Annotated in this window: 84 protein-coding genes and 3 pseudogenes (1 of these 87 running past the window's edge); 44 read left to right on the forward strand and 43 right to left on the reverse strand. The window is 58.7% G+C overall.

Annotated elements, in window-relative coordinates:
- Positions 1-168 precede the first annotated feature (168 nt).
- Entirely contained in the window at positions 169-897 is a 729-nt protein-coding gene (locus tag KZ498_RS00005; RefSeq protein WP_312615754.1) for a hypothetical protein, read from the forward strand.
- Positions 898-1,262: 365 nt separating this feature from the next.
- Entirely contained in the window at positions 1,263-1,769 is a 507-nt protein-coding gene (locus KZ498_RS00010) for a hypothetical protein (protein WP_312615756.1), read from the forward strand.
- Between the two features lie 170 nt (positions 1,770-1,939).
- Here KZ498_RS00010 and KZ498_RS00015 read toward each other — a convergent pair whose 3' ends face one another.
- Genes KZ498_RS00015 through KZ498_RS00025 form a run of 3 tightly spaced genes read right to left on the reverse strand, consistent with a single transcriptional unit; the run spans position 1,940 to position 5,009 of the window.
- Positions 1,940-3,100, reverse strand: a complete 1,161-nt coding sequence (locus KZ498_RS00015) for a BREX system ATP-binding domain-containing protein (protein WP_312615758.1) — start codon at positions 3,098-3,100, stop codon at positions 1,940-1,942.
- Complete coding sequence (locus KZ498_RS00020; protein WP_312615759.1) at positions 3,097-3,978, reverse strand: hypothetical protein; 882 nt, start codon at positions 3,976-3,978, stop codon at positions 3,097-3,099. The genes KZ498_RS00015 and KZ498_RS00020 overlap by 4 nt, the downstream gene beginning before the upstream one ends.
- Positions 3,975-5,009, reverse strand: coding sequence for a tRNA-guanine transglycosylase (locus KZ498_RS00025; protein WP_312617323.1), 1,035 nt, complete (start codon positions 5,007-5,009; stop codon positions 3,975-3,977). The genes KZ498_RS00020 and KZ498_RS00025 overlap by 4 nt, the downstream gene beginning before the upstream one ends.
- 107 nt (positions 5,010-5,116) lie before the next feature.
- Here KZ498_RS00025 and KZ498_RS00030 point away from each other — a divergent pair, with 107 nt between their 5' ends.
- Together KZ498_RS00030 and KZ498_RS00035 are read left to right on the forward strand one after the other, a co-directional pair.
- Positions 5,117-5,392: a winged helix-turn-helix transcriptional regulator gene (locus tag KZ498_RS00030; RefSeq protein WP_312615761.1), complete on the forward strand. Its 276-nt coding sequence runs from the start codon at positions 5,117-5,119 to the stop codon at positions 5,390-5,392.
- Between the two features lie 151 nt (positions 5,393-5,543).
- Positions 5,544-6,017, forward strand: a complete 474-nt coding sequence (locus tag KZ498_RS00035; RefSeq protein ID WP_312615763.1) for a hypothetical protein — start codon at positions 5,544-5,546, stop codon at positions 6,015-6,017.
- Positions 6,018-6,152: 135 nt separating this feature from the next.
- Here the strand turns inward: KZ498_RS00035 and KZ498_RS00040 are convergent, their stop codons facing one another.
- Positions 6,153-9,062, reverse strand: coding sequence for a queuine tRNA-ribosyltransferase tRNA-guanine transglycosylase (locus tag KZ498_RS00040; protein WP_312615765.1), 2,910 nt, complete (start codon positions 9,060-9,062; stop codon positions 6,153-6,155).
- Positions 9,063-9,205: 143 nt separating this feature from the next.
- Here KZ498_RS00040 and KZ498_RS00045 point away from each other — a divergent pair, with 143 nt between their 5' ends.
- The 4 genes from KZ498_RS00045 to queC are packed head-to-tail and all read left to right on the forward strand — an operon-like array spanning position 9,206 to position 11,745.
- Entirely contained in the window at positions 9,206-9,670 is a 465-nt protein-coding gene (locus KZ498_RS00045) for a 6-pyruvoyl tetrahydropterin synthase family protein (protein WP_312615767.1), read from the forward strand.
- A 2-nt stretch (positions 9,671-9,672) separates the two neighbouring features.
- Positions 9,673-10,440, forward strand: a complete 768-nt coding sequence (locus tag KZ498_RS00050; protein WP_312615769.1) for a 7-carboxy-7-deazaguanine synthase QueE — start codon at positions 9,673-9,675, stop codon at positions 10,438-10,440.
- A 2-nt stretch (positions 10,441-10,442) separates the two neighbouring features.
- The gene (gene folE / locus KZ498_RS00055) at positions 10,443-11,039 is read left to right on the forward strand and encodes a GTP cyclohydrolase I (protein WP_312615770.1); all 597 of its coding nucleotides are present in this window, start codon (positions 10,443-10,445) and stop codon (positions 11,037-11,039) included.
- Positions 11,040-11,043: 4 nt separating this feature from the next.
- Positions 11,044-11,745 (forward strand): 7-cyano-7-deazaguanine synthase QueC, encoded by a 702-nt coding sequence (gene queC, locus KZ498_RS00060; protein WP_312615772.1) that lies wholly within the window; start codon positions 11,044-11,046, stop codon positions 11,743-11,745.
- A 519-nt stretch (positions 11,746-12,264) separates the two neighbouring features.
- Here queC and KZ498_RS00065 read toward each other — a convergent pair.
- The 4 genes from KZ498_RS00065 to KZ498_RS00080 all read right to left on the reverse strand — a co-directional run bounded on the left by KZ498_RS00065 (position 12,265) and on the right by KZ498_RS00080 (position 21,363).
- Complete coding sequence (locus KZ498_RS00065) at positions 12,265-15,432, reverse strand: PD-(D/E)XK nuclease family protein (RefSeq protein WP_312615774.1); 3,168 nt, start codon at positions 15,430-15,432, stop codon at positions 12,265-12,267.
- Positions 15,433-15,518: 86 nt separating this feature from the next.
- A complete protein-coding gene (locus tag KZ498_RS00070) occupies positions 15,519-17,579 on the reverse strand; it encodes a hypothetical protein (RefSeq protein ID WP_312615776.1) in 2,061 nt (686 codons plus the stop codon).
- The gene (locus tag KZ498_RS00075) at positions 17,576-20,290 is read right to left on the reverse strand and encodes a DEAD/DEAH box helicase (protein ID WP_312615778.1); all 2,715 of its coding nucleotides are present in this window, start codon (positions 20,288-20,290) and stop codon (positions 17,576-17,578) included. The genes KZ498_RS00070 and KZ498_RS00075 overlap by 4 nt, the downstream gene beginning before the upstream one ends.
- A complete protein-coding gene (locus KZ498_RS00080) occupies positions 20,287-21,363 on the reverse strand; it encodes a hypothetical protein (RefSeq protein WP_312615779.1) in 1,077 nt (358 codons plus the stop codon). The genes KZ498_RS00075 and KZ498_RS00080 overlap by 4 nt, the downstream gene beginning before the upstream one ends.
- A gap of 539 nt (positions 21,364-21,902) precedes the next feature.
- Between KZ498_RS00080 and KZ498_RS24660 the strand changes: the two genes are divergently transcribed.
- The 7 genes from KZ498_RS24660 (at position 21,903) to KZ498_RS00110 (ending at position 39,829) form a co-directional block, all read left to right on the forward strand.
- Positions 21,903-22,910: a hypothetical protein gene (locus KZ498_RS24660; RefSeq protein WP_396276082.1), complete on the forward strand. Its 1,008-nt coding sequence runs from the start codon at positions 21,903-21,905 to the stop codon at positions 22,908-22,910.
- A gap of 118 nt (positions 22,911-23,028) precedes the next feature.
- Positions 23,029-23,892, forward strand: a complete 864-nt coding sequence (locus KZ498_RS00085; RefSeq protein ID WP_312615780.1) for a hypothetical protein — start codon at positions 23,029-23,031, stop codon at positions 23,890-23,892.
- The gene (locus KZ498_RS00090) at positions 23,889-24,761 is read left to right on the forward strand and encodes a hypothetical protein (RefSeq protein WP_312615781.1); all 873 of its coding nucleotides are present in this window, start codon (positions 23,889-23,891) and stop codon (positions 24,759-24,761) included. Before KZ498_RS00085 ends, KZ498_RS00090 begins: the two co-directional genes overlap by 4 nt.
- A complete protein-coding gene (locus KZ498_RS00095; RefSeq protein ID WP_312615784.1) occupies positions 24,758-28,135 on the forward strand; it encodes a hypothetical protein in 3,378 nt (1,125 codons plus the stop codon). The genes KZ498_RS00090 and KZ498_RS00095 overlap by 4 nt, the downstream gene beginning before the upstream one ends.
- Positions 28,132-28,890, forward strand: coding sequence for a hypothetical protein (locus KZ498_RS00100; RefSeq protein WP_312615786.1), 759 nt, complete (start codon positions 28,132-28,134; stop codon positions 28,888-28,890). The genes KZ498_RS00095 and KZ498_RS00100 overlap by 4 nt, the downstream gene beginning before the upstream one ends.
- Positions 28,890-34,355 (forward strand): DEAD/DEAH box helicase, encoded by a 5,466-nt coding sequence (locus tag KZ498_RS00105; protein ID WP_312615787.1) that lies wholly within the window; start codon positions 28,890-28,892, stop codon positions 34,353-34,355. Before KZ498_RS00100 ends, KZ498_RS00105 begins: the two co-directional genes overlap by 1 nt.
- Positions 34,356-34,357: 2 nt before the next feature.
- On the forward strand, positions 34,358-39,829 hold the full coding sequence (locus KZ498_RS00110; RefSeq protein ID WP_312615788.1) for a DEAD/DEAH box helicase: 5,472 nt from the start codon (positions 34,358-34,360) through the stop codon (positions 39,827-39,829).
- Between the two features lie 55 nt (positions 39,830-39,884).
- On the opposite strand, the gene KZ498_RS00115 is transcribed toward KZ498_RS00110, so the two are convergent.
- The gene (locus KZ498_RS00115) at positions 39,885-40,478 is read right to left on the reverse strand and encodes a VWA domain-containing protein (protein ID WP_312615789.1); all 594 of its coding nucleotides are present in this window, start codon (positions 40,476-40,478) and stop codon (positions 39,885-39,887) included.
- Between the two features lie 629 nt (positions 40,479-41,107).
- On the opposite strand from KZ498_RS00115, the gene KZ498_RS00120 reads away from it, so the two are divergent.
- Positions 41,108-41,458, forward strand: a complete 351-nt coding sequence (locus tag KZ498_RS00120) for a hypothetical protein (protein ID WP_312615790.1) — start codon at positions 41,108-41,110, stop codon at positions 41,456-41,458.
- 146 nt (positions 41,459-41,604) lie between these two features.
- Positions 41,605-42,086: pseudogene (locus tag KZ498_RS00125) on the forward strand (ISH3 family transposase); the annotation flags it as partial.
- Between the two features lie 52 nt (positions 42,087-42,138).
- Here KZ498_RS00125 and KZ498_RS00130 read toward each other — a convergent pair.
- A complete protein-coding gene (locus KZ498_RS00130; protein WP_312615792.1) occupies positions 42,139-42,336 on the reverse strand; it encodes a hypothetical protein in 198 nt (65 codons plus the stop codon).
- A 189-nt stretch (positions 42,337-42,525) separates the two neighbouring features.
- Here KZ498_RS00130 and KZ498_RS00135 point away from each other — a divergent pair, with 189 nt between their 5' ends.
- The 14 genes from KZ498_RS00135 (at position 42,526) to KZ498_RS00200 (ending at position 57,505) form a co-directional block, all read left to right on the forward strand.
- Positions 42,526-44,838, forward strand: coding sequence for a hypothetical protein (locus KZ498_RS00135; RefSeq protein ID WP_312615794.1), 2,313 nt, complete (start codon positions 42,526-42,528; stop codon positions 44,836-44,838).
- Between the two features lie 69 nt (positions 44,839-44,907).
- Positions 44,908-46,320: a lamin tail domain-containing protein gene (locus tag KZ498_RS00140; protein WP_312615796.1), complete on the forward strand. Its 1,413-nt coding sequence runs from the start codon at positions 44,908-44,910 to the stop codon at positions 46,318-46,320.
- On the forward strand, positions 46,317-46,616 hold the full coding sequence (locus tag KZ498_RS00145) for a DUF3006 domain-containing protein (RefSeq protein WP_312615798.1): 300 nt from the start codon (positions 46,317-46,319) through the stop codon (positions 46,614-46,616). The genes KZ498_RS00140 and KZ498_RS00145 overlap by 4 nt, the downstream gene beginning before the upstream one ends.
- A 113-nt stretch (positions 46,617-46,729) precedes the next feature.
- The gene (locus KZ498_RS00150) at positions 46,730-47,071 is read left to right on the forward strand and encodes a 2Fe-2S iron-sulfur cluster-binding protein (protein ID WP_312615799.1); all 342 of its coding nucleotides are present in this window, start codon (positions 46,730-46,732) and stop codon (positions 47,069-47,071) included.
- A 126-nt stretch (positions 47,072-47,197) separates the two neighbouring features.
- Positions 47,198-48,139, forward strand: a complete 942-nt coding sequence (locus KZ498_RS00155; RefSeq protein WP_312615800.1) for an ArdC-like ssDNA-binding domain-containing protein — start codon at positions 47,198-47,200, stop codon at positions 48,137-48,139.
- A 112-nt stretch (positions 48,140-48,251) separates the two neighbouring features.
- Positions 48,252-48,614, forward strand: coding sequence for a helix-turn-helix domain-containing protein (locus tag KZ498_RS00160; protein ID WP_312615802.1), 363 nt, complete (start codon positions 48,252-48,254; stop codon positions 48,612-48,614).
- Between the two features lie 68 nt (positions 48,615-48,682).
- The gene (locus tag KZ498_RS00165) at positions 48,683-48,940 is read left to right on the forward strand and encodes a hypothetical protein (protein WP_312615804.1); all 258 of its coding nucleotides are present in this window, start codon (positions 48,683-48,685) and stop codon (positions 48,938-48,940) included.
- A 70-nt stretch (positions 48,941-49,010) separates the two neighbouring features.
- On the forward strand, positions 49,011-49,949 hold the full coding sequence (locus tag KZ498_RS00170) for a transcription initiation factor IIB family protein (RefSeq protein ID WP_312615805.1): 939 nt from the start codon (positions 49,011-49,013) through the stop codon (positions 49,947-49,949).
- Positions 49,950-50,491: 542 nt separating this feature from the next.
- Positions 50,492-50,950: an SWIM zinc finger family protein gene (locus tag KZ498_RS00175; protein ID WP_312615807.1), complete on the forward strand. Its 459-nt coding sequence runs from the start codon at positions 50,492-50,494 to the stop codon at positions 50,948-50,950.
- Positions 50,951-51,076: 126 nt separating this feature from the next.
- Positions 51,077-51,487, forward strand: coding sequence for a hypothetical protein (locus KZ498_RS00180; protein WP_312615808.1), 411 nt, complete (start codon positions 51,077-51,079; stop codon positions 51,485-51,487).
- 4 nt (positions 51,488-51,491) lie between these two features.
- Positions 51,492-53,183 (forward strand): hypothetical protein, encoded by a 1,692-nt coding sequence (locus tag KZ498_RS00185; RefSeq protein WP_312615809.1) that lies wholly within the window; start codon positions 51,492-51,494, stop codon positions 53,181-53,183.
- A gap of 88 nt (positions 53,184-53,271) precedes the next feature.
- Complete coding sequence (locus KZ498_RS00190; protein WP_312615810.1) at positions 53,272-54,564, forward strand: hypothetical protein; 1,293 nt, start codon at positions 53,272-53,274, stop codon at positions 54,562-54,564.
- Positions 54,565-54,566: 2 nt separating this feature from the next.
- On the forward strand, positions 54,567-55,580 hold the full coding sequence (locus tag KZ498_RS00195; protein WP_312615811.1) for a hypothetical protein: 1,014 nt from the start codon (positions 54,567-54,569) through the stop codon (positions 55,578-55,580).
- Positions 55,577-57,505, forward strand: coding sequence for a transfer complex protein (locus KZ498_RS00200; RefSeq protein WP_312615812.1), 1,929 nt, complete (start codon positions 55,577-55,579; stop codon positions 57,503-57,505). The genes KZ498_RS00195 and KZ498_RS00200 overlap by 4 nt, the downstream gene beginning before the upstream one ends.
- A gap of 234 nt (positions 57,506-57,739) precedes the next feature.
- On the opposite strand, the pseudogene KZ498_RS24665 reads toward KZ498_RS00200, so the two are convergent.
- From KZ498_RS24665 to KZ498_RS00215, 4 genes and pseudogenes are all read right to left on the reverse strand, one after another.
- Positions 57,740-57,946 (reverse strand): annotated as a pseudogene (locus KZ498_RS24665) (aldo/keto reductase); the annotation flags it as partial.
- Between the two features lie 77 nt (positions 57,947-58,023).
- Positions 58,024-58,899 carry an alpha/beta hydrolase gene (locus KZ498_RS00205; protein ID WP_312615814.1) on the reverse strand — a complete coding sequence of 292 codons (876 nt, stop codon included), beginning with the start codon at positions 58,897-58,899 and terminating at the stop codon, positions 58,024-58,026.
- 66 nt (positions 58,900-58,965) lie between these two features.
- The gene (locus KZ498_RS00210) at positions 58,966-60,318 is read right to left on the reverse strand and encodes an FAD-dependent monooxygenase (protein ID WP_312615816.1); all 1,353 of its coding nucleotides are present in this window, start codon (positions 60,316-60,318) and stop codon (positions 58,966-58,968) included.
- 372 nt (positions 60,319-60,690) lie between these two features.
- Positions 60,691-61,674, reverse strand: coding sequence for a helix-turn-helix domain-containing protein (locus tag KZ498_RS00215; protein WP_312615818.1), 984 nt, complete (start codon positions 61,672-61,674; stop codon positions 60,691-60,693).
- 666 nt (positions 61,675-62,340) lie between these two features.
- Between KZ498_RS00215 and KZ498_RS00220 the strand changes: the two genes are divergently transcribed.
- Both KZ498_RS00220 and KZ498_RS00225 read left to right on the forward strand, forming a co-directional pair.
- Positions 62,341-64,683, forward strand: coding sequence for a M12 family metallopeptidase (locus KZ498_RS00220; protein ID WP_312615820.1), 2,343 nt, complete (start codon positions 62,341-62,343; stop codon positions 64,681-64,683).
- Between the two features lie 269 nt (positions 64,684-64,952).
- Positions 64,953-65,315: a YbaY family lipoprotein gene (locus KZ498_RS00225; RefSeq protein WP_312615822.1), complete on the forward strand. Its 363-nt coding sequence runs from the start codon at positions 64,953-64,955 to the stop codon at positions 65,313-65,315.
- Positions 65,316-65,354: 39 nt separating this feature from the next.
- Here the strand turns inward: KZ498_RS00225 and KZ498_RS00230 are convergent, their stop codons facing one another.
- Positions 65,355-66,593, reverse strand: coding sequence for a bacterio-opsin activator domain-containing protein (locus tag KZ498_RS00230; protein ID WP_312615824.1), 1,239 nt, complete (start codon positions 66,591-66,593; stop codon positions 65,355-65,357).
- A gap of 36 nt (positions 66,594-66,629) precedes the next feature.
- Positions 66,630-66,797 carry a hypothetical protein gene (locus KZ498_RS00235; RefSeq protein ID WP_312615826.1) on the reverse strand — a complete coding sequence of 56 codons (168 nt, stop codon included), beginning with the start codon at positions 66,795-66,797 and terminating at the stop codon, positions 66,630-66,632.
- Between the two features lie 389 nt (positions 66,798-67,186).
- On the opposite strand from KZ498_RS00235, the gene KZ498_RS00240 reads away from it, so the two are divergent.
- Positions 67,187-70,678, forward strand: coding sequence for a tetratricopeptide repeat protein (locus KZ498_RS00240; RefSeq protein WP_312615827.1), 3,492 nt, complete (start codon positions 67,187-67,189; stop codon positions 70,676-70,678).
- 88 nt (positions 70,679-70,766) lie between these two features.
- Here KZ498_RS00240 and KZ498_RS00245 read toward each other — a convergent pair whose 3' ends face one another.
- Positions 70,767-72,143 (reverse strand): serine protease, encoded by a 1,377-nt coding sequence (locus KZ498_RS00245; RefSeq protein WP_312615829.1) that lies wholly within the window; start codon positions 72,141-72,143, stop codon positions 70,767-70,769.
- 234 nt (positions 72,144-72,377) lie between these two features.
- Between KZ498_RS00245 and cmk the strand changes: the two genes are divergently transcribed.
- Positions 72,378-72,995: a (d)CMP kinase gene (gene cmk / locus KZ498_RS00250; RefSeq protein ID WP_396276083.1), complete on the forward strand. Its 618-nt coding sequence runs from the start codon at positions 72,378-72,380 to the stop codon at positions 72,993-72,995.
- 242 nt (positions 72,996-73,237) lie between these two features.
- Here cmk and KZ498_RS00255 read toward each other — a convergent pair whose 3' ends face one another.
- The 9 genes from KZ498_RS00255 to KZ498_RS00295 form a co-directional block, all read right to left on the reverse strand.
- A complete protein-coding gene (locus KZ498_RS00255; protein ID WP_312615830.1) occupies positions 73,238-73,567 on the reverse strand; it encodes a carboxymuconolactone decarboxylase family protein in 330 nt (109 codons plus the stop codon).
- Between the two features lie 188 nt (positions 73,568-73,755).
- Positions 73,756-75,504: a BCCT family transporter gene (locus KZ498_RS00260; RefSeq protein WP_312615832.1), complete on the reverse strand. Its 1,749-nt coding sequence runs from the start codon at positions 75,502-75,504 to the stop codon at positions 73,756-73,758.
- A 199-nt stretch (positions 75,505-75,703) separates the two neighbouring features.
- Positions 75,704-77,458, reverse strand: coding sequence for a pyruvate kinase (gene pyk / locus KZ498_RS00265; protein WP_312615834.1), 1,755 nt, complete (start codon positions 77,456-77,458; stop codon positions 75,704-75,706).
- A gap of 127 nt (positions 77,459-77,585) precedes the next feature.
- Positions 77,586-78,983, reverse strand: a complete 1,398-nt coding sequence (gene lpdA / locus KZ498_RS00270) for a dihydrolipoyl dehydrogenase (RefSeq protein WP_312615835.1) — start codon at positions 78,981-78,983, stop codon at positions 77,586-77,588.
- Between the two features lie 141 nt (positions 78,984-79,124).
- Positions 79,125-80,135, reverse strand: coding sequence for a type I glyceraldehyde-3-phosphate dehydrogenase (gap, locus tag KZ498_RS00275; protein WP_312615836.1), 1,011 nt, complete (start codon positions 80,133-80,135; stop codon positions 79,125-79,127).
- Positions 80,136-80,257: 122 nt separating this feature from the next.
- Positions 80,258-80,668: a CBS domain-containing protein gene (locus tag KZ498_RS00280; protein ID WP_312615837.1), complete on the reverse strand. Its 411-nt coding sequence runs from the start codon at positions 80,666-80,668 to the stop codon at positions 80,258-80,260.
- Positions 80,669-80,837: 169 nt separating this feature from the next.
- Positions 80,838-81,626 carry an aldolase/citrate lyase family protein gene (locus KZ498_RS00285; protein WP_312615838.1) on the reverse strand — a complete coding sequence of 263 codons (789 nt, stop codon included), beginning with the start codon at positions 81,624-81,626 and terminating at the stop codon, positions 80,838-80,840.
- The gene (locus tag KZ498_RS00290) at positions 81,623-82,597 is read right to left on the reverse strand and encodes a hydroxyacid dehydrogenase (RefSeq protein WP_312615840.1); all 975 of its coding nucleotides are present in this window, start codon (positions 82,595-82,597) and stop codon (positions 81,623-81,625) included. The genes KZ498_RS00285 and KZ498_RS00290 overlap by 4 nt, the downstream gene beginning before the upstream one ends.
- 85 nt (positions 82,598-82,682) lie before the next feature.
- Positions 82,683-83,876 carry a phosphopyruvate hydratase gene (locus KZ498_RS00295; RefSeq protein ID WP_312615841.1) on the reverse strand — a complete coding sequence of 398 codons (1,194 nt, stop codon included), beginning with the start codon at positions 83,874-83,876 and terminating at the stop codon, positions 82,683-82,685.
- A gap of 286 nt (positions 83,877-84,162) precedes the next feature.
- Here KZ498_RS00295 and KZ498_RS00300 point away from each other — a divergent pair, with 286 nt between their 5' ends.
- Entirely contained in the window at positions 84,163-85,386 is a 1,224-nt protein-coding gene (locus tag KZ498_RS00300) for an FAD-dependent oxidoreductase (protein ID WP_312615843.1), read from the forward strand.
- A 724-nt stretch (positions 85,387-86,110) separates the two neighbouring features.
- Positions 86,111-87,103, forward strand: coding sequence for a class II fructose-bisphosphate aldolase (gene fba / locus KZ498_RS00305; protein ID WP_312615844.1), 993 nt, complete (start codon positions 86,111-86,113; stop codon positions 87,101-87,103).
- A gap of 46 nt (positions 87,104-87,149) precedes the next feature.
- On the opposite strand, the gene KZ498_RS00310 is transcribed toward fba, so the two are convergent.
- The 3 genes from KZ498_RS00310 to glpK all read right to left on the reverse strand — a co-directional run bounded on the left by KZ498_RS00310 (position 87,150) and on the right by glpK (position 90,978).
- A complete protein-coding gene (locus KZ498_RS00310; protein WP_312615845.1) occupies positions 87,150-87,995 on the reverse strand; it encodes a class 1 fructose-bisphosphatase in 846 nt (281 codons plus the stop codon).
- A 319-nt stretch (positions 87,996-88,314) separates the two neighbouring features.
- The gene (locus KZ498_RS00315; protein WP_312615846.1) at positions 88,315-89,445 is read right to left on the reverse strand and encodes a hypothetical protein; all 1,131 of its coding nucleotides are present in this window, start codon (positions 89,443-89,445) and stop codon (positions 88,315-88,317) included.
- Complete coding sequence (gene glpK, locus KZ498_RS00320) at positions 89,446-90,978, reverse strand: glycerol kinase GlpK (protein WP_312615848.1); 1,533 nt, start codon at positions 90,976-90,978, stop codon at positions 89,446-89,448.
- A 178-nt stretch (positions 90,979-91,156) separates the two neighbouring features.
- Here glpK and KZ498_RS00325 point away from each other — a divergent pair.
- Together KZ498_RS00325 and gfcR are read left to right on the forward strand one after the other, a co-directional pair.
- Positions 91,157-91,517 (forward strand): annotated as a pseudogene (locus tag KZ498_RS00325) (transposase); the annotation flags it as partial.
- 193 nt (positions 91,518-91,710) lie between these two features.
- Positions 91,711-92,337, forward strand: coding sequence for a transcriptional regulator GfcR (gene gfcR, locus KZ498_RS00330; protein ID WP_312615850.1), 627 nt, complete (start codon positions 91,711-91,713; stop codon positions 92,335-92,337).
- 16 nt (positions 92,338-92,353) lie between these two features.
- On the opposite strand, the gene KZ498_RS00335 is transcribed toward gfcR, so the two are convergent.
- Together KZ498_RS00335 and KZ498_RS00340 are read right to left on the reverse strand one after the other, a co-directional pair.
- On the reverse strand, positions 92,354-93,613 hold the full coding sequence (locus KZ498_RS00335) for a glycosyltransferase (RefSeq protein ID WP_312615852.1): 1,260 nt from the start codon (positions 93,611-93,613) through the stop codon (positions 92,354-92,356).
- 57 nt (positions 93,614-93,670) lie between these two features.
- Positions 93,671-94,927, reverse strand: coding sequence for an HAD family hydrolase (locus tag KZ498_RS00340; RefSeq protein WP_312615854.1), 1,257 nt, complete (start codon positions 94,925-94,927; stop codon positions 93,671-93,673).
- A 506-nt stretch (positions 94,928-95,433) separates the two neighbouring features.
- Here KZ498_RS00340 and KZ498_RS00345 point away from each other — a divergent pair.
- The gene (locus tag KZ498_RS00345; RefSeq protein WP_312615855.1) at positions 95,434-96,285 is read left to right on the forward strand and encodes a translation initiation factor eIF-2B; all 852 of its coding nucleotides are present in this window, start codon (positions 95,434-95,436) and stop codon (positions 96,283-96,285) included.
- A 2-nt stretch (positions 96,286-96,287) separates the two neighbouring features.
- Here the strand turns inward: KZ498_RS00345 and malQ are convergent, their stop codons facing one another.
- On the reverse strand, positions 96,288-97,778 hold the full coding sequence (gene malQ, locus KZ498_RS00350) for a 4-alpha-glucanotransferase (protein ID WP_312615857.1): 1,491 nt from the start codon (positions 97,776-97,778) through the stop codon (positions 96,288-96,290).
- Positions 97,779-98,166: 388 nt separating this feature from the next.
- Here malQ and KZ498_RS00355 point away from each other — a divergent pair, with 388 nt between their 5' ends.
- On the forward strand, positions 98,167-99,222 hold the full coding sequence (locus KZ498_RS00355) for a glycosyltransferase family 4 protein (RefSeq protein WP_312617327.1): 1,056 nt from the start codon (positions 98,167-98,169) through the stop codon (positions 99,220-99,222).
- Between the two features lie 13 nt (positions 99,223-99,235).
- Here the strand turns inward: KZ498_RS00355 and KZ498_RS00360 are convergent, their stop codons facing one another.
- The 4 genes from KZ498_RS00360 to malA all read right to left on the reverse strand — a co-directional run bounded on the left by KZ498_RS00360 (position 99,236) and on the right by malA (position 107,342).
- The gene (locus tag KZ498_RS00360; RefSeq protein ID WP_312617328.1) at positions 99,236-99,565 is read right to left on the reverse strand and encodes a hypothetical protein; all 330 of its coding nucleotides are present in this window, start codon (positions 99,563-99,565) and stop codon (positions 99,236-99,238) included.
- Positions 99,566-99,690: 125 nt separating this feature from the next.
- Positions 99,691-100,635 carry a sugar phosphate nucleotidyltransferase gene (locus KZ498_RS00365; RefSeq protein WP_312615859.1) on the reverse strand — a complete coding sequence of 315 codons (945 nt, stop codon included), beginning with the start codon at positions 100,633-100,635 and terminating at the stop codon, positions 99,691-99,693.
- Between the two features lie 50 nt (positions 100,636-100,685).
- Complete coding sequence (locus tag KZ498_RS00370; RefSeq protein WP_312615860.1) at positions 100,686-105,221, reverse strand: glycoside hydrolase family 15 protein; 4,536 nt, start codon at positions 105,219-105,221, stop codon at positions 100,686-100,688.
- A 108-nt stretch (positions 105,222-105,329) separates the two neighbouring features.
- Entirely contained in the window at positions 105,330-107,342 is a 2,013-nt protein-coding gene (gene malA / locus KZ498_RS00375) for an alpha-amylase MalA (protein ID WP_312615862.1), read from the reverse strand.
- A 99-nt stretch (positions 107,343-107,441) separates the two neighbouring features.
- Between malA and KZ498_RS00380 the strand changes: the two genes are divergently transcribed.
- Positions 107,442-107,777 (forward strand): hypothetical protein, encoded by a 336-nt coding sequence (locus KZ498_RS00380; RefSeq protein ID WP_312615864.1) that lies wholly within the window; start codon positions 107,442-107,444, stop codon positions 107,775-107,777.
- Positions 107,778-108,699: 922 nt separating this feature from the next.
- Here the strand turns inward: KZ498_RS00380 and KZ498_RS00385 are convergent.
- The 6 genes from KZ498_RS00385 to KZ498_RS00410 all read right to left on the reverse strand — a co-directional run bounded on the left by KZ498_RS00385 (position 108,700) and on the right by KZ498_RS00410 (position 113,022).
- Positions 108,700-109,020: a hypothetical protein gene (locus KZ498_RS00385; RefSeq protein WP_312615865.1), complete on the reverse strand. Its 321-nt coding sequence runs from the start codon at positions 109,018-109,020 to the stop codon at positions 108,700-108,702.
- A 131-nt stretch (positions 109,021-109,151) separates the two neighbouring features.
- Positions 109,152-109,550, reverse strand: coding sequence for a diol dehydratase small subunit (locus tag KZ498_RS00390; protein ID WP_312615866.1), 399 nt, complete (start codon positions 109,548-109,550; stop codon positions 109,152-109,154).
- A gap of 2 nt (positions 109,551-109,552) precedes the next feature.
- Positions 109,553-110,125, reverse strand: coding sequence for a propanediol/glycerol family dehydratase medium subunit (locus KZ498_RS00395; RefSeq protein WP_312615868.1), 573 nt, complete (start codon positions 110,123-110,125; stop codon positions 109,553-109,555).
- 6 nt (positions 110,126-110,131) lie between these two features.
- Positions 110,132-111,859: a propanediol/glycerol family dehydratase large subunit gene (locus KZ498_RS00400; RefSeq protein ID WP_312615870.1), complete on the reverse strand. Its 1,728-nt coding sequence runs from the start codon at positions 111,857-111,859 to the stop codon at positions 110,132-110,134.
- Between the two features lie 227 nt (positions 111,860-112,086).
- Positions 112,087-112,497: a heme-binding protein gene (locus KZ498_RS00405; protein WP_312615871.1), complete on the reverse strand. Its 411-nt coding sequence runs from the start codon at positions 112,495-112,497 to the stop codon at positions 112,087-112,089.
- A 99-nt stretch (positions 112,498-112,596) separates the two neighbouring features.
- Positions 112,597-113,022 (reverse strand): OsmC family protein, encoded by a 426-nt coding sequence (locus KZ498_RS00410; protein WP_312615872.1) that lies wholly within the window; start codon positions 113,020-113,022, stop codon positions 112,597-112,599.
- A gap of 126 nt (positions 113,023-113,148) precedes the next feature.
- Between KZ498_RS00410 and KZ498_RS00415 the strand changes: the two genes are divergently transcribed.
- Positions 113,149-113,985 (forward strand): universal stress protein, encoded by an 837-nt coding sequence (locus KZ498_RS00415; protein WP_312615874.1) that lies wholly within the window; start codon positions 113,149-113,151, stop codon positions 113,983-113,985.
- 30 nt (positions 113,986-114,015) lie between these two features.
- Here the strand turns inward: KZ498_RS00415 and KZ498_RS00420 are convergent, their stop codons facing one another.
- The gene (locus KZ498_RS00420) at positions 114,016-114,807 is read right to left on the reverse strand and encodes a CbiX/SirB N-terminal domain-containing protein (RefSeq protein WP_312615876.1); all 792 of its coding nucleotides are present in this window, start codon (positions 114,805-114,807) and stop codon (positions 114,016-114,018) included.
- Positions 114,808-115,027: 220 nt separating this feature from the next.
- On the opposite strand from KZ498_RS00420, the gene KZ498_RS00425 reads away from it, so the two are divergent.
- Positions 115,028-115,343 carry the beginning of a diol dehydratase reactivase subunit alpha gene (locus tag KZ498_RS00425; protein WP_312615877.1) on the forward strand. 1,580 nt of this gene lie beyond the right edge of the window, so 316 of the gene's 1,896 nt are visible here — the first part of the coding sequence; it begins with the start codon at positions 115,028-115,030; the stop codon falls past the right edge of the window.

Raw genomic sequence — 115,343 nt, forward strand, 5'->3', positions numbered from 1 at the left:
GTGGACTGGGCGTCGAACGTGTTTGAAAACTGTGCGGAGCTGTATCCCCTCCCTACTGCGCTACTCACTCGCTTCGCTCGTTGCGTTGCTCCTTGAGGAAGGGGGCTTAGCGCCTCAATCCAGCTAAAAACGACTGAGTTCGAATCAGGACGCTTTATTTTCCCGTCAATGTATCGGCCGGAGAATGCCCTCCTGCCAGTGTTGGCAATTGCCCTGAGAGGGGAAAGCCAGCAACTTTCGATCGAAGAATGCAAGGCGGCGATCCGCGATTCTGACCCCGAGTATGCGGAGGCACCTGGGAACCCAATCCGTCTAGCGAAAACACTCCAACTCATCGATCAGGACGCCCAGGGTACCCTCCGGTTGACCGATTACGGCCAGTGTGGCTACCGAATCGTCGCAGGCCTCCACGGCGCAGTAGCGCGTTCAGCAGACGCGAATGACGCTGTCCATCCTGATCTCGCTATCGATACCATCGACGCCCATCGTGGCAACGATGCGTTGATCGCCTTCCTGCGTGATCGGTACCTGGCGACACCCCCAATTCGACTGTTGGTGCGCATTCTTGCCGATCAAGAGAATTCTCGTATGGAGGTAAGCCAGCTTTTATCCGCGATCACGTATGAATCTCCCGACGTATTCAACGCCCTATTCTGCCGTGACGACACTGGACTTCGAGCGCTACTCAACGATACATCGCTATCAGACTGTGAGTTCCGCCGACAACTCCTCGATCTCACGATGGTGACGTACCTATACAACTTCGTCAACCAACTACAGGTTATCGGGATTTTGAGTGAGGGATCCGACAAGACAGACTCAACCCAAGATCTACAACTCGGTGAGTTGTACTGGGAGTGGGACCCAGATCAGATTGGTGCGATCGGAGCGATTTGAATGCCACCCGTCACCCACCAACTGCTATTCGTACAGCCTGTTTGACGAGTTACCGACTCAGGATTGATATCCAATCCATGGAATGTTTGAGAACCTCGTTCTGGTTTCAATATTATAGACATCCATCTGACGAAGTTCTATAGGACAACAGGTCCGACACAATATACAATTATCATACATTCCCAGATAGGTGGTATTGTTTCAGAAAAAATTAGATTGTTGGAGAGTGTGTTTTAATCTCAGAGGGAAGAATAGATCCGAATTGGAAGCAGCGGCTACTCAATCACAGATATAAAATAAGATATTAAAAAGTTGGTTTCTAGATCAGTACCATTTAGTCAGAGTGGTTAGATTATACAGTGCAGATGAATACAAAAAAGTTGGCAGATAAACCCATTATTCGTTGCTATAATAAACCAGCTGTTCCATCGTCTGTTCAAGCACGTCTAACGGCTGAAGGCCTATTTGTAGCCGATTATGGATCTGGTTGGTCATTAAGTAGTGCACAAGTCCCAGATAAAAATCATCGACCGGCAGCGGGGAATGCATTTAATCGTATTATCGATATTAGTCACGTTGGCGGTCTAGGCCTCATTAGAACGCCGAATGACGACGATGAAATCATCACCGTTGGTGAGTGGGAACCAAACTGCGCCACCTTTCGGGAGATTGATGGGGTGAAGCTCAAAGGTGTTCAAATGGCACGCTATGGAATAATTACGCCAGAAGATCCGGAGTTTTCAAGTCTCGATAGTATCTATGATAGTGGTAGCTCAACGGTAGATATGGCTAAACAGAGTGAAGAAGAAATATATGAGACCATTGAAAACCTGGACTGCCAAGGTCGCCTACGCAGTCCGTCTTCACTTTAGTGTAGGAATCACTTACTAAGTAGTGTGTCGAAAAACCCAGCCGTGTTTAATTAAGCGAGATTTCCGATTTCGACGGTATCTGATACCGTAGAATTGCGACCGCAACCACGGATTCACTGTAGGGGAACCGAAGGAACTCTCCAAGCGAAATACTATATTGTTGAAGAGGGCTACATCTCCTCGATTGTCGTGAGAACCATCTCTTCACCGATAGACTCTGTATTAGCTTGTACAGCATCGTCTAATACACGACTACAGATACTGAGCACCTGCCGAATATTGCCTTGTGACCGTTGCAGCACAATCTGCAAACTCTCTTCGGTAAATGGATCAATCCCGGTCGAATTGCCGTTCCTACCAATATCGAGATAATCTTCGACTAAATCATAGACCTTCTCCTCGGTCAATGGCCGCAATGCGACTTCTTGACCAATACGCTCGGAGAAGGCGTGATATTCGCTCATGACGTCCTGCCACACCTCCGGTGCACACCCGAACAGAATACAGAGCCCATTGCTGTTTTGATCCATCAAATGGCGGATACTGTTGAGCGTAGCTTGCTCGTCTTTCGGCGTCAGTTGGGCGATCCGCTCGAACTCATCGACGAACATGAAGATACCCGTATACCCTAACTCACGCAGCATATTCTTCAGCGCAGTGAACGCCCGAACAGCACTCGTGTCGTCATCGACGGCACTGTGTATCTCCATTTCTTTCCGCTGTTCGTATCGAAGTCCTTCGGCTGAAAGCCACTGCCAGGCATACAGATTCGTATCCTCATAAATGAGATGGATCATCGCCCGCGCGAAGTCAGCAAACTTCGTCACATCACTCAATTGCTGGACTGCAGTCGGAACCAGGTCCGAGAGTAAGACTTCCCCGTCGTCAATGAGTTTCTGCATCGCATCCCCACTGGTCGGGTTCCGGTCGGTCTCTCTTCGCGCTACATGGGCTAAGAACTCATAGCTGAGATCCTGTAATTGGTCGAAGCCGATATCATAGACGAATTCATGGTATACATCGAGAAACCCATCACCGGGTTGGGCGACGTATCCCACCAGCACATCGTCACGATCCCGGACCAATGACCGAGTATATTTGAGCGTGTGGGATTTCCCGTTCCCATACTTGCCCGTAACAACCAGATGTTTCGACTTGCCAGTACTAAGCACAGACGAGACGGTTTCACTGATCCGGTCAGTTACCTGCTGTTGACCACAGTAGACAGTTGGGTCATCATCGGGAACTGGACTGTACGGGAATGGGTTTTCCGAGAGTCCAAAAGCTGAGTAATCGCGCTGTTCATCTGTGATGGTGAAGCTGTCGCTCATTGTGTCGTGTACGTAAGCTCTCGGTCGTGGACCGTGAGGTAGTAGTATTGTTTGCCGTACTGTTCGATGCCTCGCATCACTTTATCAGTAGATTGTGAAGTTGAGACGAGCATATCGTCACCAGCTAAGGCCATTTCTTTAATTCCGTACCTCGCCTCTTTCGCACCCGTATCCATGGGTGCGCCTGAGAGTTCGAGTTTGCCAACGTTCTCTTTCGCCAGCGAAGCGAGAGCCTCATCAAACGCTTGCCGGGTGAGCTGAAGGTTCACACAGAGTCGTTCGCGAACGTCCGGAATTGAGAGATAGCGTTGCCGTAACCCTACTCCCGCTGTCTCTTCGAGTTCATCATACACACTAAGGAGTGTATAGTGGAAGTTCGGAGGTGGATCGTCATTCTTGGGTCGGTAATACTCTCCTGTGAATGCATTCCGTTGGACTGTCCCGAGCCGTTCTCCCCAGTCGCCGACGACTTCGACACTCGTTTGATTGTAGGAATACGGTGTGAACTCTGCTTGATCGTCTAATCCCTCAAGAACAGCGTCCAATTGTACTGGTCCATTCTCTTCAACAACCTCCAAAAAATTACCATAGTGTGGACTGTGCGTTTCCAGAATCGAGCTTACTTCTATCCAGTTTTCGTCCTTGATGGCGTCAACAAACGCTTCGCCGACAGTAGTCGCCACGAAGGTATCGTCATCTGTCTCGGTAATGAGATTAATCCGAACCGTCTCAAGTAACGTCTCACGAGCACGGCGGTGACTCACATCGAGGCGTTGCTCAATATCATCGGTCGACTGCGCCAAAGTGCTACAGAGATGGGTTGCCTCAACGAGACGAGCAAGCGTAACTGGTCGAACCGTTGGCCGTTCGTCGCTCATGTGAGCCTCCGGACCTGTTGCTTTGCCATCTGGTAGGCTCGTTGGGTTACCTCATTCCCTTGAAATCGCAAATCAAGATACGTTTCGAGCTCTTCACCGATTGAATACATATATCGAAACCGTCGCAGTTCGAGCGCCAGCGCCCAGAGGTTATGCTGTACCAGAAGATCTCTATCTTCACGTATCGTTTCGAAACTACGAGTGCTACACACTGGGCAGGCACATGGAAGATATGATAAATCTTCTATGTTTTTTAGTGGTTCACCACCAAACCCTGGCATCAGATAGTTTCTATTCCCTGCACTTCGAATAAATGCCGTTGAGTCGAAACTGTCAACTCCCATATATAACAGCAGTGGTTGATAAGTCAAACCGCCTAACCCATAGACATGAAGATGTTTCTCAGTTGCTCGCCGTGCCGCTAAGATTATTTTTGTTACTTTCTTGTAATCCGTCCGAATCGGGACAAGACTGCCAATTGCGTAACCATCGAATGTCCCTTCTTGTTCGAGATGCCGAATCGTATTTCGGACCGTTTCGGAATCATAACCGTGGACACTAGCAAAGAGTGGTTCCTCCCCACTGTGTTTTTCACTCGCTTTCAGTGCGAGATCGATACTCCGACTAATTCGCCGTTGGTTTTTCGCCTGCCGATTGTCTCTTGATAATGGAGCATCAACGGTTCCGAAAATATCTGCCCCGATTTTTCGTTGAGTATCAAGTGTTTTTGCCGGGGTAGTGTCGATTTGCCGATTCTGAAAATCGAACCCACCACTGTCAGCAAAGACAATCGTATCGTCGGTAACTCCCATTTCATCACGCAGTGTTTCTCCGTCTTGTAACCGGTCCCACTGCGCTTGGCGATTGCGTATCGCTCTTGTATTGACCATCGCGGTCGACAAGTCTGGGATACTGTCCGTGTATTCTGGTGTGTTATCACTCGATCGTTTTCCGATATTACTCACGGGAAAGAGTACTGGGGTCTGTAACTCTCCATGTGGTGTGTCGAGTTTCCGTTGTCTGTACAACATATCCAACGCGCTGTGCTAAGCTGGGCTCTGATATAAAGCTTTGCTCAAGCAAAGTAACCTGCAACAAATCAAAGTGGTTTTGACGACCGTTCTGAAAATGAGAATAGATGGTTTCAGAGGATGTGCGCAAGATTGTTGGACGCAAGCGCACACTGGAGATCTTAGAACTCCTGTCTGAGCAGGGGACATTGAATTATTCTGAAATAGAAGATACAATCGACTCCTCAAGTGAAACCATCTCAACAGCGCTTAAACAGCTTGTTAACCATGGGTTGGTCCAGCGGATCGAACAGTCCTCACGGAACGTTCAGTACGAATCTACCGAATCTGGGAACGAACTCTTGGATACTCTCGAAGAGATTGAACGGATTCTGTCAGACTAACATCTAAGATAGAGCGGGGTTTGGAGTGTAGGCAAACGATAGGCAGAGACGCAATCCTCTCAGTGATTTACAAAGATATTTAGACTCATCAACAGGGCGTAGGGTGATCTGTCCCCCCGACATTAATAACAACTCAATCTCAGTATCGGTCATGGCAACAAATCTATTCCGGGTCACGGTTGATGAACCCAATTATAGCCGTGTCCTAGAGACGCCAGTTGACGAAGAGAATCTTGAGAGTGCTGAGTTACTGCATCTAAATGGAACCAGGCTATGGGCACAACGAAATTCGGACAGTGGTCAGCAGGTATACGAAGCATTGTCTCCCGGCGATGGACTTCTCTTTTATAAGGTTCAGCGGGGTTATACCAGTGATGAAGGCCAATATGTCGCAACAGGGCGAGTTGGAGAGAAACAGCGACTCAAAGAGAAAGCGGCACACAGCTTATTCGGAACTCAGGTGGCGACACTCGGGTATACCGTCACCGATTTCACCCCCATTTCAAAGTCAATAGCCGATATCGATGACATACTCGGATACAGTTCCTATCCACAAAGCAGCCACCGAGTTACGAATGACCGGTACAGAACGGTAGAACATGCTCTGGAAGCCTTGATACAGTAAGCCCCGAAGGGAGATCGCTTGAACCACCTTGTGGTCTACAATTTCAAGCAGTAGATAGTATTGATCAAGATGTTGGACTTTTAGTAGGCTGGTTATGGGCGGTTGCGAGACTGGATCGCTGTTAATTGCAGAAAGTTAGAATTTCTCGATAGCTGCTTGCTTGGAATCCTCCTCCAGATATCGACACAAGAGGCTGATTACATCAGGATCCAACTCCGTGGTTTCACGAAGGTTCTGAGCGAAATTCTCGAGATACAACCCCTTTAGTCCGATAACAATCGTCTCATGACGCTTTGCATCCTTCGTGCGAGCAGAGACAGACACTATATTGTCGTATTGTTCTCCGACGAGGTCTTGGTTAAATACTACCCCAATCCGGTCAGGCCGAATACGCTGAACAGCAGAGTCAATATCAATGCTGTTGTAGTAATCGTCCCCGAGAGTGAAGAATACGATATCATAATCCGTTTGGTCTAAGACGCAATTGAGATCGGTCTTTATCTTAAGTTTCTCGGAGCGGTCACGAATTTCACCAACACTCATGCCACTAAATGTCACCTCATACGGAGGCAACCGCTCTGCTTCTTCGACTAGCCCGAATCCCGCACTAACGAAATATCGCTTAACACTATGTCCATCAGCCCGTAGTTGCCGGACAGCATTCGAGATGGACTCCTGTTGCCGACCAGTATACAACTCATTGGCCTTGACTCCAATTACGTTCTCCCGACTGAGAAGGTCTGCCTTCGAAGTCTGATCGATTTCATCTGCTTCAAAAACGCGTTCTCCATCTGGGACATACTTTGACCCGGAACACTGATCGATAACCAGTATATCTAATTCCTGGTCCGCATCGAAAACTGGTTTATGAGGAGCAAAGTCCGAGCCAACACTGTAGTTAGTCCCCAGATTAGAAAGGACGGTTTCTCGAAGCGTTGTCGGTTCCTCGAATGTGTGGATATTACATTCAACATCATCCCTCAGAGTATCAAGAGTCTCTGAGAGGTGCTTGCCTGGCTTGTACAAATACAGAACATCATATCGACCTAAGCGTTCATTGAGGTGTGCTGCTATCCTGTCCGGTGCGAAAGAAACGGTACTCGGAGGGGGTGCCCACCATTCATGAATCCCATTTGCATCGAACGCACCGATTTCGGCGACGGGGAGATCATGCACCTGTTGCCAAAATTCTGTCTGTTCAGAAGCGAGATACTCTTCAACAGTCTCATGATTACTGAACGTCGCTGAGCCGTTCGTAAGCACGAGTGTCTTCGGGAGTGCGTCTGAAAACTCGTCGTAGAATTTAGCTGTATTATGGAAGCCACGTCGCCGGTTTCGATCATTCCCACGGAAGATACACACTTCGATGCCATGTTCAGTGCAGATCGGACAATCACACTCATCCCACGGTTTCTTCGAGAGCGTCTCTTGATACGCTTCCAACAGGTCATCGTTTCCGATCCAGATTGCATAATCTTGAATCACAAACCAGAGTCGTTCGAACGCATCCATCCCATCTGGCTTTGCTTCTTCACGTTCAAGGATCTCGACCATCCGGGGGTACCGTTTGAGTTCCGCCCTCGCAGTTCCAAGCAGGTCGATATACGTTTCGAACGGCAGTGAATCGTTCTTGTCATCCGATCGGAGATGTTTGATGAGTTGGCCCCGCAGATCGTCGCTAAAATACGCCTTCAACTGGCGAGCGTATTCGAAATCGCTTCGGAATGCAGATTCGATATCGCGAAGACGTGCGGAGTTGAATTTCTCCTCATGCCGATGGTTCCGGACATACGTAATCGTCTCTGTGAGTGTCTTAGTGGCCTCCACTTTCCACTCCCGTAACGAATCCGCGATTGACTCTTCATTTGCGTATGCACGTAGGGCCACAAGCGTCTCACGGCCACGTAAAGCTGTCTCAACAGCATCCGCTACTTTGGCTCCATGTTTTGGGTACTGAACTCGGATGGCGTCGTATCGCTCATCCCCGTCAACCCGATAATTTCGCCCCCCAGTCCAAGCTGATCTGAGCATACTTGCACTGTCGAAACTGGCCATTCCAGACCGGCCAATTGAATCGAAAGCATCTGACTTAGCGAAACCGAAGACGTGTGAGTCGATTCGTGTTTGATGAGTCCGTTCGTAATCTTTGACCGTCTTTCCGACCTCCTTGACGATTTTTCGGACCTCATGGACTGGACTCCCTGCAACACCACCGATACCAAGGTAGTTGTATCCGATATCTAAGACCTCTTCAGCAGCAGATACGTACGAGTCGACATTCCAGCCCTGAATGGCCACCATAAGACGGAATGGGTATGCTCCTGCTTGGTATAGCTCTCGCATCTCCGCTGCGTTTTCTAATGTGAGGTTGTAACGGAACTGTTTGTCGTCTGTCCGATAAACCGCTCTATAGTCATCAGCCAGCCGATTCAGCACTGATTCGATGTCACCTTCGAAATCTGTAGCAGTGAACTGATCGACATCTCGTGATGAGCAAATAGACGCCTCGTAGTCTTCGACATAATCTGGCCATTCATCAGGCCACTCATCGATCATAAGATCGACCGACTCTGACAGTTCTGAAGGAATATCTGACTTACTAAATTCTGACCCAAAAGCGCGTTCGTCCAGATAGAGACGGCCTTTCTCTTTGCCTGAGCCTAATACAAGATGATCAATAGTGACGCCGACTGAGACATCAAGCGTCTCGTAGAAATCAAGCATATCTTCATTGCCGTAAGGAGGGAATGGTAACGATTTGTACCCCCACGCGCCACAGTCACTGATAGTTGGAAGCCACTCCGGAACCGAAAGAACCGGATCGTCATAGACGCCGTACTGAGTGATTCGCTCCTCTTTCCTTTTGGTCGATTCAACCTGCTCTCGAGAGATGAGCACCCCATCGATCGGGGTCGACTCTTTGTCGAAGATATCCCAAATATAATTCAACTCTCGCTCTTGCCGGTTAAGATCAGAGAGTTCGTCATGCTCAAAATCATAACCTGCATCCACAGCATCGTCCCACTCTGGTACGTAGAACCGCACGATTAGATAGTCACCTGTACCTGTGTATCACAGTCCAGCATATAGATGTGACTCCATCGATTCGGCAGATGTTGGTCTGTCTACTATATAATCACTTTCGCTTGGAGGAGTACCTATAAGTAGGGCCGCAATATTCTCTGGGTATGGCCGAGAGATTATCGGAGAGGAAGACAACTGATTCTATCATTGACACACCCGGCGAGAGAGCACTCTGTGTTGGCGAAGATCGGCCTATCAGAATCAGCTCAGGGCATCGAATTATGCATCACGATGGTAAGTGCAGCAGACCACACGGCCATAATTACAAAGTTCAGGTCAGTGTCATCGGCGAACTGACTGATGAGGGATGGGTCGTTGACAAAGGTGATATTACATCAGTAATAAATGAATGGGACCATCGGTTTCTCGTCGAAAAAGGTGATCCGCTTATCGACGCATTCGAACAGAGTGGTGATGGTGACGCACTTGTCATCCTCGAGCATCCCCCGACCGCCGAAGTGATGGCAGTCTTGCTCGAGGAAAAGCTGACGGACGTCCTGCCAAAGACCGTCTCAGACGTCTCTGTCTCGGTGAAAGAGACTGGTGAACTCTGTGCAGCCCATAGCTAACCATGCCTGTCAACGCAGCGGTCCAAGACGACACACCGACCGGTAATGGTGACCTCCCGATCAACGAACTGTTCTACTCGCTTCAGGGGGAAGGCGAACTGGCCGGTGTCCCGTCTGTCTTCGTTCGCACAAGTGGGTGTAATCTACGCTGCTGGTTCTGTGATTCGTATCACACGTCCTGGGAACCGACGCATGGTTGGATGGATGTTGAGGAGATCCTCTCGAAAGTTGCAACGCACGACCAGTGTGACCACGTCGTGGTGACCGGTGGCGAACCGATGATGCACGACGCGGTCCCGGAGTTGCTGGATGAACTGTCGGCTGCGGGCTATCATACGACAGTCGAAACAAACGGGACGATTCACCACGACGCTGCAATCGACCTAGCCAGTATCAGTCCGAAACTTGCGAGCAGCACACCAACCCCGACAAAGGATCCGAAAGGCGACGGTGAGTGGGAAGAACGCCACGATGAGCGGCGGTTAGATCTCGAGACGCTTGCCTCACTCGTTGAAACATATCCGTTTCAACTGAAATTTGTCGTGACCGGGGAGGATGACATGGTTGAGATCGAATCCTTGCTGGAGCGACTTCGTGGTATCTCCTCGACACAGATTCGGGACGCGGACGTCCTTTTGATGCCAGAGGGTGCCACCAGAGAGCGGTTGGAAGAAACACGCCAAACTACGGCGACTCTCGCAATGGAGTACGGGTACCGATACACCCCCCGACTTCATGTCGACCTGTGGAACGATGCTCCGGGAACCTAACGATGACTGAGAATGTCCAAGCCGACTCGGCTGAGCCAATAGATGAGGATGCGAGGCGGATAGACTGGTCGAAGGCACAGAAAGGTGCCCGACTGCTCTTGGAAGCGGTCGGTGAAAATCCGGACTCACAGGCGCTGCAAGACACCTGGCAGCGCCGGGTTCCAGGCGCTTTTCAGACACTCACGGAGGGGACGCGCATCGAAGCAAAACCTGAGTTACAGACCTTCGAGGTAAGCGGCGATACCTTCGTCGTCAAGAGCGATATTCCCGTGTACAGTCTCTGTGAGCATCACGTTCTACCGTACTTTGGGACCGCAACTGTTGCCTATCGGTCCAATGGAGCAGTTGTGGGACTATCAAAACTCGTGCGGTACGTGCGGTGGCAGTCACGGAAACTCACGATGCAGGAAGACTTGACTCAAGATATCGCCACCGGACTGGCCGAGGAAATTGGCACGGAGACAGTGCTGGTTGAGCTATCAGCAACACATCTCTGTGAGGCGATGCGTGGGGTCGAAACGAAGACGGAAACCTCGACGCGAGCTGTTGTGGGGGACCCGACTGAGTCTGAACGTAAGCGGTTCAATGAGGCGACTTGATACAATGTTAGAAAACCCTCGAGCGGTCGTATTAGCATCGGGCGGCATGGATAGCGCTACTGCAGCAGCAGTAGCTCAGGACGTTGGCAAGGAGCTCTACATGTTGCACACCTCCTATGGCCAGCGTACAGAAGCCAAGGAACTCGAATGTGCAAAAGCACAGGCGGAGTATTTCGATGCAGCCGATTTTCTCCATCTGACGACGGACCACCTCTCGAAGATTGGCAAGTCGAGTCTCACCGATAACGCTGTCGAGGTTGAGGAGGCAGATTTAGACAGTGAGGAAGTTCCCAGTTCGTACGTTCCCTTCCGGAACTCGAATTTGCTCTCGATGGCAGTCTCCTATGCCGAGGCAAACGACTGTGGTTCGGTGTATATCGGGGCCCATTCTGAAGATTTCTCAGGGTATCCGGACTGCCGGCCACAGTTCTTCGAGGCCTTCCAGCAAGTCGTCAACGTGGGCACGAAAGACGAAACCGAGATCACGATCGAGGCTCCGTTTACTGAGTGGTCCAAGACTGACATCGTGGACCATGGGACGGATCTGGCGGTCCCGTATAATCTGACCTGGAGTTGCTATCGAGATGAAGAACCAGCCTGTGGGACGTGTGACGCCTGTGCGTTTCGATTGCAGGCATTCCAGAATATTGGTGAGCACGATCCAGTCAAGTACGCTGAGCGACCCGATTACACAGCAAAAAACTAACACCACGTCTTGAGTACGCTCACAGTGCCCGAGTAGAATTATTCGGGATCCGATACAGACAAAGAGACCGAGATAGAGAGTCGTTCGAACGACTAGTTATTCTAAATTCGGAGTCGAAAACTCCGTGACTTTACGCTCCAGTCAGAATTATGATATTTGACGTGAACTCAATTTTTAGCGGAAAGAACCGAAGAAATGGACGTAGTGCAGCAGTAACAAAAAGGGCGCCGCCACACATCCCACCCCAATTAGCACCCTATTGTAGACATTCCGTGGTCTGCAAACTACAGACTCTGTTGGGAACGATCATCAAGATTGCTCTATGTCAGAGGCAAGTTGATGAGTCGTTTGGCAATCCAACATTGCCAGCGTACCGATCCCACAGTTTCGGTATGTCTACTCCCTCGAGGACGGCACTTGGACCTAATTTAAGCCAAGCCGACCGTCCATTATTCGGGAATACAGCGGCACATATAAACGAGAAACCTGCAGTCACAGACGGTCGGTCAATAGGAGATCTTAGCCACGGTACGCTTCAGCTTCGCTAATCAGTTGTTCGAACACATCCCGGGAACTCAGTGTCGCCTCATTACCGACGATTGTGAGATCCCGAGCGCTGGCGAGCAATGAGTACAGGACTGATGGGTCGTCAAGTGGTGGCCGAACAATGTTGTCGCTGTTTGAGGTAGCAAAGCTCACAATAGCGTGCTCAGCGACGGTCCCATCAAGATCTTCAGGTCGATACACGGGAACTTCGCTATCGGCCTCAGCGAGTCGGCGTCTGATTTCAGTGCCATGCCGTTCGAATGGTGTTACGATCAGATCTGGATCTTCTGTCGCAGCTATCTCGGCGACAATTTGAGCGGCGATATCATTTGAGAGGAGTGCACGACTGAACTGTGGCAGTTCAGCTGCCGTTGCTCTGATTGTAACCGTGTGTTCTGTTGGATTGACTCCTTCAAGTCGCTCTTTGGATTCCAAGAAGAGACTCTCGTTATCGATGACAACAACCGCTTGCTCGCGAAGTGCAGTCGCATCAAGTTCTGTTCGGTTCTCGAACAGTTGCTGGGCCTTCATCGGCGAGAGTGGTGTGTCAGTCACGTCGAACACGAGCCGTCGGCCCGGCCCAGCTGCCGTGGGAACAGACACATCCAGTGTGATCTCATCTACCGCAGTCGCCTCGTCGCCTTCGATGGATAGGAATGTGAGATCACCATCAAGTGCCTCCCATGGGCCGTCCGGGTAAAATTGGCGCAACCCAATCGGAGCCTGCCCTTCCAATTGGAGACTCACAGCATCGTCGGTAGGGAACGATCGGTATCGCTCAAATTCCTGCTCAAAGAATACGCCAAGGCTGGCGTCCGTTGCCGCCGTGCTAAGCAGTTGTGGTCCCGGACGCCGAGTATCGCCAATCGTTACAACCCGATCAGCTAAATCAGCCAGAAATTGGTACTCGGGTTCGGTGATGTCTTCCCCACCAAGCAAAACCAGCACATCGAAGAAGTTCTCCGAGTGGTTTCGATCACCAAATGCGCCTTCCTCCAACCGGTGGAAAAACTCTCGAACCCCGCCAGGGCCATTCGTACTTGTCGCGAGTTGGGCGGATGAGACGATCGATCGCGATTCCATGAGCCGTGATTGGATAGTATGGTATCCATCGTCGTTCTGAATCGCCGCAGGGCCACCGGTCCCATCAAGTCTGAAGTGATTGGTATCCGGTTGTGCCGCTGCTGCACATTCGACCAATCCAGGTCGCGTTCCCAAGACAAGTGCTCGCCGTCCGTCTTCTGGGACTGTTCCATCGGCATCGAGTCGGGGATAAGCTGCGGTAACTAATTCCCGAACGAGATCACCAATCTGTTCGTTGCGTGTCCTACTGATCGGGAGATCGACAAAGACACGTTCTCTGTCCAGATATGAGGTGACGGAGTCTATTGTGACACTATCCGGAACAGTTGAATCGGTGGTGGCCAGCCCAGTCGTGTCAATTTTTTCGCCCTCGTTACGGCGCTGTGCGAAATCGAGATAGGGCAAGTAGCGGTCCTCGACCGTATCGATGCTGAATGTATACAGTGCTCTGTACGTCGTATCTGAGGACAGGTAATCAGCAACAGTGAGGCTGTCATCAACCGGCGTGAACAGATACTCACCGTCAATTTCCCCATAATAAACCACCTTGTCACTACTGCTACCATCTGTTTGCCGAAGTTCGACCACTTCCCCTGGATTGAAAGCTGGCACAACGTGCGTTGAAGACGTGAATCGAATCACAGTCCCAGCGGCCTGTGCGCCGGTACACGATAATTTGGGGAGCAGATATCCGGCTTTGATAAGGAGGTCCTCGTCGAACCGATTGACAATGCGCTTGGCTGCGGTTCGTGCACGCCGCTCCTCGCGGAACGCTACCCGGGTACCCTCATAATGATCGATAACGTTTGGGTCTCTGTACTTCGTTCGCTGGTCGCAGTCATCGAACAGTGAACACTGCGTCGTCAACTCCCCACCATCGGTTTCATAGCATGGCCATCGACGTTCGTTCTGACAGTGGTATGTACAGGCGGGTGGTAATACGTCATCGGCGCCGCTGACCCACTCCTCAACGCCGAATGCACAGCCCTCGCAATTCCGATTGTACGTCGACGGTGGCGCGAACGCACCCCCTGTGTCAACGATATCATTGCGTGCGCTGAGGAATTCACGAACATCGCACATTTTGAGTATCACCTGTTCAAACTGAACCGCCTCGGCTGAGATATTGGGATAGATGAGATACCCAGTGGGCACTTCTTCGATGGCCGAGCGGAACGATGTACCGGGTTCGAGCCGTTCCAAGAGCAGAGCAAAGAGATAGAGTTTGATCTGGTGTCTGTGGTTGTCGATGGTACGATCATCCGGGTTCCGCGTGGTCTTGATATCGTACGGCGTCCCGTCAAGGAGGATGTCAACTCGACCGGCGTAACCGTACTCGTTTGCGAGAAACTGTTCGACTTCGATATCATCGGCCGCCTGGACTCTGGTCAGGAATGTCTCATCACTAAATAACTGCGTAACAGTCTCTATAATATGCTCTCTAGCACTCAACCCAGTCCCAGAGAGCACCAGCAATGCCTGTCTGAAGCCGAACTCAGCGTCGAGTTTCTCTTCACAATACGTTTCGATTTCCTCTGGCTCCCATGAAGCGTCTCGGAATCTGTCATGATGCTCTTCGAGGGCGTGTTCAGCTATTTTGTGGATAGCATCACCGCGGAATCGGCCAGCCTGTTGTCCTGGAGATGTGTCGAATTTATCCCCCGGATACACATGCTTGACATACCTGAGGTAGTACTCTCGAGGACACCGATCACCGGTACGAAGTTTTGCCTTGCTAATCAACCGATCCGGTGTACGAATGACAAACGAGGTCACATTGAGATAGAGTGAGCCACCGTCGCGCCGATTCGGAATTGCTCGCACGAGCAGCTCCTCACCTCGTTGAAGAACAGCCGAATCTGGGTCGTAGTCGCCTCGCTCTAATTCAGTAGGGGTCGGAATTTCCAGCGCTGACAAGACATAGTCTGCTGTTCGTTCAACGCCATCGAGATGCGTGGGTTCATCCATCCAAAACGACAGCGGGACATCTTCTGAAATGTCATCATTGGGGTCCTCGACGAGGTAGACTGTTTTATTACCCTGCGTTTCACCTGGCATTGGGTTTGTCTGTACCCGACATCGCACTGTGACTTCGGGACCGACACCAGATTGTTGCTCGGTCACGAGTGTCGAAAGATTCTGTATCATTGGTTGAACACCGCTGTCAGAAGGCGTCGGTTAAGTCTTGCACTCTGCTGCCCAGCACCGTGGAGGCACAAGCCGGCGTCGGTTTCGAGACAATCAGGGCAAGCCGACACACATTGTATGGTTAGCTCTTCGAGTCGTTCACCGAGTTCGGCTATGTCTCGGCGTCCGGAATCGTCAGCGAACCGGTCGTATGTCGCCTTGATTTTCGGGTCAGTGAATATGTGTCGGTTCAGATGGAGAGCTAAGTCAACTACACGAGGGATCCGCCCCACATCTGCCTCGACGGTTGTGTACTCGTTAGCCACGTAGGAGTAGAAGGCCGCCAGCTCGCGTGTCTCAAAGAGTGTCTGCACACGGCTGGTGACACGAGATTTTAAATCATCCATCGAGTAGGCATCACTGTCCTCAACCACATTTTGAATAGTCGAGTCGACCAGTGAATTGAATTCGGTGCGGTTACTCTGGTAGATGTTATATAATGATCCATCGGGATACGACGCAAGGAGTTGAATCGTCACACGGTCTGCCGTTGCGGTGTGGCATCTCCCCTGAACTGCTATTCCGGAATCTGGTGGCGTTTCAGTCCCTTCGCGAAGTCGTTCATGGACTTCTTTGGCAATCCCTGCGCCGCCCTGAATCGGGTCATACACAGCGATCCGTGCATTCTCCTGGTCCTGTGCCTGGAAGTTAACGTCATACCACAGTTCAAACGATGTCCCTGACCCTGTCAGGTCATTCGACCATGTAGAGAGTGCATGTTCAGCCGAATGAACGAGGACCCGTTCGGCGAACGCCTGGACCAACTCTTCGTTCCGACACCGTGCTAGCAGTTCTGCCAACACTCCAGGATTGTCCTCAATGGTCGCAAAGACACCTGATACGTCTCGTTCATCATGACCGAGCAGTCGGAGTTGGCGACTAGAATCACCCGGAAGGAGACGGGCTGTTTCGTTCACAACACTGGGTCCTGATAAATCAAAAACACCCATTTCGTCGTCCTCAACAACACGTTGCCAGTAGTCAATCCCGATCAGATGTTCCATGAGTGGTTGTACAGCGAACTCATGTTGGAGAGCACGCTCGTCGAAGAACAATCGGTCCCAGACGTTGGCACGCAGCAATGCGAACCTGAGGTCACGTTTAAGTTGTGGGTCGGCACTAAGGGCTGCCTCAATTCGAGATTGCAGTTCCTCTCGGGCTAGTCCGAGCGTTAACAGTTGGCTTCGCTCTTTGCTCGCGACGAAGGCTGTGCTGTCATCGGTTTCTGAGCGATACCGTATGATCTCGGAGCGGACCTCTTGTGACTCCCGCGGGTAGAGTGTCAACAGTGACGCGTAGTAACAGCGTACAAACTCACGCTCTTCTTCGAACGCGAACCCATCGATGAGGTTGCTATCCGGTAACGGTGTTGGATCCGTCTCAAACGCCCCACGGATATGTTTGAACCACAGATAATTTGTGGTTGGGTCAGAGGAGAGCGATTCGACCTGCATCGGTGGATCGCCGGTCCAGACAATCCCTTTGTCGGGGATCCAGACGTACTGGGGGTTGTTTTTGTCCTCTTTTGTGACGCGGACAGAGAGTGGGACATACACTTGCACGTTGTCCGGATCGAACGAAATCTCAGTGTAATCAATCTCCGAGACATCTCCGAGCAGCTCAGTCAGTGGAAACGATTCTCGCCACTCAAACATTGGACCGATATCTGCGTGTCCAGGGGCACTATCGTGGTCCCATGCCCCTCGCCAGAGATCGAAATTCCCCCAGCGCTGTTTGTATCCACCTGGGAGAAAGTTGTTTAACATCTGGTTGAGATTCTCCTGAGCTAAGGTTGATTCTGCTTCATCGTCCGCATCTACGACGGTAATATTCCCTCCAATCTCTTCGGGGATGAACGTTCCCTGTACGACATATGGACTTTCAGCCTTGGGGTCCGAGTTGTAGATACCCGTCAGGTCAAGATATGGGTAGGATTGATCCTCTAGATAATTTCGTATCCCTTGGAGCCGGGCAATCTGTTCCGCAGTGGTCAGTTCATCAGTAGAGTCGTCTGTCATCGCTCATCCTCCAAGTTCTCGATTAAATCATCGATATACTCGAATGCCCCCTCATCCCGATCACGGACCATCTGCGAAAAGAACTGCCAATACTCCGAATCGTCATGCCCGGGTGCGACACCTTTCTCAAGGCCCTCAAGATAGGTCTCCAGTTTTTCGATAGGGCGGGTCGCTTCTGACTCATCGACAGAGAAGGTATTACCCAGCCAATCCACAATATCGATTCGATGGTCACTGAGCGACTGTTGGAGATAGTCAACATCGGGCCCCGGTTGCCCTCGTCCTCGGAAGAGTCGCTCAGCATCTATCCCATCGGAAACATTAAAATAGTCGATTATCGCGGCAGTCATATGCTCTCGTCTGATGAACCGATTGTCTTCGTCAAGGGGTATCTCCAGGTGTTTGTCACTTGGATCGCTAAGATAGTCGGAGTGGTGGAAATAGTAGGAGTCTGTTGGCGTGGAACCAAGGACCACGACTGTGATCGGTTCGTCTTCCGCGTCACGGCCACCACGCCCTTTCCGCTGGATGAATCCCGGGACGTTTCTCGGCGCCCGGTACTGGAATGTGCCGATGATACTGGCATGGTCAAATCCGACCTCGAGCGCACTGGTGGTGATGAGTTGGTCCCAGTCGTCCCCCACCGGTTGATCTGATCCGGCGAGTTGGGTGTTCCCGCTCCGATGGATCGCGACCGTCATATCCTCCAAGTCGAGTTCCCTATCACGCATTGTCCACCAACACTCACCGTCTTGATAGACGGAACACCGGTTGAGATTCGGGTTTGGAACCTGTGACTCACAGACGGCTTCCTCATCGTACTCATCGTCAGTAGCTCCTCGGAACAGGTCACGAGGGCAATCTGGGTTGTTGTCGCGCTCACCGAGGATTGCATCTGGGAATCGATATTTGAACAGCCCGTTCTCTTCGGCCTCCTGAACATAGCCACCGAGTCGGCTCACGGAGTCAATTGAATCAACAAAACCAAGCACTCGATCCTTATTGGTGTCCAACCCGGGCCGGTCTCCGGCCCGTTCCTTCCGCATGGTATGGAAGAAGCCAAACGCCACCTGAATCATACACGAGAGGTTCGTGGCGGTCGTCGGGCTGACATCGTCCCATTCCTCCCGCGGCTTGTAGACTGAATCGCCAATAGGAACCTCAATATTTCGCGGATCGGTCGCCTTCACGAACACGAAATGCTCCCGCCCCAAGGTGTCTTTTTCCTCGGCTGTCGGGGTGAATAGGGTCGCCGATTCAGTGTCGAAAATTCTGCTTGTGAACTCTGTTGCGTTATTTATCGTTGCGCTTGAAGCCACCAGCGACGGTGTTTGCTGATGGGCTTGTTGTCGCATCGCCTGTTTGAAGCGACGCACAACATTCGCGACGTTCATTCCCGCTTGGTCAGTGTAAATGTGGACCTCGTCGAGGACGAGGAATTTAGCCGGGTAGGAATTCTCCCAAAAGGCGTCACGGCCATACTTGTCCATCAGACGCCTATGGAGAGAGTTTTGGGTTGTGATGACGATATCTGCTGATTCGCTCCGGTCGACGGTTGCGTACTCGATCCTGTGGCTCTCATCGACGATACACTCAAAGTAGGGGTCCGAATAGCCGTCGACAACCTCAAGTTGCCCATTGCAATGCGGACAGGGAAGCGTCACATCCTCTCGCCCACCGTGTTGGATACTGATCGTAAGTGGCGCCTCGTCGACAGACATATCTAATTGCCCTTCGATGCGATTGAGTTCAGTGACGTAGCTGAACACACGCTCAAACTGATTGTCGCAGAGATCACGGCGTGGATACGTCAGAACAGCTTTATTACCGCTGATGCCGGCTTTCGTTGCGGTCAGACAGTATGCTAGGGTCGGGAACAGAAACGCTTCAGTTTTGCCCCCGCCAGTGCTGGCGGTGACAACATTAGCTTTCGTCTCGGCCTCAGACTGGTCAGTCACAGCGTCAAGGTACAGGTCTCTGAACGCTCGAGCCTGGTATGCAGCGAGTGAATCAAATTCAGATGGAAGGCCCTCATCAAAGAACCGACTCATTGTATTCATTGTCTCATTGGCGAGGTCTCGCCATGCTGCCCCGGCCGTATCTTTCAGTTCCCAAGCCGGTTCAGTGTCATCGTCTCCGATTGTATCATTGATTTTGCGAATCGGTTCTCGGAAACTCCGTGCTTGCTCCCGATCACGGCCCATTATCGGCCGTTCACGGTTTGAGGACGCCATCTTGACCATTTTAACGAGATTGGGAGTGAACCGGTAATCGGTCTCGTCAGTCAGACGCTGGCGCATCAGCGCGAAGTACCGTGTCATCTCAGCCACGTGGCTACGGACCTGTTGTCGATTGTAGACGTATAGCAGGTGCCCGTCTTCCACGAGTTGCTCGATCAGTTGTTGGAAGATTGCTTTAGCGATTGTCTCCTCACCGAGTTCAAGGGTATCGACTATCAGGTCATCTGACTCAAGCACCTCAGTGGTGAAGGCGCTCTGGTCGGTAAGATGGGCCTCACGAAACGTCTCGAAGACACGAGAGAGAGGGGCTGCAGCATCGTAATTCCCGGCGTTAATTTGTTCCCGACAGGCGTCGGTTACGGCGTCGATGACATCTTCCTGTACTTCATTGAGCACTGCTTCCTTCTCACAAAACGTGTTCCAGGCCCGTTCGATTGTATCAAGGTCAACGGCTGAAGCGTCGACACTCATTGATCGAATGTCACCTCCAGGTCGGAAATCTGTCCATCATTGTACAGTTGCTCCAAATGGTCGAGAATCGTCGCCACATCAAAATCGGTCGCCTGGGCAGTCCGGAGGACGCTCCCATCATGTTCATTGAGCAGTTGTCGGAGTCGTTCGCTCATGGAAAGTTCGACCTCGGTATCCACTGCGTCAGTAATCGCCCCGATAAGTGTCTCTGCGTCACCGTCGGCGACACACTGATCCACGTTACAGTCGACGCTAAGTTCAGAATCAGTGACTGTGTCAGCCAGGGCGACAGCAACACGCTGATTAGCCAGAGTGCGAGCAACAGCATAGTGCAGCATCAACGCCCCCTCAAGAGCGGTATGAGCTATCTGAGCGGCACTTGTATCATCAGTATCATCGATTGATTCTAGCAGACTCTTAACAGACCCCAGGTCCGAGCTATATGCGGTTCGGTCTGGGTTTTTTTGTTCAAGAGAGCTAAGCATCTCGTGGATCTCGTCCAGCAATGCTTCAGTGATCGATTCATAAGTTTCTGCTCGGTGTCCGTCAGACACTTCGGTTGTGAGTTCAGCGTTGACTTGTCGAATGGCAGCATCTACCTCCCCTGGCGTAACTCTATCATTGGTCAGAACTTTCTCGTGACGACCTTTGTTAACTAACGCAGCCAACATCGAATTTTGCCGTTCAAGAGCCTCGAGATCGTGGGGAGTATGAGTGGCGACACCGTGATCCCGTGCCAGCGTCACAATTCCAGAGACATAGTGCTCTATACGCGATACATCGGCTTCGACGATGGTCCGTTGCCGCTCACGGAGTGCACCGAAGACATCGGTTAAAACACCAACACGCTGGACTGTCTCTCGAGCAAGTTTGAGATCCTCATCCCCGACATTGAGTGTCTGATCTAATTCTTCGAGTTCCCGTTCAAGATCGCTTATGGCCTCAACGAGGGCAGACGGGACCTCTTCTGTCTGTTCCAATGCGTCATATTCCGAACGTGCGGCCGAAAGTTCACTACGCCCACTGTCAAGAACCTCCTCGAAAGTATCGGTAGGCGATATATGGTCACTCATCAGCGATATAGCATGCGTTACTGAGTAAGGTATTAAAGATGCGGGACGGCAGCGGGTTCACACTTTGCGTTGACCCCATCTGAAGAATCTACCAGTACTGATATGCACTCAGGAGTACCCTACTCCGAAGTTTAATACGCGAGTGTAAGGTACTATCAGATGGCGCGCAAGCGCCTACGGTGATAACCGAAACAAATCCACGCCGATCGGGCTATTCGTGGCCGGTCAAAGCCGCGAACAAGTGGTCGGCGATCGCTCCGGCGTAACCACCCGGAGCACGCCGGTCCTTCTGGACTGGCATTCTGTGTACTTGGAAGCAACTGTTAGCCGGTAGGTTTCTCATTTATATACGATGGTGTACACCGTCGCTACAGACAACGCACTCCAGAGAGAGAGAGCATTTCGCGAACTCACCCCCACAGGCTTATATGATCCGTGGCGAAATATAAACCAAGGCTTTCGCGGACCAAAATCCGCGTCCGTCGAGTTCCGGAAAATTCCGGACACCGTGGCGGTACCACGGTTATCACCGTACAAACATGTGTCCGCCATCCACCCATACGACCGACGTAGCGTCAGTTGGACAAACAAACGGGACCTCATTTCAGTCGGAAGCACCGCCGTCTCCAACAGTTACTGATGGACGAACCTGTCCAAACTGCGAAGCCGTAGTCAAAACTATTGACACCTCTGAAGGTGTCTGTCAGGATTGTCAGACTGTAATTACAGCACAACCCCTCTCAACTGCACCACAACCCACATATGGCGATACCCATGCAGAGTCTGCACGCACCGGGAGTCGGGTGACACTGTTGTATGCCGATCAGGGACTCGGAGCAGGGGTTGATACCGGTGTGACAACAGATACTAACGGAACACCACTCTCACCCTCGCAGCAGAGAGTGTGCAATGACACGGGGTGGACCAAACAACTTCGCCCTCGTGAATACCGACTCGATGGTGCCCTCAGTGAACTCCGGCGACTTGGCGCAGCGCTCAATGTCCCGACAGCAGAATTGGAATCGGCTGCCCGCCTCTACCGCATAGCACACAAAAGAGGGCATGTCCAAGGGCGATCAGTCGATGGATTCATCGCGGCCTGTCTCCTCGTTGCAGTCCGTCAGAGTTCACTGTCGTTGCCTGTCTCTGTCCGAGAAATCGAGTCGGCGTCACCGGCGACTCGCGATCAGGTGCGCACCGCACGCGGTATTCTGACACTTCACCTTAATGTAGAGGTTCCGCCGATTGACCCACAGGCGTTCGTCCCGCAAGCAGTTTCAAAGCTATCTGCAAGCCATCGCATCGAACGCTGTGCGATACGATTACTCACCGCTCAGCGATCCGATGTGGATGTAACGGAAAGTATTTCACCACGAACGCTTGCGGCGGCCGCCCTCCACGCCGCCTTCTCGTTGGTGACTCCCGAAGCGAGGCCAACACTCGACGAGATAGGGGCCGTAATGAACGTTTCAGCGAGCACTATCAGTGAGCGAAAGAGTGAGTTACTGCAGTATCGGGAGGTCTGGGAGGCCAGGACAGAGCGATGATAGACTATTCCTCTAATTATTACATTAGAGAATGGCAGGAAAGCTTAATGAGTCTTTACAGAATTGACACAGATATGTCTACTAAACTGGTGAGTTACTCCACAGGGTGGAATCAAACGTGACAGTGCAGACTCATTGGTACGAACCAATCGCAAGTCGAGACGAGGTGGGGTTTACTGATCTTATAGATGCGAACACGCCGACGGTGGTGGTAAAAGAGCCTCAACTTCAACGTCGGGACCAACACGCCCGTGCACAACTACGGTCCGTCCCGCTGTTTCAACTCTATGGCTTCGAGACGGTCCTCCACACCGAAGTATGGGATAATCAGTTTAAACTGGTCGATTATGATCCCGTGCTTACTGACGAAGTCAACGACGCCTCGGACCTCTCATTTCCGCTGGTCCATGTCGTGACTCAGCAGGGCATCAACGAGTACGGCGAGGAAGACCTTGTTCGGCAGTTGGTCCGTCGTTCCATCGATGAGGGAGGTCGGTATGTACTCGTGGCTGACACGGCTGCCCCAATGACACCTAGCTATACCAAGAAGCCAGGGAAGTCTATCGTGGATGAATTCGGCGAAATCTGTGTCCGGGATTACGAGCATTTATCGAGTGAAGTTCTAGAGTCGCATCTGGACTCACACATCCCTGTAGTGGACACGCGGAATCTGTTCTTCCACGCCGCTTCGACGATGCACCACCAGCACGGAGTGCCCGCCGAATCAATTGATGAGGTGTTCGATTATACGCGGGCGCCGGCCGAAAGCCCAGTGTGGGAATCAGCACGATACTTCATCGAACACGATCTTGAAAACGTCCTCAGTGACTATTCGGAGCGCATTAGAGAGGCGCTCCGGTCCTGGACTGAACGAGGGGATACCCAGCGAGTCGCGAACCACATTCTCGAGACGCTCGACATTTGTGACTACGATCTTGCACAGTTCGAAGACTACCGACAGCGCGATCCAGAACACCGATGACTGCAGAAAATTACCGCTATGCCGACGGCAAACCAGAAGCAACGCTTGTCAATTACACAACGGTTCGACCACCAGAACTGAAACTTCTCTACCAGGCACTGGATACCCCGTCTGGAACTGTAAACCTCAGTTCTTTTCGAACCCAGTTTACCATCGGTGATGATGATCATCTCAATCAATGCCTAAACTTCATGCACGCATTGGATTTCATTGAGCGGCCCGAAGATCGGGTTATCGAACCAATCAACAGGGATGTATTTCCAAATCTGTCGTTCGAGGCCAAACTGCTGCACCACCTCCACCAACAGGAGCGACCGCAAGACCATCTCGCAGCTATACAAGGGGTCGCATTCGATGAAGCACCCAAAACGCTTGAGCGAGACCTCCTTGTCACGTATCTCAATCGCGAATTGGACTACATCAATTGGAATAAGACAAAGGTCAATATGTGGTACCGTCTGTATGAAGGAATCGGGGCTATCGACTACATTGACTCCCGAGAGCTAGTCTTGAGTCCAGTCCAAGCACTCCTGTATGAACTGTTGGAGACATTTGAGGAAACAGAGAACTCGAACGATTTCGGAGAAGCGGTGACGTGGATAGAGCAATATTTCATGACGGTGCTATCTGCCCGACCCGGTACGGCCCAACTCCATCGCGGTGTGACCGATACGCTGCAAAACTTAATCGATGACGGGATTGTCGAAGTTCGGGGGATGGCCGATGCGAAAAACGAAGTGCAACTCCCTGAAACCCACTCACGGACCGAAAAACCGGCGATAAAGGAGTTCTCATTGAACGAGTTACCAAAGGCCGAGTCGGCGAAGTACCGTTATCCACTTGAGCGGTTTGTCGAGGTGGCACAATGACGACGATGCCTGTCGACTGGGATGATGATGTCATCCGTCGTTACCTGACACCTGAATCGCATCAGAAATCACGTGAAGAGTTCGCGAAGACCCACATAGATATTGATAAGATTCGGGCAGATTATCTCTTCCCTCACCCAACCAACGATGAGTTCGTCACGCAGGAGGAATTCCGTGACGCAATTCTCAAATCCAATGTCAATGACGACAACCGGATCTTCATTCTTCGCGGTGAGACTGGCAGCGGGAAGAGCCAACTCTGTCAATGGCTTGAATACCAAATCGGTCGGGGAGAGAGCAGCGGAACTGATGAAACACACATCGCACTGCACGTATCGCGCAGCCAGACCCGAATCGAAGATATTGTCGAGATTCTGACGGACCCTGTCGATCTCGATATCCAAGTCGGTAACGTCGAGGACCTTTCTCCAAAGAAGGTCGCAGATGCAATGGTCACAAATCTCGATGCGTATGCGCCAGCAGCCTTCCAGGAACTGACTGAGAGGGAGGTTAAAGAACTCATCGCTGACCGAACAGGTGACGATCTGCGAAGTATTCTCACAAGGAATCTGAAAGAATACCAGCGTGCAGTGGCCAGCGAAGATGAAGATGAGATTCCGGATCTCCTCGACGAGGACGACTATCGTACACTGGCTCTCAGTGCGTTCGGTAAAGCACGTGGTCGGGATACGATTTTCCCAATGCTGCGAGGGTTCCTCCACGATGAACTCTCGGGGAAACTTAATGTTGGAAACTTCCAAGAGAAACTTGAGCGGATTTCTGACGAGTACGTTGAGCGGGGCCTCAGGCCAGTACTTATCTGCGAGGATCTAACCACATTCAGCGTCCTCAAGGAGCAGCTCCTTGACCACATCTTCCAACTCGACAGTGGACATTACGACGTCGTCTTAGGTTGGACGACAGGGTGGGAGAAAGATGATCTCGATACGGCCCTAGGGACCAGCGAGAATACGTACACGTACATGAAAGACCGGGCCGAGGGGTACCTCAGCACCACTGATGAGACCGGGCAGGCCTATTTCCTTACCGAGGATGCCACAGTCGAACTTGCCCGAAAGTATGTCTCGGTCATTCGGGAAGAATCAGCAGCAACGTTGGATATCGATATCCCAGAATCGGAGTTCGACGATCTCTATCCGTTCAACGCGGAGTTCATTCGCCGCTCATACGAGCACCTCGTGCAGGATGGGAACGAACGTCGGACGCCGCGGTTATTGCTCATCCGAATCGTCCGGGAGTGTCTTACCGCGAGGACACCTCCGTTCGAATCGATTGAAGGGAACCCCTACGTGAAGCAGTTCCCGACGCCGGTTTCACTTGATCTTCCAGGAGAGATACAAAGTCTCGCCAAGTGGTATGGCATCCCATCTGCTGATGGGAATATACAACTCCCACGTGGGATTCCAGAGTCGTTCGAAGTCACGATTCCCGATTCAGTCTTCGAGAATGCAGATCCAGTTATTCTTCAGGGAACTGGTTCCGGACCAAAGCGCGACTTTCGATTAACCCACGTAGAGGGATTAGTCGAGCCCGGCGCTACAGTAACCGTGGCAGCGTCACTCAACAGTCGTCCCGAAGCAGATGCGGAAGTCACACTTGACGATGACAATGTCGGGTTAACTGGTGAGGACGGATCGGCGACTGTTGAACTGCCGAACGAGGAGCGCGAAGTCACAATCACCGCACGGACGGCAGATCTCTCGGATTCACTGTCGTTGGCAGTCGGTACCGACTCGTTAACGCTGACTCCGACACCATCGCAGCCGGATGTGGGTGATGACGTAACGATCCAAGCGAAATTCAACGGTGAGGCAGTCGCCGGTGTGCCACTCCATAAGGACGGTGAGGAAGTCGGGATAACTGATGAAGAGGGTACAGTCACAATAACTGCGTCCGATCCACCCGAAATGACCATCAGCGGTGAGGTCGAGGGAGTCGAGGAAGAAATCACCGTGACGGTGAAGGAAAGCGGTGGTACCTATCCTGTCGATGTCGAACTGCCAGGGGATGAAGTCGATCAGCAGCGATTCGAGTACGAGCAATGGCTTAAATCAGGTGAGGAATACGACAGTTCAGAAACGCTTCGAAGCGGTGCTGTGACTGTGCTCGAATCGTGGTATGACCCGACTCGGTTGGCGAATCCGAACGCCTCCGCCACGGGTGTCGCTGGGATCTACTACGCTCGTGGGAGCGAAACTCCAGTCTCAATCCAATCAGTCAATGAACGAGACGGGCTGAGCGTGAATCTCCCGTTCGGAACGGAGCATAATCCCATTTACGAGCCGTTGCTCTGGTGTGGGCTTAGCGCTGACGACGAACTTCCACATGAGGAGCGATATGAACTCAACTATGATCTCCTTCGCGGGTGGGCAACTGAAGAGGTTTCGACGCTCCGTTCGGAGATGCGGTCGACCATCGAAAACTGTCTCCCTGATGGGTGGACAATAGAGGAGTTCATCATCGTCGCCCAGTATTTGCTTATCAACGCTGGACAAGGGACCACGGAACTTAGTCGCAATCTCGTCTTCGAGGAGTATTCGACTGCAAGCTCGTACAGCCATCCAATTGGGGAGCGGTTCTCCGCGGGCCATCCATATCGTGCGGCCTACAGCAATCTGACAAAATCTAGTAGTGTCCCGCAAGATCTCGCTGAAGGCTTTTTCAAATTGAAGACAAACTTCATCGATGACAAGAGGCTATCGGACGCTCATGAGAGTGTCGTTGAGAACCTCGATTCGTATATCACGGAAGCGATGTACATTGATCCGGCCGGCCTGCCTGACGCTTACCGGGTGGGAACGACACGATCTGATGCAACGCAGAAATTGACGCTACTGTTCGAGCGAGTATCTGAGTACGCTCAGGAGTTGAACAAGTTAGGTCCTGAAGACGCAGAACACGTCGTGGACCAGGTTGAGAAAATCGACAAATGGTTTGATGATTCCCATGATGCCCCGCAACTGCGAGACATATACGAGCGATTGTACGAATCGGTGGGCAAACTCGATGTGAGTCTGATGGAGCGGTGGGAGACACAGAAAAAACGACTCGACGACGCTGACGAACTGCATCTCCTTGAGTTCAAGCAGGATATCAAAGTCCTACGGGAGATCGAATCGAAGACTGGTCCGGAATTCGTCTCGCTGCTCCACAAGTTCGAAGAGAGCAAGAAGCGACGTGTCGAGTGGGACATTTATGCTGCGATTGGCGAAATGATCGAAATAGCCGAAGATATCGAGATTGAATCGTCAGGCGGCGGGCTTGAACGTGAAATTAGAAATTCAGACGAAATGGCTGCTGTACTCGATCAACAGTCTAACGCTCTGGACACACTGGGAGGGGACAACCAATGACGAAAACAGAGATGCAACTCCAGTCTGTCGTTGAACAGATCGAAACGAAGGCGACCGAGTACGAGGAGTTCGAAAATTATGAGACGAAAAAACAGCAATATCTTTCGTCCCTCTCATCTGTCGAGAATTCACTGGGTCGTCTTGAAGTGCGAATCGAGTCCTTGGAATTTTATGTAGACATACTCACAATAGTTCACGATAGAGAGCTTCCGGTCGGCGGAGAGGTGGACGTAGCCCGTGATCGTGCACGGTCGTTGCTACAGCGCGATGAAGATGACTTCTATAAACTGGTTGTTGAGAACAATGAAGACGACTACGAGCACAAAATCCAGCAGGCGATATCGAGATTAAACAAGGCCAAGGAGGCGGTCAAGGATGAGTTGCGGGATGTCCAGTCCGAATGGGAAGATAGTGTCGAGACCGCCCGGAGTGTCCAGAAGTTGGTCGGCGAATCACAGGAAATGTCGGAGACACTCAGAGAAATCGAGAAATTCGTTTCACGGACGATGTGGGAGGAGTCTAAAGACATCAATCAACTTGAGGCCAGGTGGAATAATTTAGAGAAGAAATATCAACAAGGAGAAGTCGGTTGGGAGACATTCCAGCAAAACCATGATTTGAGCGACGAAACAATAGCGATACTCCAACGTCTGGCCAATGAGGGTGAAATTACACTTGACAAACTCGATGACGCAGTGGCATCGGAAATGTTGTCAATCGATGCCCTCCGCAATGTAGTCAAAATCAGTATCTAATGAAAAACCCACCCGAGCGCGCTGAGGAAATGATTGAGGCGTATGAGAATCACTTCATCGGCCGAGTCGGCCCGGCTGGCCGGAGCGTCACTAACAGATACGCCAATACCCCCGGGGCCGAAGACTCAGTGCTCGGTATTCGGGGCCCGTTCTTGCAAGCACTTGATATTCCGAACTGGAGCGAGCGGTCTTGGGACACATTCTGTCGAGATGCAAATATTAACCCGTTAATCGCCGATTCGTTCGGTGATCTTGGTTTTCGCAGACTCTATGATTTCCAAGAGCGGACTGTCGAGCAGGTGAAAGCCGGGAAGGACACGGTTGTGACGGCCGCAACGGGTCGCGGGAAGACTGAGGCCTGGTTGATACCGATTTTGGACCGGATCTTGGAGATGAAGCGCGAGGAGTCGGAAACAAGTGTCAAGGCGATGTTGATTTATCCGACGAAGGCACTCGCCCAGGACCAATTCAAGCGGTTGGTTCAATACCTGTACCGGATCAACGACAAATGGCCTGCCTCAAACCAAATCACGATTGGCATCTATGACGGCGATACGCCGACGAACGTGGGTTCCAGAGCACAGGGGTATCTACAATCCTCGTTCAAGTACTTCAAGTGTCCCGGTCGGAATGGAGAACTTGAAAAATGCCGCACCTGCGACCAAGGTGTCCGCGTCCACCATGCTGGACAACGATACGAACTCCAACCCGAGAAGCGCCATTGCATCGATGACGTCCCGCTTGATTTCATCCGTCTCACCAAACACGATATTTTGACTGAGGGAGTCGACATACTCCTGACGAATCCCGATACAATCAATCGGAAACTCATCAACGTCAACGCCCCTGATGAACACGCTGCGTTCGTATACGATCCGGAATTCCTCGTGTTTGATGAGGTTCACACGTACGATGGACTCTTTGGCAGTTACACTGCGACGCTCACAAAACGCCTCCGGGCGATGCGATCACAACACGACTGTGGGGAGCTCCAGGTCATCGCCAGTAGCGCAACCGTCGATAACGATATCGAACTCTTCAGGAAAATCAGCGGGGGACAATCGATTGCCCACGTTGACGAGCGACCGCAAACGCTTGACCCAGAGCCAGTTGACCGGCTCCCGGCAAGCTTCACAAATCGTGAACTGACGGATGCAGATCTATTTTCCTTCGCACGAGGGCAACTTGACCTCCCTGTTCTGTCGAACGTGACATTCGGAATCGATCCGCAAGATCATGATGACGAACGCCTACGTGAACTTTTCAGCGACCGACTCTTTGATTATTTTACACAGGTTACAGACGACCCAGTCGTCAACGCTATCCAGGCGTTCCACAGTGCGCTCTCCGATGAACCACTGCCATACGACGAAGTTATCGAATTAGTCCAGTCGCAGTTCGACCTCAATCAGTCGACTGCAGAGTTGGCACTTCGGAATTTTCGAACCCTGGGAACATTTTCAGGCCTCCTCGAGAACAGGACCCACCTATTTTCATGGCCGATCGATGGATTCTATACCTGTGCAGCATGCGAGGCAGTCTATCGATCGCCGATGGGGTCGTGCCAGAACTGTGGATTCGGTTTCGTCACACGCTCGACGTATTGCCACGGATGTGCCGATGAGGCCCTCATCGCGTGGTACTGTCCTGAGTGCAATCAGTTAGAGCCGTACACACCGTCAGACGAGGGCGATATCGCAGTGCAGGACGAACATTACTGTCAGCGATGTCGACAAGCGACGGGGGAGGAGGTACGAACGCTTCGTGTGACATTCCATCCACACCTCGAGTGCATTAACTGTGGACACGAAACGACGCGGTCGACGACCGAGGCCTGTTCTGAGTGTGGGACCGATATGGTCCACACCGACCCGGAAGTAGTAACATGCCCGAATCCAACCTGTGAGGCGACACAGCCATACACTAACGGATGTGAGCAGTGTGGTGGCCGCCAGCGACCGATAACTGGGGATGGAGCAGTGGTCTGTCCTGATTGTGGAATGAGCCACGGGGGTGAAACGACCTGTGACTGTGGAGCCGATGTGGTCCAAACCAGGTTTATTCCGTGGGTCTGCCGGAACGATGAGTGTCAAAGACGGTATTTCGGTGATATCCCAGATACGTGTACATGTGGTTCCTACACGTTCGCGCGAGAAGGCCTGTTCGAAATCTTCGAGGATACCTACTGCGAGTCCTGTGAGACAGGCTTTGTTCAGACTCCGACCTGTGAGTGTGCAGACAGCGACTCCCATCCTCGTGACGGCGCCCACCAGTCTTTCAAGACGATACAACCGAACGGTGAAATACGGTCAATAAGCAGCTTTCGACCCGCTGCACCCTGTACACACCAATCACTCAGCTATGACCCGGACCGTCGATATGACGAATTGGTCCGTGGGCCTGGAAATCTTGCTGTAACGACGGCACAATATATGCTCCGGGCAGTTGCGGATGAAGAGGGATACGAATCGTCGAAACTCCTCTCCTTCGCTGATTCACATCGGGATATGAAGGAGTTGAATCGAGACTTCGGTGAACCCGAGGTGGCGACACTTCTTGACCAATGTCTCGTCGATGCCATTCAGGCCGCTTCAGCGTCGTGGCCGTCACTTTCAACAGTCATCACTGGTGCGATGGAGCGGATTGACAAACTGCACGACGCATTAGCGCCACCGAACGATATCCGATCGCTCTCGTTTGATCTTAAAGAAGAGTTGGTAGGCACAGCGCGACAGTACATGGAGGTAGAGGAAGCGATTGCGGACCGACTTCGCCGGCGAGCAGTCCCACACCGGTACAGTGCCAGGTACAGCGAGTATGGTGGAGCACTCGCCGATGAGGGACTTATCGATGTTCGTTTGGATCCTGACGCCCGGAATACACTTTCGGAGACTGAGCGAGCAGTGATCCACGAACTTGTTGCGACGGGCAACGACTGTCATATTAACAATCTTCGGTCGGTTGATAGTGGTGAGTTAGAGCCTGTACTTACCGAACTTACGGAGAAAAACATCCTCAAGATGGCGGATGAGTACGTACGATTTACTGAGGACGTGCTACAGTTCACGACGGCCGGGGACGGTGATGGGTTACAGTACCGGCCTGATACTGGATCAATCGAGCAGACGCTTGACGCACAGTTTGGCACCCGGTCCGGGAAGGCAGTGCCATTTGGGACGACGCTTGAGGAACTTGCGGATCCGTCGAACCCACGGTTTACTGCTCGGGCGTACAGAGCATGCTACTCCGAGATGCGGATTCTGTTGTGCCGTGTCTATCACGGAATGACCGAAAAACGTGAGCGACGAGAACTCGAGTACCTGTTCAGGGAGGGTAATTTTCCGCATTTCCTCTCGTCGGGGCCGACAATGGAACTTGGCGTAGATATCGGCGCCCTCGACGCACTCTTGCTCTATGGTACGCCACCGAACATGAACGCCTATCTCCAGCGAATCGGCCGTGCTGGTCGCAGTTCCAACGCATCACTTGTCCACTCCGTTAGTCAGCGTAACCCGATCGACTACTATTACTATGACCAACCCAGCGATCTGATGGCTGCTGATCCACAGCCCGTACCCCTGAAAGAGTACAACCGCGAAGTCCTCCGGGTCTCCTTGACGTGGGCCGTGTTCGACTACGTGGCTGCCAACTTCGTGATTCCATGGACCGTCAACCAACACGGGAAGTACAAGAAAGTCAGCGATGGGGATACATTCACTCCGACACCGCCATCCACCGACGACGATGCTGCGAAATTGACGCATGTTATGTCCGCCAGAACCGGAAACCTGGGGCTCGACACGAACAACTCACAGTTAGCTGTGTTGTCGACCATCGTTCACGACTACCGGAGGGATATCGAACAGTATCTCGAGTCCATTCTTGATCACGGCGTGTGTCTACTCTGCAGTAGAAAATACGATCGCGAACGCACCGGTGAAGACTGTCATTCAGCGGATTGCCGTGGCGACATAGAGGATGCAATGGCACTCTTTGGCGACCTGCCAACTGAGGCGGTTGATGAATTTACAGACCGGTATCTGGATAGTTATACCACCTATCTCGATGGACTGGAGACCGAACTGGAGTCGGTGAGTCGTGAGGCGAACCAAACGCGACGCGAACGACGGCGGGTGACATCATCCGAGCGTGCCCGTGAACTGCTCGAACAACGTGAAACGCTCGTCGATCGGCGGTCGGCACTTGAAGAACGGATTGAGCGGGTCAAGCGCCTCTCGTACGTTGATTTCTTGCGGGAATCGCGACAAAGCAGATACGCCTTTGATATGCGGAGTGTCTCGGACAATGTCGCTGTCTCGCTCGTTGACAGCGACGACGACGGGTACACAACTCGATCACTCGGAGACGACGACGGTCGAGCCGTTAAAATGGCAATCAGCGAATTGCATCCCGGTGCCGCGTATTTAGACCGCGACCAGACGTATGTGGTCTCCCATCTCTCAACGGATGATTTCAAATCCACGAGGTTGCGACAGCGGGTACAAAACTCAGAAGCGACGGAACTGGCCGAACAGTACGTCTGTCCAGCATGCGATGAAACACATGCTGGAGGTGACGCATCGTGTGACTGTGATGCGTCGGTGCCGCTGAAACGCCGACGGCTTGTCACACCGGATGCAATTACAGCCCACCGGTCGGACTTGCTGATGTCCAGCGGGGGGCATGCAGCAAGAGAGATCTACCAGGAGACCCAATCGGAAATTCAAAACACCTACGCTGAACGTGGCACCGATGTTCTCTCGTTCGATCCCACCGAACGGTATACTATCGAAACTGAAAGCGGCCAGCAGGTCGGGACGTTAGCATTTGGGACGTTTACTGTTCTTGTCCACGCGTCAGAGTACCGCGCGAAATACAAAAACGGCGAACGTGACCCACAAGCAACACCGTTCGAGATCTGTGGCGATCCTGACTGTACCGGGATTGTCTACCGTGATGAAGAGGACCAACCACACTGTAGCGCGGACTCTGAACATAGACCAACCGGCGATGAAGGATCTGAGTACGTTCGATTAGGATATGCATATGACACAAACGGTGTTCGAGTCGATCTCGGTGATAGCGACAAATCGCATGTTCTCGCACACGGGTTCCGACTTGCGCTTCAGTATCTTGGTGGTGTCAATATCCGTGATCTTACTGAGGTGACACATGACGACGCCTCCTCTGCTGTCGACGTGTTCGATGCACAGGAAGGTGGAGGCGGCGTAGCTCAGTTGCTAGTTACTGACTCGGTATCCGAGCGAAGCAATTTCCAGACAGCGGTGGACTTGCTCACGACCCATCTTGACTGTGACTGTGATAGTGGATGTCCACTGTGCCTGTTCCAGTACGGTTGTGACACGAGAAACCGGAGCGATACCTTTGACAGAGACGGCGTTGTCCAACTCCTCAATGACGCCGATCTCAGTCTGCATGAACACGAACCAGAGGGAGGCGACTAATTATGGTAGAAGATAATCACGACATGCTCGAGTTGGCAACACACGTCAGGCAATCATACGCATCCCACTATGTGGGGACCGGGAAACCACGGGTACTACGTGATATCATCGATAGGTATCACAGAACCGACTCCGATGCGACGATCGACGACAGTTTGACGTCTTTTATGCGGACTCGAGGGCCGTATCTGCAAGCACTAGACTTACCACGTGAGGGTCCAGAGTGGGAAGAATTCGCTCGGGATATTGGGTTACACGAAGATATCATTCGAACGTTCACGCAGGCGGGCTTTGATCGCCTCTATGAATTCCAAAGTGAGGCGATCAAGCGCGTTCTCGACGGCGACCACACTCTCGTCACTGCGGGCACTGGGCGGGGAAAAACCGAAAGTTGGCTCATTCCAATCCTTCAGTTTATCTGTGAAGCGAAACTGGGAGACCATCCCGACCATCCACGAGAGAGTGTCAAGTGTCTACTGACGTATCCCACGAAGGCGCTCGCACAGGATCAACTCAAACGACTCATCGGCTATTTACACGAGCTCAACCAGCCACGAAGCGGTGCCAACCGTATTACCATCGGCATTTTTGACGGCGATACGCCCTCCAATGATCCAGCCGAACTAGACTACTTGCGCACGGTGTTCAATTTCTTTGATTGTCCGTGTAACCAGTGCGGCACATCGCTTACCGTCGAGCGAACCAAAGACGATGAGTTCCGGGTCACTCACGATACCGACACTGCACCCGACCCTGGGCTGGGTTTCATTCGTCTTACCCGTGAGGCAATTCGTAATCACGGTGTCGATATTTTACTAACGAATCCCGACACGGTGAACTATCGGCTGTTCAACATCAATGGGAGCGAAGAACAGTCAGTGTTTATTTCGGAACCGAAATTCGTCGTGTTCGACGAAATCCACGAGTATTCCGAACTGTTCGGTGCCTATACCTCGATGCTAATGCGGCGGTATTCGCGGACACGACAAGCACTCAGAAGTTATGAATCGATGGCAGATGACGGACTACAGTTAATCGGGGCCAGCGCAACCGTGGAAAATCGCGAGGAGATTTTTAATCGTATCAACCCGTTCGCAAATTCTGATACGTCAATCGTTACTGAGGATCCACAGACATTAACAGCGCCTACCGAACGGACTGTCCCGACGATATTTACAACAGAGACACTTGACGAGGAACAATTCCTTGATGCCCTCTCTGGTGACGCTGATCCTGGGCCGGTTGGGGCTGCGCTACTCGAACGGACACAACTGCAACTGAGCGAAGCACTTGGACGGTCGGATGCGCGCCAGCGTGTCGAATCGACCCTGTATTCCGAATTACTTACCCAGCAGGGGGATTCACTCAACTGGATTCGGACTCTTTACGAGAAGCTCTATGAGACACCCAAAACACCGGAGGATATCATTGAGGATATCAGGGCCGAGTTTAATCTCTCACAGACGGCAGCTGAAACAGCACTTTCCAATTTCATTACGATTGGACGCTTGTCGGGGATTCTGGAGAGTCGAGCGCACCTGTTTTCCTGGCCTATCGACGGGTACTACTCCTGTCTGGGATGTGCAACCGTCTACGAGACACCACAGAGTTCCTGTTCGGAGTGTGGCCACACGTTCGTAACCAAACTCTCCTACTGTACCCACTGTGGCGAAGAAGCCCTCGGGTCGTGGTACTGTCCCGACTGTGAGCGCCTCTCACCACTCACAGTCACTTCTCATGAGGGGCAATTCGAGTACTTTGAGACACAGTCCTGTCGTTGTGGGACGGAGATGCTACGGACTGTTTGGCGGCCGTTTTACGAGTGTCAGGACTGTGGGACGAAGGGTAAAATCGACAGGGTCCAGACCTGTCCGGAGTGTGACGATGGGACTCCGCTCCTGCTCGAAAATGATCGCGACCAATACGTCTGTACGAATCCCACCTGTGATGTCACCCAAGCAGCAGCTGACGCGGGAGTCTGTGAGTCCTGTCACAGCCACCGGCTTGAACCGTTGACAGATGACCTCGGTTACTGTGTTGAGTGTGAAGAGGTGTACAAAAACGCCGACGATGGCAAACGGTGTAGTTGTGGGGGGGAACTTGAGCCGAGACGGTTACTCGGGTGGCAATGTCGTGACCAAGACTGCGACGCGGTCTACTTCGGCGACCCGCCGAATTCATGCTCCTGTGGCAATCGCCGATTTGCGAAAACTGCACTATTCGATATCACTCGCGTCGAACACTGCACATCATGTGATCGTGATCTGTTCCCTGGTGAACACTGTTTTTGTGATCACCCCGACGAGCAGACGACTATTCGCGGGTTCACGCAGTACAAGCAAGTTGATGAGCGGGGTCAGGTTCGGAGTCCAACTGATTTCCCTGGTGCAGTCCCGTGCTATGACCGTAGAAAGTCCTACAGCAAATCCGACCGGTACAATTCGATGCTTCGCGGACCCGGAAACACGGCTGTGACAACATCGCAGTATCTACTCCGGGCTATCGCTGATCGGGATGATCCTGATTCCTTCAGTCGGGCTAAGACTCTCTCCTTTGCCGACAGCCAGAGCGATATGAAAGAACTAACCCGTGATTTCAACGAACCGGAGGAATCTCTCTTTTTCACGCAGTTAGTTGTCGACGAACTCGACAATCGTACCGACACATGGTGTACACTAGAGGACATACAAGCGGGTGTCTGGAAGCAGGCCCAAGCGTACGAGACAGAGTTGCAAACAGAGGGTGATTCGAACTCTTCTCCGGTTCTGGGACCACTCACACGATACGATCAATCGACAGAAGAGTATGTCCACGAGGAAGTGGCTGCACGGATTCTAAGCGGGCAATTCAATAATCGCAGAGCGTCCTATCTTCGACTCCCCAATGAAGGGATTGTCAACGTCCGTCTTGATGTTGACATAGACGCACTTGACGAGACGAAACAGAAAATTGTCGCCGCACTTGAAAATCAGAGTAGACGCTATGTATCGAGTCTCTCTGAGGAAATCGACGGGGTAGGCCATCATATCGAGGAATTAGTTGACATGGGGGTCCTAGAGCGACGGGACACAGAACATGGACTGCTTGTCGGGCTCGACCCCAGCGCCGTGGAGTGTGCTATGGTCGGCGACGATGCACCAATCGGCTATGAACCGGTGGCAGAACGGTACTATGCCGATTTTGAGCAGGCCTGTTCGTCCGATACAGAGACCCTCGTCGAGTTTGAAGCAGACTGGCAGTCTCGCTCGACAGTCGAACACCCTCACTTCACATTGACAGCATTCCGGGTTGCCATATCCGACCCACTCCAGTTACTTGGAACGACGTACTTCGGGGCCACAGAACGACGGGACCGTCGCCGTATCGAATACCAGTTCAGGGAACGACGGTATCCACACTTCCTCTCGTCTGGCCCGGCGATGGAACTGGGTGTTGATATTGGTGATCTTAATTCTCTCCTTCTATACGGAACGCCACCGAATATGAACTCATATCTCCAGCGTGTCGGTCGAGCAGGTCGGCAGTCTGGGTCTTCACTTATTCATTCAGTCAGTCAGCGCAATCCAATAGATTATTACTATTTCGAACGGCCGAACGAATTGATCCAGGCTGACGCGCAACCTGTTCCATTGAACGAAGTGAATGAGAATGTCCTTCGACAATCACTAACGTGGGCACTTCTGGATTACGTTGCCGCAACACAGTGGGTTCCGATTCACCGAGAATCGGATGCAGTACAGGATATCTTTGTGTACGATGAGTCGGACGCTCCTCTGTCACGATCCGAGCCACGACCAAATGATATCCACGGGTTTAGTTCACTTTTGGCCAGTTCGTGTGCCCAACTCCAGCCGGGCGCAGCTATTTCACCACTTGAAGGAATTCGCGATGCGATTGAGAGCAACCGTGACGACTCACGGGCCTGGCTTGCTGACCTGCTTCGGTTCGAATATTGCCCCCACTGTGGACGTAAGTATGGCGAGGGGGAGACCACAGACTGTACGCAAGATAGCTGTGATGGTGAGACCGTTTCCGCGCTTGAGGAATTTAATTACCTCATCGATGAAGCACTGGAACGGTTTGAAGAGCAAATCATTGATTCCTACCTCAAATTTGAGGATGAGTTGTTCGAGGAACTAGACCGACTTGAGTCAGAAGTTAGCGATGCTCGCCGGTCGGCTCGACGCAACCGACGCAGTGGCCAAGATCAAGTAGATGGATCTGATCAGCGTGAACGCCTCGAACGACTCCGTAACCGCCGGACACAACTGGACCAATATCTGCAACGACTGGAGGAGCAATCATTCGGGGACTTCCTCGGGACACACAGTGACGTCGATTTTAGTCTTCGCTCAGTGTCGGCGTCTGTGATCTACGAACTTATTGGGGCCGGGTTCGAGACTGTGACATCGGATCCGCTTGACCGCGACATACAGGTCGCCTTGTCGGAGTTGCATCCGGGCGCTGCATATCTACATTCAGATAATGAAACCTACGTTGTGACAGAGCTCATTGCAGATTCGTTTGAAACGTCACGCGTCCGGGAAACTGTCGCTGACGAGGCGATCTGTCCAACCTGTGGGACAACTGAATCAATTGATGCGAGTAACTGCGACGCATGTGGAACTGAACTAAAACGACTCCAGACGATCGTTCCCAGCAGAGTTCGTGCACACAAGCATGATCTTCCGGTCGAAACGCTGCCAAACGGGGACGCATTGACACCGGACCAACTGTATAGCGCAAGTGATCAAGAAATCCAGAGTACCTACGCCCCCGTTGATCGAGAGGTAGTCGGATTCACCCCGAATAATGGTCGAAACTTTGCAATCGTCGATGGGGACGGGAATCAGTTGGGAACGTTCGCTCACGGGCACTTAGAAATCCGTGCGACAGCTGACCAGTTCTATGCCACCTACAAAAACGGCAGCTCTGACCCGCTTCCCACTATCTTCGAGCGGTGCGGTGTCGATAACTGTAATGGGTTCCTCGCTCAGTCCGATGATCGGTCGTACTGCTTGCAAGATCCACAACACGAGACGGATGATTCAGTTGCGGTTCAACTCGCTGCAGAGTTCGAGACCGAGGGTGTTCGGATCCAGTTTGATAATGAAGAACTCGAACATACACTCGCTCATGGCCTGCGTCTGGCACTGCAGTATATTGGGGGAGTCAGTGTTCGAAAAGTTCCAGAGACTATAGAGGACGACGGTACTTACGTGTACGATGGGGACGAAGGGGGCAGCGGGATCACAGTGCTTCTTTCCGATGATGCTGGAGACTCCGATAGTAACTTCCAGCAAGCTCTAGATATACTGGTAGAAACATTCGATTGTGACTGTGACAGCGGGTGCCCGTTCTGCCTATACCAGTATGGTTGCACTGATCAGAATGATCCAGATTCCTTCGATAAGGAAGGACTGCTCGCATTAGTGAACAGCGGCTTACACCTTTCTCCCCAAGATAGCGAATAGTTCCGAACAGATCCGCAGAAATGAAAATTATATCGCGTTGATCTAACGACTCCACTCAGTCGTGGCGGGCGTTCTCCTGCCGTTGCCGGTCAGTAGCACTATATCCGCTGGTGTGCCCCTCCTGTCGGACGTTGCTTATTTGTTCTGAGGTAGACTCATATGCTGCTTGTGTTCCCTCCCCACTATGAGCCATATTTAACGAGCGGTCAGCATCCATCCCCATGTTTTCGGCTGTCAGCGCAGCATCCTGATTGGCCCCGATGAACAGGAATTCCCACCCTTGCTCCTCACGCCGCATTTGTACCTGTTCCTGCACTCGTTTGTGATTGGTTTCAGACGCATTCTCTTTCCCATCGGTCAATGTGACGATGATCACGTTGTCCGGTTGTTCGGATTGGTCTGTGGCCGCGATTCGCTCGGCGGTCTCAGTGACTGCAGTGTAGAGTGCGTCATGGAGGGCCGTCTTCCCAACTGGAGTATATGTCTCACTGGTCAGTCGTGGCGCATCTGCGATCGGAGACTCAGCATACACCAACTCAACATTCGTATTAAAATCATAGAGTGTGACTGTGGCGGTTCCCACTTCACCTCGTTGATCTTTCAGGAAGGAATTGAAACCACCTTTAGTGTCTTCTTTAATCTTAGACATCGATCCGGATGAGTCAAGGACAAACGTAATGTGAGTCTTCATACCTCAGTGATTGGGATTACAGGGTATCATAAATACCAGAAAAACTGAGATAGAGTTCCTGCAAATAAAAGATCAAACGGGAGTACAATATCGGTAGACTCTGTATGCGAGTGTGAATTTAATATATTGTTGAACGTTTTGTTGATTGATGTTTATAGTATCAAAAACTTTAATCAGCCAGCTTATTGCTTTACTGACTATTTCTCATTTATTAAGGGCCATACAATCCAAATCAGTGTAGCAATGATCAAAAGCCTGTGCCAGTGTTGTAGGGAAACACCATTAGACCATATACAAATAGGCCAGTTTACTGATTTTATTTCACGTATTGGATTTAAATCGGGACAAGCCGGTGTGCATCATTTAGAGCGAAAAGTTCTATCTCAAAAAGAACCGGCTATGTTTGCACTGATGAAACACGGCTCATTTCATGGTAATATCACGGATTCGAAATCAGAGTGCGATAATTTGGTTTTTTCCAGATCAGTTTTAGAACCCGGCAGCTACTCCAATCTACTGGGTGATGCTCCAATCGCTACAAGTCAGAATAGGCCGCCAGCACCCCATGTAGATCCCGGGGTGATCGAATGACTGTGGATACGCCAACACAGGAAGCCATCCATGGGTTCGAGATCTTTCGACATGAAACCCGGATCCAAATCGTCGAGGCACTATCGTCGGCCGATGTCCCGCTTGCCTGTACGGCACTCGCCAGCGAACTCCCGGACGAACCGAGTGCCTCCACACAGTCTGCTAGCAGTCAGGAGCAAGCCCTGCACCACCTGCACTTGCCGATCCTCGAGAAGACGGGTGTCATCACCTACGATGCCGAGACTCTGCAGATTACAGCTTTCAATCAAGACCGACTGGCAACACTCATCGATGCAACACAGGGCCTGCTCCAGTCACTCGAAGCAAGAGAAGGGTATGACCGATAGGTAGTCCAGGGCAACTCTGTTGAAACTCTCTGCAACGGATGGAAGTCGCGTGATGTCCATCGCAAGCCAAGACCTTGGCTTACGTCGCCGGTTAATACTCAGTACTTCACAAAGCCGGTTAGTTAGAACGCCTGCTTGCTGAAGGTGTGCCTACGACCCAGCAAGCAGGCAGTGAAATCTACGAGGACCAGCTTCTTAATTTCCTCGTCAACATCCTTGACGAGGAAATTGATCTCAGTCTCTGCGATAATGCTGAAATCGAAGCTGAGGATATCTACGAGGTCCTCGTCGGCTCTTGCGCCAACGGGACCTCGATATCTGAGCTCTGCGCGACCAGCGAAAATTCTCCTCACCAAAACACGATTCTTACCACCTCCGCAAGAAGTTCGACCTAACGTCGGTTGAACAAGTTGGGACCGCGCTCCTACAAAAGGACGTTCTAGAGGTTCTCCCTGAGCAGGTAGAGGTCATCGCAGACCTCCACGTGCGGCCCTACTACGTTGACGAAGACGAAACAGCAGGCATCTACCACTCAGAGGCAAAGCGTGGAATCACCGCGTTCCACGCCTATGCGACACTCTACGCGCGTGTGAAGAATAAGCGAGACACGCTGGCGGTGCGCCGTCTCGTCGAGAACACTCAACAGAATACAAATAAAGACGACTCGCTACCCCACCCCACTACTCCCGACCACTGGGGGCAACACCAAGCCACACCGCGATATATCGATACGCAAAGACAATAATAAGGATAATCACCAATTCGAGCCAGAACGCAATCTCACCCACAACTGCTTGAGTGACTTCGAGGATGAAAAACACCAGAAGCAACATGGCAAGATAGTATAGCGCGAGTTCCAGCAGTTGATTTTTGTCCATGCATCCTATACGACGAGACCCCTCTCAAACCCTTTCCTCTACGATCAGGGCGTCGTGCAACTCGTCACGAAGTAGTAATCTCTGGAACCATGCAATCAGTTCACGGCTGACGATCCACCACGGCCGAGGTAGCCACTACGTACATAGCGTTGCGTATTACGATACAACTGCCACAACGTGGCGTTGTGTATGCGACCAAGTACCATAGATGTCACCGATAAAACTGGACGGGAAGTAACGACGGCTGTCGAGAGCTGGCAAACGCCCAGTGGCGACGAGCTCGTCGAACACCTCGCGGGAGTTGATACGAATGGAAACCTCCTCAATTTCTGGTGGTCGCCATCGACAGACTGGCAGGTGACGGACGTGTCTGAAAAGACCGGTCGCCAATTCGCTCAGGTAAAGCCAGTAGCTTGGCAGACGGACAACGGGAACAAAAACGTGGAGCATCTTGCCCTGCCCGATGACGAGGGGAATCTCATTGTCTGTTGGTGGCAATCAGGCGGCGAATGGCGTTCGTTCGATATCTCCTCTCACACGCAGGTCCCTGTCGACGGGGCGACAAGCATCGAGTCAGTCCTCAACTGGGAATCAGGTGAACTCTCTGAATACCTCTACGCGGCAAACCGATACGGCGAACTGGTTGAGTTTCGGTTTCGTCCATCAACAGGTTGGCACGCGAGCCTCGTCAGACGGGAGGACGGCGACTCGATACAAATAAAACCTGTTACGATTGCAGCCTACAAGACCAATTCGCCCAGTACGTCAATCCACATCGCAGCGGTTTCTTCGACAGGGGAACTGATCGAGTGTGTGCGACCAGAAGGTGGCCGATGGAGTACAGGACGAATATCCGACCAATACGAGCGCTTCCTGATCGGTCCGACGGTGACCTACAACGGCGGTAACATTGAGCACGTCGCGGCCGTTACTCGCGCGCACCAGTTGGTCGTCTACTGGCGCAGTTTCCAAGACCAACCCGGCGGCTGGAAACGCGCCAATCCAAGCGAAGAGACGAATCAACCGGTCGACGCTGTCGCGTCGTCGTACTCTATGACTGCGACGGAGGCCGGCAGCGACCGCTCGATCGACTGCCTCACAGCCGTTGGTGGAGGGAACGCCTACCGATTTTGGTGGAATAACAAGCACTGGTGGCAGGTTCTCGACATCACCCAGGCGACGAATGTGTCTGCCGATGCGCCAGCCGAGGGATGGACAACACCGAATGGACCACAACACGTCGAACACGTGGCTGCTGTCTCGGACGACAGTCTGGTCGTCTGTTGGAACCTGAGCCCGAGCAGACGAACGGTCGAGAGGCTCGGAGACGGCCGCGAAGGGATCGATTTCGATCGCCGCCGGCGAAGAGATGCGTTCCTGATTGGCTGGTCATATCGTGACCAATCCGCACCGCTGTTGACCACCATTGAAGATGCCGCGTTCGGCAATCAAAGTGGAGGGAGCGCAACGGACTACTTCCGGACAGTGAGTAAGGGGGCATTCACCGTGGGTCACGCGGGGACGAGAGGCTGGATTCAGTCTGATTTCGATCGCTCCTGGTACGCCGATTCCGACGCGTCCGGTGAAGAGAGCCAGAAGTGGAACGAGAACCATCACCGGAAGTACATGGAGGCGATTACGACGGCCGGGCGCTATGCGGTAGACTACGCCGTCTATGATAACAATCATGATCGCCACCTCTCTCCCGACGAACTCGGTGTCATCATTGCTGTCGGCGAAGGAGGGGGTGGCTTCGTTCGAACGGCGGCCCGGCAGGAGTCGCCATGGGAGCCGCTTGTCGTCGACGGCGTCCAGTTCGGCCAGATCGCTGAGTGGTACGCTGGCGACCCCCCTAACGTCCCAATCTTGGTTCACGAGCTCTTCCACCTGTTCTACGACTTGCCAGACCTCTACGATACGGACACGCCCTTTAGAGTCGAAGGGTTCGATGTTATGGCACAACGGGGTGGTGGTCCGATGGGCACTCGCCACTCGCACCCATGTGGCGTGTTCAAATTGATGCTTGGGTGGGCTCGCCCGACTGTTCCGCTACGAAGCGGCAGTTACGAGTTGCCTGCAGTGGCTGATTCGGGGAACGTGATCGTGCTTCCCCGCGAAGGGCGCGAGACCACGGAATTCTTCCTTCTCGAAAACCGCCAGCGACGTCCCTATGATGATCTACCTGATGAGGGGCTTGCTGTCTTTCACTATGTCGAGGGCGACGATGCTACCGAGCCACCTCATGACGTTCGGGAAAGTCACTGGAACGATCTCGACGATTGGAGACAGCGCTTGCGTATGATCAAACCAGTGATTACCAAGCAGATGGATCAGTCGTTGTGGGATGGGTCGGATACTGCGACCGGGTATGATCTGTTGTCGAACCGGCCCAGTGATACGAAAGCGGCACTGACCTGGGCCGACGGCACTCCAAGTGGTTTCGCCATTCGCGACATCTCACCATCTGACTCAGTCATGACGATGAATATCGACGTGCCTTAGAATGGCAGACGGTCAGTGGACATCTTAGCCACGGAGTCTATGACGCTCGACCCCATATGAAGCCGTATCATGTCCAGTTCGCGCGGTCTGACGATCCTCCTTTTCGCAGTTGTCCTTCTCCTGGCCGGCTGTAGCGGGTCTGCACCCGCAGATGTCTCCACACCGGACCCAACACCGACGGCAACGGCAGCCGAGACCACGACCGCAGCGAACGGCACAGTCGAGGTCCACTATATCAACGTCGGCCAGTCAGTGAGCACGCTCGTCGTCGGGCCAACCGGTGAGACGATGTTGATCGACACAGGCCACTTTACCGACGACGGCGAGTACGTGCTGCAGTATCTCCAGCGACACGATATCGACCGGATCGACCACCTTGTTGTCTCGCATAACGACGCTGACCACATCGGTGGGAACGCGGCGATCATCGAGTACTACGAGACAGAAGCGGATGGTATCGGCATAATCTATGACCCGGGAATCGCTGCGAGTACGAAAACATATGAGCGCTACCTCGACGCTGTCGAAGAACACGACGTGACGCTGTACGAAACCCGAGAAGGCGATTCGATACAGTTCGAAGGGGTCGACACGCAGGTACTCGGGCCACCGGAGCCGTACCTCGAGAACGACGCTCGCAACGAGAACAGTATCGTTCTCAAGCTTACCCACGGTGAGACAAGTTTCCTCCTGACTGGTGATGCCGAAGACGACCAGGAGGGGTATCTCGTCGACGAATACGGCAACCAGCTGCAGGCGACGGTGATGAAAGCTGGTCACCACGGCTCGTCGAGTTCGACCAGCGGCGACCTGCTCGATGCAGTCCAGCCAAAGGCAGTCATCATCTCCAGTGCCTACGATTCTCAGTATGGCCACCCCACAGAGGAGGTTCTGCAACGCCTGCATGACCGGTCGATGCCCACATACTGGACAGCAACCCATGGCGATATCGTCCTCGTCAGCGATGGGGCAGGCGTCTCGGTTCGCACGCAGCAGGCTGCGCCGACGGATCCGCTTGCGATCCGTGACGGCAAGCCCGTCGAACCAGGGACCACTGGCGATGTCGTTGAGCGAGACCGGCTTGGCGCCAGCCCAGTCACCACACAGACAGAGGCTGTCGCGACTGACGGAGGGATGACGGGTACTGCCGACTCGCTCCAGATTGCAGCCATCAACGCTGACGCCGAGGGCGACGATCGTGAGAACCTCAACGACGAGTACGTCGTGTTCGAGAATACCGGCGACGAGCCACTGGACCTCTCGGGGTGGACAGTCGAAGACGATGTCGGAAAGACATACACGTTCCCAGATGGCTACACGCTGGGTGCCGGTGAGACAGTGACACTGCACACTGGTAGTGGGACCGATAGCGACACTGATCTCTACTGGGATTCGGGATCGCCGATCTGGAACAACGGCGGCGACACAGTCACCGTGCGAAACAGTGACGGAGATGTCGTCCGTCAGAGGACATACGAATGACAGAACTCGATGAAGTGGCTGACGGCGAGTACACTGCCGTTGTCGATTCAATCGAAGACGGGCTCGCGACTGTCTTCTTCGAACAGGACGGGACAGAGGTCGGCCACGCGATAATCGACGCAACCGAACTACCCGAGGATGCGCAACACGCTGATGCAATCCTGTCGGTCACTGTTGAGGCTGGAGCGATAGTCGCGGCAGATTACAGGCCAGAAACGACGGCGACGCGGAAGGACGCTGCACAGAGTCGGTTTGACCGGCTGTCGAGTCGGCCACCATCAGACGAGGATTCGTAGGGCGAGCAACGCCCACCAGCCGCAATCAGGCTGGTGTCTGGGAGAGCGATATACAAGGGGCCGGCTGTTCTGACCGATGACTGCTCACATGATAAAAAAGGGATAGCGAACGTATGAGCGAGACCATTCCGGTGACGGTCATTAGCGGGGACGAAACGACGACTATCGAGGTTGAACGGGGTACCAACCTCCGAGACGCGCTACTTCAGCGAGGATACCCGGTATACGGAACCGTCTCGCAGTACGCCAACTGTGGCGGCCGCGGTCTCTGTTCGACCTGTACTGTCGAAGTCGATCCTGCCCCGGAACCAACACACTGGCATGATGCGGCAGCGGTTCGGTTCGGCTACCCACGACTCTCCTGTTGTATCGAGGTAGAGCACCCGCTGACAGTACGCCTGCTCGAGAAGCACATCTGGGGGCAGGTCCTCCCGCGGCAGATGTCTCCAGAGTAGCTCGCCGGACCCTCGACCGAAGCCGGGCTGCTGTCGCTCAGTGCTGTGTCCTGCAGTACCGCTCCCGCGAGTTTATTTGCCCCTGAAGGGTGCGGGGCACAGACACAGTGCCTCGCGGGTTTCGAGATGGCTTCGAACACATCCTCGCGAGTGCAATTTACGTCCAGTGACACTCGCAGCGACGAGATGCATCGTACGATCGAACAGTGGGCAGAAGAGCTGGTCAAGGACGTTGCGAAGGCGAAAACAAGCGAGGAGTTCCAAACGTGGCTTGACGTCCAGAGTCGCTTCCACGACTACTCGTATCGGAACACGCTCCTGATCGCGCGACAGTGTCCAGAAGCGACGAAGGTCGCTGGCTACCGGACATGGCAAGAGGAGTTCGACAGACAGGTACAGGACGGCGAACAGGCCATCTGGATCTGGGCTCCAATCATCGCCAGACAGTGTCCGGGCTGTGGGAACTCGCCGAACTACCACGAGAACACTGACTGTGAGTACGACGAGACGCCGCCCGAGGAGTGGTCGGAGGGACCTGTCGCGTTCAAGCCCGTTCCCGTGTTCGACATCTCTCAAACAGAAGGCAGGCCTCTTCCAGAACTGGACACGGAGGCGCGTGGGAATGCCACCGACCTGTTTCCAGCAGTCACTGGAGCTGCGGACACGCTGGGGGTGAAAGTGGCAGTCGTTGATCCTGCGGAGTGGGACCACGGCCCCGCAGAAGGCATCTGTCAACCGGTCGACGATGAAGACGAGTACGACACTGCCATCGAGATCAGAGCTCGGGAAAGCACTGCCGCGATGGCTGCAGTCCTGATCCACGAGTACGCACACGCACTGCTTCACAACGGCGTCACCGACAACCCGGAACGGGAGAAACGGGAAGTTGAAGCCGAGGCGGTCGCCTACGTCGTTGGTCGTCACTTCGGCCTGGACATGAGCGGGTCAGCGCTGTATCTCGCTTCGTGGCAGTCCGACAAACCTGAGACTGTTCTGGACCGTCTTGACCGAATTAGTCGAACCGCCACCGAGGTACTCGAAGCGGTTAAAGAGTACCAACGCAGGTGACCACTGTTTCATCAAAAAGAGCGCATCACTGGTATCGAATCCAAACTTCGATTCGACTGTATCATCCCGCATTGTCATTACATTGAGTGACGTACTATTACATATCGTTACAATGCCCGTAGATTTCGAGAGGTACCATCCGAGTGATCTGCCGGATGAGGACACCAACGGACGGCAGATCCTCGAGTTTCTCGCAGGCCACCCCGAACTCGGGTTCCGGGCGAGTGAGCTTGCTGAGGAACTGGATATCCCCCGTGGAAGTGTCGGAACGACGCTTCGCAGACTCGAACAGCGCGGGCTCGTCCGACACAAAGGCACGTACTGGGCTATCAACGTCGAGGCATACGATGCCCACACGGCCAGTGAGATCGGACTGCAAACTGTTGCGGACCAGTTCAACGGAGACTACTACGGCCAGAACCCGAATTGGGATTCGGACCTTCCTTATTTCGACGCCGAGCAAGCCGACGAGTGATGTACTGACGAGGCACTGTCGTCGCATCGGATCCGTTTGGGAACACCCCACACCGACCGTATCTCGTCGTGAGTGATGAGTCCCATCCGTTTGCTGGCGAGCAGTACATCGCCCTAGGAATCTCGACGAAAGAGTACGCTGAGTCGATACCGCTTGCAGATTCATTCGTCGAGGAAGGACTCGACCGAGAGTCGTTCATTCCACCGTGGGCAGTCGTCTCGCTCAGAAGCAGCAATATCGAACAAGCGGTTGCTCGGATTGCAGAAAGTGTGACCGAAACGGCGGTACGTCGAATGGCAGCCGTTGCTGGCTACCGAGACAGGTAACAGCCACCGCAGAGTTTTTTTCACCCCCTGAAGGGTGCGGGGCCAGCCAGAATTGGCCTCGTACTCACAGATGGCTTCGAGAGATATCTACGAACATGGCTTCGACGAATCGAGCGGTCGAACGATTGCGGCAGATACCTGTCCGGAGTGCGGTGGTCGCCTCGATACGGACGGTGGTGAAATCGCCTGTCGCGACTGTGGCATCGTCATTGAGCGTTGTCGCTTGGACCGTCGTGGCCCGCGGCTAGTCTCCGGGGACGACACCTCGAAAGCACGAACCGGAGCCCCGCTCACGAACACGAGACACGACCGAGGACTCTCGACGGAGATCGGCTACAAGCGGGACGGCAACGGGAACACCCTCTCGGGGAAGAAACAACGCCAACTCAATCGCCTCCGTCGGGAACACACCAGAGCACGGTGGCGCTCGAAAGCCGAACGGAATCTCGCCACTGGGCTCAGTGAGATCGCACGGATCGCTTCGGATCTGGAGTTAGCAGACTCACTTCGTGAACAGGCCAGTTCCCTGTTCCGGACGGCCCAAAACAACGGTCTGCTCATAGGGCGGTCGATCGAATCAATCGCGGCTGCGAGCGTGTATGCGATCTGCCGACTGAACGAAACGACACGAACCCTGGCGGAGGTAGCAACCGTTACACCTGTTGACGTGGAATGCGTCGAGAACGGCTATCGAACGCTCAACACGGAACTCGAACTTCCCGTGCCACCGCAATCCCCGATCGCATTCATTCCGTCGATTGCCGACGAGTTCGAACTGCCTGCCCAGGTGGAACGGCGAGCACGGGCGTTCGCCGGCCGTGCTCACGACGACGGAGTGAGCAGCGGGACCCATCCCGCAGGCTTTGCGGCTGCCTGTCTCGCGGTTGCCGCATCGTCTATGGCAGACCCACCAACGCAACTGGCACTCGCTGACGCTGCAGACGTGTCGGCGGCGACAGTGCGCAATCACCGCAAGCGGGTTACGGCGTTTCTCGCGGCGGACGAATGATCGGTGACTGGCTTCGGAGGGTGTTCAAGCGCGATAAGATAGTGTATCGGGAGTGCCGGCGGTGTGGAAGAACTATGTTGAACGACACCGAGATTGATGCCTGTCCCCAGTGTGGCCATACCGGTATTGCTGTCTACAAACTTCCGTGAGCAGTCAGTACAGCGGGACAGTGTGTCGGAATAACTGGTTTCTTTCCCAGTTTCTGTCACGAGAAAATTGCAAGACTTAGAGGATGTCTTTCAGTCACCGGCAGATTCGCTGAGTTCAACTAGACGGGTCACGGTAACACTCGCCTCGCCAGGGGCGGTCGTCTGTTCAGTGTAATCTTAGAATACTGATTTGTTCGAGAACCAGTGATACGGTCAGTGAACTGCCTCGGGGTCAAGCCCCGAGGCACTCGGCCTGTTCCGCCTGTAGACCAAGTGTTGACAGCACGACTACCTCCATATCTCACGTAGGTGATTTCCTTGTTCAAGTTCTCTATGGTGTTTTTGTGCGCCCTGAGGCGTGCGGGCGCACTGCGGTGCGCCGCGGAATCGAGTATGCATCCACTCGAAGCACTCACGTTTTCGTCACGAGTCGCAAAGCGCGCACAGTACGAACGGTTCGATATCACGCCGGTCGAATCCGGGTTTCGGGTTCGCAATGAGAGCCATGCGAATCCGGCCGAACATGAGTATCTGATTGCGATGGACGGGTCGGTCCCGTCAGCGTGTACCTGTCCAGCCGACGAGCGGTTCGACAGCGCGTGTAAACACCGGGTCGCGATCGCTATTCGCCGACCGGATCGCGACCTAGCACAGAGCCAGTCCACAGACACGCCCCACATCCGTAGTGATGGTGGCCCCGCGGTGGACTCGGGCACTGAGCAAGCAGGCGTAGCGGGCGAACTACACCAACACACAAGTAAAGACGATCCCGACGACTGTGAGGACTGTCTTCCAGACGTACCCTGCTGGGAGTGCTACCGGCTGGGTCGGCGAACATTTGCCGACTACTAGTATGTACTTCTCGTGTAAATTCAATGATTAAATTTATAATTGATGACTATTTTACTATAGATTGGTTGCTGAGGAGAGGGGTTCCCTGGGGGGATCCACTGCTTCAGTGACGACTATCGAGACATGATGGGGGTCAGGTCAAACGCCGACGATTCGGCGAACGCGCGGAGTCGCATCGCACTGGTGAAACAGTACGGCCTGCAGGCATCCGTTGGGGTGGTTGCGCTGGCGCTGTTGTTCGTCGAGCCGGCCGCTGCACAGGATATCGGTGAGGAGTTCTGCCAGACGGAGATGGCGGTGACGATCAAGAACATCTTCACGCTGATCCAGTTCGGCGGCCCGCTCGTTGGCGGGACGCTCGCACTCGGTGCCGCAGTCGCGACACCGATGGTGCGACAGGCCGACATGAAGATGGAGCTCAAACAGATCCGAACACAGGGATTGGTGTGGGGAGTCATCGTCGCCCCGCTGGCGACGACGATCATCCAGTTCCTGCTGTCCTCGGTCGTCTCGGGTGGGACCAGTTGCAGTTTCTAAGCAGATGGCTCGAACCACGCTGTTCGGACTCGTCTGCCTCTGGGCCATCCTCGGAACGGCCCTTCCGGTCGCGGGGCATCCACCAGGGGAACCGGACCACGGCGTGACCGACTCGTCGTTCTGGGACCTCTGGAGTGGCGATGAGGAGCGACAGGTCGTGGATGCTGAAAACGCGACCGCACGAGAGGCGCTCAGAACCGCGAGCGACGTCCCACTCGACGCACCACCGAAAACTGCCGAGACGTGGAACCGACGCGATATCGAGGAGATGCCACGGACGACCCGGTCGACAGCGATCCATCCGACTGCGGCGACTCGGACCGATGGCAGGTATCTCAAGGACGTGGGGGTCGCGATTGCCGGAGTCACACCGTCAACGAAGGTCAGGTTGTCGGAGCGACACCAACCCCTGTACATCGCACCGAACGGGACGGTTCTCGGAACAGTCGACTATCGAGTGGCCGTCCCGGGCGAGACGGACACGCCGACGCGTCGCACGGAGTGGAGCGTGAGCAGTCACGACATGGAATCTGTGACGCTCCTGCTGGATGGCGACCCGGTCGCGAACGCGACGACGGACAATGTCGTCCGTCTAGACTACCGGAACCAATCTCGGAACGTCACCGGGAACCAGTCACTGACGCTTCGAGCGACGGTCACGGTTGCACTGGCTGAAACGATCTACAGAGAGAAAACCGTCTGCGAGCCCATCGATGGCAACAGAACCTGTCGGGAGTACTGGACACGACGTGTCGAGACGCACAACGAGACGGTCACAGTGACACAAACGAGGCAGGTGAGCGTGTACGAGCCAACGCTCTCGGGCTATCGGACAACGTACCCGAACGGGGATCTGGGTGTCGTGGTCTTCCGGAGCCAGCCATGGTACGGGCTCGAGTTCCCAGCGGGGGACATCCGTGGCATCTGGCGGTTCTACGTCGCGCGCGACCAGCAGTGGGATACACTCGTCAGAACCGACGAGGAGACGACGACAACACGCCACTCGCCGGTGCATCCGGTTCAGGTGTACGCCTATCCCGTTCGAACTGGGACGACACAGGACAGCTATCGGGAGATGACAATCCTCGATTCGTACGGCCGCGAGTTCCAAGCACCCGATCTTGGTTCGGCGATCGCGCTGGATAGTGTATCCGGACCCTACGTCGGGAGCTTCGGGATCGCCGCCAGAGCGCCGGCCGAGGAGAACGACCAGTCCCTTCGAGCCACGGGGCTCGTTCGGGGGGCAGGGACGCGGCTAACATCGGATTCGACGGCGACCATCACAGTCAATCGCAGCGAAATCGATCTCACCATCCAGAACAGGACCGCGAATACCGTCACCGTCGGGGTGACACTCAGAGACGCAAACACAGGCGCACCAATCGAAACAGCGTCACGTGACGGATACATACAAGTGGACGGTCAGCGAGTCAACACAACCGCCAACGGGACTGTCCAGGCGACGATCCCGCGGGAGGGTGACGCCGTTACCGCGGAATACATACCAGGCGACTGGTGGCGGAGTCCCCCTGGATACGTCGGCGATTCGTCGTCTGTCCACGTAGCGGGGACGGTCCTGCGATACGTCCACTTGCTGTTCACACTCGGAGTCAAGGTCGGGACGCTCCTGCTGGCCGGGTTCCTCATCGACCGCATCACCGGCTGGGGGGTCTGGCCACCGTGGAGGGATCTGTAATGGAGCAGGTCCAGTCAGCACGGACGGTGGATGGCAGGTCGGCGGATCGGACGAGGTCGACAACCACTGCGAATTCACGGAGGAGATGATGCAGACGCTGGGTGACATTCTCGTCGATTCACTGGAACGGTTTCTCGAGAAGCTGGCCAACTCAGTCTTCGGCTTCGTCGGGGACAACGTCGAGGCACTGGTTGATCTCATCGTGACGACACCGCGCCCGGATGCAGTGTTCAGCGCGCCGGCGAACGGGGCCTGGCCGTCACTGTACACGTACTACTGGGAGACGATGGTCCCACTGTCGCTCCTGCTGTGGGGGCTCTCGCTGGGCGTGGTTATATTCCTGGAATCGACGAGCCACCTGTTCAGCGGCTATCACCGGACGAAGCTGAAAAAGCGGGCGTTTGCCGGCCTGCTGGGCATCCTGTCGTGGTGGTGGCTGGCCGCGATCTCGTTGCGGTTCGTCGACGGCCTGGTCGAGTTTCTCGTGCCGTCGCTGGACAGTATCGGACTGTTCGAGACGGTGTCGTTCGGTGCGATGGGGGTTGCGGGGCTGACGCTTGCTGCGTCACTCGACATAGCGATCTTCCTCGTGCTCGCGCTCATCTACCTCGTCCGGCAGCTGGTGCTGTACCTCTACGTGCTGTTGGTGCCGCTGTTGATCGTCTTCTGGGTGCCCGGCGTCGGCCCGTTCGCCCCGGTGGCGCGATTGATGTCGCGGCTCGCGGGGTTTTACGTCCCGTTCCTGTTCATGACCGTGCCGGTGGCGGTGCTGTTTCGCCTCGGCGAGTTGCTCGGAGAGTCAGTCACGCTGTCGATCGGCGGATTCGGACAGTGGCTCCTGGCCATCGGGACACCACTGATTGCAGCCCTCGTCCCGTTCGTGCTGTTCTGGCAGGCCGGTGCGCTGTTCTTCATGGCCGACCGGGCGGCACAGCACGGGTCACGCCGTCGTGTACGCGACCGGAAAGCGACGGTGGAGAACGCGGGAGAACAGGGTGCACTGGGCGTGACGAACCTACGTCGTGGACTCACAGGCCAGTCTGCGATCAGAGCCAGTGGCCAGGAAGTGCTGGGGTCAGGGTCGTCCAAGGCACACGCTGTCGGGCGGAGGGCCTCACAGACGAAGCGAACACTTCGCTCCCGGCTCGACACGTCGACGACTGAGAGCTCAGCAGACGGCGAGCGTGGCGATCGCGTTCCATCTGGTGAATCGAGAGACAGTGCCGACCGAGACGATGCTGACCCGTTGGGCGACCAGCCCGAGATTGAATCGACCGATTCGGAACCATCGGACGACCGCGAGTCTGACGACGAATCGAACGAGTCCGAGGAAACGGACGCTGACTCGGACGACGACGATCCACCACGGTACATCTACTGACAATGGCTGAAAGAACTCCTGCAAAACGAATCCCGAAGTCGCTCGGCACGGAAACGAAACTCTTGGGTTCGTACACGCTCGGAGACATCGGCGTGGCGCTGTTGCCAGCGGTTGCTGTCGTCTTACTCACACAGCTGGTCGTCCCGTCGTCGACACGGGTAGCCGGGTACACGATACAGACGCTCTTGCTCCCAGTCGCCGCTGTTGCAGCGTGCCTTGGGGCGGTGTTCGTGTACGTAACGCCAGCGTATACGTCGAGTCTCGACTGGCTGGTGACGATGGTTCGCTTTCACACGACTGCGACTGAGGAACCGCATTCGGAGGCGCTGGAACACCACCAGCTTGCGCGTGTGTATCCAACCCATGACGCGATCGAGCGGCGGGACGGCGCAGTCATCGGTCTCGTTCGGGTGTCGCCGCCGTCGATGGCACTGGCAACAGACGAGGAATGGGGAGCGATGGCGGATGGCTTTCAGGACTTCCTGAACACGACCGTGACGTTCCCGATACAGATCTACTCGACGACCCAGCCGTTCCCCGTCGAGACGTATCTCGACCACTATCGTGACCGACTGGACGATCCCGACGTGAAGGCGAACCCGCAGCTGCGGACGCTTATCGAGCGCTATATCGACTGGTACGAGCGGGATCTGGCCGCCCGCCAGATGACGATCCGCGATCACTACGTGGTCGTCACAGTCACGCCGGAAGAGGTCCAGTTTGAGCGAGAGAGCGTGCTGGCGAAGGTCAGCGATGTGCCACTACTCGGTGTGTTCGTTCGGGCGGTCACTGCGCCACCGCTTGCGGTCCAGCGCCGAGAATTGTTCAAAGAACTCGACGAGCGGCTCTCACGCGTTCAGTCCGGACTCCGTGACCTCGATGGGTGTGAGGCCAGGATCGTCGATGCAAGTGACGCAACACAGCTCATCGGCGAGTTCTGGGCCGGCCAGACGCTGGAGTATGGGGACTTCGAGCGGACGCTTCGGACACGCCCACTCGTGGGGGACCAGCCATGACCTGGCAATGGCTGCCGTTCGTCGGTACCACCGAGACGGACACAGCAGCAGAGTCGGCGGCTGATGACGGATCTTCAGTGGAGGTTGTCGAGATGGAGAGTGACCAATCGCTGGACACACCGGAAGCGATCCACAAGTCGCTAGTCGCCCCGTCGGAACTCGAACGGACACCGACGGCGCTCCGAACTGGTGAACGCTGGGCGCGCACGCACTGGGTCGGGCAGTTCCCGGATGCACCGCAAGATGGACTCTTCGAGAAGCTGTACTCGACAGCCGACACACGGACGACGGATATCTCGCTGCACATCACACCCAGAGATACGGAGGCGACGCTTGACTCCCTGGAGAATCAGATCGAGGATCTGGAAGCAGAGATGGAGTACCTCTCGGAGAAACGCCGGGCCGGGGCACGTGGCGTCAGCAAGGACCTGCAGGACTATCAGGAACTATACGACGTGCTGCGGAACACGTCGATGGAAGCGTTCGACGTCTCGATGTATCTCACCGAGCACGGCGAGACACGCGAGGATGTGACGAGTGACGCGGTTGCGAACGCGGCCAGGCGGGCGCCGGCGAATTTGACACCGGTAACACCGCGGTGGGCGCAACTGGACGGACTGGTTTCGGCGAGCCCGGTCGGCATGGACAAAATGAATCTCGAACAGGACACACAGACGCCGATGCTGGGCGGCGCGCTGGGAGCGATGTTCCCCTTCGTAGCGGGTGCCCTGGCCGAACACGGCATTGAATACGGGACGTACGCGCTCAACGAGAGTCCACTGTTACTTGACCGCTTTGCCAGGGAGACTGGCTACTGTGCAATGGTAATCGGAAAGCTCGGTGCGGGAAAATCGTTCTCGACGAAACTGCAACTTCTCCGGCGTGCGATGCACGACCAAGATACGGTGTTGGTAATGCTTGACCCGCTCGAAGGGTTCGCCTCACTCAACGAGGCACTGGGTGGTGAGCGCGTGACCGTTGGCGGGTCGCGTTCATTCAATCCGCTGGAAATTCAATCCACACCGACGTCCGTGTTGGATACGATTCCGGATCTCGATCCATGGGCTGAGCAGATCGCGTGGGTGCTCACGTTCTTCGAGACGTTCTTCGAACACGTTGCGGGGAATCCGCTGGGTGATCGGAAACAGACGCTTCGTCGCTGTGTACAGGAGACCTATGAGCAACAGGGCATTACCCGAGATCCAGCGACGCATGATCGACCATCGCCGACCGTTCGGGATGTGATCGCCGTCCTCGAACAACTGCTGGAAGACCCGGATGCGTTCGGCTACGTCACATCTGGTGAACAGGAGAACGTCCAGACGGACGCAGAATCACTGTTGATCGACCTGCGTCCGTCGTTCCGGGATGGCGGCGATCTCGCTAACCTTGCGGAACCCACTGAATTCGATATCACATCCGATGTCGTCTATCTCGATCTGCACCAGGAGGAAGGGACACGTGGGCGGTCCGAAACGAGTCTGATGATGCAGGTGTTGTTCAACGCGGTGTATGAACGGGCCAAACAGACCGACAAACGAGTGGTGTTTGCTATCGACGAAGCGCATTACCTGATGAACGACGCGACATCGCTGGATTTCCTCGAAACAGCTGTCCGTCACAGTCGTCACTACGATATCTCCCTGCAGTTCATCACGCAGACAGGTGGGGAGTTCGCGCTGACACCCGAGGCCCGGACGATCGCCAACCTCTGTTCGATGACGGTGATTCACCGTGTTGACGAAGCGTCTGACGAACTAGCTGACTGGTTCGGCCTCAGCGACCGCGAAATCGACTGGGTCCGCTCGGCCAAAGCCGGTAACGATGCTGACGGCTATTCCGAGGCGCTGGTCGGCGTTGACGAGGAAGGCTGGTTCCCGATACGTGTTCGGGCCAGCGAGTACGAGGCAGACCTGCTTGGCTAAGTATAATTACGAAATCATCTCAAAATCTTTAGTTTGTTTGCTGCCAGAGATGTTTATGACCTCAAGACGTCGACTAGAAGTGCTTCGGGCAATTGGCTGTGCGATGGAAATAGGCAGCGCGGGCTGCGCCGGCGGCACCCAGAAGAGTTCTCCCGAAGATACCCAAACCACATCAACGGGAGCAAGTGAGACTCAGACGACCGCGTCTCAGAATGCGACTCTAAAGTGGCCTGTTTACGTCCTCAGTAGAGTATATGTTTCAGCGATCATGCTGGATACCGCGCTTATCTCACAGATTCGCTGCATCTCCCTGTCACTGAGTTCGAAATCAAAACCGCCGGGATTCGCTGCCACGTGTTTCGGCGTGACAGCTCCGGAAATCACAACAACAGTTTCTCGCTGTATCAGCCATCTGACCGATACGTGTGCATCTGACTTGCCACACCGGTCATAGAGCGTGTATGCAGTAGTCCACGGTTCCCGGAACGTGGACCCGGTTGTGAGGCGACCAACTCCGCTTACGTCTCCAAGAACTCAAGAAGGAGGTCATTCACGCGGTCCGGCACCTCATGTTGGACCCAGTGGGTAGCGTCTTCGATCAGTTCGAGTCGGCCGTTTGAACAGTACTGCATACTGTCTCGGGCCATCCCGGTACTGAGATACGGGTCCTGTGTCCCCCAGATGAGCATCGTAGGTGGGTCCACAGTTTGGGATGGTGGATCCGCAGGGTCGCCACGAAAGAGCGCTCGATACCAGTTGAGCATCCCCGTGAACGCTCCCGGCCGTTCCCAGGCCTGCTTGTACCGGTTGACAGTCGCTTCGTTGAACGTATCCACGCGGTTCGACGTGTCCAGTAACCATCGCAGGCCACGCCAGTCAGCCGTACGATACGCCCACTCCGACAGCGTCGGGATCTGGAAAGAGAACATGTACCAGCTTTTCAGTAATTGCCTGGGCTTTCCAGTGAGGTACTCCTCGAATACTGCCCTGTGTGGGACGTTAATCGGGACGGCTCGCTCGACGCGGCTGGGATGGCGTTGGAGCGTCTCCCAGACCACAGCAGCGCCCCAGTCGTGTCCGATAAGCGGCGCTCGCTCGTAGCCGAGCGCATCGAGGATTCCGACCGCGTCAGCAGCCAGGATGTCGACCGTATACGCATCTATCTCGGTCGGCTTGTCGCTCCGGTTGTACCCGCGTTGGTCGGGAACGATGACCCGGTAGCCGGCATCACTCAGCGCCGGAATCTGGGACCGCCACCCATACCAGAACTCGGGAAAGCCATGCAGGAGAAGCACAGGCGGGCCGTCTTCGGGACCAGCGGAAACAGTGTGTAAGGTCACCCCGTTTGTCTCAACCGATTCGTGTTCGACGGCCGGTTGTAGTTCAGCGTGCATTCCGGTTCATCTCCGTTGCGTTCTGTTTACTATAATCACTGTTACCAAACAGTTCCCAGTGCTGGCTTAGATGTCCGGCTTGAGTACCCGCCACATCACGCCCGGACGAAGTAATGTGGAAGGCGATTTCTCCATCATGATGACGCGGAAGAAGCGCTCGGCCAGGTCCCGGTCAGTATGGGCTTTTCTGGTGAGTCGGGACAGATACCAGCCCATGAGGGTGGTGCCACGAGGCTTCGGGCCGGTCGTCTCAGGGAACTGGAAGTCGCCTCCGACAGCCATCATCCACGCGGTCTCGACAATCGGTTCGACGTCCGCGAAGAACTCGAGCCCGATTTCATCGAGACCGTTTTCGGCGAGTGTGTGATGCAACACGAGCGCGTGAAGCGCTGCGACCGACATTCCCTGGCCGTATATCGGATTGTAACTCGCAATCGCATCACCAACGACGAGCAACCCGTCGGGGAAACGATCGAGCGCTTCGTAGTAGCGCCGACGATTCGACGGGAATGGATAGTAGTGGATGTCCTCCGAGAGAATCTCGTAGGCATCCAGAATCTCTTCGACTTCGGTGATCTGCAGCGTCGACGCGAAGTCGCGGAAGTCGTCAGCGTTCCGTGGCGGGTCATCGCCGTGGACGCCGTGTAGGACTACCTGTCGTTGACCGTTTTCGATCGGTATTGTGCCACCGCCTCGAGTATAGGGTGGGGACGCTGGTGCCCAGAACGCCCGCTGGTCGTCAGCATCGCGGGCAACAATCGTAGTACTGTATGCCAGGTCGACATTGACTTCCGCAACCTCGGGCGACTCGTACCCCTGGCTCTCAAGCCATTTCGGCGTCCGACTCGTCCGACCGGTTGCATCGACCGTCAGATCGGCCGATATTGACGTTCTGGTGCCATCAGAACCCTGGATCTCTACGCCGGTCACGGTCGTTCCGGGCTCGTCTGTCCGGTAGTCTACGACGCGAGTGCCGTCGCGTAGTTGCACCTCATCGAATTCTGAGACTCGCTTTCGGATCACGGACTCCAGCAGCGGGCGACTGCCAGCGTATCCCGGCATCCGAGCATGGGCGTCAGCGAGGTATCCGTCTTCGTCGTAGAAATTGAAGTCCGAGGCCAGATCGATTATCAACCCGCCTTCGGAGACTAAGTCGTCGCCGTACCCCGGAAACAGGTCTTCGATTATGGCCCGTCCCGCTTCCTGTAGCACGTGAGGCTGCTGCGCATGAGGGGCTCCATTGCGCGTTCTCGGTTCGTCAGGTAACGTATCGCGTTCGACCACTGTCACTTGCTCGAACCCGTCCGAAAGGATCCGAGCCGCTAGCAGGCCTGCGATACTCGCACCGACGACTACCGCGTGGTCTCTGACCGGGTCAACACGTTGGGAGTCGTATGCTGGGACGCTTTCTAACGTCATTGGCTGATTACGGGTGTCCTGTTGAGCAGTTCATGAACTGCGGATACGCGAAACACCCGCTGGGGTTCGGTCGTGATTTTTCCGGACTGGTGACAGGCACCACTGACCGGTTCGTAGTTCTTTTGGGGTGGTTCCCCGTGACGTTCGGGATACGCGGGCATGTGTGGTATCTCCTCCGCTGTCGCCCGTCGTACCCTCGCGGAGACTGACGCGTCGCAACGTCGTGCGACAGACACAGGAAATGTTAGTAGTGCTGTCAATAAGTGTTAGGTATATGAAATTATAGTAGCAGGGCTGATGAGATTACGGACCGACATCGGCGAGCGAACGGGATTTCGACACGGTGGGGTAGAGAGCGCGGCGAGCCGGCACTTACTCTTCGACTTCGACGACGTTCATCGCTTCATCGATGATCAAGCGTAGTCGATCGCCGTCGTACCTGATCGTGACACGGATACGGAGTGGGTCAGCCGAAACGAGTTCCTGCTCGTGGTCAGACATGGCTTTCAGTGTGCGAACGATTGTCGCAAAGTCGTTCGTATCGTACCCGATATCGAGCCCGTGGTCCGCATAGAACGCCACGACACGGGGATGTAAAACGAGATTTTCCCCCGGTGGTCCGTGTCCGGCGTTCTTGCAGACAGTACAGACCCAGCGTGCCTGAAACTCGTATCGCCGTCCACAGTTCGAACAGAGTCCGTCCGGAACGTGATCCTCACAGACGTGGATCGACCCTTCGACCGGGCCGGAGCAGTCGGGACAGAGGCCCCCCATCTGCATGGTGAACTTCTGCATCGCGCGAAACACCGACGCGGCGAATATCTCTTCGGCGGTGGGCCGTGAGAGGCCGGCCGGGTCGAACGCAAATCCCATGATCGTTCCCGGAGGCTTTTTATCGCCGGTAGCGAATCTCCCGTCACACCCCGTACAGACAGTGTATAACTGCTCGTTCTGGTAGGTAATCGCGAGCGGTTCACCACATATCAGGCAGTCCACGTCGATCTCCGTCGTTGCGAGCGTGGTGTCCGTGAGACCTGTGCCGGCGATGACGGCCCGGACGAGTTTCTGGCCGGCCCGCTTGAGGCGATATCCGTCTGCGGTCGACTCGACGAAATGCCCTTCTAGCTTTTCGAGGTGATAGCTGAAGTTCCCGGAGGTTTCGTACTCAACCTGCTTACGTAGCTCCGAGAACGACAGCGCGTTGTCATCAGCGAACGGATCGTATGCTTCCCACAGAGCCAGCAGGATGGCCAGACGAGTCTCGTCGCTCAGGTGTTTGAACGCATCGACCGCTTGCGGCCCAGCGGCTCCAGCGGCCGCCTCGAGAGGTGACTCAGTTGCGTTCGTGTATTCCATGTGCTATGATAGCACACACCGAGGCAAAAAGTTGCGTGCCTGACTGCGTGCACTGCCTGTTACGTGCCCAATTCAGTGTTTTCGGGATGTCGCCCTCAACGACCGTCATCTCGTCCGGCAAGTGACTCGCGTTCGAACTCGCAAGTCAACGGTCGAGGAACCGTTCAGAAAGCCATCAGGTGGTCGTACTCCGAGCGGTCTGGAACGGACGAAACTGGAGTGAATAGCTTGAGTGGACAGAAAGTAGTCTCGCTGTGCTGGCGAGCAGCACGCTAAGCACATAGCGACACGATTCACTGCGATATCTCGACGAGTGGTAACCGGGTCATGACTGGCCGGATGCGAAGTCGTGACGGACAAAGCTACCGTCGAAGGGTGCTGCCCGGAGCGGTGCTGCGGACAGTCCCGATGGGCCGGTGGAGAGCGGCCGCACACGCTGGAAGTGACGGGAAGTGCGGCGTGCATCGGGCTGGTCGTGACCCGCAACAGCGGGTGCCATTCGGCACACGGTGTCGACTCGACGACTGTCGTCGAGTCAGTACGGAGGGAGCGATCAGATAATGACAGAACAACAGACCGTTTGCGTCGTCCGGAACCGTCCGGTAGCGACGCTGTCGACACGGGAGAACCGAGACACCGACCACCCGGTAGCAAGCGAGCATACCGATGGACACTGAGAAGTTCAACCCGAACGGCGACGTGCAGCAACTCAAAGAGGTCCGCATCGATATCCCAGGGATCGGTCCACAGCGGAAGACGGCCGAGATTATCGACGGGATGGCCGTCGTGGAAGGGGATATCGTGCTCGGCCCCGCCGAGGAGTTCACTGACGTCGAGGCCGCCGACTCACCGGACGGCGCTGTGGATTCGATCGGATTGACCGACGACAGCGCACTCTGGCCCGACGCGACCATTCCCTACGAAATCGAGTCCGGCTTTCCGCGCGAGTCCCGCATCCACGACGCCATCGACCACTGGGAAGCGAACACGCCGGTGACGTTCGTCCCGCGGTCGGGACACAGCGACTACGTGCGGTTCTTCGATGGGAGCGGGTGCTGGTCCTACGTCGGTCGGCAGGGCGGGCAACAGGAGATCAGTATCGACACCGGCTGTGGAACGGGGGCTGTGATCCACGAGATAGCCCACGCGGCCGGCATCTGGCACGAACAGAGCCGGTCGGACCGCGACGTCTACGTGACGATAAACTGGGAGAACATCCGCGAAAGCCAGAAGCACAACTTCAAGAAACACACCGATTCGAACGACATCGGGCGGTACGACTACGGTTCGATCATGCACTACGGCCCGTATGCGTTTTCCAACGGTGGGGGAAAGACCATCGAGGCGCCGGAACCCATCGGGAACCGGAGCGGGCTCAGTGAGGGTGATATCGACGCAATCTTCCGACTGTACGGCCCCAGCGACGCCGGCGCTGCGGACGGCGTGACGGACGACTGGGAGACCATCAGTTTCGATTCAGACGTGGACCCGGAGCCGGTCGTCCTCGCGGACGTGCAGACCTACAACGGCGGGAACACTGTCGGAGTTCGGATGCGAAACCGCGGCGACGGCACTGCCGAGGTGTTCCTCGAGGAAGAGCAGTCCGGCGATTCCGAGACTCGACACACCGAGGAAGCAGTCGGCTTCTTCGCCACGGACGAAGGGACTATCGTCGACGAGCGCGCGACGCCCATCGGCGAAGCGGGCGTCGTCACCACTGACCAATCTAGCGCCACCCAGTGGCACACAGTCGCCCTCGACGGGACCTACTCGGACCCGGTCGTGTTCATGCAACTCATGTCCTACAACGGTGAGCATCCGGCCCACATGCGCGTTCGGGACGTGAGTCCGGGGTCGTTCAAGTTCCAGATAGAGGAATGGCGGTATCTGAACGACGTGCACACGACGGAGGACGTCGGGTACGTCGTCCTGGAATCGGGGACCCACCGACTGCGGAACGGGCTCGAACTGACCGTCGGCTCGGTCGAGACGGACCACGACTGGGCGACCGAATCACCGGGGCTACTGAGTAATCCGGTCGTGCTCAGCCAGTGTCAGACGGTCAACGGGTCCCAACCCGTCGTGACCCGACACCGAGATGTCGGCAAGCGGGAGTTCGACGTGCGGTTACAGGAGGAGGAAGCCGGCAACCGACACAGGACAGAGACCATCGGATATATGGGAATCAGCCGGCCGGAGACGTTCGAATACGGCATCGCGCTGGACGATGTCACGGACGAGTGGCGGCAGCTGGATTACGAGGGCGACTTCCAGTCGACGCCGGCGACAGTTGCGTCGATAACGACGTTCAACGGCGGGAATACGGCCAGCGTTCGCATGAAAGACCCCGGGCCGCGGAAAGCGAGCTTCCGTGTCGAGGAAGCACAGTCCGCGGACGACGAAACGGCACACATCGAAGAGCAGGTAGCCTACATCGCGACGCCTGAGGGGCCGGTCTACTATGCGGCCGGGAAGCAACTCGGGGAGGCCGGCGTGGTGACTCGTGACCAGGCGGGCGCTTCGCAGTGGCATACGATTCCCCTGGAGGAGGACTACGCGCACCGAGACCCGGTCGTTCTGACGCAGTTGCTGTCGGAAAGCGGGGGCCACCCCGCACACACGCGAGTGCGCAACGTGGGCGCTACCGCCTTCGAGTTCCAGATCGAGGAGTGGGAGTATCTGAACGAGCGCCACGTCGACGAGCAGATCGGCTACGTCGTGCTTCCCAGCGGGTTGTACCCGCTCCCGGACGGCGGGCTGCTCGAAGTCGGGACGACACAGACGAACCACTCCTGGACCAGCGTCGCACTGGATTCGCAGCTGCAGGACGGGGAGGGTAACGTCGCCGTGGTCAGCCGGTGTCAGTCGTACAACGGCCCCCAGGCCGTCGTGACCCGGCATCGAAACGTCTCCCCCTCGGGGTTCGACGTGCGGCTACAGGAGGAAGAGGCCAACGGGCGCCACAGAACCGAGACCATCGGCTACGCCGCCGCAATCCACGACGCGTAGATAGGCGCAAAACGGGTCACTGACGCCGCTGAGATGCACTGTCCCGTCCGGTCGGGCAGCAAGCGGCCTCGGCCGGCTTCCAGCAGTCGGTGTCTACCGCTGAGTTCGCGTCGATGGCGATCGACTGCCGTCACTGATTTCGTATGAACGACCAAGGCCGACCCACAACGACATCGCGGATACGTGTGAACCGAAGAACAGTCCTCGCAATCTCGGGCAGTCTCGCCGGCTGTGCAGGCATACAAGAACACAATACTACGACGACACACATGACGACAACACCGCTCGTGACCGGGACAATCGCGTTCAGACCGACCCGGCCGGACCTCACGGACACGACCGTCTTCGTCAGGCTAGAGGACAGCAGCCGTGCGGACGCGCCAGCGACGGTCGTTGCGGAGACGGTGATACGGGACCCCGCTGACCGCGCCACTGCTGAGGGGGTTCCGTTTACGCTCCACGGAGACCAGGACGATATCGAACCACAGCGACGGTATTCGGTCGCCGCCCACGTCGACACGGATGGAGACGCTGACGTGAGTCGTGGAGATTACGTTAGCACCGACACCAATCCGGTATCGACGCAGGATTTCCCCGCTGACCTGACGATACCTGTCGAACGGGTGGAGTAAGCGCGGTGGGTGCTCGGTCAGGGGGTTCGGGCCGCGGGATTACCTGGTTCCGTCGTGTATGGGACGCGGACCGGTCGCAAACAGCTTTTCGAGCAGTTGGTGCTCTGCCTTGCGGAGATGCCCATGGAGTGTGGCTGCGGAGATGTCTAGCGAGGTAGCGACCTCTTCAGCGGTGGCCGCTCTGGGCCAGCGGTAGTAGCCGGCGTGGAAGGCGGCTTCCATCACCGAACGTTGCCGGTCCGTAAGCGAAGCAAGGTCGTCGTCCGTGAGACGAGGCGGTTGCACGGGTCGTTCGAGTTCGCGCTTGCTGCGGAGCCGCGTGTCCGGATACCGCTGGCGCACACACTGCAGGACCGACCGGACGTCGGAGCCGGAAGCCAGCTCTACGGTGTAGCGCGCGCTCTCGCTGGTGACGAGTGTCTCCGTCACCTGCGCGCCGTGAGCGCGAAACTGCCCGAGAACCGTGTCGGTGTTGAGCCGCCACGCCAGTGTCCCCTCACCGGTAGGACTCTCGGTAACGACGGTCACGTCGTCGGCAAACGACTCGGTGAGTTGTTCGCTCGCTGCTACGACGGACGCGTTCTCGACAGTCAGATACGCGACACCGCCAGTCCCCGTGGTGGGGAGTAGCCCGTCAAGCGTGAACCGACACCCGACCTGTGTGGCGGCGGCAACCAGCGGGTTTGTCGTATCCGAGCTCACGAGTTCGATTTCAACGACGGCCGGCGCGGCGAGGAGTCGACGGGTTTCGACTGCGGTGATCGCGTGTCCGATGACCGTCGCCAGTTCCTGTAAGACGGTCCGTTCCCGGTCGGGCAGGGACTGCTGTGAGGACAGGACGCCGAACGCGCCGTAGCTGGTCCCGTGGTACGTGAGTGTGAACACTGTCCACCAGCCGGTTTGGCCAGCATCTATCGATACCGGCGACGGCCCGGACTCAGACGCTTCAGCGTCTGCTGGTGCGAAGCAGTCATCCAGAAGTGTCGGTGTTTCGCCGGGTTCGGCCCCGGCAACGGTCCAATTATCGCTCTGTCCAGCACAGGTCGGCCGATCACACAGACAGGCAGCCCGGTAGCGAGGCGAGTCAGACAGGTAGGTACAGACCCGGTCGGCCAGTTCTTCACGGGTGCTTGCGGAGACGATCGCCGCGTTGACACCGCGGAGTACAGGGACGAGGTCGGATCCGACCGACCCCTCCTGCTGGCTGGCCTCGGACCCGTCGGGACTCGGGTGTGCTGGAATATCCGTCCGGTCCTGTGTCGCGGTCCTGTCAGTCATCGTCGGCTCCGTCACGCTGGCGTGAGTCGATACCCGTCATGTGGCCTCCCCGAGGTCGACCGTCGTGTCGGACTGAATCCAGCTGTGATAGTTTTCGAGGTCGAACAGGACAGTCCCGTTCCGGACACTGAGCGTGCTAACTGTCGAGCCGTCACGACCGGTGTCGGGTCCCTGTGCGCCGCTATCGGAGTCGATGTCTCGCATTCCCTGATCACCTTCCGGGTTCGCAGACGGGACCTGACCGGGTCGGGAGCTATCCCGTGTTCGGTTGTCGGTGGAATCGCTCCGCTCTCGGTGGCAGCCTCCGCAGCGGTACCGGCGCTCCGTGCCACCAGACGGTGGCCCCGACTCGCCGATCCAGCGCGCTCCGTCACGGGTGTTCTCCGTCCCGTTCCGGGTCGTCTGTTACCCACTCCCGACTTCGAGACACACCGTTGTTTACCTACCCTGTGAGCGGACGTGTCACCGCGTGAGCAGGCTTGTCACTCCGTGAGACACCCACCTTGGAGAATCTGAAACCCGTACACGTACGGCATTACCTTTCAGGCGAATCTGTCAGCCACCTTTTTGTTAGTGGTGTGGTAACTTTCAACATGGTCGGGGCCGACACGTTCGACGAGGAACTCCTCGTTCTCACCGCCCGCCGGCTCGATTTTCTCGAAGAGCTGTGCGACACGGCACTCGAGAAGCGAGCCCTGGTGGATGTCCTGGGCCACTCGCGGTCGACGGTGAACCGCGCCGTGGCTGAACTGGAAGCGGCGGGCCTGGTGACCGGGGCGGACCGCGGCTACACGACGACCGTGACGGGGCGACTCGCAGCGGATATGTACCGGCAGATGCGGCGGGATGCGACCGATATTCAGAACGCGTCGGCAGTGCTTGCGCCGCTTCCTGCCGACAGTCGGATTGATATCGGAGCTGTCTCCGGGGCCGACAGCGAGCGCACGGCGGGGCCGCCGCCGTATCGAACGCTCGGCCGGGTCAGGGACGCGATCACTGGTGCGGACTCAGTCCGGGGATTCGTGCCGACAGTGGCGAACCTGGAGACGCTCAGAGCCTGTCACGCGACAGCCATCCAGCACGGCACGTCGGTCGAGTTGCTCCTCCGTCGGGACCTGTTCGAGCGTCTCACCGGTCGGTTCGGAGCCGTGTTCAGTGAGCTGGCCCTTACTGACGAGTACAGTGTCTTGACTGGCGAGACCCCACAGTTCACTGGTCTCAGGATAGAGTCCTCGGGACAGGTGACGGTGGCGCTGCTCGTATACACCGATGACTCCGCGGTCCACGGTGTGCTCCTGAATACGACGGAGTCAGCAACACACTGGTTTGAAAACTGCTACCAACAACTGCAAGCGGCGGCCACAGACAGAACCGACGAGCTCATCCGGAACGATACACCGGCGGCAGATGGCATCGGACAAGCGGCCACCAGTGGGACCGAGCACGTCCTCGGAATGAATCGGGACCGTTCGGTCGCCGGGCAGTCCCCGCATCCAGACAATGACAGCAGTCCGAAGGAAGCAGACCGGCCCGACGCCCAGTCGGACCCAGCGAAGACCACACAGCCATCGGTCGAACTCGAAGCCGAGGGATTCGTGCGGTTGTGTGAGGCGTATTTCGACCGTCGCGAGCCCCAACCACCTGCCGTCTGCTGGCGGACTGGCCTCGATATCGTCGAGGTCCACACTGGGTATGCCATCGACCGGGAGTGGAGACACGACGGACACCGGATGAACCTCACTGACCATCTCGTTGCACGGCTCCGGGACGGCCGTGACCACGTGCTCCTCGGGCCGCCCGGCTCCGGCAAGAGCACGGTCTGTAAGTCCGTGGCCTGCCGGTGGTACGAGAACGGCCTCGGTCCGGTGTTCTATCGCGAGAGCGGGTACGGCCAGCCGTTTGACTCCCGTTCGCGACTCGAACGACACCTCCGGCGGGCCAGTGGGCACGCGCTCGTCGTCGTCGAGGACGCGGTCCGGGACGAAGCCAACACCGTGTTCAGGCTCATGCAGGCGGTCAGTGGCGACTCGACCGTGACGTTCCTGCTCGATTCGAGGGCGACGGAGTGGCAACAGCCAGAGGAGTTCCCGAGCGATGCCGGACTGGAAGCGTATCGACAGGAAGCCGTCGAGACAACCGTGATGCCCGAGCTCGACCGAAACGAATGTCGACGGCTGGTCAGACACTTCGAGGACACGATTGCCGGCTCGGTCTCGCCGCCCGTCCAGTCACTCCTCGGACAGCTTGACGAGGACGCAGCTTCGGCGTCTGAGTCGGCGCGCCCCGGTCGGATACTGCTCTTTCTCCACCGACTGGCGTCGTATGCCGACCCCCTCTCGAAGTACGACTCCCGGCTACCGACCACGCTGACCCAGGATATCCAGCAGACGTACGACCGCCTGCAGGCCGCCGAATCGGACCGCTTCCTCGACGTCGGCGTGACGGTCAACCTGCTCAACGCGACCGGCATCGGCGTCTATCCGGACCTTGTCCACGCGGTCGCTGACGAGGGCGAACATCAGGTCGTCCGCGAAGCACTGTCCACGCTCGAAGGACACATTCTCTTTCCGAGTGAGCCCGACGCCGGCGCTGATTCGGCCCGCTACCGCACGGTACACGAGTCGTGGTCACGCCTGTTTCTGACCCGTCTCATCGACATCGAATCCCCCCGGGCAGCCCAGCAACGGTTCGGTCGCTGTGTCACAGCGCTCCTCGCGCTTGCCGACGAGACCCAGCGCCGTGAGCGGATTCACTGGGAGTTCGAGGGCGAAGCGGCGTATCTCTCCGAGATCACCATCGAACCCGGTGAATGGGCCGATGACTTCGTACGTCGCCTCTTCACCCTCGGACAGGACTATCCGAGCCTCGCGCCGCTGTTCGGCAGGAGCGAGTATTCCGCTATCGACCTTCCCGACGCCTGCTCGCCTGTGCTGTCGGTCCGCTGTACCGAATGGCGCGGCGAGATGTATCGGACGGCCGGCGAGTACGACCGGGCCACGGCGGAGTTCGAACGCCTCGCCACGCTGGTCCGCGAGACGGACGTCATGGACACAGCAACAGCCCGGAAGAAGCGCGCGCTGAGCCTGATAAAACGGGGCGAAATCGAGATGCATCGCGGGGACCTCGACACGGCGGAGACGCTCGTGACCCGTGGGTTACGCATCTACGAGGACCTCGGCGATAGCCGCGGGAAAGCGGCCAGTCTGCTGCGCCTCGGCGTCGTGGCGTTGACCGAGGGGGATTACGACACCGCTGAAGAGCGAGTCACCCGGAGCCTCGAACGCTATCGCGACTGTGACGACAAACCCGGGACGTCTAGATGTCTCGGCAACCACGCGATTATCGCCCTCCGGTCGGGTGACCTCGATGCTGCAGCGGAGTACGCGACCCGCAGCCTCGACGTGCGACAGGCCCTCGGAGACAGGCACGGTGTGGCAGATAGCCACCTGCTGCGAGGGGAGATCGCCCTGGAGCGGGGTGTCCTGGACGATGCGGAGCAGCACGTGACCCGGAGCTTCGAAATCGCCCGGGAGATCGGTGCCACCCGAACGGAGGCCAACAGCCTGCTGCTTCTCGGCGACATCGAACGGGAGAGGGGCAACAGGTCAGCTGCGGTCGAATACCTCGACCAGAGCCTGGACATCTGGGAGGCGATCGACGTCGATCACGGCACAGCGGAATGTCTCAGAAAGCTCGGAACGATACAGTGGGAAAGCGGCGAGTACGAAGCGGCCGAGGAAACCCTGACACGGAGTCTCGAGACCGGCCGCACGGTCGGTGATCGGCGCACAGCGGCAGAAACGCTGGTCGACCTCGGAGAGGTGGCACTCCAACGAGGTGCCGTCGAGCGCGCCCGCGAGCGCTTCGTGACCGCCAGCGAGGCATATCGGGCCATCGGGGTGGACGAGGAGGCGCTCACGACGCTGGAGCGACTTATCGAAATCTGTGTCTCACATGGGGAAAAACAGGCCGCCAGGGAACACTGTGAGACGGCCGTCGAACTGGCCGAGCAAGCCGGCCTCCCCGAGACACGGACGGACTTCGAGGACACACTGACTGGATTGAGCGAAGAGACCGCGCGATAACCGACTGTGGTGCAAGTACCCGCGGTCGTTGCAGTGTGTCGGGCCGTATCGGGTGTGTCGATTTTGCCTCCGTTGTCTGTCGTCCCGGTTACTGACCCCCCGTTTTCCGCATCCGGTTCTCATCGGTTAGCTGCTGTATCTCTTCCGTACACTCATCAAGCGCGTCCAGACACGCCGACAGGCTCTCGATGTTTGCTTCGAGTATCTGTTCTTGTACGTCGAACAGAGTTCGGTGCAGTTCCACCATCGCTTCTTGCGATTCCAGGGTCGACCGATGCGATTCGAGCGTCGACCGGTGAGACTCCAGTGTGGACCGGTGGGATTCGAACGTCGAGCGGTGTGACTCTGTTGGCAGGCCCTGTGGATGTGCTCGCGCACCTGCGGCGGTGGATTCCGCTGACTGTTGTGTCTCCTCTGCTGCGTCCGTCGTCGCTGCGTATGCGGTCTGTTGGATAATTGTTGTCTGTGCCGTGGGTTCCTGTTTCGGACTGGTCACCGTCCCGTCCCCCGTGGCGAGCCGGCTGAGCGTCTGCGATCTCTCGAGTAGTGGTTCGATCCTGATGCCGTGGTTGTGGCTACTCCGGACGGCATCGCAGCCACCCATCGTGTGCACACCGACGAGGTGCCCGCTCGGACTCTGGAGAATCCCAGCGCCGGAGCTCCCATCGGCGGTATCCAGGTCGCCGTAGCCGATACGAACGTCGTGGAGGTGCGTTGCGTGGCCCGCCTCTACCCGTTTCGGCATCTGGTTGGGATGACTGATGAGACACAGCCTGTCACCTTCCGTAGCGTCTCTCGCCGCGATTTCGGCCGTCCCGTACGTCTCACCGGGCGTCCCAGCTACCCTGACAATCGCGTAGTCGAGCCCGTCGTGTCGGAATTCGTGCTCGACGAGTTCGACGACCTCGTTCGTTTGTGCCTCTTGCAGTTCGCCGTCGGAATCTCGCTGGTAGTCGAAATTGACCTGCATGTGACCGGCCACATCGGCCGGCCGAGGCATGTTCTGAATCGTGAAACAGTGGCCGGCGGTGAGAAGCAGGTCGTCGTCGATCAGCGTTCCCGAACACCACCGTTCCCCGGCGTAGCGCGTGGCACTTTCGTGGACGACGTCCAGGTCCTGGAGGTCTTCCTGCCACTGTAACTGGCCGACCGGGCCCTCGTGTTCGCCGACAAACTTCTCAGGAATCCCGTCGAACGACCCGTCGTACAGTTCGACTGGCATCGATTCGTCACGCGTGCCACAGATGCTCTCGTAATACGACTGGTACGCCGCTTCGTCGCTGGCTGATTCCGGGTAGCTGTCGGGCCGTTCATCGGATAGTGGTGGATGGCGTGGGAGAAAGTCCCAGTGTTCGTGTTCTGGCTGTTCGTGAGCGTGTGTTCGGTCGGCTCCCCCTGATTGGTGGTGTGATGACTCCTGGGTTTCAGGGGAACTGTTGTCGTGGCTGTGGGTGTCTCTACTCATGGTATCGTGTTATATGATAACATACTACTAGGCGATACAAGAAACTACGGCTAAGCCGATATCACGAGCAGGCCATCTCGTGGAGGCAGAGCCCCCGAGGTTGTGCTCCGGAAAAGAGGCCCTCGTACTGTCTCACAGAATCCAGCCCAGTGCTGAACGAGCGCAAGCCGGCAGCGCGGAGTACCATGTCACCGAACCACGGCTTCTTTGTAATCCATAGAACCATTGTTGTATGTGAGCGAGAACGCCACCGAGATTCCGTTGATCAACACGAACCTGTTCATCACAGTCTCGGGCCCGCCCGGCTGTGGCGCGACAACCCTGTGTTCCCGTCTGTCCGAGGCGATGGACTGCCCCTACGTTTCGGGCGGGGATATCTTCCGGGAAATCGCCAACAAGCGTGATATGACGCTCACGCAACTGAGTGCGGAGGCGCAGGGCTCTGACGAGATCGATCGGGCGCTCGACCGGCGTCTCCGCGAGATTGCCGAGAAGTGGGGCACGGCGAACAAGCCGTTTATTCTCGAATCCCGCCTGGCCGGGCGACTCGCCGGCGACCGTGCCGACCTGCGGATCTATCTCGATGCTCCCGAGGAAGTCCGAAAGGAGCGTATCCAGAACCGGGAGGAGACCGCCGCCGAAATGGGCGTCCGGGAAGTAGGCGAAGCGGGCCGTTACCAGTCCTACTACGAAATCGACATCGGTAACCTGGCGTTCTACGACCTGCATCTGAACACGGCGCGATGGAGCCAAAAAGGCGTGTTCGAGCTCGTCCGGACAGCGATCGAGCAGTACGACCCAGAGGTTGACGAAGGCGCGTTCGAAACCGACCTGATCGAAATCGAGCAGTGAGTCCGCGAGCGATTCGTCCACGGTCGAAACAAGCCGTGCCAACGAAATAGAGACGTCTGTACATAAATCAGGGCTATACACCACAGTAAACGAGGCTTTAGAGGATTTACAGCTACGTTGTCCGAGATACTTGAGTTTAGTTCTTTTCCCAGTCGATACTTGTCTCTAATGGCGATATTTGGCTGTCTATAGAGGTATTTGAGTATAGATGCCCCTATCTGGGACTGTCTACCGCCGATGTCTCAGTCCGCGAGGTCATCTATCCACGACAGGGCCGCAACCGCCTTCGGGAAGCCGATAGTCGGAATCGAGAGTATTGCGATATGGCGCAACGTCTCCGGGTCGATGTCTTCGCTCAGCGCCCGCCGGACGTGGGAGTGAACGGCACCCTCCGACTGTGAACCGACGGCCAGCGCGAGTTTCACGAGCCGTTTCGTCTCGTCGTCAATCGGTCCAGCCGCCGAACAGGCTTTCCCCATCTCGGTGTATTCGTTCCAGACGTCGGGATACACCTCGGCTACCTTCCCTGCCGTCGATGGCAGTTCGCTTGCATCATTGAGTTCGTCTGCCATACTGGAACAACAATCCTGACTGAATTAGTCTTTGTGGAGGTCTCTCACAGGTAGTGGTTGGGTAAGCGTGAACACTCATCCCGATACGGTGTTAACACAGGGGTTTCTCGAACCGGGCTCCCGGTGAGTTGCGCTTCAGGGCGAGGAAGGTGCGGTACCGAGCGACCGGACCGGAACACGGGGTACCCTCAGTCGTCGGTGGGCACCGAATCACTGTCGTCCCGGATGTCCGTGGACGCATCGTCGCGCTCGACGACAAAGTCTCCCTGTGCGTCGATCCGTTCGATCCACTCGGCGAACTCGTCGGACGCCATGATCTCGTGTTCGCGGTTCAGACCCAGATAGACCGTATAGCACATCAACAGGAGCACGAACGCGAAGGGGAGGCCGGCCGTGATCGCGGCGGTCTGGAGCGCGCCGAGGCCGCCGCCGATCAGCAGGACGGCTGCGATGGCACCCTCGATTACCGACCAGAAGATCCGCTGGGCGACCGGAACGTCGTGTTTCCCGCCCGATGTCAGGTGGTCGATGACCAGGGACCCGGAGTCCGAAGAGGTCACGAAGAAGGTTATCACCAGGACGACGCCCAGGATCGACATCAGCGCCGTCAGCGGATAGAACGAGAACAGTTCGAACATCGCCGTCGCCACGTTCTCGTTGACCGCCGCGACGAGCGTGCCGGCCGTCTCGAGTTCGACGAACAGCGCGGCCCCGCCGAAGGTGGACATCCAGAAAAAGGAAAACAGCGACGGCAGAAACAGGACCGAGAGCACGAACTCCCGGACCGTCCGGCCCTTCGAGATTCGGGCGATGAACATGCCGACGAACGGTGACCACGAGATCCACCAGCCCCAGTAGAAGATGGTCCAGCCGCTCTGCCAGGTATCGCCCCCGGCAGTCTGGGTCCAGAACGCCAGTTCCGGGAGGACGCCGACGTAGGCCCCGATACTGGAGACGAACCCTCTGAGGAGATACAGCGTCGGCCCGACGGCGAGTATCACTACGAGGAACGTCAGCATGAGATACAGGTTCAGCTCGCTGAGACGACGGACGCCGCCGTCCAGTCCCGCGGCGACCGACAGCGTCGCGATGGCCGTGATGCCCGCGATGAGTGCGACCTGTATCCACGTCGCCTGGGGGACGGTCGCCGAGAGGTACTCCCCCGAGAGAACCGTGAGACCGGCGTTGACCTGCTGGGCACCGATCCCGAGCGACGTCGAGAGACCGAACAGCGTGGCGATGACCGAGAGGATGTCGATGAGGTCGCCCGGCCACCCGTAAATCCGCTCGCCCAGCAACGGCCAGAACACGGACCGGAACGTCAGCGGGAGCCCACGGTTGAACGAGAAAAACGCCAGTCCGAGGCCGACGAGCGCGTATATCGCCCAGGGATGGATCCCCCAGTGGAAGTAAGTCATCGCCATCCCCGCTGTGCCGGCGGCCGCAGTCCCGCTCTCCACACCCTCGAAGAACGGCGGCACGGACCCGAAATGGGAGATCGGCTCGGCGACGCTGAAGAACATCAGGCCGATCCCCATCCCGGCGCTGAACAGCATCGCCATCCACGAGAAGTCGCTGAACTCCTTGTCGGCCTCGACGCCGCCGAGGCGGATATCACCGTACTTGCTCAGCGCGAAATAGAGGATGGTGACGATGAAGACGTTGATCGCGAGGATGTAGAACCACCCACCACCCGCGGAGATGATCGTCTGCCCGGCCCCGAAGATCTTCGCCGAACTCGATTCGAATAGCAGCGTCAGGCCGATAAACAGTGCAATCACCGCACAGGCAATCGGGAACACCCGCGGGTGGACGTCGACCCCTGCAATCTGGACGTTCGTATCGCCGGGCTTGCGCTCTGTATCCGGGTGAAACAGCTCAACCTGCAGCCCGTCGGACGGCTCCCCGACCAGTGTTTCGTCGTCGTCAGCGGCCACTGGCCCTCACCCCGAAACTGGCTGGTCTCGGGCGTGTCGCGGTGAACCCCGTGTCCGCCACTCGAGCCTCTGGGACCGCGTCCGTCCTGGGTATGGTATAAAAAACCATGTACAGTGTTGACACTTGGCGCGTATATTCGTTGCGCTCATTCCGAGAGGTTTGAACAGAGGAGTTTCTTGAACCAGACCCCGAGTCGGTTCACTCCCGGCTGGTCCGTTCGTGAATGGCGTCGTCGTAGATGATTCCGCGTTCGGCATCGAGCGTCACGACGGCTCCGTCAGCCGTCTCCTCGGAGAAGGTGACATCGGATATCATCGGGATGTCGAGTTCGCGCGCGACAATTGCGGCGTAACTCGTCGCCCCTTTGTGGCTGTCGATGATGCCACCGAGTTTGGTCGGGTCGCCAGTGAACTCCCTGTCGAAGCCAGCGGGGATTCCGAGAACCGCTCCCGAGGGAACGTCGGCCAGGTCGCCGTCCTCGGTCCAGTGGAACGGCCCGGAGACGAACCCGTCGATGATAGACCGTCCTGTGCCGATGGTCTCTGCAGCGACGTGGATCTTGAGCATGTTCGAGGTGTTCACCCCGTCGAGCTCTGTCATCATGCCCGAGAGCACGACCACGGTGTCGCCGCTTTCGGCCGCGTTCGCGTCCAGCGCCGACTGCACGGCGTTGCTGATCACCGCGCCCGCACCTTCGGCGGTGTAGGGGGCCGTCTGCGGGATGATTCCTCGTGAGAGCGCCAGGCGACGACGGGTCCCGTCGTTCGGGGTCGACGCGACGATGGGGATCGACGGGCGGAACTTCGCGGCCTTTAGCGCCGTATAGCCGGATTCGCTCGCCGCCACGATAGCCGTCGCGTCGATGTCGCGCGCGAGGAACCTGGCCGAACGGGCCAGGGCGTCGGCCCGCGTCGCGTCGGCGTCGGGGACGCGCTGTTCGACGTGCTGGTCGTACTCCGGCGATTCCTCGACGTCACGGACGATCCGGTCCATGGTGTCGACGACGCGGACCGGGTGGTCGCCCATGGCGGTCTCGCCGGAGAGCATCACCGCGTCGGTCCCGTCGAGGACAGCGTTGGCGACGTCAGAGGCCTCCGCGCGGGTCGGCCGGCGGGACGTGATCATCGAATCGAGCATCTCGGTCGCCGTGATGACCGGGACGCCCGCGTTCTCACACTTCCGGATGATACGCTTCTGGATCATCGGCACGTCCTCCAGTGGGCACTCGACGCCGAGGTCGCCGCGGGCCACCATCACACCGTACGCGGCGTCGATGATGCTGTCGACGTTCTCGACGGCGACGTCGCGCTCTATCTTCGCGATGACCGGAATGTCGGCACCGAGGTCCTCCAGCGCCTGACTGATCTCGTAGACGAACTCGCCGTCCCGGACGAAACTCGCGGCGACGAAGTCGACCTCCTTGTCGGCGGCGACTTCGAGTTCGCGCTGGTCCTGGTCAGTGATCGTCGGCAGTCCGAGTTCGACGCCCGGGACGTTCACGCCTTTCCGACCGCCGAGTTTGCCGCCGTTTGCCACGCTCGCGGTGACGACCCCGTCGCTGACTGACTGGACTCTCGTCTCGATACGGCCGTCGTCGAGCAACACCCTGTCGCCGGACTCGACGGCAGAGATGTCGTGGGAGATGCCGATCTCCTCGGGCGTCGCGTCCGTCCCCTCGACGAACCGGACCGTCGATCCGGGCGCCAGATGGATTGCCTCGTCCAGCGGGGCAGTCCGGACCTCCGGGCCGGGCAGGTCGTGCATGGCCGCGACCGGTGTGTCGGTGGCCGCGTCGACCTCACGGATCCTGTCGATCACCGTGCGCCGGTGGTCCGGTGACCCGTGGCTGGCGTTCATCCGCGCGACGGACATGCCCGCGTTCGCGAGCCCCTCGAGTGTCTCCAGTGAATCAGACGCGGGGCCGATCGTGCAGACGATTTTCGTGTTTCGCATGTGAGTCTACGTCGCTCCTGTGGCTGTACCGCTCCACGGCAGTCTTCGAACCATGTCAACTCTTTCCATGGGTAAGGATAAAAAAGTGCGTCCCCGCCGGTCTCGTTGCACCCGACCGTCTCTCGGATCAGTGGACGTGGATGGATTCGCCCCTGGCGGCTTCGGCAGCCTCTGAAAGTGCCTCGGGGAACGTCGGGTGCGCGTGCAACGTGGTCGCAAGGTCGTCCAAGGACGCGCCCAACTCCAGGGCGAGCGTCGCTTCGGCGATCGAGTCCGACGCTCTCGCGCCGACGATTCGCACACCCAGTAGCTGTTCAGCAGCATCTGCGATGACCTTCACATAACCCGACGGCTGGTCTGTGGTCAGTGCTCGACCCGATGCCTGAAAGGGGAACTCGCCGACCAGGATATCGCCGTGTCGCTCGCGTGCCTCGGCCTCCGAGAGCCCGACAATCGCGACCTCCGGATCGGTGTACATCACGGCCGGCATGTACTCGTTGTCGAAGGTAGCGTCTCCACCGGCCGCGGCGGCCGCGGCGACTTTCCCCTCTCGGTAGGCAACATGCGCGAGGTACGATGGCCCGGCAGCGTCGCCCACACAGAAGATGTGGTCGTCGGCCGTCTGCATCCGGGCGTCGGTTTGAACGATTCCGTCATCGTCATACGTTACGTCGGTTTGCTCGAGGTTCAGTGTCTCGTAGTGCGCGGTCGGTTCGCGGCCCGCTGCCACGATGATGTAGTCGCCGGTGATCCGGAGCGTCTCCCCGTCCTGCTCAGCGATTAACACGGGGGTGCCGTCCTCGTATTCGACCTGTCGTGCCAGCGTGCCCGTGTAGATGTCGTTGTCGTACATCTCGCTGGTCTCCTGGATCGTATCGACGATCTCTCTCTCGAACTGTGTCAGCACTCGGTCCAACGCCTCGACGATCTTGACGTCGGAGCCGAATTTGCTGAACTTCGTCACCGCCTCCATTCCGATGTACCCGCCACCGACGACGACGACCTCGTCTGGCACCGCATCGATCTGCAGGATCTCACGCGAGGAGATGACGCGGTCCTGCGAGAACTCCAACCCAGGGATTTCGATCGGCTGGGAGCCGGTCGCGACGATCGCCGACTCGAAGTCGATCGTGGTGTCGTCCCCGCCAGTCTCGACCCGTAGCGTCGTCGAATCCTGGAACTGTGCTGTCCCTTCGATCAGTTCGACGTCATGATGTCTCAGGCTCTCAACGACCTGGGTATCAAGTGTCTCAGTCACCTCGCGTTTCCACTCCTGGATCGCCTGAAAATCCACGTTGACATCGCCTGTTTCGATCCCGATCTCGTTCCAGTGAGCGATATCTTTCTGGAAACCCGCGGCGTGGATCAGGGCCTTCGCCGGAATACAACCGTGGTTGAGGCAGACGCCACCGACGGTTTCTCGCTCGATCAGCGTGACATCGAGCCCCCGCTGGGCGCCGCGGATCGCTGCTGTGTATCCCCCCGGCCCCGCGCCTATGACTGCGAGGTCTGTAGCTATTGCCATGGTTTTACATCCGCTTTCGTTGACTTAGGTTTGTGCCCTTGTGATGGCGTCGCACACGGTTGACCAGTGCCAGCACGTCCTGAACGAACGTTGTGGCTATCTGGGCTCTCTACGATGGAGAAATACCCTTACGGGCGGATCTCAGGCGACGTACTCGGCGAGTCGCATCATCTGGCTCGTGTACCCCATCTCGTTGTCGTACCAGGCGAACACCTTCGCGAGGTCGCCCCCCTCGATTGTGCTGGTCTGACCGAGGTCGACACAGGAGCCGTACTCCCAGCCGACGATGTCTCTGGAGACGATCTCGTCGTCGGTCGCGCCCATCGATCCTTCGAGTTCCCCGTTCGCGTACTCGCGTAACGCGTCGTTGATCGCCTCCGGTCCGGGGTTCCCGCGTAGATCGGCGACGACTTCGGTGATCGAACCGGCCGCAGTCGGGACGCGGACGGCCATCCCGTCGAATTTCCCCTCGAGCTCGGGCAGGATATCGGTCGTCGCTGTCGATGCGCCCGTCGTCGTCGGGACGATGTTCTCCGCACCGGCCCGACCTCGACGGACCTTGCTTTTCGGCCCGTCGACGATGGACTGCGAGCCGGTGTAGGCGTGGATGGTCGTCATCTCTGCGGAGTTGACTCCGAACTCCTCGATCAGGACGTGCATCGGCAGCGAGACGCTGTTTGTGGTACAGGACGCCCCCGAGACGATGTCCTCGCCGTCGTACTCGTCCTGATTGACACCGAAGACGAACTGGGGAACAGGCTTGTCACCTTTCGGCGGGGCCGATATCAGTGTCTTGTCTGCCCCGGCCTCTAGATGTGCCGCGGCTTCGTCCTTGGTCCGGAAGATACCTGTCGACTCGATGGCCACGTCGACATCAAGTTCGTCCCAGGGCAGTTCCGCCGGGCTCTGGATGTTGAATACCGATACCACGTCGTCGCCGGCGTGTAAATGTCCGTCATCGAGTTCGAGGTCCACCGAGAGGTTCCCGAGGTTCGTGTCGTACTTTGCCAGATATTCCATCTGCTCGAAGTTCATCAGATCGTTGATACCGACGATTTCTACGTTATCGTTGGCTAAGGCATACCGGAACGCGCACCGACCGATACGACCGAACCCGTTGATTCCGAGTCGGACTGGTTCATTTGTACTCATAAGTTATCGCCGTCTAGCAATGTCAAAGACTACCGTGATAGTTATTGTGGTACACTCGCTCCGTTCGCTACGATCGCACCCGAAAAGTTCGTTCGTCCGGACCGCCTCCGCGGCTGCCAGCGCTATGCGCGCGAGACTGAGTACGCCGTGATATCTGTCGTCGAGAGCATCCCGACGATCTCCTCGTCGTCTTCGACCGGGAGATGCGAGATGCCGTTCGTGATCATCTTTGCAGCCGCTGTCTGGATTGATTCGTCCGGCTTGACCGTAACGACTTGCTCTGTCATGTACGCATCGATGGTGGCGTCGTCGTCGATATCTCCGCCCGAGATGACGTGCAGGAAGTCGTTACTCGTTATCACACCGACCAGACTGCCATCGTCGTCAACGACTCCAAGTGATCCGATGTCCTTCTCTAGCAGTATGTCTACGGCTTCCCCGACACCCGTTTCGGGACTGACGGTGACAAGGTCTGTCGTCATCAGCTGTTCGGTGGGAACTCCTTCTCTGTCCATGAGAACATCAACGGGCATAGTCCTTTAATAATTAATGGGTGACAATACCGTTCCTGCGGACTGTCCGCTTCAGAGCCGACATTGGCCGTCCTGTGTGGCTTCAGGCTCGGTGTCCCGCTCCCGCGAGCAGCGCCCGCACGGCACAGGCAGACGCGGATGCTGGTTTCACCACGATTGCGTCGCCGGTTCAGAGCCCATCGAGTTCGTCGAGTCGGTCACCGAGCGTCGACCGCATCGACGAGGTGTCGCCACCGACCCGGAGGATCTGGTAGCCGGCGTCGGCTGCCTCGCGCGCGCTTTCGACGTCGTTTCGGATACGACCGATCGGGATATCGGCGTCGAGACAGGCCGAAAGCGCCCGGTCGACGGCGGCTTCGACGTCCGTGGGGCGCTTTTTTAACGGGTCGCCGCCGGACATCGACATCTCCAGGTCGGCCGGCCCGACGAAGGCAAAGCCCAGTTGCGGGACGGCGAGGATCTCCTCGATGTTCTCGACGGCGCGTTCGTTCTCAATCATCGTCCCGACGAGGACCTCATCGTCCTCGCCGCCGACGAAGCTGTCGACGTACCCCGCCCACTCGCCGGACCGCCCGATGCCGACCCCTCTGTCGCCGACGCCGTCGTCATACGAGAAGTAGGCGGCCTCGACGGCCGGACGGAGCTGGGCGGCTGTCTCGATCCTGGGGAGCAACACCGTTCTGACGCCGGCGTCGAGCACCTTCCTGACCAGCGGCGGGTCCGGGGCCGGCAGGCGCACCAGCAGTTCGATATCCGCAACTTCCGCGGCCCGGGTCAGGTCCTCGAAGACGGTGCTGTCGTAGGGGCTCGGGCCGCCGTGTTCGAAGTCCAGCCAGACGAAGTCGAGCCCGATTGCACCGTACGTCTCGATGACCGTCGGCGAAAAGGTCGCCGCGCTGGCGCCGAGCACCGTCTCGCCCCGTTCGAGCGCGCGGCGGAGGCCGTTCTCGGTCCTCATGCTTCCTCCTCGCCCAGGTCGGCCCGGTTCACTGTCGACGTCGGGAGCCCGCCCTGGTAGACGGTGCGGACGTTCTTGGCGGCGCGCCGGCTCATCCGCGCGAGCGCCTCCTCCGTCACCCCGCCGACGTGGGGCGTCAGCAGCACGTCGTCCCGGGCGTAGAGCGGGTGGTCCTCGCCGGGCGGTTCCTCCGCGAACGTGTCGAGCCCGGCGCTCCCGAGCGCCCCCGTTTCGAGTGCCTCAAGCAGCGCGTCCTCGTCGACGATAGCGCCCCGTGCAGTGTTCAGGAGGACGCCCCGTTCACCGAGGGCCGCCAGTTCGTCTGTCGAGATGGCACTGCGCGTCTCCGGCGTCAACGGGGCGTGGACGCTCACCGCGTCCGACCGGGCGAACAGCGCCTCGAACTCCGAGAGCCGCTGAACCCGTGCCGGCACGTCGTCGTCCGAGACGTACGGGTCGTACATGAATACGTCCTGCCCGATTCCGTGCGCCAGCTCCGCCATCTCCCGGGCGATGGCGCCGAACCCGAACAGCCCCAGCGAGTCGCCGGTGAGTTCGTGCCCCGTGAACGCCGAGCGGTCCCAGCCGCCCTCACGGACGTGTCTGTCGGCCGGTCTGTGGTTGCGCCGCAGGGCAAACAACAGTGAGAGGGCGTGTTCCGCGACCGACCGGGAGTTGGCTCCGGGGGTGTTACAGACGACGATGCCCCGGCGCGACGCCGCGTCCATGTCGACGTTGTCGAGGCCGGCCCCGTGCTTGGCGATGACCTGCAACCGGTCGGCCCGGTCGATGACGGCCCCGTCCAGTTCAGCGACGCGGACGATGACGGCGTCGTATCGGCCGATGTCGTCCAGCGCAGCTGTGACACTGTCGTACTCGTCCATCCCGGTGCAGTCCGCGAAGTCGGCTATCGACTCAGGTCCCGCCGGATCGATACTGGTCGGGAGCAACACGTTCCAGGTTTCAGACATACGCTATTACTTCACACGAGGTGGTAAAAAGTGTGCCCCGACCGTCAGGTCTCGGACGACCCGTTCCAGGCCAGTGCAACCGAGTCTACGCGGTCCCTTCGATCCTCATCAGTTCGTTCAGCTTCGCCGTTCGCTCACCGCCGACCGTTCCCGTCTTGATGTACGGCGCAGCGGTCCCGACGGCCAGGTGGGCAATCGTCGTGTCTTCGGTCTCGCCGCTCCGGTGGGAGACGGCCGACTGAATGCCGTTCCGGGCCCCGAGTTCGATAGCGTCGACGGCGTCGGTCAGCGTCCCGATCTGGTTGGGTTTGATCAGGATGCTGTTGGCCGAGCCGTGCTCGATACCCTCCTGGAGCCGCCCGACGTTGGTCACGAACAGGTCGTCGCCACAGATCATCGTCTCCGAGCCGACCTCGTCTGTCAGCTCGCTCCACGCGCCGAAGGCGTTCTCGTCGAGGGGGTCCTCGACGTAGCGCAGGTCGTACTCGCGGACCATCTCGGCGACGTAGTCGATCTGCTCGGCCGTCGACCTGGTACCGTCGTCGTAGACGTAGTCGTCGCCGTCGTACAGTTCGGCGGCGGCCATATCGAGGCCGAAGCCGATGTCGAAGCCGAGTTCGTCCGACACTGCCGCAGTCGCCTGGTCCACGAGTTCGAAGGCCTTCGCGTCGCCGATCGGCGGCGCCCACGCGCCCTCGTCGCCCTTGTTGGTCGGAACCCCCTCGTCCTGTAGTAACTTCTTGATCCGGGCATGGACCTTCGCATTGGCGAATATCGCCTCCGTGACAGAGGGCGCGCCGGAGGGAACCGAAAGGAACTCCTGGATGTTCGTGGCCTCCGCGGCGTGGGCACCGCCGCCGATGACGTTGCCCAGCGGCGTGGGGAACCGGTCGCCCCGGAAGGTCCCGCCCAGGTGTTTGTACAGCGGAACGCCCGAACTCCCGGCGCCGGCCTTCGCGGCGGCCATGCTGATTGCCACGGCGGCGTTCGCGCCGATTTCCGAGAAATTCTCCGTCCCGTCGGCGTCGTGCAGCGCGGCGTCGACCGCACGCTGCTCGGCCGCGAGCACTTCCCCTTCGAGCCGGGGGATAGCGTGTTCCCGGGCGCGCTTGATCGCGTCCGCGGCCGGTAGTTCGATCGCCTCGTGTTCGCCGGTCGATGCGCCACTCGGAGCGGCCGCGCGGCCGAAGCTACTGTCAGTGGCCACGTCGGCCTCGACCGTCGTGTTACCTCGCGAGTCCAGAATGCGTCGCAGTCGAACGTCTGTGATGAGTGTCATGTGTACTCGTTATTCCCAACGGGTGACAGACCGGTGTGAGCGACACGCTGCTCGCAGCGCCCGCTGTGACCGGTCCGCAGGTGCAGTACCTGACCGTTGGTACCATACTACATACAACACCGATAAAGAACTTCTGATAGGCGGTGAGTATCGAACCCGACCATCGCATCTCAAGTACCCCGACACAGGTGACGGGCCATCACCAGTCGCTGGCGCTCGGTAGACTGGGGTCTGCAGGCATCCCGAGCACCGGTAGAATCTTACGTCAGTTGTCCTAACTGTAGCTATGGCGATTGCTACAGACGTACTCGTTGCCGGTGGCGGTGCCACTGGCGCTGGAGTCGCTCGTGACCTCACACTCCGCGGCGTCGACGTGACGCTCGTCGAACGGGGCGGACTGACTAGCGGCACCTCGGGGCGCTCGCACGGACTGCTCCACAGCGGTGCCCGCTACGCCGAGGCAGACCGGGTCGGTGCCGAAGAGTGCATCGCGGAGAACCAGATACTCAAAGACATCGCCGGGGCCTGCATCCGCGACACCGGGGGGCTGTTCGTCCAGCTCGCCGAGGACGACCCCGATTACTTCGAGGCCAAGCACACGGCCTGTGAGGAGGTAGGGATTCCCACGGAGACGCTCGACGGCGACGCGGCCCGCGAGCGAGTGCCCGGGCTCGCTTCGGACGTCGAGCGGGCATTCGAAGTCCCGGACGCCGTCATCTACCCGTCGCGACTCGTCGCCGCGAACGCCGCCGATGCCCGCGACCACGGCGCGGCGGTACACCCGCACGCGCCCGTCGAGGACGTGCTCGTGGAGGACGGGCAGGTGGCCGGCGTGCAGGTCGGCGGGGCGGTCGACGACACCATCGAGGCCGACTACGTCGTCAACGCGACCGGTGCCTGGGCGGGCGAGTTCGCCGCGCTGGCCGGCCTCGACGTCGAGATGCGACCGACGCGGGGCGTGATGGTCTCCGTCGAGTACGACGACCTCGGGCCGGTGCTCAACCGCTGTCGGGACCCCGACGACGGCGACATCGTCGTGCCACACGAGAGCGAGGCCGTCCTGGGGACGACAAGCGTGCGCGTCCAAGACCCGGACGAGTACGAGACCGAACAGTGGGAGGTCGAGAAAAGCATCGAGGAGTGTGCGGCGATGCTGCCCCCGGTCGCGGACGCACCCGAGGTCCGGACCTGGTGGGGCGTCCGGCCCCTGTACGCGCCAGACGAGGACGAACGCGGCGGCCGCGGCATCTCGCGGGGCTTCTTCCTACTGGACCACGCTGACGACGGCGTCGACAACATGGCGAGCATCGTCGGCGGCAAGCTGACCACCTACCGACAGATGGCCGAGGCGACGGCCGACCTCGTCTGTGATGAACTCGGCGTCGACGCGGACTGCCAGACTGCAGACCGGACGCTCCCGGGCGTCGACGACCCACAGCAACTGGACGGGCTCGTGGCCGAGTTCGACGGCCAGGGACCGACTGACCAGGACGTGGTCGGTGCGGAGTAAACCAGAGTTCGCGGCCTGTGACAGCGAACAGGTAATACCCTCACACGGTATCAATCGCTGGGCGTTTTTTGACGCGTGAAATCGGATCCGAGGAGTGTCCCGGGGCGTTTTCAACTTCGTTCAGAACAACGGTTCGGTACTGCTAGCGGTCGGAAGCACCGCACGATGCTGCCACTGAAACAGCACGGTTCTCGTCGTAATTCCCTGGGAGGGGCGGCAATACGGTCGTTCATACGCTTTTTCGGCATGCAAAATCAGGGTCATCAGCCGGACTGTGACGTCGTGAAACATAAATTATCCAATTAATATTCCCACAAATCATTTCAACTTAAATACAATTTCTGCGAGTTTATTCTAACAGGAGTACTATCGTTAGACTGGCCAGGAGGGTGAGGTGCTGAGAGGCCCATTAATTTTTTACTCCTGGCTTGTCAAATTCCAGTGTCATTTTATCAGAATCAGACATGTTGTCGTGGGACTAGGTAACAACGCACGTAAATTTTCGGTATCACGAACTGTTTGCATGTGAGCCGACCGCTACCGGCGAAAGACGACATCAAGTACGGCTTCTCCAGCCGGATGCTCAACGTCGCCCAGTACATCACGGAGAACTGAGCGGACACCGTCGGGCGGCCCCCTGTCGGGCCGGGATCGCGCCCTGTAAGCGCCTCCCACGGTAGGGTTTTATACCGGATGGAATCGAACCACGCAGTGGTGAACAGTAGTGGTCTTTCACGACGGCACTGAACTGGCGAGCGTGTACGACGATGCACTGGAAGAGGGGTTCGGCCTGGTCGCGAGCAATATAGCCGAACCGAACACGATGATCGGGCTGATGGAGGGGGCCGAACAGGTCGAGTCTGACCTCCTGTTACAGATGAGCAACGGTGCCTGTACGTTTGCCGGCAACGGCGACCCGATTGCGGGGTTACAGGCGATGGGGTCGTACATCGAGACCATCGCGGCCCAGTACGACATCGGGGTGTTCCTCAACATGGATCACCAGACGGACCTCGACACCATCCAGCGACAGGTTGACCTGGGTGTTCCGTCGTCGATCATGATCGACGCCTCCCACGAGCCCTTCGAGGAGAACATCGAGCGGAGCCGCGCGGTCGTTGAGATGATCGACGAGGCCGACGCCGATATCCTCGTCGAGGCGGAACTCGGCAAGATCAAAGGGGTCGAAGACGAGATCGTCGCCGAGGAAGCGTTCTACACGGACCCCGAGCAGGCTGTCGAGTTCGTCGACAGGACGGGATGTGACCTGCTGGCGATCTCTGTCGGGACACAGCACGGCGTCGCGAAAGGCAAGGACCTCGAACTCCGGCCCGACCTGGCCGGCGACATCCGAACGGCGCTTCGCGACCACGGGCTCGACACGCCGCTTGTCCTGCACGGCTCGTCGGGCGTCCAGCCCGGTCAGTTACAGGAGATGCTACAGCGGGGGGTCTGCAAGGTCAACAAGGACACGCGTTACCAGTACGAGTACACCCGCACCGCGTTCGACCTCTACCGCAGTCACACCGACGAGATTGTCCCCCCGGAGGGCATCGCCGACAGCCGCGATACGTTCTTCAACGACGTCGAGTGGTCGCCGAACAAGGACTACTTCGACCCCCGCGTCGCCGGGCGGCAGATACGCGACCGTATCGCCGAGGTGTACGCCGACCTGGCGACCGTCGCCGGGAGCGCCGGTCGAAGCCAGTTCGCCTGACCACCGGGAATCGGTTCCGGCGGCGGGTGACAACGTTGTCGAGAAATCACTCAGTCAGCGCGGCTTCGAGTCGCTGGACGAGCTCCTCGTTGCCGAGGAACGTCGGCGTCCGGGCGTGTAGCCCGTCGGGTTCGACGTCGAGCAACGACTGTGACCCGTCTGTGGAGCTCCCGCCGCTGGCCTCCATTAGGTACGCGAGCGGGGCGGATTCGAAGTGGACCCGGAGCTTGCCGTCCGGATACCCCGACGTCGCCGGATAGCCGAACAGTCCGCCGTACTCCAGGACCTGCGCCAGGTCGGCGACAGTTGCTCCGCCGTAGCGGAGCTTCAGCTCCCGTTCGAACTCCTCGGCAATCGCGTTGAATTCCTCGGTACGCTCGCTCGGTTTGCCCGCGAGTCCGACCACTGTCGTTTCCTCGGGGATCTGAAACTCGCCCCAGGGCTCGCTGTAGCCGTCACGGAGCAGGTACTCCTTCACGACATCCTTGTCTTCGCGGGCGACCGTCATTGTGGTGTAGGGGCCATAGAGGACCATCATCGAGGCGACCATCTCCCGACCCGACGCCGGCAGTTCGGCGTCGTAGACGCCGACGATCGTCCCGACCGAGTTGTTCGAGGCCAGGTTCGACGACCCATCCAGTGGGTCGATTGCGACACTGTACCCCTCGCCACAGTCTACCGCCTCTTTGCGTTCCTCGCTGACGTACTCGCCGACGCAATCGAGCGACGAGAGCCCGTCGAAAAACAGGTGGTCCGCCCACACGTCAGCGTTTATTTGATCCTCGCCGCTCGGGTTGGTCCCGGCACCGGAGTTAGCGTGGTTCGGGAGGTTCCCGTTCACGTAGTGAGCCGTCTTCTGGACCGCACGGACCAGTTCGTCGAGGGGGTTCATTGCCGCCACTCCTGTCGTCCGTCGGTTAGCTTACTCATGGTACATCAAACTCGACGTGGCTGTGATATTATACTACCGATTAGTATGGTATCTGATAGGATAGGGGGGTCGGGCGTCGGCAGCCACCACAGCAGCAATCGCTCGGAGAACGGCCCTCGTTCACTGGGTCTCGGAGAGAGCGGTCCGGAGTCGCCTTCGCGCTACCCACAGCCGGGCTGTTGATGTTCGTCTCGGGCTTGTTGCAATTGTAGCTCGCCACCCTGTCGTTGTCGACAGCGTGCTTCATCATCCATCGATCGGTAGAGAGTGCGGTCCCGGGTTAGACGAGTCCGAGAGCCGGAACCCAGGAGGAGCCGTCGAAGACACCGACGATCGCCAGGATGGCGATGGTCAGCGTCGCGACGACGATAGCGGCGGCGGGCGGGTCGAAGTGCGTGTCCGAGTGCGCGTAGAAGACACGCTGGATGACCTCCCCGGCGAGAGCGCCGTAGGCACCGAACATGCCGGCGACGAGGAGCGCGACGACAGCGGCCATCGTCCCGGTTTCGGGCGTGCCGCCGAAGACAGCCAGCGCGGCTGTGCTCGCGGGCAGGGTCATGTGGTGGGTCACCGGAATCTTCTCCACGCCCAGGTTCAGGAACGTCAGGAGCGCGGCGGAGATACCGAACCCGAGGAACGGACTCCCGGTCTGGATCGCGATCCAACCGCCTAGCAGCCCCGTGACCAGGCCGATCATCGCGACGTTCGCCCACTTGTACTGGTGGGGCAGCCACGGCTCGACCGCCAGCCGGTACGACTTGGCCGTTCCGCCGTCGGTCTGGACATCGCCGCCGTCCGTGGCCGTACGCTTCTCGCCGCGCTCGAACGGCGACATGTCGAGGATGTTCCGGCTGCCAGCCCCGATGATCGGGTAGCCAAAGACGATGCGGTGGGCGAAAGCCGACAGGACGACACCCATCGCGATCGGGTCCCACGGGAGCGCGAGCCCGCCGGAAATCTGGCGGACAAGCATGCCGAAGATACCGAACAGGCCACCGGCGGCCAGGATATCCGGGCGGGTGCCCAGCGCGTAGGCGATGTCCTTCGCCGGGTGGTAGTCGCCGTCGTCCGGCTCGTACATCCCCTCACTCTTGGCGGCATACGCCGCTGCCGCAGCACCGCCGGCGAAGGAGACGTGTGGACCGAACACCGGACCGAACGCGACCGCGCCGGTCACGCCGGTCGCGAGAGCCCCAGCGCCGAGTTCGCCGACTTCGGCGAGAATGCCATCCCGGAGAATCGCCACAGCCTGGCCGGCGATGACCATGAAGCCGGTGAAACAGAACGCCGGAAGCGCGCCCAGCGCCGCGCCGAACGCACCGCCGGCGAAGGCGGCGATTATCAACAGCAGGAAATCCGGCACGCTCAGGCCGATAACCGGGAGCTGCAGCAACAGGTTCTGGGAGATCATTTACTCCTCCTGTGCCCAGTCGCGGGAACGGTCGACGGCGTCGTCCCAGCGGGAGTACATCTTGTCTGCCTTCTCGGCGGCCATCTCCGGTGAGAACTCCCGGTCTATCTGCCAGTTGTCCCGGAGTTCGTCGACGGTGTCCCAGTAGCCGACAGCAAGGCCGGCCGCGTAGGCGCTCCCGAGCGCTGTGGTTTCGTCGACTTCCGGCCGGGCGATGTCGGTCTGGATGATGTCCGACTGGAGCTGACAGAGGAAGTTGTTCTTGACCGCGCCGCCGTCGACTCGCAGCGTCGTCATCTCGACACCGGAGTCTTCCTCCATCGCTTCTGCGAGGTCGCGGGTCTGGTACGCGATGGCTTCCAGGGTCGCACGCACGATGTGCTCTTTGCGGGTGCCGCGGGTCATTCCGACGATGGTCCCGCGTGCGCGGCCGTCCCAGTGCGGGGCGCCCAGCCCGGTGAAGGCCGGGACCATGTACACGCCGTCAGTGGATTCGACAGAGCGCGCGAGTTCCGCCGTCTGGGCGGCGTTGTTGATGAGGTCCACGTCTTCGAGCCACTCGATGGCCGCGCCGGCCATGAAGATGGAGCCTTCAAGCGCGTACTGGACGGGCTCGCCGGACATCTGGAAGCCGACGGTCGTCAACAGTCCGTTGTCCGAGGCGACCGCTTCGGTACCGGTGTTCATCAGGTAGAACGCGCCGGTGCCGTAGGTGTTCTTGGCGTCGCCCTTGTCGAAGCAGGTCTGGCCGAACAGCGCGGCCTGCTGGTCGCCCAGCGCGCCCGCGACGGGAATCTCCGCGCCGAGGAAGCCGTCAGGATCGGTGGTCCCGTAGTAGTTCTCGTCGGAGGACGGGCGGACCTCGGGCACCATGGATTTCGGGACGTTGAACTCCTCGAGGAGTTCGTCGTCCCACTCCATGTCGTGGATGTTGTACAGCATCGTCCGGGAGGCGTTCGAGACGTCCGTGATATGGTTGCCGGTGAGTTTCGTGATGAGCCAGGAGTCGATGGTACCCATCCGGAGTTCCCCGTTCTCGGCCCGGTCACGAACGTCCTCGCCGCGCGCGGCCTCAAGTTTCATCGGCTCGGCGTTGTCGAGGATCCACTCGGTCTTGGTCGCCGAGAAATACGCGTCACATTCCAGCCCGGTCTTATCACGAATCCACTCGACCTTGTCCGCTTCCTGGATCTCCTCGACGCGGTCGGTGGTGCGGCGGTCCTGCCAGACCAAGGCGTTGTGGACCGGCTTCACCACTTCGGCGTCCCACACAACTGTCGTCTCACGCTGGTTCGTGATGCCGATTGCCTCCAGTTGCTCGGCCTCCAGTCCCGCATCGTCCAGCGCCGTAGTCACGACGTCTTTGGTTTTTTCCCAGATTTCGACGGGGTCGTGTTCGACCCAGCCGGGCTCTGGATAGATCTGCTCGTGTTTCTCGTAAGCGTTCGCAACGACCTGGCCGCTGTGGTCGAAGACCATAAAACGGGTCCCGGTCGTTCCCTGGTCGATCGAGCCAACGTATGTGTCTGTCATTGGTTTTGAAATTCCGAACGGCCAACGGACCGTACGTTCAGCCGTAGTGATAGTGATTAACAAACGGAGTGCTGATTAATCATACAGTTACCAGAGGTAATGGCATGTGTATGATTTATCCGTCAAGGAACCACGCAACGGGTGATTCCCGGGTCGCTATCACGTCAAGCCGAACTCGAACCAAGAGAAAGAACAGATTTGCGCGTGTTTCGAAGAGATACGCGAGCAGAATCCGCTCGTCCGGATTCTGCTCGTCTTGGATAACTTCTCCACTATATGTGCGCACACACGCGGGAACGTGCCGCATGAGCTCGGGATCGATCTCATTTTTCTCCCTGTCGGCTCTCCGCATCTTAATCCAATTGAATCGGTCTGGAAGAGTCTCAAAATGGGAATCGTCGCCCCTAATCGTGGAGGGCGCGGTGGAGTACCGCGCCCTCCTCGATGAAATCTTTACGGAATTAACCGACCGATTGAGCTTTGCAGGCTCGTGGATCGAAAATCATCTCAGCAAATATATCGGAAAGTTGTGTGAATGATTATTGTTCGGTTTGAGTGCCCCGAGCCATAGTGTCGCCCGGCCACCGGAATGGTCCGGTTCGCGGACCGAAGATACGACAGTCTCAGCCGATTGTACGGCGGCACATCGAGTCCGTCTCCATATTTTTCACCGAATGAGCGGCGTTATATATGACGGAAAATTATACCCGTCGGTGTCGAAGTGGCAGGTGGATGAAATCTATCGACAAACTCATTCAGAGCGCCGAAGAGCTGACTGAACACGGACTCTCACAGGGAGAAATCGCCGATGAACTGAACGTCTCACGCGAGACGGCGAGCTGGCTCGTCAAACAGACCGGCCAGGACGCCTCGGAGCCGATGCCCGCCGATAGCCCGGTCGACGTCCACGTGGACTGGAGCGCAATCGGGCGGGACAGTCACCGGCTGACCCACCTCGGCGGCATCATGGCCGACCTGCTGGCCCAAGAGGGCGAGAACGTCGACCTCACGATCGGTATCGGCAAGTCTGGTGCCCCGCTGGCAACAGTCATCAGCCAGGAACTCGCGACTGACCTCAGCGTCTACATGCCCGGCAAGTACCAGTGGAACGACGACGAGACCGAGGGCGGCACCGGCTCGTTTTCCGAGAACTTCGCGAAGATACGGGACCGGGAGTGCTACATCGTCGACGACAACATCGACACCGGACAGACAATGACCGAGACTATCGACCGGATTCGGGACAGCGGCGGGACCCCCAAGGCGGTCGTTGTCCTGACTGACAAACTCGGGCAGAGCGAGATCAGCGGTGTCCCGGTACACTCGCTTATCAAAATGGTCCAGATGGGCGAAAATTAAAGCGGTTCCACAGCCGCTACTGCGTATCCGACCCACCGGAGACATCTCCGAACAGGGAGAGGTAGTCGCCGACGAGGGTGGGCGTGAGGAACTGCTCACGGACCGTCTCTCGTCCCTGCTTGCCGAGCCGACGCCGCAGTTGGTCGTCCTCGAGCAGTCGGGTCACCCGGTCGGCGGTCTCGTCGATATCGTTGGGGTCGACCAGATATCCGTTCTCGCCGTCGTCGATCTGCAGCGGGATGCCGCCGACGTTCCCCCCGACGACCGGCGTGCCCTTCCACAGCGCTTCCGAGACGGTCAGCGCGAACCCCTCCCGAAACGACTTCTGGAGCACGACGTCAGCGCCCCGCTGGAGGGCGTTGATGCCGGCGTCGGGCAGGTTCGTCAGGAGGTGGACATCGTCCTCAGCCTCTGCCACCTCTTCGACCTCTCTGTACACGACGATCCCCTCGGGGTCGTCGTCGGGCATCGCGCCGACGAGCGCGAGCTGTGCCTCGGGAACCGATTCCGTCACCTGCTGGTAGGTGTCGATAACGCCGACCGGGTCCTTCCACGGGTCGAACCGGGAGATCTGGACCATCAGTGGCCGGTCGGCGTCGAACGGATAGCGCGTGAGGTCAGCGGCGTCGGCGGCCTCGCCCGATAGCTCGCCCAGCGGTCGGTTCTTTTCGGTCAACGGATCGATCGCCGGATGGATAGGAACCTTCTCGACGCCCGAAATCGCGTCCCCGTACTCGGGGAGCGTGAATATCGCGCAATCGATCGGCTCCAGATACGACTGGACGAACTCGAGATACGCCGGCGTCGCGTCCGTGAGGTCGATGTGACACCGCCAAACGAGCGCCGTCTCCGGGAACCGCTCGGCCAGCGTCGGTGCCATCCCCAGCGACTGCGGGTCGTGTAACACGATCACGTCGTAGGGCTCCGTGATGGCCTCGGCGTTACTGACGGTGACGGACCGGTAGGTTTCGCGCATCTCGTCGGTGAGCTCGCTGCGGTCGCCCTGTAGCCCGTTGTGCATCGCCTTCGTCACGTCGAAGAACTCGTCCGGGGCCTCCATCACCAGCCAGTCCGTCTCGACGCCCACGTCGTTCAGTAACGGGACCAGCGAGTGGAGAATCTCGGCTACACCGCCACCGCTTGCCGTCGTGTTGATATGTGCCACCCGAATATCTGATAGGGCCGCCGCTTCGGTTTCAATCGCGTCGCGCTGGTCGTCCGTGATGTGTGCCTCGTACGCTGTCAGTGTCTGCTCGTCGGTGAGTGCGTGGTACATCAGTCGTTCCGTCGTCTATATTCTTAATCAACTTACATTATGTTTCGGGTTCCCCACTTATCCCTCGTCCGCGAAGCGGTTCAGTGCGTACACCATCCGCAAGATGTCGCCGGCCCGGCCCTGCTCGAAAATGAGGTCGTCGGTCGACTCGACGTGGTCGACGACACTCTGTGAGGCGTGTTCCGGCGCCGCAGCGATGCCGGCGTCGTTCTCCTGGACCCAGCGCATGACGCGCAGGTCGCTTTTCGAGTCGCCCATGACGACCGCGAACGGGTCCTCGATACCGAGGACGTCGAACGCCGCCTCGACGCCGACGACCTTGCTCAGTTCGAGGGTGCCGATCTCGGCCGCGTCCCCCTCGTAGTAGCCGATATCGATCCGCTCCAGTATCGCCCCCAGGTCCGCCGGCACGTCGGTCGCGGCGGCGTCCGGGAGCGCCCCCTCGCTTTCGAGGACAGCGTGGATCTCCGGGTCCTGGTCGGCGTAGTAGGCGCGAGTCAGGTCCGGAACCGAATGGCCGCTGGCGTCGCCGAGCTCGCCGTGGGTAGCGACCGCGTCACCGAGCAGGTCGAGTTCGTACACCAGCGCCTGATCGATGACCGCCTCGGCGGCGTCAGACCCCGTCTCGAAGTTGGGCTTCATCGTGATGTTGAACTCGTTGCCCTGGAGGTGGCACCCTTTCCGGAGTTCCTCGGAGGCCTCCGAGAGAATGCGTGTGCGGACGTCGTCGAACACGGCCTGTATCTCGTCGTCCAGGTCCTCGTAGAGCAACTGCTTCGTCCCGGCTCCGTGTCGCGGTGTGAAGACGCCCGTGCCGGTTTCGTACACGATGCTGAGATTCCCCGAATGGACGATCTGACTGCCCAGGCCCTGTATCGCGAACCCCTTGACGTTTTCGAGCGTCTGTCCGGTACAGATAACGATCGGGACGCCCGCGTCGTGGAACTCGGTCAGCAGGTTGAGCGTCTCGCGGGGGATCTCGTTGTCGGTGCTCCCGGTCGACCGGAGCGTCTCGTCCACGTCGAGGACGAACACGTTGACCGGACGGCCGTACTTCTTGTAGAGGTCCAGTCCAGTGAACGCCTGCTCCTGGCGCGCCCGGGCCGCGAGGTCCGCGAAGCGCTCTCCGACGTCGGGGAAGGCGTCCTCGACCGCTTCTTTGCCGTCTTCGAGTTCCTCGTTTATCTCTTTCCAACGGTCGAGCGCGACAGCCGACTCCACGAGCGGGAACAGGTCGACGAGGTTCTGCAGTGCGCGGAGCGTGTCAGTGTCGTGTTCGTTGTACAGTTCGTACAGCTGGTCGTACTGGCCCATGTAATTCCTTACCACAGAGAGACATATAATTGGATGTGGATAATCTGAAGCCCGTATCCGAACCGCACTGGGTAAACTACGTGGACTCGAACACAGTACCACTCGACCCGTGAGGACAGGTCGGTTCCGTGATGCAATCGGTGGAGTGGCCAATGCAATAGTAAAATTGCGAAAATACCTCGCATAAATCCTTTTTCGAGTGGTATACGCGCCAGTAGGATTTATTTCGAATATGTACATAGAAATAGCTCATTACAGTTTTGTATTAGCCATACTTGATGACATATTTCTCCAAAGTGCTATTACTATCCCGTATCGAACCATATACTGACTTTTCGCGGTAACAAAACGCCATACAGGACTGAATCCAGCACATCTCGATTGTGATTTCGCGGTCGAGCTCCCGGTATCTCTCCTCGTGAACGGACAGGCTTTCGGCTCGTTGCCGCTATGATTTCCGTTCTCGGCTCGAACTTTCTATAAGGGAGGGGGCCTCACGTATGTTCATGATAAACGAGACCGTGCGCCAGATAGAGGAGATGGAGACACAGAGCTCCTCTGTCGTCGCCGTCAAGGCCGCAAAAGCACTGCGTGAGCTGACCGACCGCGAGTGCCACACGGTCGAGGACTTCCTCCGCGTGGTCGAACGCAACAGCAGCGCGCTTCAGCGGGCGAACCGCTCGCACGCGCCGCTGTACACGACACAGCAGCGGATCGTCACAGAACTGAAGGACGCCGACCCCGACTCCGTCTCGGAGGCCAAAGAACGGCTCCTCGCCGCTATCGACGAGGTCGTTGCGGAAGTCGAGACAAGCAAGGACCGCGCGGCGGAGCGGGCAGCGACGCTCATCGACGACGGCGACGTGTTGCTGACACACGAGAACTCCTCGACGGTGATGGCGACGCTCAGGGCGGCCCTGGACGACGGCAAGGAGTTCACCCTGTATGCCAGAGAGTCCCGACCGCATTTCCTTGGTCGTCGAACCGCCCGCAAATTGGCCGACCGGGACGGGGCCGACGTGACGCTCATCGTCGACGGCGCGTCGGGCCACTACCTCTCGAAGTGCGACCGGGTCTTCGTCGGGATGAACTGCCTCATCGACGACACGGTGTACAACCGTATCGGGACGCTGCCGCTGGCCGCGACGGCAAAGGAGATGGACGTCCCCGTGACCGTCGTCGGGTCGTCGTCGAAGTTCATCGGCAGCGGTTTCACCTTCAGAAACACGTTCCGGCAGGGATCGGACGTGATGCTCGAACCGCCGGAGGGGTTCGACATCGGGAACCCGGGCTACGACGCGACGCCGACCCGCCTGCTCGATACGGTCGTCACCGAGGACGGTATCCTCCGGTTCTGAGCTTAACGGATCGTCCTGTCGGTGACCCGACGGAGCCGCTCGGCGACGTCGGCGTCGAGAGCCGCTTCGGTCACCCGCCACTGCCAGTTCCCGGTCGCCGTGCCGGGAACGTTGAACCGGGCGTCGCTGTCGAGGCCGAGCAGGTCCTGGACGGTCGTCATCGCGACGACCGCGTTCGAGTTCCACACCGCTTCGATGAGGTCCCAGTTGATCTCGTCCCCGTCGGTCCCGAGGTTGTAGTGCAGACAGTCCCGTTGCCGGTCCGGGAGGTCGCGGTAGTAGCCGATGACGGTGTCGGTGTCGTGGGTCGAGGTGTAGCCGACGGCCGACTCCGGGTAGTGCATCGGCTGGTACATGTGCCCCTCTTCGCACCAGTCGGCGTACTGGGGCACGCGCATGCCGGGGAACCCGAACCGGTCCCGGAGCGCGACGATGCTCTCGTCGAGAAAGCCCAGGTCCTCGACGAAAAACGGTAGCTCGCCGAGCCTGTCTTCGACCGTCTCGAAGAAGTGCGCGCCGGGGCCGTCCCGCCACTGCCCGGCTGCCGGGTCGTCCGCCGCTGCCGGAATCGACCAGAACTCGTCGAAGCCCTTGAAGTGGTCGATGCGGGCGATGTCGACGAGGTCGAACAGCCGCTCGAACCGGTCGATCCACCAGCCGTAGTCGTTCTCGCGCAGCGCATCCCAGTCGTACACGGGGTTCCCCCACCGCTGGCCGTCGTCGCCGGGGTTCGGCGGGACGCCGGCCACCTCCGCCGGCTGGTGGTCGTCGTCGAGGCGGAACACCTCCGGGTACGCCCAGACGTCCGCGGAGTCGAGGCCCACGTAGATGGGGAGGTCGCCGACGAGACCGATGTCCCGCTCGGCGGCGTACTCGGCCAGCGCCCCCCACTGGCTGTCGAAGCACCACTGGACGAACTTGTGATAGCGGATGTCCTCTGCCAGCTCTTCCCGGTATCGGTCCATAGCCGCTGGCTCACGCGTTCTGATATCGTCCGGCCAGTCCATCCAGCCGGCGCCGTCGAACTCGGACTTAAGCGCCGTGAACAGCGCGTAGTCGTCCAGCCAGCCGGCCTCGCGGTCGCAGAACTCGGTGAACGACTGCCGGTCCGCGTCGCTTGCGCCTTCGTCGAAGGTGGCGTACGCGGTCCGGAGCCGGGCCGTCTTGAACTCGGTCACCCGGTCGTACTTGACGTGCCCGTCCGAGAGGTCCTCGGGCGGTTCGACGTCGGCCTCAGAGAGATAACCGCGGTCGACGAGGTCGCGAAGGTCGACGAGCAGGGGGTTCCCCGCGAAGGCGGACGACGACTGGTACGGGGAGTTCCCGTGGACACTCGACGTGGGACCGAGGGGACAGAACTGCCACAGCGACTGGTCGGCCCGGTCGAGGAAGTCGACGAACGCCCGCGCGCCCGCACCGAGGTCACCGATGCCGTGTGGCCCCGGGAGCGACGTCTGGTGGAGAAATACCCCGCTCTGCCGTTCGAATGTCATACGCATCTGTTGCCCTGACAGGCATTTCAATGGGGTGGGTCTTTCGAGGCAAGAGTTGCGAACGGAGCGAGGGGCGCGAACGGAGTGAGCGGCCCTCGAAGATGCGAACGGCGACGGAAGGAGCCGTGAGCAGTGAGCGGCCCTCGAAGATGCGAGCGGGGAGGGACGACCCGCGAGCAGTGAGCGGGGAGGGACGACCCGCGAGCAGTGAGCGGCCCTCGAAGATGCGAACGGGGAGGAACGACCCGCGAGCAGTGAGCGGCCCTCGGAACCAACTCGGACCGGGGCCGAACCAGTGCCGACGTGGATGTCAGGACGCAACGACGGGGGTACGCAAACATATATATTGTATCCATTTGATGCTACGATGAGAGAGCCAGTTACAGAGATGCCACCGAACGTTCTGATGCTTGGCTGGGGGTTCCCACCCAACATCACCGGCGGGCTTGATACCGCTATCGGGGAGCTGTTCGAGCAGCTCGAACCGAGAGACGACGTCGAGTTCGAATTGGTGTTGCCCAACGAGTACGCGCCGCCGGACCGCGACAACATACACGGCGTCCCGACCGGGAGCGGCGACATCATCACCCGCATCGGCCGGCTGGCCGGGGAGTTCGCCGACAGGGCGACCGACGCCGACATCATCCACACGAACGACTGGTTCGGCTACAACCCGGGCTCACGGGCCAAGGCGGACCACGACGTCGAGTGGATATCGACGTTCCACTCGCTATCCGCGGACCGTAACGTGACCCCGCCACAGCGGGAGGTCGAGACGGAACAGCGGGTCGCGAACCGCTCGGACTACCTCGTCGCGGTGAGCCAGTTCACGCAGCGACGGATCCGCGAGCAGTACGACGCCGACTCGACGGTCATCTACAACGGGTTCTCGTCGGTGGAGCCGACGGGCCGGGACATCAAGGCGGAGCTCGGCATCGACGGGAAGATGCTGTTTTTCGTCGGCCGACACACCGACCAGAAGGGGCTCTCGTACCTGCTGTACGCGCTCTCGAAGCTCGGCCGGGACGACGTCAGCCTGGTGCTTGGCGGCTCGGGCCACCTCACCGAACAGCTCAAGCGGTTCGCCGAGTTGCTGGGCGTCGAGGACCGGGTCTACTTCCCGGGGTATCTCCCCCAGTCGGAACTCGGTGACTACTACAACAGTGCCGACCTGTTCGTCTCGCCGTCGCTGGCGGAGCCGTTCGGTATCACAATCGTCGAGGCGCTTTCGGTCGGGACGCGCGTCGTCGCCTGCGAGAGCGGGGCCGCGGAGCTTCTCAACGAGGACTGCGTCATCGAGGTCGAACCCGACTCCGACTCGATTGCCGAGGGAATCGAGCACGCGCTGTCGCTGTCGACGCCCATCGAGTACGAGGTCAGGACCTGGGAGGAGGTCGCCGACGAACACGTCGAGTTCTACCACGAGGTCTTAGACGAGGCCTGACGGACGGCCGCGCCTACCGGAGAAAGCGAACGTCCGTGACCGGCTCCGGATGGACAATAAGGTAGCCGTCGGCGGTCGGTTCCAGTCCCGTCACGGACGTCGTGTCCGTTCGGGTCTGATACGGGCTATCGGCGCCCCCGTCGGCCGACTGGTAGGGACTGTCGTAGGGCGTCTGTCTGTCCTCCGGCGGCCGGTCGAAGTCCTCGGGCGGCAGATATACTTTCTCGCCCGATGCCGAACGGACGATGACGGCCGTATCGCGGTCGCCCGAGACGTCAATCCTGGTCCGGCCGTCGTCGATTGTCATCTCGAACGTGACTGGCGCGGTTTCCGATTGACCCATGTTGTCGGATGACTTGCTCATGGCGAGTAGACGGCGCTGTGTCACTTAGTCCTTCGCCAGCGGTCCGGCGGCAGCGGACCGCGCCAGGTCTCGCGCCCGAGCGGTGCCTCGGGGTGAAAGACCCGCTAGCGGGTGATGATGAGCGACCCCGACATATTGAACCCCTCGACGGCGACGTCCTCACCGAGAATCGTCTCGTCGAGGTCGCAGTCGTGGACCCCGGCATCCGGGAAGACGATAGTCCGTTCGAGGCTGCTGTCGGTCACTTCGGCCCCTGCCATCACGTGGACGGTGTCGCCGATCTCGGAGTTCTCGACGGTCGCGTCGGGGTGGATGAGCGACCCGCCGTCGAGTTTCCACTCGACGGTCTCGAAGTAGGAGTCCGGCGTCCCGATGTCGAACCAGACGTCGTCGAACGGGAACGCGTACACCGGTTCCTGCTGTTGCAGCCAGTCGATGTACCAGCCCGGTTCGTCGGGGTTGTTGTCGCCCGAGAGATACTCCTCGAAGCGGAGCGAATCGGCCGGGAAGGCATAGCACGCAATCGACACGAGCGTGCTCTTGGGGTCGTCGGGCTTCTCCTGGAAGTCGACGACGCGCTCGCCGTCGAGTTCGACCAGCCCGTAGGACTTGGCTTTCTCCCGTGAGCCGACGTCGTAGGCGGCGAGTGCCGGCCCGTCGCGCTCCTCGAAGAAGTCGAGGAACTCCGAGGGGTCGAAGCCGATGAGGTTGTCGCCGCCGATGATGAACAGGTCGTCGTCGATACCCTCGCGCTCGATCAGCTGTGCGAGCGCGCCGACGACGCCGAACTTCTCGTCTTCGTCTGCCGTGCTCTCGACGGAGAGCTGGACCTTCTCATAGCCCATCTCGTCGACGTGGGCCTCGAAGTCGTCGGCGAAGGCCTCGTTCGTACTCAGATACGTCGTCCCGATGCGGTCGTCGTCCTCGAGCGACTGGAGTATCCTGTCGATAACGGTCGTTTCGCCGACCGGGAGCAGCATCTTCGGCCGGCGTCGAGTGATCGGCCACAGTCGTGTCGCGTAGCCGCCTGCTAGTACAATCGCGTCCATATCCCAACGTCAAACCCGAGTTATAAAGTGGTAACTACTTGTTGGAAAAACTAGAGGTTTAGCTGCCAGACGGTCGTCCCGGCAGTGACCAGGTCCTCGTCATCCGCGGCGGCAACGATCACCTGGTTCTCACCGGGGTCGACGTCGACCGCGACCTCGAACTCCCGGTCCTCGACAGGGATGTACACTATGTCAGCCGGGGTCTTGACGACGACACAGACACCGGTCGTCTCGCCGGAGACGACCAGTTCGTTCCCGCGGAACTGCGTATCGACGCGCAGCGCCGGGCTGCGGTCGGGAGTGTGGGCACCCCGCTCGCGGTAGCGGTCGTGGACGAACTTGGGCGTCTCGACCGGTTCGCCGGCGCTGATACCGTGGGCCAGCCGCACGTACTGGGCCATCGACCACGCCAGCGGCGTCGCCGAGCCGGTCCCTTCGGCGAACTCCCATTCGTAGTCGGTCGCGTGGCCCCGGTCCCAGATCTGTTCGGCGATCATCCGCCCCGAGTTCGCCACGTCCTGCATCATCCGGAGGCAGTTCTCGGGCAGAATCTCCGGATCGTCGCGGCGCAGTTCGTACTCGCCGCGCTCGCCGGTGAGCAGCGGCCAGAGGCGACCCTTCCCCTTGTGTTCGACCGTCCACGGCGCGCCCTGGTCGGCCCGGCCGCGTTCGCCGTAGCCGTCGCCGTTGTACCGGTAGAACCCGGGCGCGTACTCCGTGTCGACGCTGATCGTGTCGTCGACTTCGACGACGGAGTTGCGGATGGCCTCGTCGTCGTCGGGCTTGATACCCAGTCGGACGAGTTCGAGGAACCCGCCGTCGATGATGTTCCGTTCGTCGAGCGTCGGGCCGTCGTTCGCGAGCGTGCGGAGATGGCCCGTCTCGGGGTTGCCATCGAGCGTGATTCGCGTGTAGTAAGGCGTGTTGGTGTGGCGCTCGGTCCCGGTCTCGGTCGCGGTCCAGGCCTCGACGTTGTTCGCCCACTGGTCGGCCAGCGCCAGCCAGACGAGCGCGTCGGCCTTGTTGCCGGTGTCCAGCGCGATCTTCGCCGCACACGCGAGCCCGGCGATTTCGGTCGCAATCGAGGACGGCGAGAAGCCCGCCTCCTCCTCCCAGCGCTCCTGGGCGGTCTCGGGCCCGTGACGGACGACGTACTCGGCCGACCGCCGGACGTTCTCGTAGCTGTAGTCGACGTCCTCGAAGTCGACGCCGGACTCGGCGAGGCGGTAGGCCATCACCTGCGGGAACGAGATGTTGTCCATCTGCTCGCCGCCCCAGCGTGTCGTCCCGTTGACGTAGGTGTTCTGTGGGATGAAGCCCGCCTCGTCCTGCTGGTACTCGTAGATGTACTCCAACTGGTCCGTCGCGATGTCCAGCGACCCGATGGCGTCGAAGACGGTGAACACCTGGTACAGGTCCCGGGACCAGACGAAGTTGTAGCCGTAGCCTTTCGGCTCCTCGGCGTGGACGGCCTCGCCCCACGGCACGGACGGCGACGCGATAGACGCGCCGTGGTAGGTCTTGTCCTCGACGGCCAGCAGCGTCATGAGCGCGGTCCGGTACTGGTTCGCCAGCGCGTCGTCGTGGGCGACCGACGCCGGGAGCGGCTTGTCCGAGAGGAAGTCGGCCCAGCTGTCGGCGTACTCCGCGCTGACCGTCTCGTAGCCGCGGTCGAGCGCGCCGTCGGCTTCGCCCAGCGCAGCCGCGGTGTCGGCCTGCCGCGCGAAGCCGAGCGCGACCGTGTCGTTGATACGAGTCCCCGAGTCCAGCCGGCCTATGAGGACGAGGTTCGTCCCGTCGATGGATTCGACCGGGTCCGGGAGGTTGCCGTCGGAGTACAGCGCATCGAGGCGACCGCTGCCGGCCGAGCCGACAGTGGCCCAGTCGAAGCGTCCGGCCGCGGCCATCGCCACGGCGACCGAGTAGGCGTCGCCGTTCTCGTCGACGAGCAGGTCGTTGTCCGTCTCGTCGGTGTAGGCCAGCGGGTTCCGGCCGACGAGGTGGTAGCTCCCGGGCTCACCGTATCTGATTGCGCGGTCCTCGGTAATCGTGCTGGTAAGCGCGATGTCCGCAACCGAGAACACGTCGTACGATTTGCCGTCCTCGGAGCTGAACGACACGTCAGCGACGATAGCGTCGTGTTCGGGGTCGGTCGCGTAGTCGACGGTCAGCGTCCACTCGTGGCCTCTGCCGTCGCCGGTCTCGGTGAAGACGTGGCGATAGAGGAGCGCCTCGTCGTCGACCGGTTCGACGCGACGCCTGACGCTGTCGTCGGTCCGTCGGTTCTCCCGGTGGGTCCGGACGGCATAGTCCGTCTCGTCCGTACACCGGACCAGGAAGTCGAGCGTCCGCAGGTTCATCAGGTCGACCTGGGGATAGCGGGCCTCCGTCAGTGCGCCCTCGGTGAGCGTGAACCAGACGCGGGACGGGTCCGGCGCGTCGTGGTCGGCGACGGTGCCGACGCCGTACTTTTCCCCGGTGGTCCAGGTCGGGCGCTCGCTCGGCCCCTCGGTTCCGGCCGATGTCGTCGGCAGCGCGTTCAGCTCACCCAGGCGTGCAGTCGCGTGGAGCCGCAGCGCGTGGGACCAGCCAAGCGGCGTGGCGCTGTCGAGGTCACCGTCGTCGAAGGCCTGTTCGGCGAGGTAGCCGGCGTCGGTCGTGAGCGGCCCGTCGCTGTCGAGCAGTTCGTACAGGTCGCTCGCGCGGTCGAGGTAGGCGTCGCCGCTCTCCTCGCGGTCGTTCAGCATGTCGCCGACGCGGGCGGCGGCGAGGGCCCCCATCGCCGTCGTAACCGTCCAGATCTTCTCGTCGTCCTGGTGGCCGGTCCGCCAGCGGTCGCCCTCGTAGCGGGCCAGTCCCGCGACCCGGCTCTCGGTGGGGTTCCGGAACAGCGTATCGAGCGTCGTGCTCACGTGGTCGGCCAGGCGGGTGAGTTGCTGGTCGGTCAGCGCAGTCGACTCGACGCTGTCGTACTCCTGTAGGGCGTCCGCGAGGTGGAGCCCCGCGGCGTCGATGCGGTGGTCCGGCGTCCCGTTTGTCAGGCCCATCACGTACACGCCCATGTCGCCGTCCCAGAGCGTCTCCAGCCCGTCCAGTAGCCTGTCGGCCGCCGTCAGGCTTCGCTCGCGGACCGATTCGGCCATCGGGGCGCGCGTCACCGCGGCGAAGGCCTCGATGAACGTCGCGGTGGTGTGTGTGAACTGGCCGACCGAGTCCTCCCAGACGTTCTGACACGGCTCGGGCAGGTCGTTGGCCGCGATGTCTTCGATGAGCGTGTCGACGGCCGCCTCGATGGTCTCCCGGACCGTCGCCGTCAGTTCGGCGTCCAGCTTGCTCCGGTGTGTTCGCAGCAGTGTTGCGAGGAAGGCGGTAACAGTCGCGGTCTGGTCGGCCTGGTACTCCGGCGACTCGGCGTTGTGCTCGACCTTGGCATTGGCCCATCCCGGTGCGATGTCCCCGCTGTCGGCCCAGACGCGGTGGGGCCACCGCCCGTCCGAGAGCTGACTGTCACAGAGGAACTCCGCGCTCTCGGTCAGCATTTCGGCGGTGTCGACATCGAGCCGGGACCCGGCTTCGAGCAGGTGCCGGGAAACGGACGCGTCGTCGCGGAACCAGACGTAGCCGTACCCGCCGGAGTTCGAGTAGAACGGGTCGAACTCCGGTGCGGCGATGCGACCGCCTGTCGGCGAGGACAGGAGGTCCAGCACGCGCAGGTCCATCCGTATCGAGTCCGAGCGTGGCATCGATTCGGCCACGTCGATACGCGTTCGCTCCCGTCCGGCCTGCCGGAGGTCGTCGGAAGTCGTGTGCTCTGCCACACAGTCGGCGAGGTCCAGAAGCGCCGTCTCCCGGTCGACCTCGTCGTGGTTCGAGAGCTGGCTGACCAGCGTCGTGTCCTTGCTGCGTCCGGACCGGTCCAGCGGCGCGGTCACGAGGAAGTCGCCGGTGAGCCGCGTCTGGTCGCGTCGCTCGACCGGCAACGACCGCGGGAACTCCACCGCGCTGTCCCCGAGCATCTCGACGAGGCGCTCCGGCCGCTGCCCGGCGACGGCGTCCAGCCCGGTCGACGAGGCGAGGTAATCGTGCTCACGGCGGTGGAACACCTCAAGAACCCGCGAGTCGCTGGGTCCGGCGTCCTCGTGGATCAGCGAGCCGACGCCGCTGTCGCTGCTGTCGGGGGCCATCGTGACGAACGCCACGAGCTTGGCGTCCTGTGGAACGGCCCCGCGCATCGCGACGTGCGTGACGTGTGCCCGTCCCAGCGTCAGGTCGTACTGGTGGACGGTGAACGACCCGGCGTTGTACTCGGTCTCGACGAGCCGCGTCTCGCGGTAGTAGTGCTGTCTGATCGTCTCCAGGTCGCTGAACCACCGTATATCGTCCCCAAGCATGACCCCGAGTCGAGAGCGGTCGATACCGGAGAGCCCGGAGAGCGAATCGGAATAGTCCTTCAGCGTGCCGTCTTCGCCGACGTGGACCAGGCGGTCACCGTGCCCGGAGAAAGAGCCTGAAACAGTCCTGCGCTCCTCTGGAAAGCGCTCATGACGAGTCAACTTGTATTCGTTGAGCGCTGTCGAAAGCCGCATACACATTAAACCAAACCAGTCTCTATAAACTCCTGTGGTTCGTACAAATTAGTGACAACTCGGCGTATTGACCCGAGAGAGCGGTCAGTGAACCGAAACGGACTACGACTACTGACCCAGGTCGCTGTCGGCGGCCGGGAACACGGCGACACTGTCGACCGTGACGGTCGTGTCCCCGTCGCCGGTGGCCCCGCGCTGCTCGCCGGAGACGAGGTCGGTTTCGCCGGTCTCGACCGGCAGCCCGACGGTCGTCTGCTCGCTGCCGAAGTTGAGTACCACGACGGCCGCGTCCTCCCCAGTCGTCCGGGCGTACGCGACGACGCGGTCGGACGGCCCGCCCCGGACCTCGTAGGGGACTCGGACGAGGTCCGCCGCAGCCGACAGCGCCGGCTGGTCGTGCCTGACCGACGAGAGGTCACCGACGAACGACTGGAGCGCCTCGTCGGCGTGGTTCCACGCGAGGTCATCGCGCTTGCCACGCTGGCCGAACTCCTGTCCGGCGTACAAAAGCGGTGCGCCCGGGAGCGTGAACAGTGCGCCCGCGGCGGCCTCGGCGGCCTCGCGCCCGTAGTCGACGATGTACCGCGTCTCGTCGTGGTTCTCCGCGTACAGCATGAACGACGCGTGCTCGGGGAAGCCGATCTCCGCCCGCCCCTCGATAGCGCCGAGGACGGCCTCGGCATCGCCGCCGCCCCCGACCTCCCGGAGCGCGGCGTAGGTCGTCGAATCGAAGTGCATGTCGAACAGCCCGGCCTGGAAGTCGGGGATGTACGGGATGGTCTCGTCCAGTAGCAGGAACTCGCTGTCGTGGTCCTTGCAGTAGTCGTGGATCTCGCGCCAGAAGCTGTTCGGGACGGCCCAGGCCATGTCACACCGGAACCCGTCGACCAGCTCGGCCCACTGGGCGACCGCGTCGAGCAGGTGCCGGCGGACCGGCAGGTGGTCGAAGTTGAAGTTCGCGATGTGCTGCCAGTCGAAGTACGTCTCCGGTTGGGTGTCGGTCCGCCACGCGTACCAGTCGCGGTACTCGCTGTCCGGGTCGTCGACGGCGGACTCGAAGTAGGGGTGGGTCCGCGCCGAGTGGTTACACACCAGGTCGAACAGCACCTTGAACCCGCGGTCGTGGGCCGCCTCGATGAACCGCTCGTAGTCCGCACGGGTACCCAGGTCCGACGCGATTTCGAAGAAGTCGGTGATGTTGTAGCCGTGGGGCGCGTGGTCGTTCTGTAACACCGGCGTGAGCCAGATGACGTCGACGCCCAGCGAGTCGAGGTAGTCCAGGCGGTCGACAATCGCGTCGAAAGGCGATTCGTCGCTGTCGCCGGCGAACGTGCGGACGTAAATCTCGTAGATGACCGAGTCCTCGGCCCAGGCCGGCGCATCGTACGGACGGCTGGCGGCGATTCCCGCATCGTTCGTACCCGTTCTCACACCGTCCTCGTCGCGAGTGAACTCGACGGCGTCGGGCACGCTGTAGCCGTGGTCCCCGACCGCGACGGCGTGAATGCGGGCGCGCTCCGGGAGCGTATCCAGCGGAATCCTGAGGTCCGTCCCGTCCCGGGTCACCGCGTCGGCGTCGATGTCGTCGCGGTCGTCCAGCAGGAACTCGACGGCGAGGTCGCCGGCCGTCTCGGTCCCGTCGGGATGGGGACTGCGGTCCGCGCGGACGACGGCCTCGTCACCCTCGATTGCCGGCCGCAGGGTCAGTCGCGGGCGGCCACCGCTACCGCCGTCGCCGCCACCGCCGGTGGCCTGGGTGTACTCGCCGCTCCCGCTTCGCCCCCCGGAGACGCCGCCGCTTCGTCCCCCGGAGACGCCGCCGCTTCGCCCCCCGGAGCGACCGGACCGCCCCGAGGTGTGTGTCCCGCTCGATTCGACCTGCCCCGGGAACGCACGGACAGTCAGGTCGTGCTTGCCGTCCGGTGCGTTAAGACGGACGACGTATCTGCCCGGCGTGTCGGGGACGAAGTGTTCGACCGGGTCGTCGCCGAGTGTTGCGGTAGACTGTACTGGTGCGCGCGCGAGGTGCCAACTGTACGTCGCTGTCGGGTCCGGGTCCCGGGGCGCGAGTTCGATCTCGTCACCCGTCGCCACGAACCGCGGCGGTCCAGGATGGTGCATAGGTTCACTGCGATTGACAGTGTCTTTGTATTTGGGGTATCCGAACCCGCTGCCCGCCACTGGCAGTATCGCTTTCTGGCTGTGGCCCCTACCGTCTCTGTGCCCGACTACCGACGCGACGCCGGGGCTGCCCTGCTCTGTGGCCTGGCGCTGGTCGCGTATCTGGGCCAGGTCGGCGCACTCGACACGCTCCGGTCCGGTGCCGCCGTCGCCGTCGGCGTGACCGGCGCGCTGGGTGTCGAGGCGCTGTTCGTGCTCGACACACCCGTCGCGTCGCTGTGGGAGCGCCGTGGCGTGCGGACGGCCTCGGCGGCCGCGCTCCTGGCATGTGCCGGCGGACTCGCCGTCCTCGTGGGTCCGGTCATCGTCGCCGCGGTGTGCTGGGGGCTCGTGACCTACTTCGTCGTTCTCGCCGTGAGCCTGTGCTACCATTGACGGTCTGCCCTACAGGGACTCCGGTGTGCAGTATCGACGGATAGAGAACGTCCGGCGTTTCCATACCCGCTATTCGCCAGCATATGGGCCATTATTTAGAGCTACTACACGGACTTATACGCGTGGATAGCTGTTCCCAGTTCCTACAGCAGTACTCCTGTATATTCATGTGCTTTTTCAAGGTCATATATGTCCTATGTGTTTCCAAATAATCCGAGTGTGTACTTTACTCATGCTATTCTGGAGTTTCCGCAATTATGAGTTCAGATACCGCGTTTTCGCCAGTATAATCCACACAGCTTCCGAGAGAGAGAGAGTCCCCGCAGTCGCGAACGGAGTCACGTGAAATCGTCAGCCGATGGGGTGTACTGTCCGACACAGCACCGCCACACGCCAGAAGCCGTGCTGTCCCTGGACTCCGAGAAGGAGCTGTCGGTGTATCTCGGGTGACCGGTGACACTGCCCTCGTCGTCGCGCTCCGGTGCCCCGAACGTCGCGGCGCGTTCTCACAGCGAACCGGATAACAGTCGTACGGCTATTATCCACTTCGATTGGGAGAGTACGGCGGTCAGCATCCGGCCATCGAGCCGTTTTCGGGTCGAAAACCGCGATAAACTCGTGATTGGTTTGTAATAGTTCAGCGGCCTCGGCGGTTACATCGATGACCCAGGCTGTCCTCCGACCAAATCAGTGGATTTTCCCATATCCGTCTGTACCACATGATTAATCATCTTTATTTCCGGCGTATTTGCCCCTCTCTGTCAGCAGCCGTGACGAAACATCGCACGAGGGTATCAGTAAAGAAACGGCTTTTCGCGGCGGCTCTCGGTACAATCGCGCTCTCGGGCGACCGCGGTCACGTCGGTCCCGGCCCGGCCTGTGGGTGTGCCGGACCCGACGGGACGACTGACGCGGGTTCGGCTCACAGTCGCGGATGGGTATCGACCGCGCGCATGTGCCGGCAGGACTGCCGGTCGAACGGCCGCTGTGCGACGTGGCAGTTGCAGTCGACGGCCGTCCCGCCCTCGACAGTGACCGTGTGGGTCACTTCTCGCTCGACCGCGGACCCCGTCGGGTCTGCCTCGTCGGCCGGCGAGAGCAACACCGTCCCGTCGTCCACGACCGTGAAGGAGAACCGGTCGCGGTAGTCCGCCCAGTCGCGGTCGCGGTTGCGGTCGACCGTCTCCCTGAGCACCTCGATGTGTTCCCGACCCCTGTCGGGGGCTGTGTCTTCGCTGGTCATACGCTTCAGTACGCGAATCCGGGGCTTAGATGTTTTCCCGCTGCTATCCACAGCAACGAATGTGCCGGCCGGCGACGGAATCGGTACCGGACGTCGCCGACTCGGGTCGGCGGACACCGACGACGGCCGTCTCAGACCAGGCCGCGCTCCTCGTACACTTCGGCGGCTTCGCGGACGTGTTCGGCGTTGATCTCCGCGCCGTACTCGTTTTCCAGTTCGTCCGCAATCTCCTGTAGCGTCTCCTTGTCGGCCCCGCTCGGTCGGAGTGCGTTGTATATCTCGAGGATGCGGTCGTCCGGAACCTCGGTCAGCTCCGCCGCGCGCCGGAAGTTCCGCGCGACCTGTGTCCGCCCCTCCTGTTCGGCGATCTGTGCCTGTTTCTCCAGCGTCTCCGGGGAGATGACGAGCTCCTCGCCGTCGATCTCGCCCTCGACGACTTTCTCGAGGGAAATCTCGGAGAGTTTCGTTCCCTCGGGCGTTTCGACGTCGTCCGGGTTGTCTGCCAGTGGGTAGTGAATGTCGTCGCTCATTGTTACTCGAAGGAGACCTCCATCTCCATCGGCTCTTTGTCTTCGTCCTTGTACCCCATCTCCTTGATGTGCCACAGCGCCGCGAGCGCCTGGTACTTCGGTCGGGCCATCGGGTCGTTGGCGACCGGGACCGGTTCGGGCGTCTCGCCTTTGGCGTACAGCGCCGCGTTCTTGCCGATCGCGCGGTACGTTTCGAGGTCGATCAGCGGCGCCTGGGGGAACAGCTCCAGGTTGCTGAGCGGGACCAGATCCTCCTGGTGGATGAGCGTCGTCCCGCGGGTCTGGATGCCGATAGAGATGCCAGACCCGCAGAGCTTCGCGCCCCTGAGGCCGATGACGCCGAGGTCGAGGTTGTCAGTGAAGCGGACCACACGGGCCGTGAGTCCCTCCTCTTCGATGCCGGCCATCATCTCGCGGAGGACCTCGGCGAGTTTGACGCCCGCGAGCGTCTCGTCTTTCATCTCGTTGAACCCCGCGCTGATCGAGATGACAACCTCATCCGTGTCCGTCCCCTCCTCGGCGACGCCTCTCTCTGTCAGCACCAGTGTCCGCTCCTGCTGTTGTGCTTGTGCCATGGGTGTTCAGATATCCTCCGGATCGACTGCGAACCGAACCTCTTTCTTTTCTTCCCAGTCCTCGCCTTCCAGGCGGTGGCCCGTTCCCGGGCCCTGGTAGTCGTTGGGGTCGTTGACGGCGCTGACGACGTCGAAGTCGCCGTCGCCCTCGAAGATGCCCGAGGTCTGGATGTAGTCCCCGGCCACGCGGCCCTTGAGGATGCCGAGCAGGTTCTCGGCGATCTCCTCGAAGCCGTTGTCGGCCAGTATCTTCACGAGCTCAGCCCCGTTGAGACCTTCCTCCATCATCTCCTCGGCGGCCTTGATGTCCTCGGCCGTGCTGCGCTCGGGCATGTCCTTGCTGCCGTTGGCGTAGACGGCGGCCTCGACCTCCTCGTCGGAGATCGGCGGGAACCCGAGTTCCTCGAAGACGGACTGGACGGCCTTGGCGGCCCGCTCGCGGTACTCCAGGACCGTCTCCTCGTCGACGGGTTTCGTGCCGCCCTCGACCTGCAGGTCCCGCTGCATGATGTTGTACTCGTCGAAGTCGTAGGAGTCGAACGTCGAGCCGGCGAACATGTTGTCGTAGTTCGGGACGGCGCTGTACCCCGAGAAGATGAAGTCCGTGCCGGCGAGGAACTGTGGCATCATCCGGGCCGTGCGACGCTTGTCCGAGTGGGTGAACGTCTGGTCGTTCCCGGAGGCGACTTCGAGGTCGGCCATCATCGTGATGAGGTTCTCGGCGGCCACCTCCTTGACGCCGGCCGGGACTGACGTCGGGATGGCGATACAGCTGATGCCGCCGTTCTGGAGGCCCTGGACGCCACAGCCTTTCGTGACGAGGATACACCGGCTCTCCAGGTACAGCATCGATTTGCCTTCCGCCTGGCCCATGTTGAGTTCCGACCCGGCCCCCGACGTGTACCGCATCTTCAGGCCGCGGGAGGCGTACCCCGAGGCGAGAAACGCCTTGGACCACGGCGTGTCGTCGCCGTCCTTGAACACGTCTTCGGTGCCGTAGACGGAGACGGTCTCGGCGTAGCCGGTCATTCCGCGCATCCCGAGTTCGAGTTCGGTCGCCTCCTCGACGGCACACTGGGTGATGACGCCGCCGCGGCCACACTGGGCGCCGATCTGCTGGGCGAGGGCGGTCAGCGGGGCCATCCGCGCGACCCCGACCGTGTTCTCGATCTCGAAGAACCCCCGGAGCGCGGCCTCCGCGGCGTCGGCGGCGATCTGTGCCACGTTGTCCTCGACGCTGGTGACGTGACACTGGTTGCCCGGCGTCCGGCGCGTCCGCATCTTCTTCATCGCCATGATGATCTCGGCGGTGTCGAGGTGGTTGACGACCTCTGACAGCTTCGCGGGCGTCATCGCGGTCGTCAGTTCGACGATGTCCTCGCGTGGCACGTTGATGTCCACGAGGTCGCGCGCGACCTGCTCTGAGTCGGTCGCCATCGCCTCCTCGGCCTTCTCGACGTTGATCGCGTAATCGGCGATGAAGCGGTCGATGAAGTCGAACTCCGCGCGGTCTTTCCCGTCCATCTCGACGATCTCCCCGTCCTCGACGGTTATGCTCGGGTCGGGGTCGTTCGGGCTCTCCATCGCGACGAAGCCGACCTCCGGCCACTCGTTTACGAACCCGTCTTCGGTGACGGCCCGTTCGTCCAGCGCCTCGAAGCGCTTCGACCGCTTTGGCGCTGTCTCCTCGAGTTCGCCTGAGCCATCGGCTACAGGCGTGTCATCATCTGTCATACACATATATCAACGGAGAGTTAGGTTATATAATTTTGCGTTTTTATTACCCAGGAATATAAAGAAAACATGAGTAATGCAACTGTAGTTGTACTGCAGGTTCGGGGCCGGAGCTCTCCACCAGTACCAGTGGAAATAGCGACTGCGCTGGGAGGCGACCGGGCCGCAACTCGGGGCTGCAGTGATATCGGGACGCTGAGGTATCGCCGGACCCGATGGCTCCGGGATTAGCCTTCGAAGGCGTCGACGCCGGCCTGTGCGACCTCCATGTCCTCCTCGGCGCTACCGCCAGAGACGCCGACGCCGCCGACGACAGTCCCGTCGGCGTCCTCCAGCGGGTAGCCGCCGCCGAAGGTGACGATACGGCCGTCGTTTGTGGTTCCCAGCCCGTACAGCGACTCGCCGGGCTGTGAGACCTCGTGGATTGTCTCCGTATCCAGTTTCAGCGACACCGACGAGTAGGCCTTGTTCTGTGCGATGTCGATGCTCGCCAGGAGTGCGCCGTCCATCCGGTGGAATCCGACGAGGTTCCCCCCCTGGTTCATCACCGCGATGCACATGGGAACGTCTATCTCCTGGGCTTTCTCTTCTGCCGCTGCGATGATCGTCTTTGCGACGTCGAGTGTTACCGCTGTCATCGTGAAGTCCGTCCGCACCGTCGTCGTGACAGAAAATAAAACTATCCCCCCAGCTAGGAGTTCTTCCTTCGAGCGTACCGTTTCGCGGCTCACGCGCACTCAGCCGGAGATGACCTCGTACTCGACCGAGACCGGGAAGTCGACGGACTGGAGGATGAAGCAGTGCTCTTGCGTGCGTTTCAACAACACCTCGGCTTTCCTGTCAGGCGACTCGACCTGTAGTTCAACCGTGAGGTCGAACGAGTCGACGGCGGTCGAACCGTCGTCGGGCCGCAGTCGGAGCGTCCCGTCGGCGTTCACCTCCTGGAACGAGAACCCGGAGTTGTCGGCCATAACGGTGAACGTGGCGACGTAGCAGTTCGTGAGCGCGATGGCGTAGTAGTTCTCGGGAGCCGGCCCGTCGAATGTCCCGCCGAACTCCCGTGGGATGCCGACCTCAAACTGCCCGCGTGACTCAGTCGTCCAGCGGTCGGTGTCGTCCGTCGCAGTGGCCTGTGCGTGGTAGTCTTCCGAGTACTCGACCATACAGTGACTGATGACTGGACGGAAAAAAGCGTATGCACGGCAGGGCGACCATCTCCCCAGTTCGAGTGTCGTCCCTCAGGCCACCGCCGCCAACGGTATATGGAAGCAGTGTGTTATTGTCACTCAGTGGCATACAATCGGGTGCTCGTTCTGACCGGGGACGAGGCAGTCGCAGCGCGAAACGCCGAGGTCGGCATCGCGCTCGCGGAGCGGCTGGACGCCGCCGTCCACCTCCTGCGTGTGGCCGATACGCAGTCGTCCCGCCTCTCGCTGGACGCGGACGCATCGACGGCCGCAGCCGAGCAGGCGGGTCCGCCGGACCTCGAGGAGCTGGTCGCGGAGACGGCAGTCGACGGCAGGGTACACACCGCCGAGGGACCCCTCCGGGAGCAGGTCCTGCGCTACGCGACCGACGCGGATATCGACCTCGTCGTCATCGGACCACAGGCGAGCACAGGCGCCTTCGACGACCTCGTCGACGGCGTGGCGCGTGCGGCCGACGTCCCGGTTCTCGCAGTCCCCGACGCCGCGGCACGGGTCCAGTTCGAGCAGTTGGTCGTGCCCAATCTGGAGACGGTCCCGAGCGAGGCGGCGGCCGGGCACGCCGCGGCGGTCGCCGAGGCGCACGGAGCGGCGGTGTCTGTCGTCACGGTCATCGACCTCCAGCGGGCGGCCGGGCCGTTCAACGCCGGCGGTGTCTCCGAGGCGTTCATCGAGCGCAAGGAGCGGGAACTTCGGGCCCCGGTCGAGGCCGCGGCCGACCTGGACGGCGACCTGACCTTCGAAACGCTCACCGCGCCCGGCCGGCCGGGCGAGGCACTCGACGAGTACGTCGCCGACGCCGGCGCGGACGCCCTGGTCGTCGGCCGCGGCAGGACGACCCCGCTGGTCGGGCGACTCCGTCCGACCGGCGCCAGTCGCATCCGGCAGACGGTCGACGTCCCGGTACTCGTCGTCCCGTAGGGACGACCCGACACTGGACGGGACCGGTGCTCACTCCGACGGCCCCTGGCCGTCAGTCACGACCGGTCGGGTCCGAACCGCGGGGGGGCGACTGACGCGGTCCGCACTGGGCACCGCCGATAGCTGTTCGAGGGCGCGGTGTCTCACTACGTCGGCGTGAATCGCGTCGGTGAGCCGTTCGTGTGCGCCGATGGGCGCGGCGTAGTCGATGCCGCCGCGGTCGATGTCGAGTCTCTCCGGGATGGTCTCCTCCGTGACGGGCGACGGCGAGACGAACACCGGCACCGCGACGACCGCCTCGTTCGAGACGTGATACCGCGCACACTCGACGACGGGGTCCTGCAGGACGTAACACGACCGCACCTCGTCGTAGGCGGTCCGGTCCCGCAGTCGCTGTTCGTGGTACTGGACCGTCCGCCGCTGGTCCGACAGGGACCCGCTCCCGAGGCCGACCAGAAGCAGCGACGTCTCGTCCGGACGGTCGGCGTGTTCGTCGGCGCGTTCCGCGATGACGTCGGTGAGTGCCGGACTGTGGCCGATGGGGTCACAGAGCGACACCGCGTCGCCCCACCGCCGGGCAATCGAGGAGATTACGTGTCTCGTCTCGTTCGTGTACGCGACCGTGAGTGGGACCACCAGCACCGGTTCGTCCACGCGCTCGGGAGCGGTGTCCGCGACGGGGTCGTCCCACGTCTCGTCGTACGTCTCGACCCGCACCGTGTCTGCGATGTTCCGGTCGCGCAATCGCCTTGCGTGTGTCTGAATCGGCTGTGGCGATGCCGCCGTCTGCCGGCCGACGAGAAGCAGTGTTCCAGGTGTCATAGCTCGCTCTGTAACTTGTTTTGTGTTACTACAACCTCGCTTGTCTTCCTGTGCTGCGTGAGCAAATGACATATAGATTTCGGTCAGTGGACCGTTTTCCCGTCGGTCGATGTCGACCTGAGTGCCGTCCCGACGCGGGACGGCGAGCCAGAAACGCATCGCGGCGTGGGGCCGTCACCGCTGGGGAAAGCTATTTGATATTTCCCTCGATAGCAGGGGTATGGCGTATCTCGCAGGTGTCGATATCGGCAATTCCAGTACGGAGGTCGCGCTGTTGCGCCAGCGGGACGGGCATCGCCCGGAGTTCTGTGCCAGTGCCCTCTACAGGACGACCGGGCTGAAAGGGACGAAAAAGAACGTCCCGGGGGTCGTGAGCGCGCTCTCCCGGGCCGCAACCGACGCGGGCATCGACGTAGGCGATATCGAGACGGTGCTTCTCAACGAAGCCGCACCTGTCATCGGCGACGTGGCGATGGAGACGATAACCGAGACCGTCATCACGGAGTCGACGATGATCGGCCACGACCCCTCGACAC

Origin of the sequence: Haloarcula sp. 1CSR25-25 (genome assembly GCF_032027985.1) — an archaeon.
Taxonomy (GTDB): Archaea; Halobacteriota; Halobacteria; order Halobacteriales; family Haloarculaceae; genus Haloarcula.

Bases quoted from the DNA above. Each gene is read 5' to 3' on its own strand.
- KZ498_RS00005 (WP_312615754.1), top strand. From the start codon at position 169: ATGTATCGGCCGGAGAATGCCCTCCTGCCAGTGTTGGCAATTGCCCTG.
- KZ498_RS00010 (WP_312615756.1), top strand. From the start codon at position 1,263: ATGAATACAAAAAAGTTGGCAGATAAACCCATTATTCGTTGCTATAAT.
- KZ498_RS00015 (WP_312615758.1), bottom strand. From the start codon at position 3,100: ATGAGCGACAGCTTCACCATCACAGATGAACAGCGCGATTACTCAGCT.
- KZ498_RS00020 (WP_312615759.1), bottom strand. From the start codon at position 3,978: ATGAGCGACGAACGGCCAACGGTTCGACCAGTTACGCTTGCTCGTCTC.
- KZ498_RS00025 (WP_312617323.1), bottom strand. From the start codon at position 5,009: ATGTTGTACAGACAACGGAAACTCGACACACCACATGGAGAGTTACAG.
- KZ498_RS00030 (WP_312615761.1), top strand. From the start codon at position 5,117: ATGGTTTCAGAGGATGTGCGCAAGATTGTTGGACGCAAGCGCACACTG.
- KZ498_RS00035 (WP_312615763.1), top strand. From the start codon at position 5,544: ATGGCAACAAATCTATTCCGGGTCACGGTTGATGAACCCAATTATAGC.
- KZ498_RS00045 (WP_312615767.1), top strand. From the start codon at position 9,206: ATGGCCGAGAGATTATCGGAGAGGAAGACAACTGATTCTATCATTGAC.
- KZ498_RS00050 (WP_312615769.1), top strand. From the start codon at position 9,673: ATGCCTGTCAACGCAGCGGTCCAAGACGACACACCGACCGGTAATGGT.
- folE (WP_312615770.1), top strand. From the start codon at position 10,443: ATGACTGAGAATGTCCAAGCCGACTCGGCTGAGCCAATAGATGAGGAT.
- queC (WP_312615772.1), top strand. From the start codon at position 11,044: ATGTTAGAAAACCCTCGAGCGGTCGTATTAGCATCGGGCGGCATGGAT.
- KZ498_RS00065 (WP_312615774.1), bottom strand. From the start codon at position 15,432: ATGCCAGGTGAAACGCAGGGTAATAAAACAGTCTACCTCGTCGAGGAC.
- KZ498_RS00070 (WP_312615776.1), bottom strand. From the start codon at position 17,579: ATGACAGACGACTCTACTGATGAACTGACCACTGCGGAACAGATTGCC.
- KZ498_RS00075 (WP_312615778.1), bottom strand. From the start codon at position 20,290: ATGAGTGTCGACGCTTCAGCCGTTGACCTTGATACAATCGAACGGGCC.
- KZ498_RS00080 (WP_312615779.1), bottom strand. From the start codon at position 21,363: ATGAGTGACCATATATCGCCTACCGATACTTTCGAGGAGGTTCTTGAC.
- KZ498_RS24660 (WP_396276082.1), top strand. From the start codon at position 21,903: ATGTGTCCGCCATCCACCCATACGACCGACGTAGCGTCAGTTGGACAA.
- KZ498_RS00090 (WP_312615781.1), top strand. From the start codon at position 23,889: ATGACTGCAGAAAATTACCGCTATGCCGACGGCAAACCAGAAGCAACG.
- KZ498_RS00095 (WP_312615784.1), top strand. From the start codon at position 24,758: ATGACGACGATGCCTGTCGACTGGGATGATGATGTCATCCGTCGTTAC.
- KZ498_RS00100 (WP_312615786.1), top strand. From the start codon at position 28,132: ATGACGAAAACAGAGATGCAACTCCAGTCTGTCGTTGAACAGATCGAA.
- KZ498_RS00105 (WP_312615787.1), top strand. From the start codon at position 28,890: ATGAAAAACCCACCCGAGCGCGCTGAGGAAATGATTGAGGCGTATGAG.
- KZ498_RS00110 (WP_312615788.1), top strand. From the start codon at position 34,358: ATGGTAGAAGATAATCACGACATGCTCGAGTTGGCAACACACGTCAGG.
- KZ498_RS00115 (WP_312615789.1), bottom strand. From the start codon at position 40,478: ATGTCTAAGATTAAAGAAGACACTAAAGGTGGTTTCAATTCCTTCCTG.
- KZ498_RS00120 (WP_312615790.1), top strand. From the start codon at position 41,108: ATGACTGTGGATACGCCAACACAGGAAGCCATCCATGGGTTCGAGATC.
- KZ498_RS00130 (WP_312615792.1), bottom strand. From the start codon at position 42,336: ATGGACAAAAATCAACTGCTGGAACTCGCGCTATACTATCTTGCCATG.
- KZ498_RS00135 (WP_312615794.1), top strand. From the start codon at position 42,526: ATGCGACCAAGTACCATAGATGTCACCGATAAAACTGGACGGGAAGTA.
- KZ498_RS00140 (WP_312615796.1), top strand. From the start codon at position 44,908: ATGTCCAGTTCGCGCGGTCTGACGATCCTCCTTTTCGCAGTTGTCCTT.
- KZ498_RS00145 (WP_312615798.1), top strand. From the start codon at position 46,317: ATGACAGAACTCGATGAAGTGGCTGACGGCGAGTACACTGCCGTTGTC.
- KZ498_RS00150 (WP_312615799.1), top strand. From the start codon at position 46,730: ATGAGCGAGACCATTCCGGTGACGGTCATTAGCGGGGACGAAACGACG.
- KZ498_RS00155 (WP_312615800.1), top strand. From the start codon at position 47,198: ATGGCTTCGAACACATCCTCGCGAGTGCAATTTACGTCCAGTGACACT.
- KZ498_RS00160 (WP_312615802.1), top strand. From the start codon at position 48,252: ATGCCCGTAGATTTCGAGAGGTACCATCCGAGTGATCTGCCGGATGAG.
- KZ498_RS00170 (WP_312615805.1), top strand. From the start codon at position 49,011: ATGGCTTCGAGAGATATCTACGAACATGGCTTCGACGAATCGAGCGGT.
- KZ498_RS00175 (WP_312615807.1), top strand. From the start codon at position 50,492: ATGCATCCACTCGAAGCACTCACGTTTTCGTCACGAGTCGCAAAGCGC.
- KZ498_RS00180 (WP_312615808.1), top strand. From the start codon at position 51,077: ATGGGGGTCAGGTCAAACGCCGACGATTCGGCGAACGCGCGGAGTCGC.
- KZ498_RS00185 (WP_312615809.1), top strand. From the start codon at position 51,492: ATGGCTCGAACCACGCTGTTCGGACTCGTCTGCCTCTGGGCCATCCTC.
- KZ498_RS00190 (WP_312615810.1), top strand. From the start codon at position 53,272: ATGCAGACGCTGGGTGACATTCTCGTCGATTCACTGGAACGGTTTCTC.
- KZ498_RS00195 (WP_312615811.1), top strand. From the start codon at position 54,567: ATGGCTGAAAGAACTCCTGCAAAACGAATCCCGAAGTCGCTCGGCACG.
- KZ498_RS00200 (WP_312615812.1), top strand. From the start codon at position 55,577: ATGACCTGGCAATGGCTGCCGTTCGTCGGTACCACCGAGACGGACACA.
- KZ498_RS00205 (WP_312615814.1), bottom strand. From the start codon at position 58,899: ATGCACGCTGAACTACAACCGGCCGTCGAACACGAATCGGTTGAGACA.
- KZ498_RS00210 (WP_312615816.1), bottom strand. From the start codon at position 60,318: ATGACGTTAGAAAGCGTCCCAGCATACGACTCCCAACGTGTTGACCCG.
- KZ498_RS00215 (WP_312615818.1), bottom strand. From the start codon at position 61,674: ATGGAATACACGAACGCAACTGAGTCACCTCTCGAGGCGGCCGCTGGA.
- KZ498_RS00220 (WP_312615820.1), top strand. From the start codon at position 62,341: ATGGACACTGAGAAGTTCAACCCGAACGGCGACGTGCAGCAACTCAAA.
- KZ498_RS00225 (WP_312615822.1), top strand. From the start codon at position 64,953: ATGACGACAACACCGCTCGTGACCGGGACAATCGCGTTCAGACCGACC.
- KZ498_RS00230 (WP_312615824.1), bottom strand. From the start codon at position 66,593: ATGACTGACAGGACCGCGACACAGGACCGGACGGATATTCCAGCACAC.
- KZ498_RS00235 (WP_312615826.1), bottom strand. From the start codon at position 66,797: ATGCGAGACATCGACTCCGATAGCGGCGCACAGGGACCCGACACCGGT.
- KZ498_RS00240 (WP_312615827.1), top strand. From the start codon at position 67,187: ATGGTCGGGGCCGACACGTTCGACGAGGAACTCCTCGTTCTCACCGCC.
- KZ498_RS00245 (WP_312615829.1), bottom strand. From the start codon at position 72,143: ATGAGTAGAGACACCCACAGCCACGACAACAGTTCCCCTGAAACCCAG.
- KZ498_RS00255 (WP_312615830.1), bottom strand. From the start codon at position 73,567: ATGGCAGACGAACTCAATGATGCAAGCGAACTGCCATCGACGGCAGGG.
- pyk (WP_312615834.1), bottom strand. From the start codon at position 77,458: ATGCGAAACACGAAAATCGTCTGCACGATCGGCCCCGCGTCTGATTCA.
- lpdA (WP_312615835.1), bottom strand. From the start codon at position 78,983: ATGGCAATAGCTACAGACCTCGCAGTCATAGGCGCGGGGCCGGGGGGA.
- gap (WP_312615836.1), bottom strand. From the start codon at position 80,135: ATGAGTACAAATGAACCAGTCCGACTCGGAATCAACGGGTTCGGTCGT.
- KZ498_RS00280 (WP_312615837.1), bottom strand. From the start codon at position 80,668: ATGCCCGTTGATGTTCTCATGGACAGAGAAGGAGTTCCCACCGAACAG.
- KZ498_RS00285 (WP_312615838.1), bottom strand. From the start codon at position 81,626: ATGAGGACCGAGAACGGCCTCCGCCGCGCGCTCGAACGGGGCGAGACG.
- KZ498_RS00290 (WP_312615840.1), bottom strand. From the start codon at position 82,597: ATGTCTGAAACCTGGAACGTGTTGCTCCCGACCAGTATCGATCCGGCG.
- KZ498_RS00295 (WP_312615841.1), bottom strand. From the start codon at position 83,876: ATGACACTCATCACAGACGTTCGACTGCGACGCATTCTGGACTCGCGA.
- KZ498_RS00300 (WP_312615843.1), top strand. From the start codon at position 84,163: ATGGCGATTGCTACAGACGTACTCGTTGCCGGTGGCGGTGCCACTGGC.
- KZ498_RS00310 (WP_312615845.1), bottom strand. From the start codon at position 87,995: ATGAACCCCCTCGACGAACTGGTCCGTGCGGTCCAGAAGACGGCTCAC.
- KZ498_RS00315 (WP_312615846.1), bottom strand. From the start codon at position 89,445: ATGATCTCCCAGAACCTGTTGCTGCAGCTCCCGGTTATCGGCCTGAGC.
- glpK (WP_312615848.1), bottom strand. From the start codon at position 90,978: ATGACAGACACATACGTTGGCTCGATCGACCAGGGAACGACCGGGACC.
- gfcR (WP_312615850.1), top strand. From the start codon at position 91,711: ATGAAATCTATCGACAAACTCATTCAGAGCGCCGAAGAGCTGACTGAA.
- KZ498_RS00335 (WP_312615852.1), bottom strand. From the start codon at position 93,613: ATGTACCACGCACTCACCGACGAGCAGACACTGACAGCGTACGAGGCA.
- KZ498_RS00340 (WP_312615854.1), bottom strand. From the start codon at position 94,927: ATGGGCCAGTACGACCAGCTGTACGAACTGTACAACGAACACGACACT.
- KZ498_RS00345 (WP_312615855.1), top strand. From the start codon at position 95,434: ATGATAAACGAGACCGTGCGCCAGATAGAGGAGATGGAGACACAGAGC.
- malQ (WP_312615857.1), bottom strand. From the start codon at position 97,778: ATGACATTCGAACGGCAGAGCGGGGTATTTCTCCACCAGACGTCGCTC.
- KZ498_RS00355 (WP_312617327.1), top strand. From the start codon at position 98,167: ATGCCACCGAACGTTCTGATGCTTGGCTGGGGGTTCCCACCCAACATC.
- KZ498_RS00360 (WP_312617328.1), bottom strand. From the start codon at position 99,565: ATGGGTCAATCGGAAACCGCGCCAGTCACGTTCGAGATGACAATCGAC.
- KZ498_RS00365 (WP_312615859.1), bottom strand. From the start codon at position 100,635: ATGGACGCGATTGTACTAGCAGGCGGCTACGCGACACGACTGTGGCCG.
- KZ498_RS00370 (WP_312615860.1), bottom strand. From the start codon at position 105,221: ATGCGGCTTTCGACAGCGCTCAACGAATACAAGTTGACTCGTCATGAG.
- malA (WP_312615862.1), bottom strand. From the start codon at position 107,342: ATGCACCATCCTGGACCGCCGCGGTTCGTGGCGACGGGTGACGAGATC.
- KZ498_RS00385 (WP_312615865.1), bottom strand. From the start codon at position 109,020: ATGACCAGCGAAGACACAGCCCCCGACAGGGGTCGGGAACACATCGAG.
- KZ498_RS00390 (WP_312615866.1), bottom strand. From the start codon at position 109,550: ATGAGCGACGACATTCACTACCCACTGGCAGACAACCCGGACGACGTC.
- KZ498_RS00395 (WP_312615868.1), bottom strand. From the start codon at position 110,125: ATGGCACAAGCACAACAGCAGGAGCGGACACTGGTGCTGACAGAGAGA.
- KZ498_RS00400 (WP_312615870.1), bottom strand. From the start codon at position 111,859: ATGACAGATGATGACACGCCTGTAGCCGATGGCTCAGGCGAACTCGAG.
- KZ498_RS00405 (WP_312615871.1), bottom strand. From the start codon at position 112,497: ATGACAGCGGTAACACTCGACGTCGCAAAGACGATCATCGCAGCGGCA.
- KZ498_RS00410 (WP_312615872.1), bottom strand. From the start codon at position 113,022: ATGGTCGAGTACTCGGAAGACTACCACGCACAGGCCACTGCGACGGAC.
- KZ498_RS00420 (WP_312615876.1), bottom strand. From the start codon at position 114,807: ATGACACCTGGAACACTGCTTCTCGTCGGCCGGCAGACGGCGGCATCG.